Source organism: Geobacillus zalihae NBRC 101842 (assembly GCF_001544135.1).
GTDB lineage: Bacteria > Bacillota > Bacilli > Bacillales > Anoxybacillaceae > Geobacillus > Geobacillus zalihae.
This window is the reverse complement of record NZ_BCPV01000001.1, coordinates 112737-225049: the sequence shown is the minus strand read 5'-3', so window position 1 is coordinate 225049 and position 112313 is coordinate 112737. Positions and strand designations below refer to the sequence as shown.

General features: G+C 54.0%; 125 protein-coding genes and 1 riboswitch (2 of these 126 cut by a window edge). Of the genes, 102 read left to right on the top strand and 23 right to left on the bottom strand.

Features of this window, described 5'->3' with window-relative positions:
* Positions 1–1338, top strand: the 3' portion of a protein-coding gene (locus tag GZ1_RS01195; RefSeq protein WP_060787715.1) for a DNA internalization-related competence protein ComEC/Rec2. It extends 912 nt beyond the left edge of the window; 1338 of the gene's 2250 nt are visible here — the last part of the coding sequence; its start codon lies off the left edge, out of view; its stop codon occupies positions 1336–1338.
* Positions 1339–1408: 70 nt separating this feature from the next.
* On the opposite strand, the gene GZ1_RS17885 is transcribed toward GZ1_RS01195, so the two are convergent.
* Positions 1409–1543 (bottom strand): YqzM family protein, encoded by a 135-nt coding sequence (locus GZ1_RS17885; RefSeq protein WP_011231993.1) that lies wholly within the window; start codon positions 1541–1543, stop codon positions 1409–1411.
* Between the two features lie 284 nt (positions 1544–1827).
* Between GZ1_RS17885 and holA the strand changes: the two genes are divergently transcribed.
* Positions 1828–2874, top strand: a complete 1047-nt coding sequence (gene holA / locus GZ1_RS01190; protein ID WP_060787714.1) for a DNA polymerase III subunit delta — start codon at positions 1828–1830, stop codon at positions 2872–2874.
* A gap of 72 nt (positions 2875–2946) precedes the next feature.
* Here holA and rpsT read toward each other — a convergent pair whose 3' ends face one another.
* Complete coding sequence (gene rpsT / locus GZ1_RS01185; RefSeq protein WP_011231991.1) at positions 2947–3216, bottom strand: 30S ribosomal protein S20; 270 nt, start codon at positions 3214–3216, stop codon at positions 2947–2949.
* 182 nt (positions 3217–3398) lie between these two features.
* Here rpsT and gpr point away from each other — a divergent pair, with 182 nt between their 5' ends.
* The 13 genes from gpr (at position 3399) to deoC (ending at position 18400) form a co-directional block, all read left to right on the top strand.
* On the top strand, positions 3399–4517 hold the full coding sequence (gene gpr, locus GZ1_RS01180; RefSeq protein ID WP_011231990.1) for a GPR endopeptidase: 1119 nt from the start codon (positions 3399–3401) through the stop codon (positions 4515–4517).
* A 74-nt stretch (positions 4518–4591) separates the two neighbouring features.
* Positions 4592–5791 carry a stage II sporulation protein P gene (gene spoIIP, locus GZ1_RS01175; protein WP_020753789.1) on the top strand — a complete coding sequence of 400 codons (1200 nt, stop codon included), beginning with the start codon at positions 4592–4594 and terminating at the stop codon, positions 5789–5791.
* A gap of 12 nt (positions 5792–5803) precedes the next feature.
* Entirely contained in the window at positions 5804–6142 is a 339-nt protein-coding gene (locus GZ1_RS01170; RefSeq protein WP_011231988.1) for a YqxA family protein, read from the top strand.
* Between the two features lie 257 nt (positions 6143–6399).
* Positions 6400–8229, top strand: a complete 1830-nt coding sequence (gene lepA, locus GZ1_RS01165; protein ID WP_015375443.1) for a translation elongation factor 4 — start codon at positions 6400–6402, stop codon at positions 8227–8229.
* Between the two features lie 74 nt (positions 8230–8303).
* Complete coding sequence (gene hemW / locus GZ1_RS01160; RefSeq protein WP_060787713.1) at positions 8304–9443, top strand: radical SAM family heme chaperone HemW; 1140 nt, start codon at positions 8304–8306, stop codon at positions 9441–9443.
* Between the two features lie 83 nt (positions 9444–9526).
* Positions 9527–10561, top strand: coding sequence for a heat-inducible transcriptional repressor HrcA (hrcA, locus tag GZ1_RS01155; RefSeq protein WP_033004709.1), 1035 nt, complete (start codon positions 9527–9529; stop codon positions 10559–10561).
* Positions 10562–10659: 98 nt separating this feature from the next.
* On the top strand, positions 10660–11301 hold the full coding sequence (gene grpE, locus GZ1_RS01150; protein ID WP_015375440.1) for a nucleotide exchange factor GrpE: 642 nt from the start codon (positions 10660–10662) through the stop codon (positions 11299–11301).
* Between the two features lie 23 nt (positions 11302–11324).
* Positions 11325–13148, top strand: a complete 1824-nt coding sequence (dnaK, locus tag GZ1_RS01145) for a molecular chaperone DnaK (RefSeq protein WP_011231983.1) — start codon at positions 11325–11327, stop codon at positions 13146–13148.
* Between the two features lie 129 nt (positions 13149–13277).
* Positions 13278–14426 (top strand): molecular chaperone DnaJ, encoded by a 1149-nt coding sequence (dnaJ, locus tag GZ1_RS01140; RefSeq protein ID WP_020753793.1) that lies wholly within the window; start codon positions 13278–13280, stop codon positions 14424–14426.
* 5 nt (positions 14427–14431) lie between these two features.
* Positions 14432–15370, top strand: coding sequence for a 50S ribosomal protein L11 methyltransferase (gene prmA, locus GZ1_RS01135; RefSeq protein WP_020753794.1), 939 nt, complete (start codon positions 14432–14434; stop codon positions 15368–15370).
* A 17-nt stretch (positions 15371–15387) separates the two neighbouring features.
* The gene (locus GZ1_RS01130) at positions 15388–16164 is read left to right on the top strand and encodes a 16S rRNA (uracil(1498)-N(3))-methyltransferase (protein ID WP_060787712.1); all 777 of its coding nucleotides are present in this window, start codon (positions 15388–15390) and stop codon (positions 16162–16164) included.
* Positions 16165–16241: 77 nt separating this feature from the next.
* Positions 16242–17591 carry a tRNA (N(6)-L-threonylcarbamoyladenosine(37)-C(2))-methylthiotransferase MtaB gene (gene mtaB, locus GZ1_RS01125; protein ID WP_015375437.1) on the top strand — a complete coding sequence of 450 codons (1350 nt, stop codon included), beginning with the start codon at positions 16242–16244 and terminating at the stop codon, positions 17589–17591.
* Between the two features lie 137 nt (positions 17592–17728).
* The gene (gene deoC / locus GZ1_RS01120) at positions 17729–18400 is read left to right on the top strand and encodes a deoxyribose-phosphate aldolase (RefSeq protein ID WP_015375436.1); all 672 of its coding nucleotides are present in this window, start codon (positions 17729–17731) and stop codon (positions 18398–18400) included.
* On the opposite strand, the gene GZ1_RS01115 is transcribed toward deoC, so the two are convergent.
* Positions 18397–19332 (bottom strand): Na/Pi symporter, encoded by a 936-nt coding sequence (locus GZ1_RS01115; RefSeq protein ID WP_013524163.1) that lies wholly within the window; start codon positions 19330–19332, stop codon positions 18397–18399. The two genes, deoC and GZ1_RS01115, sit on opposite strands and share 4 nt — an antisense overlap.
* Positions 19333–19516: 184 nt before the next feature.
* Between GZ1_RS01115 and rpsU the strand changes: the two genes are divergently transcribed.
* The 20 genes from rpsU (at position 19517) to GZ1_RS01020 (ending at position 36216) form a co-directional block, all read left to right on the top strand.
* Complete coding sequence (rpsU, locus tag GZ1_RS01110) at positions 19517–19690, top strand: 30S ribosomal protein S21 (RefSeq protein WP_008879912.1); 174 nt, start codon at positions 19517–19519, stop codon at positions 19688–19690.
* A 29-nt stretch (positions 19691–19719) separates the two neighbouring features.
* Positions 19720–20166: a GatB/YqeY domain-containing protein gene (locus tag GZ1_RS01105; protein ID WP_013144708.1), complete on the top strand. Its 447-nt coding sequence runs from the start codon at positions 19720–19722 to the stop codon at positions 20164–20166.
* 101 nt (positions 20167–20267) lie between these two features.
* Positions 20268–20552, top strand: a complete 285-nt coding sequence (gene yqfC / locus GZ1_RS01100; protein ID WP_013144709.1) for a sporulation protein YqfC — start codon at positions 20268–20270, stop codon at positions 20550–20552.
* A gap of 15 nt (positions 20553–20567) precedes the next feature.
* Positions 20568–21755, top strand: coding sequence for a sporulation protein YqfD (gene yqfD / locus GZ1_RS01095; protein ID WP_015375434.1), 1188 nt, complete (start codon positions 20568–20570; stop codon positions 21753–21755).
* Positions 21756–21757: 2 nt separating this feature from the next.
* Positions 21758–22720, top strand: coding sequence for a PhoH family protein (locus GZ1_RS01090; protein ID WP_011231973.1), 963 nt, complete (start codon positions 21758–21760; stop codon positions 22718–22720).
* A gap of 49 nt (positions 22721–22769) precedes the next feature.
* Positions 22770–24872, top strand: coding sequence for an HD family phosphohydrolase (locus GZ1_RS01085; RefSeq protein ID WP_033004711.1), 2103 nt, complete (start codon positions 22770–22772; stop codon positions 24870–24872).
* Complete coding sequence (gene ybeY, locus GZ1_RS01080; RefSeq protein WP_011231971.1) at positions 24869–25339, top strand: rRNA maturation RNase YbeY; 471 nt, start codon at positions 24869–24871, stop codon at positions 25337–25339. The genes GZ1_RS01085 and ybeY overlap by 4 nt, the downstream gene beginning before the upstream one ends.
* Positions 25339–25692 carry a diacylglycerol kinase family protein gene (locus tag GZ1_RS01075; RefSeq protein WP_060787711.1) on the top strand — a complete coding sequence of 118 codons (354 nt, stop codon included), beginning with the start codon at positions 25339–25341 and terminating at the stop codon, positions 25690–25692. Before ybeY ends, GZ1_RS01075 begins: the two co-directional genes overlap by 1 nt.
* Positions 25693–25814: 122 nt before the next feature.
* Positions 25815–26213 carry a cytidine deaminase gene (locus GZ1_RS01070; protein WP_015375432.1) on the top strand — a complete coding sequence of 133 codons (399 nt, stop codon included), beginning with the start codon at positions 25815–25817 and terminating at the stop codon, positions 26211–26213.
* Entirely contained in the window at positions 26206–27114 is a 909-nt protein-coding gene (gene era / locus GZ1_RS01065) for a GTPase Era (RefSeq protein ID WP_060787710.1), read from the top strand. Before GZ1_RS01070 ends, era begins: the two co-directional genes overlap by 8 nt.
* Before the next feature lie 101 nt (positions 27115–27215).
* A complete protein-coding gene (locus GZ1_RS17875) occupies positions 27216–27359 on the top strand; it encodes a YqzL family protein (protein WP_011231967.1) in 144 nt (47 codons plus the stop codon).
* 31 nt (positions 27360–27390) lie between these two features.
* Positions 27391–28179, top strand: a complete 789-nt coding sequence (recO, locus tag GZ1_RS01060) for a DNA repair protein RecO (RefSeq protein ID WP_011231966.1) — start codon at positions 27391–27393, stop codon at positions 28177–28179.
* 72 nt (positions 28180–28251) lie between these two features.
* Positions 28252–28875 (top strand): transcriptional regulator CcpN, encoded by a 624-nt coding sequence (ccpN, locus tag GZ1_RS01055; protein WP_272945229.1) that lies wholly within the window; start codon positions 28252–28254, stop codon positions 28873–28875.
* A 22-nt stretch (positions 28876–28897) separates the two neighbouring features.
* Entirely contained in the window at positions 28898–29698 is an 801-nt protein-coding gene (locus GZ1_RS01050) for a pyruvate, water dikinase regulatory protein (RefSeq protein ID WP_011231964.1), read from the top strand.
* A gap of 532 nt (positions 29699–30230) precedes the next feature.
* Positions 30231–32027 (top strand): DNA primase, encoded by a 1797-nt coding sequence (dnaG, locus tag GZ1_RS01045; protein WP_060787709.1) that lies wholly within the window; start codon positions 30231–30233, stop codon positions 32025–32027.
* Between the two features lie 34 nt (positions 32028–32061).
* Positions 32062–33189, top strand: coding sequence for an RNA polymerase sigma factor RpoD (gene rpoD, locus GZ1_RS01040; RefSeq protein WP_011231962.1), 1128 nt, complete (start codon positions 32062–32064; stop codon positions 33187–33189).
* Positions 33190–33262: 73 nt separating this feature from the next.
* Positions 33263–33778 carry a hypothetical protein gene (locus GZ1_RS01035; protein ID WP_042381086.1) on the top strand — a complete coding sequence of 172 codons (516 nt, stop codon included), beginning with the start codon at positions 33263–33265 and terminating at the stop codon, positions 33776–33778.
* A gap of 108 nt (positions 33779–33886) precedes the next feature.
* The gene (gene cccA, locus GZ1_RS01030; RefSeq protein ID WP_011231960.1) at positions 33887–34249 is read left to right on the top strand and encodes a cytochrome c550; all 363 of its coding nucleotides are present in this window, start codon (positions 33887–33889) and stop codon (positions 34247–34249) included.
* A 144-nt stretch (positions 34250–34393) separates the two neighbouring features.
* A complete protein-coding gene (locus GZ1_RS01025) occupies positions 34394–35098 on the top strand; it encodes a tRNA (adenine(22)-N(1))-methyltransferase (RefSeq protein ID WP_060787708.1) in 705 nt (234 codons plus the stop codon).
* Complete coding sequence (locus GZ1_RS01020; protein WP_060787707.1) at positions 35095–36216, top strand: Nif3-like dinuclear metal center hexameric protein; 1122 nt, start codon at positions 35095–35097, stop codon at positions 36214–36216. Before GZ1_RS01025 ends, GZ1_RS01020 begins: the two co-directional genes overlap by 4 nt.
* An 81-nt stretch (positions 36217–36297) precedes the next feature.
* On the opposite strand, the gene GZ1_RS01015 is transcribed toward GZ1_RS01020, so the two are convergent.
* Together GZ1_RS01015 and vrrA are read right to left on the bottom strand one after the other, a co-directional pair.
* Positions 36298–37248, bottom strand: coding sequence for a 4-hydroxy-3-methylbut-2-enyl diphosphate reductase (locus tag GZ1_RS01015; protein ID WP_011231957.1), 951 nt, complete (start codon positions 37246–37248; stop codon positions 36298–36300).
* Between the two features lie 121 nt (positions 37249–37369).
* Positions 37370–37900, bottom strand: a complete 531-nt coding sequence (gene vrrA / locus GZ1_RS01010; RefSeq protein WP_060787706.1) for a VrrA/YqfQ family protein — start codon at positions 37898–37900, stop codon at positions 37370–37372.
* 153 nt (positions 37901–38053) lie between these two features.
* Between vrrA and GZ1_RS19130 the strand changes: the two genes are divergently transcribed.
* The 3 genes from GZ1_RS19130 (at position 38054) to GZ1_RS01000 (ending at position 40549) form a co-directional block, all read left to right on the top strand.
* Entirely contained in the window at positions 38054–38224 is a 171-nt protein-coding gene (locus GZ1_RS19130; RefSeq protein WP_014196360.1) for a hypothetical protein, read from the top strand.
* A gap of 73 nt (positions 38225–38297) precedes the next feature.
* The gene (locus GZ1_RS01005; protein ID WP_060787705.1) at positions 38298–39608 is read left to right on the top strand and encodes a DEAD/DEAH box helicase; all 1311 of its coding nucleotides are present in this window, start codon (positions 38298–38300) and stop codon (positions 39606–39608) included.
* Between the two features lie 41 nt (positions 39609–39649).
* The gene (locus GZ1_RS01000; protein ID WP_014196359.1) at positions 39650–40549 is read left to right on the top strand and encodes a deoxyribonuclease IV; all 900 of its coding nucleotides are present in this window, start codon (positions 39650–39652) and stop codon (positions 40547–40549) included.
* Between the two features lie 20 nt (positions 40550–40569).
* On the opposite strand, the gene GZ1_RS00995 is transcribed toward GZ1_RS01000, so the two are convergent.
* Entirely contained in the window at positions 40570–40830 is a 261-nt protein-coding gene (locus GZ1_RS00995; RefSeq protein WP_011231953.1) for a DUF2624 domain-containing protein, read from the bottom strand.
* A gap of 96 nt (positions 40831–40926) precedes the next feature.
* On the opposite strand from GZ1_RS00995, the gene GZ1_RS00990 reads away from it, so the two are divergent.
* From GZ1_RS00990 to GZ1_RS00975, 4 genes are all read left to right on the top strand, one after another.
* Positions 40927–41808 carry a YitT family protein gene (locus tag GZ1_RS00990; protein ID WP_013144722.1) on the top strand — a complete coding sequence of 294 codons (882 nt, stop codon included), beginning with the start codon at positions 40927–40929 and terminating at the stop codon, positions 41806–41808.
* Between the two features lie 82 nt (positions 41809–41890).
* On the top strand, positions 41891–42658 hold the full coding sequence (locus GZ1_RS00985; RefSeq protein WP_060787704.1) for a metal ABC transporter ATP-binding protein: 768 nt from the start codon (positions 41891–41893) through the stop codon (positions 42656–42658).
* A 25-nt stretch (positions 42659–42683) separates the two neighbouring features.
* Positions 42684–43517: a metal ABC transporter permease gene (locus tag GZ1_RS00980; protein ID WP_060787703.1), complete on the top strand. Its 834-nt coding sequence runs from the start codon at positions 42684–42686 to the stop codon at positions 43515–43517.
* Positions 43514–43933 (top strand): Fur family transcriptional regulator, encoded by a 420-nt coding sequence (locus GZ1_RS00975; protein ID WP_060787702.1) that lies wholly within the window; start codon positions 43514–43516, stop codon positions 43931–43933. The genes GZ1_RS00980 and GZ1_RS00975 overlap by 4 nt, the downstream gene beginning before the upstream one ends.
* A gap of 37 nt (positions 43934–43970) precedes the next feature.
* On the opposite strand, the gene GZ1_RS00970 is transcribed toward GZ1_RS00975, so the two are convergent.
* A complete protein-coding gene (locus GZ1_RS00970) occupies positions 43971–44537 on the bottom strand; it encodes a hypothetical protein (protein ID WP_060787701.1) in 567 nt (188 codons plus the stop codon).
* A 97-nt stretch (positions 44538–44634) separates the two neighbouring features.
* Here GZ1_RS00970 and GZ1_RS00965 point away from each other — a divergent pair, with 97 nt between their 5' ends.
* Positions 44635–44982, top strand: coding sequence for a hypothetical protein (locus tag GZ1_RS00965; protein WP_011231947.1), 348 nt, complete (start codon positions 44635–44637; stop codon positions 44980–44982).
* A 57-nt stretch (positions 44983–45039) separates the two neighbouring features.
* Here GZ1_RS00965 and ispG read toward each other — a convergent pair whose 3' ends face one another.
* Positions 45040–46164 carry a flavodoxin-dependent (E)-4-hydroxy-3-methylbut-2-enyl-diphosphate synthase gene (ispG, locus tag GZ1_RS00960; protein WP_021322333.1) on the bottom strand — a complete coding sequence of 375 codons (1125 nt, stop codon included), beginning with the start codon at positions 46162–46164 and terminating at the stop codon, positions 45040–45042.
* Between the two features lie 82 nt (positions 46165–46246).
* Entirely contained in the window at positions 46247–46561 is a 315-nt protein-coding gene (gene yqfZ / locus GZ1_RS00955; RefSeq protein WP_060787700.1) for a protein YqfZ, read from the bottom strand.
* Between the two features lie 299 nt (positions 46562–46860).
* On the opposite strand from yqfZ, the gene GZ1_RS00945 reads away from it, so the two are divergent.
* The 3 genes from GZ1_RS00945 to pstA all read left to right on the top strand — a co-directional run bounded on the left by GZ1_RS00945 (position 46861) and on the right by pstA (position 49629).
* Positions 46861–47751 (top strand): phosphate ABC transporter substrate-binding protein PstS family protein, encoded by an 891-nt coding sequence (locus GZ1_RS00945; RefSeq protein WP_011231943.1) that lies wholly within the window; start codon positions 46861–46863, stop codon positions 47749–47751.
* A 65-nt stretch (positions 47752–47816) separates the two neighbouring features.
* On the top strand, positions 47817–48704 hold the full coding sequence (gene pstC, locus GZ1_RS00940) for a phosphate ABC transporter permease subunit PstC (RefSeq protein ID WP_020278347.1): 888 nt from the start codon (positions 47817–47819) through the stop codon (positions 48702–48704).
* Position 48705: 1 nt separating this feature from the next.
* Entirely contained in the window at positions 48706–49629 is a 924-nt protein-coding gene (pstA, locus tag GZ1_RS00935; protein ID WP_015375412.1) for a phosphate ABC transporter permease PstA, read from the top strand.
* Between the two features lie 38 nt (positions 49630–49667).
* Here pstA and GZ1_RS00930 read toward each other — a convergent pair whose 3' ends face one another.
* Both GZ1_RS00930 and GZ1_RS00925 read right to left on the bottom strand, forming a co-directional pair.
* On the bottom strand, positions 49668–50441 hold the full coding sequence (locus GZ1_RS00930) for a DUF1189 domain-containing protein (protein ID WP_033006581.1): 774 nt from the start codon (positions 50439–50441) through the stop codon (positions 49668–49670).
* Positions 50442–50535: 94 nt separating this feature from the next.
* Positions 50536–52215, bottom strand: a complete 1680-nt coding sequence (locus GZ1_RS00925; protein ID WP_060787699.1) for a methyl-accepting chemotaxis protein — start codon at positions 52213–52215, stop codon at positions 50536–50538.
* Positions 52216–52417: 202 nt separating this feature from the next.
* On the opposite strand from GZ1_RS00925, the gene sodA reads away from it, so the two are divergent.
* From sodA to pstB, 4 genes are all read left to right on the top strand, one after another.
* Positions 52418–53032 carry a superoxide dismutase SodA gene (gene sodA, locus GZ1_RS00920; protein ID WP_011231937.1) on the top strand — a complete coding sequence of 205 codons (615 nt, stop codon included), beginning with the start codon at positions 52418–52420 and terminating at the stop codon, positions 53030–53032.
* 142 nt (positions 53033–53174) lie between these two features.
* Entirely contained in the window at positions 53175–54467 is a 1293-nt protein-coding gene (locus GZ1_RS00915) for an MFS transporter (protein WP_060787698.1), read from the top strand.
* Positions 54468–54537: 70 nt separating this feature from the next.
* On the top strand, positions 54538–56652 hold the full coding sequence (locus GZ1_RS00910) for a peptidoglycan D,D-transpeptidase FtsI family protein (RefSeq protein ID WP_060787697.1): 2115 nt from the start codon (positions 54538–54540) through the stop codon (positions 56650–56652).
* A gap of 331 nt (positions 56653–56983) precedes the next feature.
* On the top strand, positions 56984–57793 hold the full coding sequence (pstB, locus tag GZ1_RS00905; RefSeq protein WP_122983934.1) for a phosphate ABC transporter ATP-binding protein PstB: 810 nt from the start codon (positions 56984–56986) through the stop codon (positions 57791–57793).
* 144 nt (positions 57794–57937) lie between these two features.
* Here pstB and GZ1_RS00900 read toward each other — a convergent pair whose 3' ends face one another.
* Positions 57938–58387 (bottom strand): endolytic transglycosylase MltG, encoded by a 450-nt coding sequence (locus GZ1_RS00900; RefSeq protein WP_015375407.1) that lies wholly within the window; start codon positions 58385–58387, stop codon positions 57938–57940.
* Complete coding sequence (locus tag GZ1_RS00895; protein ID WP_033005974.1) at positions 58384–58734, bottom strand: hypothetical protein; 351 nt, start codon at positions 58732–58734, stop codon at positions 58384–58386. Before GZ1_RS00895 ends, GZ1_RS00900 begins: the two co-directional genes overlap by 4 nt.
* A gap of 157 nt (positions 58735–58891) precedes the next feature.
* On the opposite strand from GZ1_RS00895, the gene rpmG reads away from it, so the two are divergent.
* From rpmG to GZ1_RS00870, 5 genes are all read left to right on the top strand, one after another.
* Entirely contained in the window at positions 58892–59041 is a 150-nt protein-coding gene (gene rpmG, locus GZ1_RS00890) for a 50S ribosomal protein L33 (protein WP_011231931.1), read from the top strand.
* 53 nt (positions 59042–59094) lie between these two features.
* Complete coding sequence (locus GZ1_RS00885) at positions 59095–59667, top strand: 5-formyltetrahydrofolate cyclo-ligase (RefSeq protein ID WP_060787696.1); 573 nt, start codon at positions 59095–59097, stop codon at positions 59665–59667.
* Positions 59657–60430, top strand: coding sequence for a DUF92 domain-containing protein (locus GZ1_RS00880; RefSeq protein WP_015375405.1), 774 nt, complete (start codon positions 59657–59659; stop codon positions 60428–60430). The genes GZ1_RS00885 and GZ1_RS00880 overlap by 11 nt, the downstream gene beginning before the upstream one ends.
* A gap of 75 nt (positions 60431–60505) precedes the next feature.
* Positions 60506–60685: a protein YqgO gene (gene yqgO, locus GZ1_RS00875; protein WP_060787695.1), complete on the top strand. Its 180-nt coding sequence runs from the start codon at positions 60506–60508 to the stop codon at positions 60683–60685.
* Between the two features lie 165 nt (positions 60686–60850).
* Positions 60851–62020: a rhomboid family intramembrane serine protease gene (locus GZ1_RS00870; protein WP_060787694.1), complete on the top strand. Its 1170-nt coding sequence runs from the start codon at positions 60851–60853 to the stop codon at positions 62018–62020.
* Between the two features lie 50 nt (positions 62021–62070).
* Here the strand turns inward: GZ1_RS00870 and GZ1_RS00865 are convergent, their stop codons facing one another.
* Complete coding sequence (locus GZ1_RS00865; protein WP_013144736.1) at positions 62071–62934, bottom strand: hypothetical protein; 864 nt, start codon at positions 62932–62934, stop codon at positions 62071–62073.
* Positions 62935–63059: 125 nt separating this feature from the next.
* Here GZ1_RS00865 and GZ1_RS00860 point away from each other — a divergent pair, with 125 nt between their 5' ends.
* The 4 genes from GZ1_RS00860 (at position 63060) to GZ1_RS00845 (ending at position 67136) form a co-directional block, all read left to right on the top strand.
* Complete coding sequence (locus GZ1_RS00860) at positions 63060–64523, top strand: spore germination protein (RefSeq protein ID WP_013144737.1); 1464 nt, start codon at positions 63060–63062, stop codon at positions 64521–64523.
* Positions 64524–64618: 95 nt separating this feature from the next.
* The gene (locus GZ1_RS00855; RefSeq protein ID WP_011231924.1) at positions 64619–64831 is read left to right on the top strand and encodes a YqgQ family protein; all 213 of its coding nucleotides are present in this window, start codon (positions 64619–64621) and stop codon (positions 64829–64831) included.
* Between the two features lie 7 nt (positions 64832–64838).
* Positions 64839–65792 (top strand): ROK family glucokinase, encoded by a 954-nt coding sequence (locus GZ1_RS00850; RefSeq protein WP_011231923.1) that lies wholly within the window; start codon positions 64839–64841, stop codon positions 65790–65792.
* Positions 65793–65975: 183 nt separating this feature from the next.
* Positions 65976–67136 (top strand): M14 family metallopeptidase, encoded by a 1161-nt coding sequence (locus tag GZ1_RS00845; RefSeq protein ID WP_060787693.1) that lies wholly within the window; start codon positions 65976–65978, stop codon positions 67134–67136.
* Positions 67137–67171: 35 nt separating this feature from the next.
* On the opposite strand, the gene GZ1_RS17865 is transcribed toward GZ1_RS00845, so the two are convergent.
* On the bottom strand, positions 67172–67348 hold the full coding sequence (locus GZ1_RS17865) for a DUF2759 domain-containing protein (RefSeq protein WP_011231921.1): 177 nt from the start codon (positions 67346–67348) through the stop codon (positions 67172–67174).
* Positions 67349–67516: 168 nt separating this feature from the next.
* Between GZ1_RS17865 and GZ1_RS00840 the strand changes: the two genes are divergently transcribed.
* Complete coding sequence (locus tag GZ1_RS00840; RefSeq protein WP_012820544.1) at positions 67517–68149, top strand: MBL fold metallo-hydrolase; 633 nt, start codon at positions 67517–67519, stop codon at positions 68147–68149.
* Between the two features lie 319 nt (positions 68150–68468).
* On the top strand, positions 68469–69602 hold the full coding sequence (locus GZ1_RS00835; RefSeq protein ID WP_060787749.1) for a class I SAM-dependent methyltransferase: 1134 nt from the start codon (positions 68469–68471) through the stop codon (positions 69600–69602).
* 83 nt (positions 69603–69685) lie between these two features.
* Here GZ1_RS00835 and GZ1_RS00830 read toward each other — a convergent pair whose 3' ends face one another.
* Both GZ1_RS00830 and GZ1_RS00825 read right to left on the bottom strand, forming a co-directional pair.
* Positions 69686–69928: a DUF2626 family protein gene (locus GZ1_RS00830; protein ID WP_008879854.1), complete on the bottom strand. Its 243-nt coding sequence runs from the start codon at positions 69926–69928 to the stop codon at positions 69686–69688.
* Between the two features lie 155 nt (positions 69929–70083).
* Positions 70084–70782: a helix-turn-helix transcriptional regulator gene (locus GZ1_RS00825; RefSeq protein ID WP_020753839.1), complete on the bottom strand. Its 699-nt coding sequence runs from the start codon at positions 70780–70782 to the stop codon at positions 70084–70086.
* Positions 70783–70974: 192 nt separating this feature from the next.
* Between GZ1_RS00825 and comGA the strand changes: the two genes are divergently transcribed.
* The 8 genes from comGA to GZ1_RS00785 all read left to right on the top strand — a co-directional run bounded on the left by comGA (position 70975) and on the right by GZ1_RS00785 (position 75409).
* Positions 70975–72048, top strand: coding sequence for a competence type IV pilus ATPase ComGA (comGA, locus tag GZ1_RS00820; protein WP_015375397.1), 1074 nt, complete (start codon positions 70975–70977; stop codon positions 72046–72048).
* Positions 72045–73073, top strand: coding sequence for a competence type IV pilus assembly protein ComGB (comGB, locus tag GZ1_RS00815; RefSeq protein WP_060787692.1), 1029 nt, complete (start codon positions 72045–72047; stop codon positions 73071–73073). The genes comGA and comGB overlap by 4 nt, the downstream gene beginning before the upstream one ends.
* Positions 73074–73260: 187 nt before the next feature.
* Positions 73261–73557 carry a competence type IV pilus major pilin ComGC gene (comGC, locus tag GZ1_RS00810; RefSeq protein ID WP_015375395.1) on the top strand — a complete coding sequence of 99 codons (297 nt, stop codon included), beginning with the start codon at positions 73261–73263 and terminating at the stop codon, positions 73555–73557.
* Positions 73547–73984, top strand: coding sequence for a competence type IV pilus minor pilin ComGD (gene comGD, locus GZ1_RS00805; protein WP_033004731.1), 438 nt, complete (start codon positions 73547–73549; stop codon positions 73982–73984). Before comGC ends, comGD begins: the two co-directional genes overlap by 11 nt.
* Positions 73968–74294, top strand: coding sequence for a type II secretion system protein (locus tag GZ1_RS00800; RefSeq protein WP_042380986.1), 327 nt, complete (start codon positions 73968–73970; stop codon positions 74292–74294). Before comGD ends, GZ1_RS00800 begins: the two co-directional genes overlap by 17 nt.
* Complete coding sequence (gene comGF, locus GZ1_RS00795) at positions 74273–74719, top strand: competence type IV pilus minor pilin ComGF (RefSeq protein ID WP_012820554.1); 447 nt, start codon at positions 74273–74275, stop codon at positions 74717–74719. Before GZ1_RS00800 ends, comGF begins: the two co-directional genes overlap by 22 nt.
* A gap of 75 nt (positions 74720–74794) precedes the next feature.
* Positions 74795–75184 carry a competence type IV pilus minor pilin ComGG gene (gene comGG / locus GZ1_RS00790; protein WP_012820555.1) on the top strand — a complete coding sequence of 130 codons (390 nt, stop codon included), beginning with the start codon at positions 74795–74797 and terminating at the stop codon, positions 75182–75184.
* A gap of 45 nt (positions 75185–75229) precedes the next feature.
* Positions 75230–75409, top strand: a complete 180-nt coding sequence (locus tag GZ1_RS00785) for a YqzE family protein (RefSeq protein ID WP_011231910.1) — start codon at positions 75230–75232, stop codon at positions 75407–75409.
* A gap of 102 nt (positions 75410–75511) precedes the next feature.
* On the opposite strand, the gene GZ1_RS00780 is transcribed toward GZ1_RS00785, so the two are convergent.
* The gene (locus GZ1_RS00780; protein WP_060787691.1) at positions 75512–76306 is read right to left on the bottom strand and encodes a YqhG family protein; all 795 of its coding nucleotides are present in this window, start codon (positions 76304–76306) and stop codon (positions 75512–75514) included.
* Entirely contained in the window at positions 76293–77957 is a 1665-nt protein-coding gene (locus GZ1_RS00775; RefSeq protein WP_060787690.1) for a DEAD/DEAH box helicase, read from the bottom strand. Before GZ1_RS00775 ends, GZ1_RS00780 begins: the two co-directional genes overlap by 14 nt.
* A 219-nt stretch (positions 77958–78176) precedes the next feature.
* Positions 78177–78265, top strand: a riboswitch (glycine riboswitch).
* A 187-nt stretch (positions 78266–78452) separates the two neighbouring features.
* Between GZ1_RS00775 and gcvT the strand changes: the two genes are divergently transcribed.
* From gcvT to GZ1_RS00755, 4 genes are all read left to right on the top strand, one after another.
* Positions 78453–79547, top strand: coding sequence for a glycine cleavage system aminomethyltransferase GcvT (gene gcvT, locus GZ1_RS00770; RefSeq protein ID WP_033004726.1), 1095 nt, complete (start codon positions 78453–78455; stop codon positions 79545–79547).
* Between the two features lie 35 nt (positions 79548–79582).
* On the top strand, positions 79583–80929 hold the full coding sequence (gene gcvPA / locus GZ1_RS00765) for an aminomethyl-transferring glycine dehydrogenase subunit GcvPA (RefSeq protein ID WP_033004728.1): 1347 nt from the start codon (positions 79583–79585) through the stop codon (positions 80927–80929).
* Positions 80922–82394 (top strand): aminomethyl-transferring glycine dehydrogenase subunit GcvPB, encoded by a 1473-nt coding sequence (gene gcvPB, locus GZ1_RS00760; RefSeq protein WP_012820559.1) that lies wholly within the window; start codon positions 80922–80924, stop codon positions 82392–82394. Before gcvPA ends, gcvPB begins: the two co-directional genes overlap by 8 nt.
* 313 nt (positions 82395–82707) lie before the next feature.
* Complete coding sequence (locus GZ1_RS00755; RefSeq protein ID WP_014196334.1) at positions 82708–83895, top strand: ROK family transcriptional regulator; 1188 nt, start codon at positions 82708–82710, stop codon at positions 83893–83895.
* Between the two features lie 56 nt (positions 83896–83951).
* Here the strand turns inward: GZ1_RS00755 and GZ1_RS00750 are convergent, their stop codons facing one another.
* A complete protein-coding gene (locus tag GZ1_RS00750; RefSeq protein WP_011231903.1) occupies positions 83952–84326 on the bottom strand; it encodes a rhodanese-like domain-containing protein in 375 nt (124 codons plus the stop codon).
* Positions 84327–84535: 209 nt separating this feature from the next.
* Here GZ1_RS00750 and lipM point away from each other — a divergent pair, with 209 nt between their 5' ends.
* From lipM to GZ1_RS00735, 3 genes are all read left to right on the top strand, one after another.
* Entirely contained in the window at positions 84536–85372 is an 837-nt protein-coding gene (gene lipM / locus GZ1_RS00745) for an octanoyltransferase LipM (RefSeq protein ID WP_060787689.1), read from the top strand.
* Between the two features lie 254 nt (positions 85373–85626).
* Complete coding sequence (locus GZ1_RS00740; protein ID WP_060787688.1) at positions 85627–88200, top strand: vitamin B12-dependent ribonucleotide reductase; 2574 nt, start codon at positions 85627–85629, stop codon at positions 88198–88200.
* A 127-nt stretch (positions 88201–88327) separates the two neighbouring features.
* Entirely contained in the window at positions 88328–89740 is a 1413-nt protein-coding gene (locus tag GZ1_RS00735; protein WP_015375388.1) for a glycoside hydrolase family 18 protein, read from the top strand.
* Between the two features lie 39 nt (positions 89741–89779).
* On the opposite strand, the gene GZ1_RS00730 is transcribed toward GZ1_RS00735, so the two are convergent.
* On the bottom strand, positions 89780–90178 hold the full coding sequence (locus GZ1_RS00730; protein ID WP_060787687.1) for a hypothetical protein: 399 nt from the start codon (positions 90176–90178) through the stop codon (positions 89780–89782).
* A gap of 205 nt (positions 90179–90383) precedes the next feature.
* Here GZ1_RS00730 and GZ1_RS00725 point away from each other — a divergent pair, with 205 nt between their 5' ends.
* From GZ1_RS00725 to GZ1_RS00710, 4 genes are all read left to right on the top strand, one after another.
* Positions 90384–90863: a DUF2332 domain-containing protein gene (locus GZ1_RS00725; RefSeq protein WP_255211260.1), complete on the top strand. Its 480-nt coding sequence runs from the start codon at positions 90384–90386 to the stop codon at positions 90861–90863.
* 105 nt (positions 90864–90968) lie between these two features.
* Positions 90969–91994 (top strand): spore photoproduct lyase, encoded by a 1026-nt coding sequence (gene splB / locus GZ1_RS00720; protein WP_015375385.1) that lies wholly within the window; start codon positions 90969–90971, stop codon positions 91992–91994.
* 168 nt (positions 91995–92162) lie between these two features.
* Positions 92163–92588 carry a transcriptional regulator MntR gene (gene mntR, locus GZ1_RS00715; protein WP_011231898.1) on the top strand — a complete coding sequence of 142 codons (426 nt, stop codon included), beginning with the start codon at positions 92163–92165 and terminating at the stop codon, positions 92586–92588.
* An 87-nt stretch (positions 92589–92675) separates the two neighbouring features.
* Positions 92676–93557 carry a patatin-like phospholipase family protein gene (locus GZ1_RS00710; protein WP_021322362.1) on the top strand — a complete coding sequence of 294 codons (882 nt, stop codon included), beginning with the start codon at positions 92676–92678 and terminating at the stop codon, positions 93555–93557.
* A gap of 78 nt (positions 93558–93635) precedes the next feature.
* Here GZ1_RS00710 and GZ1_RS00705 read toward each other — a convergent pair whose 3' ends face one another.
* Together GZ1_RS00705 and GZ1_RS00700 are read right to left on the bottom strand one after the other, a co-directional pair.
* The gene (locus GZ1_RS00705) at positions 93636–93992 is read right to left on the bottom strand and encodes an SA1362 family protein (RefSeq protein WP_021322363.1); all 357 of its coding nucleotides are present in this window, start codon (positions 93990–93992) and stop codon (positions 93636–93638) included.
* Between the two features lie 22 nt (positions 93993–94014).
* Entirely contained in the window at positions 94015–94950 is a 936-nt protein-coding gene (locus tag GZ1_RS00700; RefSeq protein WP_013144761.1) for a DUF1385 domain-containing protein, read from the bottom strand.
* Between the two features lie 187 nt (positions 94951–95137).
* Here GZ1_RS00700 and GZ1_RS00695 point away from each other — a divergent pair, with 187 nt between their 5' ends.
* The 22 genes from GZ1_RS00695 to GZ1_RS00585 all read left to right on the top strand — a co-directional run.
* Positions 95138–95668 carry a YqhR family membrane protein gene (locus GZ1_RS00695; protein WP_015375382.1) on the top strand — a complete coding sequence of 177 codons (531 nt, stop codon included), beginning with the start codon at positions 95138–95140 and terminating at the stop codon, positions 95666–95668.
* A gap of 667 nt (positions 95669–96335) precedes the next feature.
* Positions 96336–97397 carry a M24 family metallopeptidase gene (locus GZ1_RS00685; protein WP_015375381.1) on the top strand — a complete coding sequence of 354 codons (1062 nt, stop codon included), beginning with the start codon at positions 96336–96338 and terminating at the stop codon, positions 97395–97397.
* Between the two features lie 27 nt (positions 97398–97424).
* Positions 97425–97982 carry an elongation factor P gene (gene efp / locus GZ1_RS00680; protein ID WP_011231892.1) on the top strand — a complete coding sequence of 186 codons (558 nt, stop codon included), beginning with the start codon at positions 97425–97427 and terminating at the stop codon, positions 97980–97982.
* 176 nt (positions 97983–98158) lie between these two features.
* Positions 98159–98440 (top strand): YqhV family protein, encoded by a 282-nt coding sequence (locus tag GZ1_RS00675; RefSeq protein ID WP_011231891.1) that lies wholly within the window; start codon positions 98159–98161, stop codon positions 98438–98440.
* Between the two features lie 61 nt (positions 98441–98501).
* Positions 98502–99422: a stage III sporulation protein AA gene (gene spoIIIAA / locus GZ1_RS00670; protein ID WP_060787685.1), complete on the top strand. Its 921-nt coding sequence runs from the start codon at positions 98502–98504 to the stop codon at positions 99420–99422.
* Entirely contained in the window at positions 99419–99931 is a 513-nt protein-coding gene (spoIIIAB, locus tag GZ1_RS00665) for a stage III sporulation protein SpoIIIAB (protein ID WP_020756965.1), read from the top strand. Before spoIIIAA ends, spoIIIAB begins: the two co-directional genes overlap by 4 nt.
* Before the next feature lie 15 nt (positions 99932–99946).
* Positions 99947–100153, top strand: a complete 207-nt coding sequence (spoIIIAC, locus tag GZ1_RS00660) for a stage III sporulation protein AC (RefSeq protein ID WP_011231888.1) — start codon at positions 99947–99949, stop codon at positions 100151–100153.
* Between the two features lie 21 nt (positions 100154–100174).
* Positions 100175–100561 (top strand): stage III sporulation protein AD, encoded by a 387-nt coding sequence (gene spoIIIAD, locus GZ1_RS00655; RefSeq protein WP_012820577.1) that lies wholly within the window; start codon positions 100175–100177, stop codon positions 100559–100561.
* A gap of 13 nt (positions 100562–100574) precedes the next feature.
* A complete protein-coding gene (gene spoIIIAE, locus GZ1_RS00650) occupies positions 100575–101738 on the top strand; it encodes a stage III sporulation protein AE (protein WP_020756964.1) in 1164 nt (387 codons plus the stop codon).
* A gap of 10 nt (positions 101739–101748) precedes the next feature.
* Entirely contained in the window at positions 101749–102360 is a 612-nt protein-coding gene (spoIIIAF, locus tag GZ1_RS00645) for a stage III sporulation protein AF (protein ID WP_015375379.1), read from the top strand.
* A gap of 7 nt (positions 102361–102367) precedes the next feature.
* Positions 102368–103000: a stage III sporulation protein AG gene (spoIIIAG, locus tag GZ1_RS00640; RefSeq protein WP_011231884.1), complete on the top strand. Its 633-nt coding sequence runs from the start codon at positions 102368–102370 to the stop codon at positions 102998–103000.
* A 23-nt stretch (positions 103001–103023) separates the two neighbouring features.
* Entirely contained in the window at positions 103024–103575 is a 552-nt protein-coding gene (locus GZ1_RS00635; RefSeq protein WP_020756962.1) for a SpoIIIAH-like family protein, read from the top strand.
* A 144-nt stretch (positions 103576–103719) separates the two neighbouring features.
* A complete protein-coding gene (gene accB, locus GZ1_RS00630) occupies positions 103720–104253 on the top strand; it encodes an acetyl-CoA carboxylase biotin carboxyl carrier protein (protein WP_011231882.1) in 534 nt (177 codons plus the stop codon).
* Positions 104254–104268: 15 nt separating this feature from the next.
* Positions 104269–105624 carry an acetyl-CoA carboxylase biotin carboxylase subunit gene (gene accC, locus GZ1_RS00625; RefSeq protein ID WP_060787684.1) on the top strand — a complete coding sequence of 452 codons (1356 nt, stop codon included), beginning with the start codon at positions 104269–104271 and terminating at the stop codon, positions 105622–105624.
* A 10-nt stretch (positions 105625–105634) separates the two neighbouring features.
* Complete coding sequence (locus GZ1_RS00620; protein WP_011231880.1) at positions 105635–106036, top strand: Asp23/Gls24 family envelope stress response protein; 402 nt, start codon at positions 105635–105637, stop codon at positions 106034–106036.
* A 191-nt stretch (positions 106037–106227) separates the two neighbouring features.
* A complete protein-coding gene (gene nusB, locus GZ1_RS00615) occupies positions 106228–106620 on the top strand; it encodes a transcription antitermination factor NusB (RefSeq protein ID WP_011231879.1) in 393 nt (130 codons plus the stop codon).
* Positions 106621–106679: 59 nt separating this feature from the next.
* Positions 106680–107534: a bifunctional methylenetetrahydrofolate dehydrogenase/methenyltetrahydrofolate cyclohydrolase FolD gene (folD, locus tag GZ1_RS00610; RefSeq protein ID WP_060787683.1), complete on the top strand. Its 855-nt coding sequence runs from the start codon at positions 106680–106682 to the stop codon at positions 107532–107534.
* 11 nt (positions 107535–107545) lie between these two features.
* Complete coding sequence (gene xseA, locus GZ1_RS00605; RefSeq protein ID WP_015375372.1) at positions 107546–108892, top strand: exodeoxyribonuclease VII large subunit; 1347 nt, start codon at positions 107546–107548, stop codon at positions 108890–108892.
* On the top strand, positions 108889–109119 hold the full coding sequence (locus GZ1_RS00600) for an exodeoxyribonuclease VII small subunit (RefSeq protein WP_012820585.1): 231 nt from the start codon (positions 108889–108891) through the stop codon (positions 109117–109119). Before xseA ends, GZ1_RS00600 begins: the two co-directional genes overlap by 4 nt.
* A gap of 3 nt (positions 109120–109122) precedes the next feature.
* Positions 109123–110016, top strand: coding sequence for a polyprenyl synthetase family protein (locus GZ1_RS00595; RefSeq protein WP_012820586.1), 894 nt, complete (start codon positions 109123–109125; stop codon positions 110014–110016).
* A gap of 247 nt (positions 110017–110263) precedes the next feature.
* On the top strand, positions 110264–112156 hold the full coding sequence (dxs, locus tag GZ1_RS00590) for a 1-deoxy-D-xylulose-5-phosphate synthase (RefSeq protein WP_033004878.1): 1893 nt from the start codon (positions 110264–110266) through the stop codon (positions 112154–112156).
* 3 nt (positions 112157–112159) lie between these two features.
* A protein-coding gene (locus tag GZ1_RS00585; protein ID WP_020278545.1) for a TlyA family RNA methyltransferase crosses the window boundary here: on the top strand, positions 112160–112313 show its 5' end (the start). The gene runs 695 nt beyond the window's last position; the window shows 154 of its 849 coding nt (coding positions 1–154); its start codon is at positions 112160–112162; its stop codon lies beyond the right edge, outside the window.

Sequence of the window (112313 nt, the reverse complement as noted above, 5' to 3'; positions counted from 1 at the left end):
GCGTTGAGTTGGACAGCGCTTGCCCTGCTCGTCTTTGACCCCTATATGGTTTGGGATGTCGGTTTTCAACTATCGTTTCTTGTCACGTTTGCCCTTCTCGCCCATGTATCGGTGCTCGCCTCTGCTCGTTCGATGCTCCAAAACTTGTTTCAGACCGCGCTCGCCGCTCAGCTTGCCGCGCTGCCGGTTTTGCTTTACCATTTTTATGAAGTTTCTGTTTGGAGCGTAGGACTCAATGTCTTCTTTGTCCCTTGGTATTCATTTGTCATCTTGCCACTCGCTTTTCTATCCGCAGTTTTTCCCTTTTCTCCGCTCATTTGGCTGTTTAGCCGTCTCATTGAGCTGACGGATGCGGTTGTCCATTTTTTCTCGGTCGATTACTCGTTTATGCTTGTGCTCGGCCGTCCGGGGCCGTGGTGCTTAGCTGGTTATCTGACAGCCATCGCGGCGGCGTTTTTGGATTGGGAACGCGGCCGCCTGATCCGCGGATTGACAGCGGTGGCGGCGGCGACGGCGCTGCATATGGCTTCTCCGTATATGAATCCAAAGGGAGAAGTAACGATATTGGATGTTGGACAAGGAGACTGCATTTATATTGAGCTTCCGCATCGCAAAGCAGTCTATCTCATTGACACGGGCGGGACGCCGGAATGGGCGCGCGAACCGTGGCGCAAGCGGTCGCGTCCGTTTTCTGTCGGCCGCGACGTTGTCGTGCCGTTTTTAAAAGCCCAAGGGGTGAGGACGCTTGATCAGCTGATTTTGACGCACGATGATGCCGACCATATCGGGTCTGCTCCCGAGGTGATGGCAGCCGTGCGCGTTAAGAAGATTGTCACAAGCCCAGGAGCGCTGCCGGCCGTCAAGGCGATGGCGCGCCCGTTTTCCGTGCCGGTGGCCGCCAGCGTGCGGGGGGATCGGTGGAAGGTGGGGGATGCCGCGTTTTCCGTATTGCACCCGGAGGCGGGAAACAATGAGGATAATAACGGCTCGCTTGTATTGCTCGCCCGCCTCGGCCGCTTGACATGGCTGTTTGCTGCGGATATCGAGGAAGAGGCGGAACAGGCGCTCATCCGCGCTTATCCGACGCTGCGTGTCGATGTATTGAAAGTCGCCCACCACGGCAGCAAAACGTCGACAACAGAGCCGTTTTTGCGGACGGTCAAGCCGCGAGCGGCCATCATTTCCGTCGGCCGCTACAATCGCTACGGGCATCCGTCCCCCGAGGTGCTTATGCGGCTTGGGCAACAACGGGCGATCATTTGGCGGACGGATGAAAACGGGGCCATTTGCTATGTGTATGACGAAAACGGTGGAACCTTTCAGGTGATGAAACCATAAGATGTAGTGCACAAAAAAACGGAACGTTTCAGCCAAAACAAAAAATAAGGATTGCTTATGTAAGCAATCCTTATCGACCGAAAAATTCGATCAATGTGGCGATGATGAACATGGTAGCGAAAAAGCCGAACGACACGATGAATCCGACGGCGGAATCGACAGCGTCATTTCGTTGGCTTTGCACTTCCTTTTCAAATACGTTCATCGTTTTCCCCCTCCTCGTTCAATCATTTTTAGTATAGACGAAAACGCGCGAAAAATCTACCGCCGCTCGCTTCTTTTCCTTCCTTGACAACAGTTGACACAAATACTTTCAAACAGCTGGGAAAACATAAAAATAACCCGCTGGCCAATAAGGTCCTAGGACTTATAGGCTGGCGTTTATATAAAGGGGAACCGGTTTTTTCGGCAGCCGGTTCCCTTGTAAAATGGCGAAAAACAGTGTATCTTTTCTAGCAGAGACTTTCGCTTGGAAATGGAGACGGGAACATGTTGGAACGCGTATGGGGAAACATTGAAAAACGGCGTTTTTCTCCTCTTTATTTATTATACGGCAATGAGCCGTTTTTATTAATGGAAACGTATGAGCGATTGGTGAACGCAGCGCTTGGCCCGGAGGAGCGGGAGTGGAACTTGGCTGTGTACGACTGCGAGGAAACGCCGATCGAGGCGGCGCTTGCGGAAGCGGAGACGGCGCCGTTTTTCGGCGAGCGGCGTGTCATTCTCATCAAGCATCCATATTTTTTTACGTCTGAAAAAGAGAAGGAGATCGAACATGATTTGGCGAAGCTGGAGGCGTACTTGAAGGCGCCGTCGCCGTTTTCGATCGTCGTCTTTTTCGCGCCGTACGAGAAGCTTGATGAGCGAAAAAAAATGACGAAGCTCGCCAAAGAGCAAAGCGAAGTCGTCATCGCCGCCCCGCTCGCCGAAGCGGAGCTGCGGGCTTGGGTGCGGCGCCGCATCGAGAGCCAAGGGGCGCAAGCAAGCGACGAGGCGATTGATGTCCTGTTGCGGCGGGCCGGGACGCAGCTTTCCGCCTTGGCGAATGAAATCGATAAATTGGCCCTGTTTGCCGGATCGGGCGGAACCATCGAGGCGGCGGCGGTTGAACGGCTTGTCGCCCGCACGCCGGAAGAAAACGTATTTGTGCTTGTCGAGCAAGTGGCGAAGCGCGACATTCCAGCGGCGTTGCAGACGTTTTATGATCTGCTTGAAAACAATGAAGAGCCGATCAAAATTTTGGCGCTGCTCGCCGCCCATTTCCGCTTGCTTTCGCAAGTGAAATGGCTTGCCTCCTTAGGCTACGGACAGGCGCAAATTGCTGCGGCGCTCAAGGTGCACCCGTTCCGCGTCAAGCTCGCTCTTGCTCAAGCGGCCCGCTTCGCTGACGGAGAGCTTGCTGAGGCGATCAACGAGCTCGCTGACGCCGATTACGAGGTGAAAAGCGGAGCGGTCGATCGCCGGTTGGCCGTTGAGCTGCTTCTGATGCGCTGGGGCACCCGCCCGGCGCAAGCGGGGCGCCACGGCCGGCGGTGAAGCGATCGCCCGGCCGTTTGCCGTGAACATAAAGAAAAACAAAAAAACGACCTGGCGCCAGGTCGTTTTTGATTAGGAAGCTTGGATGCTGTTCAATTTTTTCGCTAAGCGCGATTTTTGCCGGCTGGCGGCGTTTTTATGGATAAGGCCTTTGCTTGCAGCTTTGTCTAATTTTTTCGACGCAATAATGAACGCCTCGCGCGCTTTTTCCACGTCTTTCAATTCAACAAGCGCTTCAAATTTTTTGATCGCCGTACGCATGGCCGATTTCATCGAGGCGTTGTGAGCCCGGCGCTTTTCGCTCGTTTTCGCGCGTTTGATCGCTGATTTGATGTTAGCCACGTTCGTTCACCTCCGTTACCGTTCCTATTTCTGTTGTGAACAACAGGAAGAACAAGTGTTATTCTATCAAACGTGTTTGGATTATGCAAGAGTGTTCAAGCGAAAATCCTTTACGAAACATGAATGACCGGGCCTGATTGCGGCGACAATAAAAGAAAACGGCAGAAATGGGGAGGAACGACATGGAACAGCCGCTCGATTTACGCCAGTACTCGGTGCGCACGGATTTAGCGATCGAAGCGCATGAGATCGCACTCGAGGAGCGCTTGCAGCAAAAACAAGAAAGCGCCGCGCCGATTGAGGGGGTCATCATTCATGACGAGGAGATCAACGGCGTCAAGCTGTCGCATGTGCATGTCACGGAACAAGGAGCGGCCTCGATCGGCAAAAAGCCGGGCCACTACGTGACGATTGAAGCGCAAGGCATCCGCGAACAAAACACCGAGCTGCAGCAAAACGTGCAGCGCATTTTTTCCGAGCAGCTCAGCGCCTTTTTCAAGCGGCTCCGCATCCCCGATCAAGCGAGCTGCTTGATCGTCGGGCTCGGCAACCAAAACGTCACCCCGGACGCGCTCGGGCCGCTCACGGTGGAAAACGTGCTTGTCACCCGTCATTTGTTCCAGCTGCAGCCGGAAAGCGTCGAGGAAGGCTTCCGGCCGGTGAGCGCCCTTGCTCCGGGGGTGATGGGGACGACCGGGATTGAAACGAGCGACATTATCGACGGCGTCGTCCGGAAAACAAAGCCGGATTTTGTTATTGTGATTGACGCCTTGGCTGCCCGCTCGATCGAACGGGTCAACGCGACGATTCAAATTTCTGACACCGGCATCCATCCTGGCTCCGGGGTCGGCAACAAGCGGAAAGAGTTAAGCTATGAAACGCTTGGCATTCCGGTCATTTCGATCGGCGTTCCGACGGTTGTCGATGCGGTCTCCATCACGAGCGACACGATCGATTTCATTTTGAAGCACTTCGGCCGCGAAATGCGCGAAGGGAAACGGCCGTCAAGCGCGCTCGCTCCGGCGGGCTGGACGTTTGGGCGCAAACGAAAATTGACGGAACAAGACATGCCGTCGCCGCAAGAACGGTCGACGTTTCTTGGCATGGTCGGCACGCTTGGCGATGAAGAAAAGCGGCGTCTCATCTATGAAGTGCTCGCCCCGCTCGGGCATAATTTGATGGTGACTCCAAAAGAGATCGATTCGTTTATCGGCGATATGGCCAACTTATTAGCCGGCGGCTTGAATGCGGCGCTGCATCGGCAAGTCGACCAAGGCAATGTCGGCTCCTACACCCATTAAACAAAAAACAGTTCTATCTTTTCCCGCTTGGCCATACGTTAAACTGAGGAGACAAGCCGGGAAAGGGTGGGAATATGAAACGATGGCGCTCCCCAAACGTCATGATCGCGATTCCAGGAGCCAGCATAAAGAAACTGTTGATGCTCATCATCCTTGGCTGCATGATGATGTTTATGCTTGTCGGAGCGCTCACATCGCTGCGGCCGGAATACCGTCCGTCGTCATCATCGCTGAACGATATGGCGGCCCATTTTCCGGAAGAGACGTTCATTCGTCTGTTCGCCTTGGAAAATCGATATTTTGCGCAGCTGCTGCCGAAAGATCGGCGGCAGACGAATTACTCATCGCTATTGTTCCGCCTGGCGACGAGCATCAATCCCGATGACCCGCGCAGCCTGCTTGGCAGCGAGCTGCCGGGCTTTGCCCTTTATGACAGCAAAATTCTCATCGCTGGTGAAGGAACGGATTATACGAACATGCCATACGAATCAGCGCCGCCGCTTGAGGCGATGCTTGCGGAACGGCAAGCCTCGGTCGATGAACTCGAACAAGCAAACAAGAACGAAGATGAAAAACCGGTTCCCCCGCCATCGCAGACGACCGGAGGGAAAAAAGTGGTCTACATTTACAATACCCATACGCATGAGTCGTTTTTGCCGGCGCTCAAAGGGGTCACTGACCCGGATTTGGCGTTTCACCCGACGGTCAACATCACAAAAGTGGGGGAAAAGTTAGCGGAAGAACTGGAAAAGCGCGGCATCGGGGCTGAAGTGAGCAAAATCGACATTGTCAGCGAATTGTTAAAGAAAGGGATGAAATACTCCCAATCGTATGATATGTCCCGCCAAACAGTGGTCGCAGCAATGAAGCAAAATCGTGACTTGCACTACTTCATCGATATCCATCGCGATTCGCGGCGGCGGAACTATACGACGGCTACGATCAACGGCGTTGATTATGCGCGTGTCGCATTCATTATTGGCGGAGAAAACGCGACATACGAGAAAAACTTGCAGCTGGCTACCGCGTTGCATCAGTTGCTGCAAAAGAAATATCCAGGGTTGAGCCGCGGGGTGATCGAGAAAAAAGGAGCCGGGACGAACGGCAAGTTTAATCAAGATTTATCGGAAAACGCGATTTTAATTGAAGTCGGCGGTGTTGACAATACGTTTACGGAGTTGTTTCGTTCCGTGTCGGCGCTCGCTGACGTATTCAGCGACTATTATTGGCAGGCGGAAAAAGTCGAAGCGCCGGCTCCGGCGGAGAAAAAGTAAAGGAGCGTCACTATGGCACGATGGTTCATCCGCTTTACTCTAGCGATCTTTCTTCTTTTTTTCGGCGTGTTGTTTGGCATGCAAGAGGCGCATCGCGGCATGGAACGGATGCGCGGTTATGCCGATCCGTCGTTTCCATCCGTCATCGATATGAAAAAAAGGGAAAATGGTGAGGTGGAAGCGGCGGTGTTTGGCCGGCCGGTCGTTGCTGGAGATTTAGGAGAAAAGCAAGAAACGATTCGCGAGCTGAAAACGTTCAACTTGTTCTCTAGGCTCGGCCAACTTTTTGCCGATGCTGTCACCGCGCTCATGGAAATGCTGTTTTCGCTCGTCGGCCGGGTGTTGGACTAGCCCGTTCATGTGCGGACGAAACAGGAACGTGCCGTCACAATGGCGGCTTTTTCTTTTTTACGCCGTCCGCCGGCTGGAGCACAAAGTGCTGCGCTTTCCATATTGTCGATTGTTTTCTTGGCGCGGCTCTTTCTGTTTCGCGTCTTTCCGGAAAGCTCGAACGGCGGCTTGGCTTTTCGTTCATCATTGAATCTTCTTCGCGCTGTTGCTATAATCAAAGCTAGTGTAGTTTTGCGAAGAAGCAGGAGTGAGAGACGATGAACCGGGAAGAACGGTTGAAACGGCAGGAACGGATCCGCAATTTTTCGATTATTGCCCACATTGACCACGGAAAATCGACGCTGGCGGACCGCATTTTGGAAAAAACGGGGGCGTTGTCGGAGCGCGAATTGCGCGAGCAGACGCTCGATACGATGGAGCTTGAGCGCGAGCGCGGCATCACGATTAAATTGAATGCGGTCCAGTTGACATATAGAGCGAAAAATGGCGAAGAGTACATTTTCCATTTGATCGACACGCCGGGCCATGTCGACTTTACGTACGAAGTGTCGCGCAGTTTGGCTGCCTGCGAAGGGGCGATTTTGGTCGTCGATGCGGCGCAAGGCATTGAAGCGCAGACGCTCGCCAACGTGTATTTGGCGATCGACAATAATTTGGAAATTTTGCCGGTCATTAACAAAATCGATTTACCAAGCGCCGAACCGGAGCGTGTGCGTCAAGAAATTGAGGATGTCATCGGCTTGGACGCCTCTGACGCGGTGCTTGCTTCGGCCAAAGTCGGCATCGGCATCGAAGAAATTTTGGAAAAAATCGTCGAAAAAATTCCGGCTCCCTCGGGAGATCCGGATGCGCCGCTGAAAGCGCTCATTTTTGATTCCCTTTATGACCCGTACCGCGGCGTTGTCGCCTATGTCCGCGTCGTCGACGGAACGGTGAAGCCGGGACAGCGCATTAAAATGATGTCGACCGGCAAAGAGTTTGAAGTGACGGAAGTCGGCGTGTTCACGCCGAAGCAAAAAGTCGTCGACGAATTGACGGTCGGTGATGTCGGCTATTTGACTGCCTCGATTAAAAACGTGAAAGATACGCGCGTCGGCGATACGATCACCGATGCCGAACGGCCGGCAGCTGAACCGCTCCCGGGCTATCGGAAGCTCAATCCGATGGTGTTTTGCGGGATGTATCCGATCGATACGGCGCGCTACAACGATTTGCGCGAGGCGCTCGAGAAGCTGCAATTGAACGATGCGGCGCTCCACTTTGAGCCGGAAACGTCGCAGGCGCTTGGGTTCGGCTTTCGCTGTGGATTTCTCGGCTTGCTTCATATGGAAATCATCCAAGAGCGGCTCGAGCGCGAATTTCATATCGATTTGATCACGACCGCGCCGAGCGTCGTTTACAAGGTGCATTTGACCGACGGAACGGAAGTTGACGTCGACAACCCGACGAACATGCCCGACCCGCAAAAAATCGACCGCATTGAAGAGCCGTATGTGAAAGCGACGATCATGGTGCCAAACGACTATGTCGGGCCGGTGATGGAGCTGTGTCAAGGAAAGCGCGGCACGTTTGTCGATATGCAATATTTGGATGAAAAGCGCGTCATGCTCATTTACGATATTCCGCTCTCCGAGATCGTCTACGACTTTTTCGACGCTTTAAAGTCGAACACAAAAGGGTACGCGTCATTCGACTACGAATTGATCGGCTACCGGCCGTCCAATCTCGTCAAGATGGATATTTTGCTAAACGGCGAAAAAATCGATGCCTTATCGTTTATCGTTCATCGCGACTCTGCGTACGAGCGCGGCAAAGCGATCGTTGAAAAGCTGAAAGATTTGATTCCACGCCAGCAATTTGAAGTGCCGGTGCAGGCGGCGATCGGCAACAAGGTCATCGCCCGTTCGACAATCAAAGCGTTGCGCAAAAACGTGCTCGCAAAATGTTACGGCGGCGACGTGTCGCGGAAGCGGAAGCTGCTTGAGAAGCAAAAAGAAGGAAAGAAGCGGATGAAACAAATCGGGTCGGTCGAAGTGCCGCAAGAAGCGTTTATGGCCGTCTTGAAAATCGACGACCAGAAAAAATAACGAGCAAGGCTGTCTCCGTTGGGGATAGCCTTGTTTGTTTCCTGCGGCGCCGCCGGCTGAAAGGAGGAGGACCGATGGCCGTTTCAGCGTATTTTCATATTCCATTTTGCGCCCATATTTGCCATTATTGCGATTTTAACAAAGTATTCGCCGCCGGCCAGCCGATTGACGACTATTTGCGGGCGATGGACAAAGAAATGGTGTGGACGGCGGCGGAATTTGGCAGCCAACTCAAGACGCTGTTTATCGGCGGCGGTACGCCGACGGTGCTTGAGCCGACGCAGCTCGGCTGTTTGCTTGCGAGCATCCACCGCCATTTTCAGTTTGACCCACAAACGGCCGAATTTACCGTCGAAGCCAACCCGGACGGCTTGACGAAAGAAAAGCTCGCTATTTTGCGCGATGCCGGAGTGAATCGGCTGAGCCTGGGGGTGCAGACATTTGACGATCAGCTTCTGCAAACGATCGGCCGCACGCACCGGCGAGGCGACGTCATACGGGCTGTAGCGTTGGCCAGAGAAGTCGGGTTTCAGAACATCAGCATTGATGTCATGTACGGTTTGCCGGGGCAGACGCTTGAGCAGTTTACGGCCGATTTAGAAGCGGCGTTTTCGCTTCATGTGCCGCATCTTTCTGCTTATTCCCTCATTTTGGAGCCAAGGACGATTTTTTATAACGAATGGCGGAAAGGGCGGCTCCGTCTACCGGGCGAAGAGATGGAAGCCGAGATGTACGAAGCGGCGATGGAGCAGATGGCTGCCGCTGGCTATCGGCAATACGAAATCAGCAACTATGCTTTGCCGGGATTTGAAAGCCGGCACAACTTGACGTACTGGAACAATGAGGAGTACTACGGCATCGGCGCTGGGGCGCACAGCTATATCGATGGGGTGCGGCGGGCGAATATCGGCCCCATCCGGCATTACATCAGCGCGATCGAACGCGGCCAATGGCCGCACCGCGATGTGCGCCGCTTGACCGTTCGCGAGCAGATGGAAGAGGAAATGTTTTTAGGGCTGCGCAAGACGGAAGGGGTGTCCAAAGTCTGCTTTCGGCAAAAGTTCGGCCGCGACCTCCATGACATATTTGGCGCGGCGATCCGCCGGGAAATCGAAAACGGACGCCTCGAGGAAACGGAGACTCACATCCGCTTGACAAAACGGGGCAAGCTGCTCGGCAATGAAGTGTTTGCCGCGTTCCTTTGCGAAATGTAAACATTGACATTTGCCGGGCGATTTGCTACCCTAGTAGTAGATTTAGCACTCGAATTGTTCGAGTGCTAACAGAGGTGAGACACGTGCTAACGGACCGCCAACTGCTGATTTTGCAGGTGATTATCGACGATTTCATTCGTTCTGGGCAGCCGGTCGGTTCGCGGACGTTATCGAAAAAGCATCAAATCGCGTTCAGCTCGGCGACGATCCGCAATGAGATGGCGGATTTGGAGGAGCTCGGCTATATTGAAAAAACGCACATTTCTTCCGGCCGTGTGCCGTCGGAAAAAGGGTACCGCTACTACGTCGACCATTTGCTGCCGCCGCAGCGGCTGACAAGGGCGGACATTCAAAAAATCCGCTCTGTGTTTGCTGAGCGCATCTATGAGCTGGAAAAACTGATGCAAAAGTCAGCGCAAATTTTATCCGAGCTGACGAACTATACATCCATTGCGCTCGGGCCGACGTTTAAAGAAAGCAAACTGAAGCGGATGCAAATCGTTCCGCTCAACGAGCAGACAGCTGTCGCCATCGTCGTGACGGACACCGGCCATGTTGAAAACCGGGTCGTGACGATTCCGTCATCAATGGACGCAGGCGACCTCGAAAAAATGGTCAACATTTTCAACGAGCGGCTCGCCGGCGTTCCGCTCATGGATTTGAAAGAAAAAATGGAGACGGAAGTGGCCGACGTAATGCGCCGGCACATCCGCAACTACGACAGCGTGCTCAATACGCTCATGGAGACGCTCGATGCCCCTGAAGAAGAAAAAGTGTTTTTCGCTGGCAAGGCGAATATGCTCAACCAGCCGGAGTTCAGCGACATCCAAAAAGTGCGCCCGCTTCTGGACATCATTGAGCAGGAAAAAGACATTTATCGCCTGCTCCGCAAGCAAACCCAAAAAGGAGTGCGGGTTTCGATCGGGCATGAAAACGAACTGCGCGGCATGGAAAACTGCAGCTTGATTACAGCGACCTATTCGGTCGGCGATGAGCCGCTCGGGGCGATCGCGATTCTTGGTCCAACGCGCATGGAATACTCGCGCGTCATCACGGTCTTAAACCGTGTCGCTTCCGATTTGTCGGCCGCGCTCGCGAAATGGTATCAAAGTCAATAAGAATGGCCATATTGGATAACGGATGGATCGCGCATCCATCCTTTCCTTGTGGCCATTGATACATAAAAGGGAAGAGCCCCGGCAGGGAGGTGAAAGCGATGGAGCAAGGAGAAAAACAAGTGATGGAACAAGCTACATACGATGAGCCGGAGCGGGAGCAACCGATCGAGGAAAAAGCCGCCCCGCAGCCCGAGGGGGAATCAGGCGGCGTTCCGCTTGAAGAGGCCGGTGGGGAGGAAGCGGCGGAGCCGGCGGAAAAAGCGCCAACGGCCGAGGAGTTGGCGGCGGCCAAGGCGCAGATCGCCGAATTGAAAGCGAAGCTTTCAGAGATGGAACACCGGTATCTCCGCCTGTACGCCGATTTTGAAAACTTCCGCCGCCGGACGCGCCAGGAGATGGAAGCGGCTGAAAAATACCGCGCCCAAAGCTTGGCGAGCGATTTGCTTCCGGTGCTTGACAACTTTGAACGCGCGTTGAAAATAGAGACGGACAACGAACAGGCGAAATCGATTTTGCAAGGGATGGAAATGGTGTACCGGTCGCTTGTTGACGCCTTGAAGAAAGAAGGCGTCGAGGCGATCGAGGCGGTCGGAAAGCCGTTTGACCCTTATTTGCACCAAGCCGTCATGCAGGCGGAAGCGGAAGGCTATGAGCCGAACACGGTTGTTGAGGAGCTGCAAAAAGGTTATAAGCTGAAAGACCGCGTGCTGCGGCCCGCCATGGTCAAAGTAAGCCAATAAACGGAAACGGAGGGTGATCAGTGATGAGCAAAATTATCGGCATCGACTTAGGAACGACGAACTCTTGCGTCGCCGTGTTAGAAGGCGGCGAAGTGAAAGTCATTCCGAATCCGGAAGGAAACCGCACGACCCCGTCGGTCGTCGCGTTTAAAAACGGCGAACGCCTAGTCGGCGAAGTCGCCAAACGGCAAGCGATCACGAACCCGAACACGATCATCTCGATCAAGCGCCATATGGGGACGGATTACAAAGTCGAAATCGAAGGGAAGCAATATACGCCGCAAGAAATTTCGGCGATCATTTTGCAATACTTGAAGTCGTACGCCGAAGACTATTTGGGCGAGCCGGTGACGCGTGCGGTCATCACGGTGCCGGCGTATTTCAACGACGCCCAGCGCCAAGCGACGAAAGACGCCGGCCGCATCGCCGGCCTCGAAGTCGAGCGCATCATCAACGAGCCGACGGCCGCGGCGCTTGCTTACGGCCTTGATAAAGAAGAAGACCAAACGATTCTCGTCTATGACTTAGGCGGCGGGACGTTTGACGTCTCGATTTTGGAGCTTGGCGACGGCGTGTTTGAAGTGAAGGCGACGGCCGGCGACAACCATTTGGGCGGCGACGACTTCGACCAAGTGATCATCGATTATTTGGTCAATCAGTTCAAGCAAGAGCACGGCATCGATTTGTCGAAAGACAAAATGGCGCTCCAACGCTTGAAAGATGCCGCGGAAAAAGCGAAAAAAGAGCTGTCCGGCGTCACGCAGACACAAATCTCGCTTCCGTTTATCAGCGCCAATGAAAACGGTCCGCTCCATTTGGAAATGACGTTGACAAGAGCGAAATTTGAAGAGTTGTCCGCCCACCTCGTCGAGCGGACGATGGGGCCGGTCCGCCAGGCGCTTCAAGACGCCGGCTTGACGCCAGCCGATATTGATAAAGTCATTTTGGTCGGCGGTTCGACGCGCATTCCAGCTGTCCAAGAAGCGATCAAGCGCGAGCTTGGCAAAGAGCCGCACAAAGGCGTCAACCCGGACGAAGTCGTTGCCATCGGTGCGGCGATCCAGGGCGGGGTGATCGCCGGCGAAGTGAAAGATGTCGTCCTGCTTGACGTGACCCCGCTTTCGCTTGGCATTGAAACGATGGGCGGCGTATTTACGAAACTGATCGAACGGAACACGACGATCCCGACAAGCAAATCGCAAGTGTTCACAACGGCGGCTGACAATCAAACGACGGTCGACATTCACGTCTTGCAAGGAGAGCGCCCGATGGCGGCGGACAACAAATCGCTCGGCCGCTTTCAGCTGACCGGCATTCCGCCGGCGCCGCGCGGCGTGCCGCAAATTGAAGTGACGTTTGATATTGACGCCAACGGCATCGTTCACGTGCGCGCCAAAGATTTAGGAACGAACAAAGAGCAGTCGATTACGATCAAATCGTCGTCCGGCCTGTCGGAAGAAGAAATTCAGCGCATGATTAAAGAAGCGGAAGAAAACGCCGAAGCCGACCGTAAGCGGAAAGAAGCCGCCGAGTTGCGCAACGAAGCCGACCAGCTCATTTTCATGACCGACAAAACGTTAAAAGAAGTCGAAGGAAAAGTGAGCGCCGATGAGATCAAGAAGGCGCAGGATGCGAAAGAGGCGTTGAAAGCGGCGCTCGAGAAAAACGACATCGACGACATCCGCAAGAAAAAAGACGCGCTGCAAGAAGCGGTGCAGCAGCTGTCGATCAAGCTGTATGAACAAGCAGCGAAACAGGCGCAAAGTGCAGGATCGCAAGGCGGCGCTGCCAATCATAAAGACAACGTGGTGGACGCCGAGTTTGAAGAAGTGAACGACGATAAATAATGCAACCGAAAGTCAAAGTCAGGCCTGCCTTGGCTTTGACTTTTTTTCTAGCATTGACATATTGCCTTGCCGCAGAGGGAAATGATAAAATTAAATTTATGTGAGTGAATCGGGAGTGGATGATCAACGATGGCGAAGCGCGATTATTACGAGATTCTCGGCGTCAGCAAAAACGCGACGAAAGACGAGATCAAAAAAGCGTATCGAAAGCTTTCGAAGCAGTATCATCCAGATGTGAACAAAGCCCCGGACGCCGCGGAGAAGTTTAAGGAAATTAAAGAGGCGTACGAAGTGTTAAGCGATGATGAAAAGCGGGCCCGCTACGACCGCTTCGGCCATGCCGACCCGAACGAAACGTTTGGCGGCGGCGGATTCCAAGGCGGAGGGTTTGATTTCGGCGGCTTTAGCGGCTTTGGCGGTTTTGAAGATATTTTTGAAACGTTTTTCGGCGCCGGTCCGCGCAGGCGGACGAGCGGTCCGCGCAAAGGCGCGGATGTCGAGTATATGATGACGCTTACGTTTGAAGAAGCGGCGTTCGGAAAAGAAACGGAAATTGAAATTCCGCGGGAAGAGACGTGCGACACGTGCCAGGGCAGCGGAGCGAAACCGGGCACAAGCCCGACGTCTTGTCCGCATTGCCACGGCAGCGGGCAAGTGACAAGCGAACAAGCGACGCCATTTGGCCGCATCGTCAACCGCCGGACATGTCCCGTCTGCGGCGGCACGGGCCGGTACATTCCGGAGAAATGCCCAACGTGCGGCGGCACGGGACGCGTCAAACGGCGGAAAAAAATTCACGTCAAAATTCCAGCCGGCGTCGACGACGGCCAGCAGCTGCGCGTCGCCGGCCAAGGGGAGCCAGGGGTCAATGGCGGGCCGCCGGGCGATTTGTACATCATCTTCCGAGTCGAACCACATGAGTTTTTCAAACGCGACGGCGACGATATTTATTGCGAAGTGCCGTTGTCGTTCGCCCAGGCGGCGCTCGGCGATGAGATCGAAGTGCCGACGCTCCATGGCCATGTAAAGCTGAAAATCCCGGCCGGCACGCAAACGGGCACGCGCTTCCGCTTGAAGGGAAAAGGGGTGCCGAACGTACGGGGCTACGGCCAAGGCGATCAGCACGTCATTGTCCGCGTTGTGACGCCGACGAAGCTGACCGAAAAGCAAAAGCAGCTGTTGCGCGAGTTTGATCGGCTCGGCGGAGACACGATGCACGACGGGCCGCACGGCCGTTTTTTTGAGAAAGTCAAAAAGGCGTTTAAAGGAGAAGCGTAAGCGCGATGAAATGGTCAGAAATCAGCATTCATACGACGCATGAGGCGGTCGAGGCGATTTCGAACATTTTGCATGAAGCGGGCGCCGGCGGTGTCGTCATCGAAGACCCATACGATTTGGTCAAAGAACGGGACGACTGGTACGGCGAGATCGTCGAGCTCAACCCGGACGACTATCCGGAAGAAGGGGTGATCATTAAGGCATATTTGCCGGTCAACAGTTTTCTTGGCGAAACGGTCGAACAAATTAAGCAGGCGATTAACAATTTATGGATGTATGATATCGACCTTGGCAAAAATAAAATTACATTGAGCGAAGTAAATGAAGAGGAATGGGCAACGGCGTGGAAAAAGCATTATCACCCGGTGAAAGTGTCCGAAAAGTTTACGATCGTGCCGACGTGGGAAACGTACGAGCCGGCGTCTCGTGATGAGCTGATCATCGAAATGGATCCGGGCATGGCGTTTGGGACCGGCACGCACCCGACAACGGTCATGTGTCTGCAGGCGCTTGAAAAGTACGTGCGCCCCGGCGATCATGTCATTGACGTCGGCACCGGCTCCGGCATTTTAAGCATCGCCGCGGCGATGCTTGGCGCTCAGTCGGTGCGGGCGCTCGATTTGGACCCGGTGGCGGTCGACAGCGCGCGGCTGAACGTGAAGCTCAATAAGGTGCAGCATATCGTAACGGTCTCACAAAACAATTTGCTCGACCATATCGAGGAACCGGCTGATGTGATCGTCGCCAATATTTTAGCGGAAATCATTTTGCGCTTTACTGGTGACGCCTACCGGTTGTTAAAGCCAGGCGGCCGCTTCATCACGTCTGGCATCATTCAGGCGAAAAAGCAGGACGTCAAAGACGGGTTGCTTGCCGCCGGCTTTGCCATTGAGGAAATCAACGTGATGGAAGACTGGGTGGCGGTTGTCGCCATGAAACCGTAAGCAAAGAAGGGATGGCTGTGCAGCGCTATTTCGTTTCCGACCAGGCGCAACAAGGCGGGATCGTCGCGATCAGCGGCGATGATGCCCATCATATCGCCCGCGTCATGCGCATGAAGCCGGGGGACGGGATCATTTGCGTCTTTCCAGACGGGCGCACGGCGGTGTGTGAAATTGAACAAATTGCCAATGAGCATGTGCAAGCCCGTATTGTACAATGGAAAGAGGAGCGAAGCGAGCTGCCGGTGCGCATCTACATCGCCCAAGGGCTGCCGAAAGGTGAAAAGTGGGAGCTCGTCATCCAAAAAGGAACAGAGCTCGGCGCCGCCGGCTTTCTTCCGTTCGAAGCCGCCCGGTCGGTCGTGAAATGGGACGCGAAAAAGGCGGAGAAAAAAGTCGAGCGATGGAAAAAAATCGCGAAAGAAGCGGCTGAGCAGGCTGAACGAACGGTGGTGCCGGACGTGCGGGCGCCGCTTTCGTTTGTTGAGCTCCTCGCCTTTGGCCAAACGGTCGATGTTCGGCTGTTTGCCTACGAAAAAGAGGCGCGAAACGCCCGGCATGCCGCGCTTCCGGCGCTTCTTTCCCGCCTCCGTCCGGGCGGCGCGTTGCTGGCTGTCTTCGGGCCGGAAGGCGGGTTCAGCCCGGAAGAAGCAGAACAGCTTCGGCAGCACGGTTTTTCGCCGTGCAGCCTTGGGCCGCGCATTTTGCGGACCGAAACAGCTCCGCTCTATTTGCTTTCCGCCGCCTCTTATGAATGGGAGCTGCGCGCGCCGAACGGCGAAGCGGAGCGCGCTTAGTGAGCAACATTGGCTGTTTCTTATAAAAGTTCGGTCCCGCTGATCCTTAAGCGGGGGGGCAGAGTGAGGTGAACAAGATGCCGACAGTGGCTTTTCATACACTAGGCTGCAAAGTCAATCATTACGAAACCGAAGCGATTTGGCAGCTGTTTAAAAAAGCCGGCTACGAGCGAAAAGAGTTTGAAAGCCGTGCGGATGTGTATGTGATCAACACGTGCACAGTGACGAACACCGGCGATAAAAAGAGCCGTCAAGTCATCCGTCGTGCGGTGCGCCGCAATCCGGACGCCGTCGTCTGCGTGACCGGTTGCTATGCGCAAACATCGCCGGCTGAGGTCATGGCCATTCCGGGCGTTGATATTGTCATCGGCACGCAAGACCGGCATAAAATTTTAGAGTACATCGAGCAGTTCCAGCGTGAGCGCCAGCCGATCAACGCTGTTCACAACATTATGAAAACGCGCGTTTTTGAGGAGATGGATGTGCCGGAATTCACGGATCGGACGCGGGCGTCGCTTAAGATCCAAGAAGGGTGCAACAACTTCTGCACGTTTTGCATCATCCCGTGGGCGCGCGGCTTAATGCGCTCGCGCGATCCGCAGGAAATCATCCGCCAGGCGCGCCAGTTGGTTGCCGCCGGCTATAAAGAAATCGTTCTGACCGGCATTCATACAGGCGGCTATGGCACCGATCTGAAAGACTATAACTTTGCGTCCTTGTTGCGCGATTTAGACGAGCAAGTGCCGGGGCTCCGGCGGCTCCGCATTTCGTCGATTGAGGCGAGCCAAATCACCGATGAAGTGATTGATGTGCTGAAGCGGTCGGAGAAAATCGTCCGCCATTTGCACATTCCGCTCCAGTCTGGGTCGAATACGGTGCTCAAGCGGATGCGCCGCAAATATACGGTGGAATTTTACGCGGAGCGGCTCGCCCGGCTGCGCGAAGTGTTTCCAGAGCTGGCGGTGACTTCTGACGTCATCGTCGGCTTCCCAGGCGAGACGGAAGACGAATTTATGGAGACGTACAACTTTATTCGTGAACAACGGTTTTCCGAGCTGCATGTCTTTCCTTATTCGAAGCGGACCGGCACGCCGGCGGCGCGCATGCCGAACCAAATCGATGAAGAAACGAAGCATGACCGCGTCCGCCGCTTGATCGCTCTGTCCGATCAATTGGCGAAAGAGTACGCCTCCCGGTTTGAAGGGCAAGTGCTCGAGGTCATCCCGGAAGAGCGCGACAAAGAGCGGCCGGATTTGTACGTCGGCTATACAGACAACTATTTGAAAGTCCGCTTCCCGGCAACCGAGGAAATGGTCGGTGAACTTGTCAAAGTGAAGATTACGAAAGCCGGCTATCCGTACAATGAAGGAGAGTTCGTCCGCGTTGTGCCGGATGAAATGGCCCGTTCGGTCAAATGGAGCTCATAACCCAGCCTAGTTGCTGGGTTTTTTCTGTCTTTTTCCGGAGACAATACGGATGGCTAGTTTTTGTCGAGGGAGCATGGTATGATGGTAGACGTCAGACCTTCCATCTTGACGGAAATGGCAGAAAGGGGTTTCTCCGAATGACGATGAATATCGCGAAAATGATCGATCATACGCTGCTCAAACCGGAAGCGACAGAACAACAAATCGTGCAACTGTGCACGGCAGCAAAGCAATACGGCTTTGCTGCCGTGTGCGTCAACCCAACGTGGGTGAAAACGGCGGCGCGTGAACTTTCCGGCACCGATGTCCGCGTCTGCACGGTCATCGGCTTTCCACTTGGGGCGACGACGCCGGAAACAAAGGCGTTTGAAACAATGAACGCCATCGAAAACGGCGCCCGCGAAGTCGATATGGTGATCAACATCGGCGCGTTAAAAAGCGGGCAAGACGAGCTTGTCGAGCGCGACATTCGCGCGGTCGTCGAGGCGGCGGCTGGCAGGGCGCTTGTCAAAGTGATCATTGAAACGGCGCTTTTGACCGATGAGGAAAAAGTGCGCGCCTGCCAGCTTGCGGTGAAAGCCGGCGCTGATTATGTGAAAACGTCGACCGGGTTTTCCGGCGGAGGTGCGACGGTGGAGGATGTGGCGCTGATGCGGAAAACGGTCGGCGACAGAGCAGGTGTCAAAGCATCAGGCGGCGTTCGCGACCGGAAAACGGCAGAAGCGATGATCAACGCCGGCGCGACGCGCATCGGCACGAGCTCTGGAGTGGAGATCGTCACCGGCGGGACGGGCCGCGCTGACTACTAAGCTCGGTTTCGGTCATGCAAAAACAGAATGACCTTTTCGATGGCGCCGACAAATGGAAGAGCAGCCACTGAGCAAATGACGTTGAACAAGACGCTCACATGAGCGAGCTGCACATCAGGCGCTGGGCTGAGCCTGGCGGCAAAACTGGCGAGCGGCTCGGTCCAAAAGGCGAACAAAGCGGCGCCGACGACGTTCAGCCATAGATGGGTGTAGGCGGTCAGCTGGGCCTCTTTGCTGGAGCCGATCGAAGCCAAAAGCCCGGTGATGCACGTACCGATGTTGGCGCCAAGCAACAGAGCAATCGCCGCGGACAGCGTCAACAGCTGTTCGTTTAAAAATCCCATGGCGATGCCGATCGTTGCCGCGCTCGAATGAACGAGAGCGGTGAGGACGATGCCGACAAGAAGGCCGACAGCGACGGATCGGTTCGTTTCTTTCAGCCATGCATCAACGAACGGATAGGCGGCAAGCGGTTTAGCGAGGCTGCCAAAGCCGTCCATGGCAAACAGCACAGCGGCGAGGCCGACAGCGGTCATGCCGATGCCGAGAACAAGGCGATGGCGGCCGAAAAAAACAAGCAGCGCGCCGCTTATAAGAAGTGGGATGGCGCCATCGCCGATATCAAGCGTCATCAGCTCGGTCGTGACCGTCGAGCCGATGTTGCTGCCTAAAATGATGCCGATCGATTGGCGGAACGACAAGTAGCCGGCGGCGACAAGGCCGACCGTCATCACCATCACCGCTGAGCTGCTTTGCAGGAGAGCGGTCGTCGCCAAACCGGCGGCAAATCCTTGCAGCGGCGTGGCGGTAAAGCGCATGAGCCACCGTTTTAACCGATGGCCGGACAACGTGTAAAGCCCAGCTTTCATCATAAACATGCCAAGAAGAAACAAAGCGGTGTAAATGGCAAACAGCATCCAAAACGATCCCATGGGCGATCTCCCCTTTCACCCTATATGTATGGGCCTTGTCCGCGGGTGATGACCGTTTTTTCAGCGCGGGGAAGAGGTGGCCAGCAGGCCGCCGCTGCTTTTTTTATTGACCTTTTCTGTCAGCATGTATTATAATTGACAAGTACAATATGCAATGGTTGTTGTTCGGAGGGAGGGAAGCAGGATGTCCAAAACGATCGTTCGCAAAAATGAGTCGATCGACGACGCTCTTCGTCGCTTTAAGCGTGCCGTTTCGAAAACGGGCACTTTGCAAGAAGTGAGAAAGCGCGAATTTTATGAAAAGCCAAGCGTCAGACGGAAGAAAAAATCTGAGGCGGCTAGAAAGCGCAAGCACTAAGAGCATGCATTAAAGAGGGTGTATAATCGGTGAGTCTTCTCGATCGTTTGAATGACGATATGAAGCAGGCGATGAAAAACAAGGAGAAAGAAAAACTGTCTGTTCTCCGGATGCTGAAAGCGGCGCTGCAAAACGAAGCGATCAAGCTCGGCAAAAGCCCGCTCTCGGAAGACGAAGAGCTGACGGTTCTTTCTCGCGAACTGAAACAGCGTAAAGACTCCCTCCAAGAATTTGAAAACGCTGGCCGTTCAGATCTTGTCGAAAAAGTGAAAACCGAAATTGAAATTGTTCAATCGTATATGCCAACGCCGCTGACAGAGGACGAGCTGCGCGATTTGATCGAGCAGACGATCAAGGAAGTCGGCGCCTCTTCGAAAGCGGATATGGGAAAAGTGATGGGCGCGATCATGCCGAAAGTGAAAGGAAGAGCGGATGGTTCGCTCGTCAACAAACTTGTCCAACAACAGCTGTCATAAATGCAATGGGCCTTGCCGGCAGGCGGGCCCGTTGTTTTTGAAAAGCGGTGCTAGAACCCCCTTTTGTCTCATACATATGAGATGAAAGGGGGTTCTTTTTGATGGTGAAAAAATGGCGCCAGCAGATGAAGCGGTGGATGGCGGAAAAGCTTGAACTTCCCGCCGACATTATGATGGATCTGCCCCGCATTACGATGGTTGGGCACATACATATTTACATTGAAAACCACCGCGGGCTGCTCGCGTTCAGCGATAAAGAGCTCCGCCTTTTGCTGCGGAACGGACAGCTCGTTGTCCGCGGCGAACAGTTTGTGATTAAAACGATTTTGCCGGAAGAAATTTTGTTGGAAGGAAAAATCAGCCAAGTCGTTTATATAGATGAATAGCGAGGAGGAACGGAGATGAAAAACGAATGGGTCGACACGCTCGCCGGCAGCGTGCGGGTCAAAGCGAGAGGGAAAGGGATCGAACGGTTGATCAACGCCTGCGTCCGCCAAGGGATTGCCGTCTGGAACGTGAAAAAGCATAGCGCGGATACCGCGACGTTTTTCATTAAGCTCAGCGACGTGAAACGGCTGCGCCATGTCGCCCGGCAAAGCGAATGCAAACTTTCGTTTGTCGGGAGAACCGGGCTGCCGTTTTTTTGGCGGCGGGCCTGGCGGAACAGCGGGTTTTGGCTCGGCTTGCTCCTTTTTATCGCGATGGTGTTTTTGCTTTCGAACATCGTTTGGAAGATCGAAATCAAAGGGGCGGCTCCAGAGACGGAGCATCAAATCGCCCGCGAGTTGAAGCGAATGGGAGTCGAGCGCGGCGCATTTCAGTTTCTGCTTGATGACCCGGAGACGCTGCAAAAAAAGCTGACGGAACGCGTTCCGGACATCACGTGGGTCGGCGTTGAGTGGAAAGGGACGTCGCTTCACTTCCGCGTCGTTGAAAAAGAGATTCCGGAGCCGAAAAAACCGATTCCGCCGCGTCATCTCGTGGCAAAAAAAGAGGCGGTCATCGCTGATTTGTTCGTTGAAGAGGGACAACCGCTCGTTTCCGTCAACGACTATGTGCAAAAAGGCCAGCTGCTTGTTTCTGGCATTATCGGCGCTGAAGGGAGGACGAAGTTTGTGCCGGCGTCAGGGAAAGTGTTTGGTGAAACATGGTACAAGTCTACGGTCGTCCTGCCGCTCGAGACGACGTTTCATGTGTTGACCGGCAAGTTCACCGAACGGCATTATGTTGGGATCGGGCGCCTTTTGATTCCCGTTTGGGGATGGAAGAAGCCGGTGTTTGCCCATACCATCGTTGAGACAGAAAAACGGCCGTTTCGTTTTTGGAAATGGGACTTGCCGCTCTATTACGAGCGCATCACGATCCGCGAGGCGGAAGAAGTGAAGCGGCGCTACACGTGGGAAGAAGCGTTCGCGGAAGCGAAAGAGATCGCCCGCCGCGAGCTGCGGGCGAAATTGCCGGAGGAGGCGGCCATTCGCAGCGAAAAAGTTTTGCATCAGGCGAAAGAGAATGGTAAAGTAAGGGTAGAATTGCATTACGAAGTCATTGAAAATATTGCTGTACCACAACCCATCGTCCAAGGAGATTGAGAATGTCAGAGCAGTTCGTTACGATCAGCCAACATGTGCGAAACCCGCAGGAAGCGGCGGCGCTCTTTGGCGTCCATGACATCCATTTGAAGCGGATCGAGGAAGAGCTCGGCGTGTCGATTGTGACGCGCGGGGAAACGGTCAACGTCTCCGGCACGCCGCAGCAAGTTCAGCTCGTTGATGAATTGCTTCGCCATTTATTGATCGTCATTCGCAAAGGGGCGGCGGTCAGCGAGCGCGACGTTCTTTACGCCATTCAGCTTGCAAAAAAAGGAGCGCTTGACGGCCTTGTTCAGCTGTATGACGAGGAGATTACAAAAAACGCCAAAGGGAAGCCGATCCGCGTCAAAACGTTGGGCCAGCGCTATTATGTTGCAGCAATTGAACAGTATGACTTGACGTTCGGCATCGGCCCAGCCGGCACCGGAAAAACGTATTTGGCGGTCGTCATGGCGGTCAAGGCGTTAAAAAACGGCAGCGTCAAGCGCATCATTTTGACTCGTCCGGCCGTTGAGGCTGGAGAAAGCCTCGGCTTTTTGCCAGGCGACTTAAAAGAGAAGGTTGACCCGTATTTGCGCCCGCTGTATGATGCCTTAAACGATGTGTTGGGAGCGGAGTATACGCAGCGGTTGATCGAGCGCGGCACGATTGAAATCGCCCCACTCGCCTATATGCGCGGCCGGACGCTGGAGGATGCGTTCGTCATTCTTGACGAGGCGCAAAATACGACGCCAGCGCAAATGAAAATGTTTTTGACCCGGCTCGGCTTCGGCTCGAAGATGGTCATTACCGGCGATATTTCCCAAGTCGACTTGCCGAAGGGCGTCGAATCGGGGCTTTCGGTCGCCAAGCGCATTTTGGCCTCCATTGGCGGCATCGCCTTTGTGTTTTTGGAACAGTCGGATGTCGTTCGCCATCCGCTCGTCGCGAAAATTATTGACGCCTATGATGAGGCGGGCTTATAGAACGAGAGCGACGGGATCGGTCTTTTCTTGCAAAGCGAGGGGAAAACCGGTGGGAAGGTTTCGTTTTTTTCTTGAGCGGACAAAAACAGTCCGCTTTGTCCGCTTTTGGCTGTTTTTGCTTTTGGCTGTTCTGTTGTTTGCCGTTTTGTATGGGCAAGTGAAGCCGCGCCAGTATGAGCTGCGCCTGTTTGACGTCGCGAAGGAAACGATCCGTTCGCCGGTGACGGTCGAGGACAAAGAGGCGACCGCCAAGCTGAAAGAAGAGGCGGCGGCGAAAGTAGCGGATGTCTATACGTTAAAAAAAGAATATGCCGAAAACCGGGTCGACCTTCTTTCCTCGCTGTTTGCTGCAATTGAGAGCGTGCAGCGCGAGGCGGAGCCGGACCGCTCGCTCGGCGATATGATCGCCAAACTTGAGGAACGGCTGCCGCCGGAATGGCTTGCCTATCTGTCTGCCGCTGAATGGCAACGGTTGCTTGCCGCCTCGCCGGAGGAGCTCAAGACGGCGAAGGAAGCCGCCTTGACCGCGGTGCATGCCGTCATGAGCGAGCGCATTTCCCAAGCGGAACTTGACACGGCGCGGGCGGAAGCGGCCAAAGAGCTTGAATACGCTGCGCTGTCGCCGCCGCTTCGCGAGGCGGTCGCGAAGCTTTGCCGACAGGCGGTCATTCCGAACGTCGTCTACGATCGGGCGGCGACGGAAGAAAAACGGCGGCAGGCGATGGATGAAGTGAAGCCGGTGAAAATTTTGCAAGGGCAAGTGATCGTCGAGGAAGGACAGTTTATCACGAATGATGTTTACCGCCGGCTTGAGCTGGTCGGCTTGCTTGAGAGCGGGCGTCCGTCTTGGACCGCCGCTGGGCTTTTGGTGTTCGTTTTGTTGCTGCTTGCTCCGCTCATTTCCTATTTTCGGACGGAAACGACGAATGAAAAGCTGTCGCTTTATACAGCCATTTTTGCGTTGATGATGACGACAATGGCGCTCATTCGCCTTCTTCCATCTAGCGGCGCTGTTTCCATCGGTTACCTTGTGCCGGCGGCGTTCGGGCCGATGCTCGTCCGCATTTTGCTCGGAGAGCGGCTCGCGATGATGACGACCATCATCGGAGCAGTGTGCGGCAGTTTGCTGTTCAATGAGGAAATTGGAACGGCCGGCGCGGTGTCGGTGTCGTTGATTGTTTACTTTCTTGCCGGCGGCTTGGCCGGGACGTTTTGTCTGCCAAAGGAGCTGGCGAAAGCGAACATTTGGCGGGCCGGCGTGTTTGTCGCCGCGGTCAATATCGTTTCGCTTTTTTCGCTGTTGCTGTTAAAAAACGGCCGCTATTCGCCGACGGAAATCGGCTTGTTGGTGCTGATGGCGGCGGCCTCAGGGGTTTTTTCTGCCATTTTGACGATCGGTCTCTTGCCGGTGTTGGAGGCGGCGTTTGGCATTCTGTCGCCGCTTCGGCTCATTGAACTGTCCAATCCGAACCATCCGCTCTTGCGCAAGTTGCTCACTGAAGCGCCGGGGACGTACCATCATAGCATTATGGTCGCCAATTTGGCCGAAGCGGCGTGCGAGGCGATCGGCGCCGACGGCTTGCTGGCGCGCGTCGCCTGCTACTACCATGACATCGGCAAGACGAAGCGGCCGCGCTATTTCATCGAAAATCAAATAGGCGGCAATCCGCATGACCATTTGTCGCCGCAGTTGAGCAAAAATATTATTATCGCCCATGTCGCCGACGGCGTCGCTTTGCTGCGCAAGCACCGGCTGCCGAAGGAGATCATCGACATCGCCGAACAGCACCACGGCACGACGCTGCTGAAGTATTTTTATCATAAGGCGCGCGAGCAAACCGAGTTTGTCTCGGAAGCGGAGTTTCGTTATCCCGGGCCGAAGCCGCAGACGAAAGAAGCGGCGGTCATCAACATCGCCGACAGCGTCGAAGCGGCTGTTCGCTCGCTATCCAACCCGTCGCAGGAAAAAATCGAGAAGATCGTCCGGTCGATCATCGCTGATCGCTTGCAGGACAACCAGCTGAACGAGTGCGACATTACGCTGAAGGAGTTGGAACTCGTCGCCCGTTCGCTTTGCGAGACGTTAAACGGCGTCTTCCATTCGCGCATCGAATACCCAGAAGTACGAAAGGAAAAGGTGAAGCATGCATGACCATTCACATTGATTTTCTAGATGAAACGAACGAGGTGACCGCTGAGCAAATCGAGACGATCGAGCGGCTGCTCGCTGAGGCGGCGGCCCTTGAAAACGTGCCGGACGGGGCGGAGGTGAGCGTCACATTTGTGGACAACGAACGCATCCGCGCGATGAATCGTGACTATCGCGGCAAAGATGCGCCGACCGATGTGCTTTCGTTTGCTCTTGAGGAGGAAGGGGAAGAAGAGGTTCACATCGTCGGCGCTGATATGCCGCCGGTGCTCGGCGATATCGTCATTTCGATTCCGAAGGCGAAAGAGCAGGCGGCGGCCTATGGGCATTCGTTCATGCGCGAGCTCGGGTTTTTGGCTGTGCACGGTTTCTTGCACCTGCTTGGTTACGATCATGGGACAGAAGAGGAAGAGCGCGTCATGTTCGCCAAGCAGGAAGACATCTTGGCGAGGTTCGGGTTGACAAGATAATGCGCGGCAAACGAGAGCGAGACCGGTTTGCTTGGGCGTGGGCGGGAATGAAGGCGGCGGTGAAAGAGGAAGCTCATTTGCGCTTCCACTTGGCGGCCGCTGTTGTCGCCTTTGCCGCCGGGTGGGTCGTTGGGCTGTCGCGCTGGGAGTGGATCGTGCTGCTCATGACAGTCGGCGCGGTCATTGCGCTTGAGCTCGTCAACACGGCTATTGAGCGCGCCGTCGATTTGGCGACGGGTGAGTTTCATCCGTTGGCGAAAGCGGCGAAAGACATCGCTGCCGCGGCGGTGCTCTCGGCGGCCGGATTTGCGGTTGTGATCGGCATTTTGCTGTTTTGGCCGCATCTTCGCTAAACGAATGAGAGAGAAAATTCTAATTTTTCTGTTACATTTTGATTTCAAATGATGAAATGGATGGCGTTTTTTTGTAAAATAAAAGAAAGCAGCGTTTGCTTGCAGGAAAGGAAGAGTCACTCGTGGAGATGGAGCAGCTCATTGCCGAAGCGAAAAAAGCGCGCGAACTCGCCTACGTGCCGTACTCGAAGTTTCCAGTCGGCGCCGCGCTGTTGACGAAAGGCGGCAGTGTGTACCGCGGCTGCAACATTGAAAACGCCGCCTACAGCGTGTGCAATTGTGCGGAGCGGACCGCGTTGTTTAAGGCATATTCGGAAGGGGAGAAGGAGTTTACGGCTCTTGCGGTCATCGCCGACACTCCCCGCCCGGTGCCGCCGTGCGGCGCATGCCGCCAAGTGATCGCCGAACTTTGCCACGGCGATATGAAAGTCATTTTAGCCAACCTCAAAGGCGATGTGAAAGTCATGACAGTCAGCGAATTGCTGCCAGAAGCTTTTTCAGCGGAGGATTTGCATGCGTAAAGAAGGATACAAATCAGGATTTGTTGCCATTATCGGAAGACCAAACGTAGGAAAGTCGACGTTTTTAAACCGCGTCATCGGGCAAAAAATCGCGATTATGAGCGATAAACCGCAAACGACGCGCAATAAGATTCAAGGCGTGTACACGGACGATGACGCGCAAATCATCTTTATCGACACGCCTGGGGTGCACAAACCGAAGCATAAGCTCGGCGACTTTATGATGAAAGTGGCGCTCAATGCGCTTCGCGAAGTGGATTTGATTTTGTTTATGGTCAATGCCGAGGAAGGATTTGGGCGCGGTGAGGCGTTCATCATCGAACGGCTGAAAGAAGTGGACACCCCGGTGTTTTTAGTCATCAATAAGATCGACCGCGTCCATCCGGATGAATTGCTGCCGCTCATTGACCGATACAAAGATTTGTACCCGTTTGCTGAAATCGTGCCGATTTCGGCGCTTGAAGGGAACAATGTCGACCGCCTGCTTGAGCAAATTAAAGAGCGGCTGCCGGAAGGGCCGCAATATTATCCGCCGGACCAGATTACTGACCATCCGGAGCAGTTTATCATCGCCGAGCTCATTCGCGAGAAAGCGCTTCACTTAACGCGCGAGGAAGTTCCGCACTCGATTGCTGTCGTCGTCGAACGCATCGAGCGGCGAGAAGGGTCGCCAACGGTGTACATTAGCGCGGTGATCGTTGTGGAGCGCGATTCGCAAAAAGGAATCATCATCGGCAAGCAAGGCCGGATGCTGAAGGAAATCGGACAGCGGGCGCGCGCTGACATCGAAGCGCTGCTTGGGTCAAGAGTGTTTTTGGAACTGTGGGTTAAAGTGCAAAAAGACTGGCGCAACCGTATGGCGCAGCTGCGTGATTTCGGGTTCCGTGAAGACGAGTATTGACGGTTAGAAAATTTTACGCGACATAAACCGTTTTTGCCTGAGCCAACCTATAGGTAAACCACCAATACGCAATGCCTGCAGGCGGAAAGAGGTGTCATTCCATGCTTGAGTTTACGTGGAAGTTGTTTAGCCAAACAGGCAATATCGACACGTACCTCCTATTTAAAGAGTTGGAACGAGAGCAACAGTTTGGCGGTGAAGAGCAAAACGCTGAACAGAAAGAAATCGACCAGCCGATCTCGTAGCATCGTTGTTGGTAGAAGCGGTGGTGATGGGATGTTCGAAACGTGTGAAGCGATCGTCATGCGGACGGTCGATTATGGCGAAACAAATAAAATTGTCACATTGTTTACCCGAGAATGGGGAAAGGTGGCTGCGATGGCAAGGGGAGCGAAAAAGCCAAGCAGCCGCCTTTCTGCTGTTACGCAGCCGCTCTCATATGGCCATTATGTCATCCGCCGCAGCCGCGGCGTCGGCGTTCTTCACCAGGGAGAGCTCATCGACTCGATGCGGGCGCTGCGCGAAGATTTGTTTGCCGCCGCCTATGCGGTGTATATTGTAGAGCTCACCGACAAAAGCACGGAAGAGCAAAAGCGCAATCCGTACTTGTTTGAGCTTCTTTTGCAGACACTACAATATATGAGCGAAGGCCGCGATTTAGAGATTTTGACGTTCATTTACGAAATGAAAATGCTTGCAGTGCTTGGCATTCCGCCGGTGCTGGACCGTTGTGCCCGCTGCGGGGCGACGGAGGGGCGCTTCTCGTTTTCCGTCAAGGAGGCGGGCTTCCTTTGCCATCGCTGCGAGGCGTCCGATCCCCATCGGTTCCCGCTCTCTTCGGCTTCCGTCCGGCTGTTGCGCCTCTTTTTTCATATCGATCTTGCTCGGCTTGGATCCATATCGGTGAAAGAAAGCACAAAGATGGAGCTGGGCGCCGTATTGTCCGCCTATTATGATGAATATGCCGGCCTGTCGCTGAAGACGAAGCGTTTTTTGCAGCAAATCGGTGAACTGAAAGACAAGCTCAGCCCCGACGGAGGGCAAGGAGCATCATTTTCATTGTGAATGGGGCGTGTAGTATAATATAAATGAGAGTGATAGCGTGTGGGACCTTTTTTGGCAAGGTGGTGAACGACGATCGAACTAAATAAACGCCAAGAGCAGATTTTGCAAATTGTGAAAGACTACGGGCCGATCACCGGAGAAAGCATCGCTGAGAAACTGAACTTAACGAGGGCGACGCTGCGGCCGGATTTGGCCATCTTGACGATGGCTGGCTACTTGGAAGCACGGCCGCGCGTCGGCTATTTCTATACGGGAAAAACCGGCAAGCAGCTGTTCGCCGATAAAATGAAAAAGATGAAAGTCGAGGATTACCAATCGATTCCGGTTGTCGTCAATGAGAATGTGAGCGTCTATGATGCGATCGTCACAATGTTTCTAGAGGACGTCGGCACGCTGTTTGTCGTCGATGACGAGTCGTTGCTTGCGGGCGTTTTGTCGCGCAAAGATTTGTTGCGCGCAAGCCTTGGCAAGCAGGAACTGACGGCGATCCCGGTCAATATTATTATGACGCGGATGCCGAACATCGCCGTTTGCTACAAGGACGACCCGCTCATTGACGTGGCTGAACAGCTGATTGAAAAACAGATCGATGCCATGCCGGTCGTGCGCAAAACGGAGAAAGGATATGAAGTGATCGGCCGTATTACGAAAACGAATATAACGAAAGCATTCGTGTCGCTAGCCAAAGAGGACTAAATCCAAACAAAGGAGGAGAAGAATGAACCAGCGCCTTGTTTACGTCGTATCCGATTCCGGCGGGGAAACGGCCGAGCTTGTCGTCAAAGCGGCGGCCAGCCAGTTTCACGCCTCGCCGATTCAAGTGAAACGCGTCCCGTATGTGGAAGATAAAACGACATTGGCTGAAGTCGTCGCTTTAGCGAAAATGAACCGCGCCATTATCGCGTTTACGCTCGTCGTTCCGGAGATGCGGGAATTCTTGCTCGCCGAAGCGGCGCGCGAAGGGGTCGTCGCATACGATATCATCGGTCCGCTCATTGAAAAGATGAGCCATTTGTTCCAGCTGACGCCAAGATATGAGCCGGGTCAAGTGCGCGTACTTGACGAAGATTACTTCAAAAAGATTGAAGCGATCGAATTTGCCGTCAAATACGATGACGGGCGCGACCCGCGCGGCATTTTGCGCGCCGATATCGTGCTCATCGGCGTATCGCGCACATCGAAAACACCGCTGTCGCAATATTTGGCGCATAAGCGGCTGAAAGTGGCGAATGTGCCGATCGTTCCAGAGGTCGAGCCGCCGGAGCAGCTGTTTCGAGTCGGTCCGGGGAAATGCTTCGGCTTGAAAATCAGTCCGGATAAACTGCTTTCGATCCGCCGCGAGCGGCTGAAATCGCTCGGCCTGAACGACCAGGCGATTTACGCCAATATGGATCGAATCAAAGAGGAGCTCGCTTATTTTGATGAAGTCGTGAAAAAAATCGGCTGCGACGTCATCGATGTGACGAACAAGGCGGTCGAAGAGACGGCGAGCATCATTATGAAAAAGTTGAAGCGCTAGCTTCGCCTCATCCGCACGATTTCTTGATTGGAGTCGTGCGTTTTCTTATGGCATATTGCCGCGATTTATATTATAATAAAAAATTGCGAGAAAAATGACCTATATAGGTTTAGAGCGGCCATGAGACGAGTAAACTATTTATAGCCGCTTGTCAAGAAGAACGAAAAAAAGATTTTCGACAAAGTTGTCAATCATTCGGCAAAAAAGCAGGATTTTTTTGCGATGGTGTAGAATAATAGGGGGTGTAAAGCAACCCTTGCTTTGAGAGCGCGGTCATCTGCTGCATAAGATCATCAAGAAAAAAGTGAAATTTTCTTTTTCTTGCTGAAATATAATATACCGAAGCGCATCTTCGAGATGCACCGCTCTGATGAATCTTTGTCCAGACGGCGGGCTGAGGGGCGGGAAGCGGATGATCAAGCCAGCCGACTTTACGGGCAAGGGGGCGAAACGAACGTTTTGAAAAAATTTGTCGAAATGGAAAGGAAAATCGGCTTGCTGCCGAGAATAAATACGATACGGGGTTGTTCGTATGGGACATCGCATTCCCGAGGAAACGATTGAAGCCATCCGCCGCGGCGTTGACATCGTTGACGTCATTGGCGAATACGTCCAGTTGAAAAAGCAAGGCCGCAACTATTTTGGCTTATGCCCGTTTCATGGAGAAAAGACGCCATCGTTTTCCGTTTCCCCAGAAAAGCAAATTTTCCACTGCTTCGGCTGCGGGGCAGGGGGGAATGCCTTTACGTTTTTAATGGATATCGAAGGCATTCCGTTTGTGGAAGCGGCGAAACGTCTTGCGGCCAAAGCAGGGATCGACTTGTCCGCCTATGAGCTGGACAGCCGCGGGAGTGATGGCAGCCGGGCCGACGAGGCGAAGGCGATGGTCGAAGCACACACGTTGTTGAAACGATTTTACCATCATTTGCTTGTCCATACAAAAGAAGGACAAGCCGCGCTCGATTATTTGCAGGTGCGCGGGTGGACAAAAGAAACGATCGACCGATTTGAAATCGGCTATGCGCCGGATGTTCCTGATGCCGCCGTCAGGTTGCTGGAGAGCCGTTCGTTTCCGTTGGTGTTGATGGAAAAGGCGGGCTTGTTGGTGAAAAAAGAAGACGGGCGATACGTCGACCGCTTCCGGAATCGGATTATGTTTCCGATCCATGATCATCGCGGCGAGACGGTTGGTTTTTCCGGCCGTCTGCTCGGCGACGGGCAACCAAAGTACATGAACAGCCCAGAAACGCCGATTTTCCGCAAAGGCACGCTTTTGTATTTTTTTCACGAGGCGCGCGTGTCAATCCGCAAGCGTCAAGAGGCGCTGCTCGTTGAAGGGTTTGCCGATGTCATCTCTGCCGTGCAGGCCGGCGTTGACTATGTGGTGGCAACGATGGGAACGTCGCTGACCGAGGAGCAGGCACGCATTTTGCGCCGCCATGCGGAAACGGTCACGATTTGCTATGACGGCGACAGCGCCGGAACGGAAGCCGCCTGGCGCGCCGCCGAACAATTGAGCGCGTTGGGGTGCCGCGTGAAGGTAGCGTTGCTCCCGGACGGGCTGGATCCAGATGAATATATACGCACTTGCGGCGCCGACCGTTTTGCCGAAGAGATCGCCGCCGCCCGGCCGCTCATGGCGTTTAAAATGGATCGTTTGCGGCGGGGAAAAAATTTGCAGGAAGAAGGCGACCGGCTCCGTTATATCGAGGAAGCGCTCCGAGAAATCAGCAAGCTGTCGAGCCCGGTGGAAAAAGATTATTATATGCGCCAGCTTGCGGATGAGTTTTCGTTGTCGCTCTCCGCGCTTTACGAACAGTTGTCCCGCTCCAAGCCGGAACAGCCAAAGCCGCAGGTGAATGACGGCGGAAAACCGGTCCGGCCGGCATTGACGAAAAAATTGCTTCCGGCCTTTCAAAATGCCGAGCGGTTGCTGCTTGCCCATATGATGCGGAGCCGCGATGTGGCGTTCATCGTTCAGGAGCAGGTCGGCGGCCGATTTAATATCGAAGAGCATCGGGCGTTGGCTGCTTACATTTACGCCTTTTACGAAGAGGGGCATGAAGCCGACCCCAGCGCGCTCATGTCTCGGCTTCCCGGCGAGTTGCGGACGCTGGCGAGCGAGCTGTCGCTTTTGTTGGTCGCAGACGACGTTTCCGATCGGGAGCTTGCCGATTGCATCCGGCATGTGTTGAATCACCCGAAATGGTTAATGCTAAAGGAAAAAGAGCAAGAAAAGACGGAAGCGGAGCGAAGAAAAGACTTTTTGACGGCCGCCCGCATCGCGAAAGAGATGATTGAGATGAAAAAAATGTTATCTTCTTCATAACATGGTGGTATGAGTTTTTAAAGGAGGTAATGAAATGGCTGAAAAACCAGCCCAATCAAAGCAGGCTGAAGCTGCCGGCGAATCGCTTGAACAAGTGAAAGAGCAACTCGCTGAGCTCGGCAAAAAGCGGGGGATCCTCACCTATGAGGAAATCGCTGAGCGGTTGTCTGGCTTTGATTTGGACTCCGACCAGATGGATGAGTATTATGAATACCTCGCTGAGCAGGGCATTGAAGTGATCAGCGAATCCGACCTTGAAGCCGATCCGGACATCGACGACTTGGCCAAAGAGGAAGAATTCGACTTAAATGACTTGTCCGTTCCTCCCGGCGTCAAAATCAATGACCCGGTGCGCATGTACTTGAAGGAGATCGGCCGCGTGCCGCTGTTGTCGGCGGAAGAAGAAATCGAGCTGGCGAAACGGATCGAGCAAGGCGATGAAGAAGCGAAACGCCGGCTGACGGAAGCGAACCTCCGCCTCGTCGTCAGCATCGCCAAACGGTATGTCGGCCGCGGCATGCTCTTTCTTGATTTGATTCAAGAAGGGAACATGGGGCTGATCAAGGCGGTCGAAAAGTTTGACTATCGGAAAGGCTACAAGTTCAGCACGTACGCGACCTGGTGGATCCGCCAAGCCATCACAAGGGCGATCGCCGATCAGGCGCGGACGATCCGCATCCCGGTTCATATGGTCGAAACGATCAATAAACTGATCCGCGTCCAACGGCAATTGCTCCAAGACCTCGGGCGCGAACCAACGCCGGAAGAAATCGCCGAGGAAATGGATTTGACACCGGAAAAAGTGCGGGAAATTTTGAAAATCGCTCAAGAACCGGTGTCGCTCGAGACGCCGATCGGCGAGGAAGATGACTCGCATCTTGGCGATTTCATCGAAGACCAAGACGCGACATCGCCATCCGAGCACGCTGCTTACGAGCTGTTGAAAGAGCAGCTCGAAGATGTGCTTGATACGCTGACGGATCGCGAGGAAAATGTGCTGCGTCTCCGCTTCGGGCTTGACGACGGACGGACGCGGACGCTCGAAGAAGTCGGCAAAGTGTTCGGCGTGACGCGCGAACGCATCCGTCAAATTGAAGCCAAAGCGTTGCGCAAGCTGCGCCATCCAAGCCGCAGCAAACGGCTGAAAGACTTTTTAGAGTGACCGTTTTGTTCGATAGTTTACTTCTTCGGAAGTAAACTATTTTTTCTTTCTTTATGGGAAAGGTGGTCTATCTATGAATCGGCAACGACGGGAAACGATCATCCAAGAAATCGAATATTGGAAACGTTCGCGCCTTCTGCCGGAACATTATTGCGACTATTTGCTCGCGTTGTACACGGAAGGAGACGCCCGTTCGCACGGACGACGGTGGCGCAGCTCGCTCGCCGCTGGTCTCTGTTTATTGCTTCCAGCCGCTGCTCTTGTCATTTATTTTACTGAATTGTCATTCGTTTTGCAAACGCTCCTTTTCGCCCTATTTTTGGCTGCCTGCTTGTTCTTTTGTTGGCGGTGGCGGAACAAGCGAGAGCTCCTTCACTTTCCGCTCATCGGAAGCGCCTGGATTTTGCTTATGGCATCCATTCTTGAGGTTGATCGGTATTTTCCCAGGCAAACGGGTGCGCTAGTAGCTGTCGTGCTCGGAAACTGTGTTCTCTGGTTTGTTGTCGGCCGCCTGCTTCACCTTCGCTACTTTTCGCTCGCCGCTGTCAGCGGGGTGTTGCTTGTAACCGCCGCCATCTGGTGGCGCTGAGGCGTGTTGTTGCCTTTTCGGCAACTTAGGGCTTTTCCTTGTCCATTATTTACAGTAAAATAAAATTGTTTGCAGCGTTCTTCATTATACATAAGGGAGGTAAAAGAGATGAACCGCAATCCGCTCATCCCGTTTTTCATCATCATGGCATTCGGGATTGTGCTGACGTTCGTCTTGTCGTTTAAAGGGCTAGGCGATGCGAAGGAAATGGCCAAAGAGAAAAAAGGCGGCGAAAAAACGGAACAAACGGCCGAATTCAACCCAGAACAGTTTTACCAACAAACGTGTTCTGGCTGTCACGGCCAAAACTATGAAGGCGGCGTCGGTCCATCGTTGAAAGGGGTCGGGCAACGGCTGTCGATGGACCAAATTAAAGACGTCATCCAACACGGGCGCGGCAACATGCCGCCAGGGCTTGTGCCGGCGGATAAAGCCGATGCCATGGCGAAATGGCTCGCCGGTTTAAAATAATGGATGGTGAACATCCCTTTGCTTTTTGGCAAGGGGATGTTTTGTTTAGTACAATAGAGGCGCGCGGTGTTGGAGAGGAAAGGAGGGGAAGGCGAACCGCCTTCGCGCTGCAGGTGGCGGAAGGTTGGTTGCCATTGCGGTGCTATGAACGAATTTCGCCTGTCGAAACGGCTGGAAACGGTCGCCTCATTCATTCCAAAAGGGGCGGTGCTTGCTGACATCGGGTCGGATCATGCGTATTTGCCTTGCTATGCCTGCTTGCACGGCTGCGCATCAAAAGCCATTGCCGGCGAGGTGGCGGACGGACCGTTCCGCCTAGCGCAGCAGCAAGTCGAGAAGTCCGGGCTTTCTCATCTCATTTCCGTGCGCAAAGGGGATGGGCTTTCGATCCTTGCCCCGGGGGAGGCGGACTGCATCACGATCGCCGGCATGGGTGGGGCGCTTATCGCCCGCATTTTGGGCGACGGAAAGGAAAAGCTTGCCGGTGTCAAACGGCTCATTTTGCAACCGAACATCGGTGCGGAACTTGTTCGCCGTTGGCTTCTTGATCATGGGTGGGAGCTCGTGGCTGAGCGCATTTTGAAAGAAGATGGGCAAATTTATGAAGTACTCGTCGCCGAGCGCGGCGACGCCCGGCGGCCGTACCGACATCTTGAGGCGGAGCTGCTCCTTGGGCCGTTTTTGCGCCGGGAAAACAGCGAGGTGTTCCGCGAAAAATGGCAGCGCGAGATTGAAATTTGGAAACGGATCATCGCTGATTTGACGGCCAAAGGGCAAAGTGAAGCGGCTGAGCGGAAAAAGCGTGAACTGGAGAGAAAAGTTCAATTGGTGGAGGAGGCGTTGTTATGAGCCGCGTTCCGTACGGCTATGAAATCATTCAGCTTCTTGAGCAGCTTGCTCCGAAACAGTTGGCGATGGAAGGGGATCGGATCGGTCTGCAAATCGGGACGCTAAACAAGCCGGTCAAAAAAGTGATGATCGCTCTTGATGTGCTCGAAGATGTCGTTGTCGAAGCGATCGATCAGCAAGTGGATTTAATCATCGCCCACCACCCGCCTCTGTACCGCCCGCTGAAGCAATTGCTGACTGATGATGGGCACGGGCGGATGATCGCCGCGTGCATCAAGCATGACATTGCGGTGTACGCCGCCCATACGAATTTGGATGTGGCCGATGGCGGTCTGAACGATTGGCTTGCCGAGGCGCTCGGCTTAAACGATACGGCTGTGCTTGTGCCGACGTATACCGAACCGTTGAAAAAGCTCGTTGTTTATGTGCCGGTGACGCATGCTGAGGTGGTGCGGAAGGCCTTAGGCGATGCCGGCGCCGGGCATATCGGCCGCTACAGCCATTGCACGTTCAACAGCCGCGGCGTCGGCACGTTTTTGCCGCACGAAGGGGCGCGGCCGTTCATCGGCGAGCAAGGGCGGCTCGAGGAAGTTGAGGAAGTGCGCATCGAAACGATCGTGCCGGCCTCTCTTGAACGGGAAGCGATTCAGGCGATGCTGGCTGTTCATCCGTATGAAGAAGTGGCCTATGATCTTTATCCGCTTGACAACGAGGGGCGCCGCTTTGGGCTTGGCCGCATCGGGAGGCTGCCGCAGCCGGTGACGCTTGGCGCTTTTGCCGAGCAGGTGAAAACGGCGTTTTCCGTTCCGGCGGTGCGCGTCGTTGGCCGGCTGGATGATCTCGTGCAAACGGTCGCGGTGCTTGGCGGGGATGGGAATAAGTTTGTCGCTGCCGCCGCATCGGCCGGGGCGGACGTATACGTGACAGGGGATGTGTATTACCACACCGCCCATGACGCCCAGGCGCTCGGCCTTCACATCATTGATCCGGGACATCATGTAGAAAAAATCATGAAAGAAGGCGTAGCCCGATACTTAATCACTGAGCTCTCGAAACGTCAATGGGAGGCAGAAGTGGTTGCTTCCAGCGTCCATACTGATCCGTTTCAGTTCGTATGAACGGCCAACGAAAAAGGCTGTCCTGGATGAGCGGTTCAACCGTTTGTCCAAGACAGCCTCTCTTTATGGATGAAACAACCGTCACTCTTCTTTCTTTGTTTTCACTTTCGGCAAGATTTTTTGCAGCGGCACTTTCCGTTCCCTCTTCCATGTCGATGGGTCGTTCGGGTCAAACTGCTCCAAAAAGTCGATCACTTCTTTCGTAATCGGCGTCGGGGTGGAAGCGCCGGCGGTGACAGCGACTTTTTTCGCATCTTTAATCCAGTTGATGTCGATTTCCGTCACATCAGCGACGCGATACGCCTTCGTGCCGGCGATCTCTTCCGATACTTGGGCGAGGCGGTTCGAGTTGTTGCTGCGCGGGTCGCCGACGACGATCGTCACATCGGCTTCCTTCGCCTGCTCAGCGACCGCCTCTTGTCGAAGCTGGGTGGCCAGGCAAATTTCTTTATGCATTTCCACGTGCGGGTATTTTTCTTTCACTTTCGCCATGATGTCGGCGACGTCCCATTGGCTCATCGTCGTTTGGTTCGTCACCATGATGCGCTCATTGTGAATGGACAGCCGTTCGACATCATCAATGGTTTCCACAAGATGGATTCTTTCCGGATTGATGCCGACCGCTCCTTCCGGTTCCGGATGTCCTTTTTTGCCGATATAGATGATATCGTAGCCATCGGCGAGCTTTTGTTCGATGAGCCGATGCGTTTTTGTCACATCGGGGCATGTCGCATCAATCGTGACAAGTCCCTTTTCGAGCGCTCGTTTTTTTACTTCCGGTGAGACGCCGTGGGCGGTGAAAATGACGGTGCCCTGGTCGATTTTTTCCAAAATTTCCAAACGATTTTCTCCATCGAGCGTGATGATGCCTTCTTCGGCAAACGCGTCCGTGACGTGCTTATTATGGACGATCATGCCGAGAATGTAAATCGGACGCGGCAAAGATGGGTCCAACGCCGCGTTGCGGGCGATGACCATTGCATCGACCACCCCGTAGCAATACCCACGCGGGGTAATTTTAATCACTTCCATCATATTCCCTCCCTGCCGCCGGTTGTGCGGCGGTTGTTCACCTTCCATTATATCGGAGCACCGGGGAGAAGACAAAGAATAACCGCCCTAAACAGCGGGTGCGCTAGGGCGGGGAAAGAAACTAGATATACAGTTTCGGCTTGGAAGGCTTCGGGGCGGCCGGTGCTTCTTTTTCTTGCGTCTCTTCGCGCTTTGCCTGCGGAACGGAGCGTTTTTTTGGCGCCTTGGCGGCCGGCTTTTGTTTCGTTTCGTTGGCCGGTGCGCTTTCCGACGTTGTTTCGCCTTCCCCTTCATCGGCCGGTTTCAACTCGCGGAAAATGCGGATCATCGCCGGAAGATTGCGGATGAGCGGTCCATACTGTTGCACCATCGGCATGACGTTTTGTGCGATGCCAAGCATTTTTTGCACGTTGTTTAACATGCCAACCAAGCCGCCGCCCGTGTTGGATGCGGCGGTGTTAGCGGCGTTGGACAAAAACGGCAGCCCCCACGGAGACGATGCAGCAGCCGGCGGCTGCCCGCGCGAAAACAAGCGGGCCAAGAAGCCGCCGGGGCCGCTGGGGCCAAAAGGCGGCGCCGGCATGCGGGCGAACGGGGATGGCGGCCTTCCGGCAAACGGAGAAGGCATCATCGGGGGCCGACTGTATCTCATAGCAGCTTCCTCCTTTCGGTCGTGCGGATGAACGAATGTCCTCCTTTCTACAATATGCGGGCAAGGCGGGAAAGGTTTGTTGCAGGATCGTCTTTAGTTGCGGCAGGGGGCAGCGATTCGCTATAATGATGAAGCGGACGAAGCGGTGCCCATATGCCATTTAAAATGTTCACGTTTACGCTTTTTTATGGAGCCAGCCAGTATTTGATCGACTGTCGGGTGATCGAACCATACCGCTTCCAGACCGATGCATGGATTTGTGAAACGGTTGGTTGTTCCGTCTTCCGTCGCGTCAAAGCTTGCCGCCGACAGTCGGAAAAATAGACGCCACGCTTTTGGGCCAACGAGATGGGAAACCTTCCAGTTGCATTTATTTCATAGAAGGGAGTGGTGCTTGATGACAGAAACGCAGTTCACTCGTTTTTCATTTCAGCCGTTTATCATCGAAGCGATCAAGACGCTTCGTTTTTATAAACCGACGGAAATTCAAGAGCGCATCATTCCGGGGGCGCTGCGCGGCGAAAGCATGGTCGGCCAATCGCAAACCGGAACGGGAAAAACACATGCGTACTTATTGCCGATCATTGAAAAAATCAAGCCGGAACGCGCCGAAGTGCAAGCCGTCATCACGGCACCGACGCGCGAGTTAGCGACGCAAATTTATCACGAAACGCTGAAAATTACGAAGTTTTGCCCGAAAGATCGGATGATCGTCGCCCGTTGCTTGATCGGTGGGACGGATAAGCAAAAAGCGCTCGAAAAGCTCAACGTGCAGCCGCATATTGTCATCGGCACGCCGGGGCGCATCAACGATTTCATTCGCGAGCAGGCGCTTGATGTGCATACGGCCCACATCCTTGTCGTCGATGAAGCTGACTTGATGCTCGATATGGGCTTTATCACTGATGTCGACCAAATCGCCGCCCGGATGCCGAAAGACTTGCAAATGCTCGTCTTTTCAGCGACGATTCCGGAAAAGCTGAAGCCGTTTTTGAAAAAATATATGGAAAACCCGACCTTTGTCCACGTCGACCCGAAGCGGACGGCGAACCAAAACATCGAACATGTGCTCATCCCGCTGCGTGGACGCGAGAAAACAAAACTGCTCCGTGATGTGCTCCTCAGCTACAACCCGTATTTGGCCATCGTATTTGTCAACACAAGGAAAATGGCTGACGAGGTCGCCGACCGTCTCGCTGAGCAAGGGTTGAAAGTCGGCGTGCTGCACGGCGATTTGACGCCGCGCGAGCGGAGAAAGATGATGAATCTTATCCGCGATTTGGAGTTTCAATATGTCGTCGCGACCGATTTGGCGGCGCGCGGCATCGATATTGAAGGCGTCAGTCATGTCATCAACTACGAGTTGCCTGATGATCTGCAGTTTTATATTCACCGCGCCGGACGGACGGCGCGCGCTGGCTATAGCGGCATTGCGGCGACGATTTACGAGCCGTCTGACCAAGATGCGATTGCTCGGTTGGAAAAAATAGGAATTTCGTTTGTCCACCGTGATCTCGTGCGCGGCGAATGGAAGGAGCTGCCGCCGTGGAACCGGCGGAGCAAGCGGGCGGGCGAAAAAGATGACGAACTGGCGCTGCTTTTCGCCAAACTGAAAAAAACGAAGCAGGTGAAGCCGGGCTACAAAAAAAAGTTGCGCGCGGAGCTGGAGAAGAAGAAAAAGCGGCTTGGCCGCTTCAAAAAATCATAATCGCCGTCCGCCTTTAACGCAAAGAAAAGGGAGAGAAGAACATGTTAAAAATCGGTTCACATGTTTCCATGAGCGGAAAGAAAATGCTGCTGGCCGCCAGCGAGGAAGCGGCCTCCTACGGAGCGAACACGTTTATGATTTACACCGGGGCGCCGCAAAACACAAAGCGCAAGTCGATTGAAGAGCTCAACATCGAAGCCGGGCGCCAGCATATGCAAGCGCACGGCATCGAAGAGATTGTCGTCCACGCCCCGTATATCATCAATATCGGCAATACGACCAATCTCGATACGTTTTCGCTAGGCGTCGACTTTTTGCGCGCGGAAATCGAGCGGACGGAAGCCATTGGAGCCAAACAGCTTGTGCTCCATCCAGGCGCTCACGTCGGCGCAGGGGTGGAAGCCGGACTTCGCCAAATTATTCGTGGACTGAATGAAGTGTTGACGCGCGAACAGAACGTGCAAATCGCCCTAGAAACGATGGCCGGCAAAGGGTCGGAATGCGGGCGGACGTTTGAGGAGCTCGCGTACATTATCGACGGCGTCGCCTATAATGATAAGCTGTCCGTTTGCTTTGATACATGCCATACGCATGACGCCGGCTATGACATCGTCAACGATTTTGACGGCGTCCTTGAGGAGTTTGACCGGATCATCGGTCTCGGGCGGCTGAAAGTACTGCACATCAACGACAGCAAAAACCCGCGCGGCAGCCGGAAAGACCGCCATGAAAACATCGGTTTCGGCCATATCGGGTTTGCTGCGCTCAACTATATCGTCCATCACCCGCAGCTTGAGGATATTCCGAAAATTTTAGAAACCCCATACGTGGGCGAAGACAAACACAACAAAAAGCCGCCATACAAGCACGAAATCGCCATGCTGCGGGCGCAGTCGTTCGATGACCAGTTGCTTGAAAAAATCAACGCTGGAGCGGAATGAGAAAAGGGCTATGCGCCCTTTTATTTTTTTTGCACGAATTTCAAAAACAGCTCGTTCGCTTTTCGAGCGATGTCCGGCGAGGTGATTTTCGCTAACTCTCGCACCCATTTTTTCCGCTCCTCGGGGTCAAAGACGTTAATGTCGTTCGTCCGGGCGAGATGAAGAATTTGTTTCGCTTGGCTCGTCGTGATGGGCAAGCCGTACTCTCGGCTGTACGCAACGAGTTCTTCCGGGGTGATCGTTTTCAATTTTTGCTTGACAAGCTGTTGGTAAATGTTCATCGCAGCCGCCTCCTTGCTTCTGTTCCATCATATGACGTGAATGGAAAAGGCGTGTATGGTATAATAGAAAAAACAAAAAGGGAAAGGGTGGTAAGTTTGGCGCCAAAACAGCATAAAAAAGAACCGCTAGGCCATGTGTTGTATCGGGTGTTGATGATCGCCATCGGCGCCTCTTTGGCGGCGTTTGCCATCGAGCGGCTGCTCGTTCCGAACAAAATGATCGACGGCGGCATCATTGGCATATCGCTGATTCTGGACTACTTGACTCCGGACGAATGGCGGCTGCTCAATTTCGCCACGCTCGTCATCCTCTTAAACGCCCCGTTCATGTATTTCGGCTACAAGCAAATCGGGAAAACGTTCATGCTGTCAACGATTTTAGGCGTCGTGATCCTCGGCGTCACCGAACGGCTGTTTCACCATCTTTCCCCGCTGACGACCGAGCCGATTTTAGCCACCGTTTTTGGCGGGTTGTCGCTCGGTCTTGGCGTCGGATTGGTCATCCGTCATGGCGGATCGCTCGATGGGACGGAAATTTTGGGGATTTTGATGACGAAAAGAATCCCGTTTTCGGTCGGCGAGTTTGTCATGTTTGTCAACGTTTTTATTTTTGGCTGGGCGGCGTTTGTGTTTGGCCTCGAGCCAGCCATGTATTCGGTGATGACGTACTACATCGCCTCAAAAACGATCGATGCGGTCATTGAAGGGCTTGACGAGACGCGGGCGGCCTTTATTGTGACCGATCATTATGAGGAAATTTCCGACGCCATTTTGCACCGGCTCGGCCGCGGGACGACGAAATTGCTCGGCAAAGGCGGATATACGGACGAGCAAAAGGAAATCATTTATGCAGTCGTCACGCGCTTGGAAGTGACAAAACTAAAATCGATCGTCAATGAAATCGACCCAGATGCGTTCATCACCATTATGCCGACGCATGAAGTGCGCGGCGCCCGCTTTAAATCAGCGATTCATTGAGGTTTACAAAACGCGGATGGTGGGGTATACTTGCATAGTGAAGCAAATCGGAATGATTCTGAATTAGCAAGGGAGAACCGCCATGGAAAATGGGCTTGTTGTGCAAATTGAGGATGTGTCGTTCCGCTATGAAAACGAGAACGTGCTTGAGCATGTTAGTTTAACGGTGCCGAAAGGGGCATTTTTAGGATTGGTCGGCCCGAACGGCTCGGGAAAATCGACGTTGCTCAAATGTGTGCTCGGCTTGTTAAAACCGAACAGCGGCCGCATTTTTTTGTTCGGCGAGCCGATTGAATCGTTTCGCGAATGGCATCGAATCGGTTTCGTGTCGCAAAAAGCGAACAGCTTCAACCGCAGCTTTCCGGCGACGGTTGAGGAAGTGGCGGCGAGTGGGTTGGCGGCCAAACGCGGCTTATTTCGGCCGCTGACACACGAAGACCGCCGTGCGGTCGAAGCGGCGCTCGCGGCCGTTGGGTTGAGCGGCCTGGCAAAGCGCAATATCGCGGAGCTGTCCGGCGGCCAGCAACAACGGGTATTTATCGCCCGCGCACTGGCGAGCAAGCCGGATTTGCTCATTTTAGACGAGCCGACGGTCGGCGTGGATGCGCGCCATGTGCATGAATTTTACGAACTGCTCGGCGACTTGAACCGCCGCGGCTTAACGCTTATCTTAGTGACGCATGACATCGGGACGATCACGGACCGGGTGACCGATATCGCCTGTTTGAACAAGCGCCTCTATTTCCATGGAAAGGTGGAAGAGTTCGAACATCTTGGCAACGAGGCGATTTCGCAGTTTTATGGCCATCCGCTCCACGTTCTCTCTCACGAGCATGAACGAGCGGAATGAAACGGTGACGGTGGAGGAATGACACGTGTGGGAAGCCATTTGGCAATACGAATTTTTGCGCAATGCGTTTGTTGCCGGCGTTTTGACCGGTTTTACGGCGCCATTGCTCGGCGTTTTTATTGTCGTTCGGCGGCTGTCGCTCATCGCTGATGCATTGAGTCATGTGACGCTTGCGGGCATTGCCGCCGGGCTCTTGCTTGAAAAAACGATTCCGGCAGCCGCGAGCTGGAACCCGCTTTACATCGGAATGGGGTTTTCCGTCGTCGGGGCGCTGTTTATCGAAAAGCTGCGCGCTGTGTATCGGCATTATGAAGAGCTTGCGATTCCAATCGTGTTGTCGTCCGGTCTTGGCTTGAGCGTCATTTTCATTTCGATGGCCAACGGGTTTACGACCGATTTGTTTTCGTATTTATTCGGCAGCGTCAGCGCCGTCAGCCGTGCTGACGTTTGGACAGCGTTTGCTGTCGCCGCAGCTGCCGCGATCGTGATTTTGACGTTTTACAAAGAGCTGTTTCTTCTTTCCTTTGACGAGGAATACGCCCGTGTCTCCGGCGTTCGCACCACATTGATCCATTTTTTGTTTATTGTGCTTGTTGCGCTCGTCATTGCTGCATCGATGCGCACCGTCGGCGTGCTCCTCATCTCGTCGCTCATGACGCTGCCGGTGGCGGCGAGCATCCGCATCGCCAAAAGTTTTAAACAGGTGATCGGGCTTTCGATTTTGTTCGGGGAGCTGGCCGTCATCGCCGGGCTCTGGGCGGCGTATGAGCTAGACTGGGCGCCGGGTGGAACGATCGTCATCGCAGCGGTTGTCATTTTGCTTTTCGCACTCGGATGGAAAAGGGGGCGGCAGCGATGAATATCGACGAAGCGTTGCAGTTGATGAAAGAGAAAGGATTTAAATATACGGAAAAACGGAGACAAATGCTTGAGTTGTTTGCCGAAAGCGACAAATACTTGACGGCCAAAGACGTGCTTGAAGCGCTCCGTCCCCTCTATCCGGGCTTGAGCGTTGATACCGTGTACCGCAATTTGTCGCTCTTTGCGCTGCTTGGCATTTTGGAAATGACCGAGCTTTCCGGGGAGAAACATTTCCGTTTTGCCTGCGGCGCCCGCCGCCACCACCATCATTTCATTTGCATCCAGTGCGGAAAAACGAAGAAGATTGACGCTTGTCCGATGGATGGGCTTGCGGCGCAGCTCGATGGGTATGAGATCACGGACCATAAGTTTGAAATTTACGGCACATGTCCGCAATGTCAACAGAGGGGCTGATCCCAAAACGCATTCGCGTTTTGGATCAGCCCTTTGTTTATGGCTGGAGGCGCTGTTCGATTTCTCGCTTTGCTTCAAGCCAGTTATTGACGCGGATGACGTTTTCGGGGAGCGGGCCTTGGTTGTACGGGGTGTCAAACAAAATGACGGGAATGCCGCATGTTTCGGCGATTTCGCAGGCATTATCGTACTTGTCTTCAAAGAAGGCCGACAGCTTATATTGGCGGACGGCGGCGATTTTGTCGTGCGACCCAATCAGATCAATATGGTGGTAATGGACGCCGTGCCGCCGGAACCAGCGCTCGGTGAGATCGTACAAATGGCGGCCGCGGGCGCTGATGTAATACAGCTCGTATTTGTCTTTCCAGCTGTCAATCACCTCAAGCGCATAGCGGGCAAGCGGAGCCCTCTCATAAATATCCGCTTCGTTTTCCTCAAGCCAGCGGTCCATTTCTTCCTCCGCCACGCCGTATAACGGCGCCAAATTGTATTGCGTAATGTCGTGTAATGCGAGCTCTTTGCCGAATGCTTCGTTTAAATACGGAATGAACGTGCTCGGACATGTCACCGTGCCGTCAATGTCGATGCCAAGCCGTTTTTTCACCGCTTCATCCTCCTGTTAGAAAATATTCACACTGATAAAATAACGCCGGTTTCTCATACTAATAATGCTTCTTACTTTAGGAAAGCGAGGGAAGCATATGGCAGACGACCGCGAGCGCACGTATAACGGAAGTTACGTGCAATCGATCGGAAAAGAGGAACCAGAACGCAATTTTATGGAAGAAACAGCGGCGGAAGTCGCTGAACCGATTCGCCGCGGCGACGAACGGGACGAAGAACGCGCGGACGGCGCCGGGCTCGGCTGGCTCGCTTTGGCCCTGTCCATCATCGCCTTGTTTATTTGGCCGATTTTGTTAGGGGCGGCCGGCATTATTGTCGGGTTTATCGCGCGCCGGCGCGGCGCAGAGACGCTCGGTGCGTGGGCCATCGGCATCGGCGTCATCGCTATTCTCGTCCGCCTGTTTATTATGCCGTTTTATACGTAAAAAGCGAGGGTGTCCCCAAGCGGGGACGCCCTTTCTCGTTGTGCAGGAACCTTCCGCTCATTGGGCGGCGCTGCCTTTCAGAGCGGCTTTGTTTTCCTTTTGCTTTGCAAAGTATTCTTCCGCCAGCTTGTCGATTTCTTTTTTCAGTTCTTCCACCATTTGCTCTTCCGGTACTTTTCGGACGATTTTGCCGTGGCGGAACAACAAGCCTTCGCCACGGGCGCCGGCAATGCCGATGTCGGCTTCCCGTGCTTCCCCTGGTCCGTTGACGGCGCAACCGAGCACGGCGACTTTGATTGGCGCCTTAATTTTGGCGATATAGTCTTCGATTTCATTGGCGATGCTGATCAAATCGATCTCAATCCGCCCGCACGTCGGGCAGGAAATGAGCGTCGCCGCATTGGAAGCGAGTCCGAACGTTTTTAAAATTTCGCGCGCCACTTTTACCTCTTCAACCGGGTCGGCGCTTAACGAAACGCGGATCGTATTGCCGATGCCTTTGCTTAAAATGGCGCCGAGTCCAACCGCGCTTTTGATCGTGCCGGAGAAAAGCGTGCCCGCTTCGGTGATGCCGACATGGAGCGGGTAGTCGAACGTGCGCGCCGCTTTTTCGTACGCTTCAATGGCGAGGCGTACGTCGGACGCCTTTAACGAAACGATAATATCGTGAAAATCAAGTTCTTCTAAAATGCGGATATGATATAAGGCGCTCTCAACCATGCCGTCGGCTGTTGGATATCCATATTTTTCTAAAATGCGTTTTTCCAGCGATCCAGCGTTGACGCCGATGCGAATCGGTACGCCGCGCTCTTTCGCTGCTTTCACGACCGCTTCGACTTTTTCGCGGCGCCCGATGTTGCCTGGATTGATGCGGATTTTATCGACGCCGCCTTCGATCGCTTTCAGCGCCAATTTATAGTCAAAGTGGATGTCGGCGACAAGCGGGATGTTGATTCGCTTTTTGATTTCCGGTATGGCCTCAGCCGCCCGCTCGTCCGGGCAGGCGACGCGGACGATTTGGCACCCCGCTTCCTCGAGACGGTGGATTTGCGCCACCGTCGCTTCGACATCGTGCGTTTTTGTCGTCGTCATGCTTTGAATGATGACTTCGTTGTTGCCGCCGATTGTCAGCGGACCGACGCGGACCGGCCGAGTCTTTGAACGATGGATGATTTCACCCACGGGAATTCGCTCCTTTTGCATTCAAGTCGCTTTCTGCATTATTGTAACAGTGCCATCCGCCGTTTGACAAGCGATTCGCCGGTTAGCGATAGATCGGCACTTTATAAGTTTTCCCGATTTTTAATGTTTGCGCATGTTCGCCTGGATTTAACCGTTCAAAATCACGGATCAGCTGCTCGAGCGGAACGGGCAATGGGCCGTTGAGTTCTTTCTCGATGATGGACAACAACGTATCGCCAGGGCGAATGGTCACCGTCCGGTACGGGATGGCCGCCTGTTTCGACTGGACAACGGCTGCCGCTGTTTCAGATGAAGGGTGAAGCGTTCCGATGACAAGGTCGCGGTAAACGATATAACTGGAAAGAAAGAGAAGCAGGAGAAACATGAATTTTTTCATGACGCTTCCTCCGCATGCGTATATCTATTTCATATGTATGCTTGTCCAGCGAAAATATGTCTTCCTTAGCAAGGTCGTTGAGTTCATGAGGAAAACACTTCAACAAAAGAATGTCTCCAATTTGAAAAACGGCATCACCGTTCTTCTTTGCCTTCAAGGCTCGCTTGACGGCTTTTTGAACATATTCCTGTTTTTTGTCTTTACAGAAACTTAACAACTGCTTTATAAGGGCCTAACAATGTCTCGCTACAATGGTCTTGTACGTTGAAAGTACGAAAACAAAACGGGGGGATTTCTGAATGTGGAGCAAACGAGTCAAATTGGGATTGGCCGCCTTGTTGATGACCGGCGTTTTGGCCGGCTGCGGGCAGACTGAAAAGAACAACGCGGGCGGCAATGAAGGAACGGCAAAGAAAGAAGAAACCTACTCCGGCACCATTGCACTAGCGGGATCTACAGCGCTTCAGCCGCTGGCAGAGGAAGCGGCAAACGCGTTTATGGAAAAGTATCCGGACGTATCGATCACCGTTCAAGGCGGCGGCAGCGGTACGGGCGTCAACCAAGTGGCAGCCGGCGCCGTGCAAATCGGCAACTCGGATGTGCCGGCGGCGGAAAAGCTGGACGACAAATCGAAAGCGTCAGAGCTTGTTGACCATAAAGTGGCCGGCATCGCCTTTGCGATTGTGGTCAACGACGATGTGAAGGTCGATAATTTAACGACGAAGCAAATTCAAGATATTTTCAGCGGAAAGATTAAAAACTGGAAAGAAGTCGGCGGACCAGATGAAGCCATTCACGTGATCAACCGTCCGGCGTCATCGGGTACGCGGGCGACATTTGAGAAAACGATCATGAAAGGCGTAAAAATCGATGATTCCATCGGTACGGTGCAAGATTCGAACGGAGCGGTCGAACAGGCGATCAGCTCGACGCCGGGCGCTGTCAGCTATGTAGCCATGTCGTATTTAATTGGGGAAAAGAAAAACTTGAAAACGGTCAAAATTGACGGCGCGGAACCGACGGTGGAAAACATCCGCACGGAAAAGTACCCGTTTTGGTCGTATGAATACATGATTACCAAAGGGGAAGCGAAGGAAGAAGTGCGAGCGTTTATCGACTTTGTCAAGAGCGAAGAATTTGCGCCGACCGTTAAAAAGATGGGGTATATCCCGATGACGGAATTGGAGTAGAGAAGGGCGGAAGGCCGGCTCGTTAGGCCGGCCTTTGACAATGGAGGGATGAAGCCATGCAACAAATGCATACGAAACGGCGGAATCGCTGGCTTGAAGAGTACATCGGCCGCACGTTTGCGGTCATCTGCGGCTGGCTGATCGTTCTGATTACGGTGACGATGATCATCTTTTTGGCGGTAAAGGGAATTCAGTCCTTTACGGACAGCGGTCTTTCGCTTTCCGACATGTTGCTTTCGATGCAATGGGATCCAAACGGCACGCCGCCGAAGTATGGGGCGCTCATTTTTATTGTTGGCTCGATGCTCGTCTCGCTTGGCGCTTTGTTGATCAGTGCGCCGATCGCGTTGGCGTTGGCGATTTTCATGAACTTTATCGCTCCCAAATGGTTCGTTTCGTTGCTGAAGCCGGTGCTGGAGCTGCTTGTCGGCATTCCGTCGGTGGTGTATGGCTGGCTTGGGGTGACGATTCTCGTTCCGCTCTTGCGCGAATGGTTCGGAGGCTCCGGCTTTAGTCTGTTGGCGGGGATCATCGTCCTTAGTATGATGATTTTGCCGACCATCACCAGCATTGCGGCCGACGCCTTGGCCAATGTCCCGATGACGTATATGGAAGCATCATACGGGCTTGGCTCTACGCGTTGGCAGGCGATTTCCCGCGTCATCGTTCCGGCGGCGAAAGCCGGGATTGCCACCGGCGTCGTTCTCGGCTTGGCGCGGGCGTTTGGCGAGGCGCTTGCTGTGCAGATGGTGATCGGCAATACGATTAAGCTGCCTTCAGGCCTTGACAGCCCGACGGCGACGTTAACAAGTGTATTGACGATGGATATGGCAAATACGATCAACGGAACACCATGGAACAACGCGTTATGGACATTGGCGCTCATTTTGCTCTTGATCTCGTTTTTCTTCATTGCCGTGATCCGTTTGGTCGGCCCGAGAAAGGAGCGATAAGATGACAGCGCGAATGATCGATAAAGTTTGGACAGGCATTTTCTATGCGGTGGCTGCTGCAGTCATCGGGTTGCTCATGTTCTTTTTTGCCGTTGTGTTGTCGAAAGGAGCGGGGTTTTGGCAACCTGAGTTTCTGTTCGGACGGCCGAGCAATACGCAAGCGGGCGGCGGCATTGGTCCGCAGCTCATCAATTCATTTTATATGTTGGTTGTGACATTGCTTTTGTCGGTTCCGCTTTCGTTGGGAGCTGGAATTTATTTGGCTGAATACGCCAAACAAGGGCGGATCGTCGGGTTCATTCGCCTTTGCTTGGAAACGATGGCATCATTGCCGTCGATTGTCGTCGGGTTGTTTGGATTGTTGGCGTTTGTCACCTTGACGGGTTGGGGCTATACGCTGCTCGGCGGAGCGTTAGCCGTCACGATCATCAATTTGCCTGGATTGACGCGCATTTGCGAAACGGCGATTTTGGATGTTCCAGCCAACATTAAAGAGGGGAGTCTTGCCCTTGGAGCGACGCGCTGGCAGACGTTGGTCAAAGCGGTGCTTCCGGCCGCCATCCCGCAAATTGTCACCGGCGTCATTTTATCGGCTGGGCGCATTTTCGGCGAAGCGGCTGTTTTCATTTATACCGCTGGGCTGACGACTCCGATGCTTCGTTGGGATGCGGATTGGTCAAGCCAGGCCAACCCGCTGAACGTGTTCCGGCCGGCCGAAACGCTGACGGTGCATATTTGGAAATTGAATTCGGAAGGCATTGTCCCAGACGCAAAGCTGATCGCGGCCAAATCGGCGGCTGTATTGATGGTGGCCGTTCTTTTATTCAATTTGGCCGCACGGCTCGCTTCTTCCTTGCTTGCGCGGCATTTCTCCGGGGGGCGGCGCGCGCGTCGAGGACGAGGAGAAAGAAGCAAAGCAGCGTAAGCACAAAAAAAGCTGTCCTGCATCAACAGGCAGCTTTTTTATATTTCCCGTTTGGCTGATGGCACTTCCTTGACTGCCAAAAAGAGAACGACAAGCGAAACGAACCAATGGATCAACGCGCCGTAGGGCACGACCGCTTGCACCGTTTCCATCACGGTGAAAAAGACGGTCGACAGCGTAATGGCGTAAGCCGACATCACCCATGTATGGCGGTAGCGCAGCGTTTTGTCGAGCACGCCGGCAAGAATCAGGCCGAAAAAGGCAAAGATGCACACGCTGATGAATTTCCCGGCGCAGGCGAGCACGTATAAAACGAGCCCAAAAAGCGGGATGAGGACAGGGAGAAGCGACTGAAGACCGGCGATGAACGCGCGAACGTCTTCGTCGGTAATGGTCACATCCGGAAACGTGGCATAGCTGTAATGCTGCGCCTGATGGCCGGCGACGAGCACGGCCTCATGCTTCAAGAGCGCGATGGCGTTCGGAAACTGCTCGACGTTCTCACTCGTCACTTTGCCGGTGCTGTCAAAAATGATCGTAAATCCGCCTTGATCAATATGAATCGGCGTGGCCGCCTCCGAGTGAAGTTCGCCGTTTTCAATCGAAAACGGCGGCAACTCGTTATTCAATAAGGCGCTCGTTGTGCGGATGCCTTCCATAAGCGACGAGGAGACATAGTAAAACGTCGGAAGAATGGACAGCAACGTCAGCAAAAACAAATAACCGATCGTTTTCCCAATTCCCTGAAATCGAAAGCGGGCGATGTCTTTTGGAGAATATAAGCTTTTCCACAGTTGGACGAATACGTTCATCGCAGACACACCTTTCTTTGTCTCCTTTTCCATTGTAGCCGGGAAAGAGGAAGAATTCAACTTGAGACAAAGAAAAAGCGGGCATCTTCCCGCTTTAGTCAGAAGGCAAATGAAAGGTTTCAAGCAAGGCGCGCCATTGCAACACCCGTTCATTTAGTGCATCGGCTTCGGAACGAATGGCAGCCATGGCATTGTGCTGGTCGTCGGTAAAACTCGAAATTTGCTCCATCGACGAAGCAATCTGTTGGGCGACGGTGGCAATCTCTGCGATATGTTCACGCATTTCGCTGATTTGCCGCTCGATGGCGGCGAATTGTTCTGAAATTTGCAGCGTATGTGCGGATGAATGCGACACCATGGTGGTGATTTCTTCAAAGGCTTGTTGGCTTTCCGTGAACGTTTTTTTCGTTTCATCGAGTTGTTTTGCGCTTTCTTTCATCGATTGAACCGCGGCCTCGATTTGGCTTTGCACATCTTGGACAATGGATTGAATTTGTGCCAACGCTTGTCCTGTTTGCGCCGACAGCGCCCGGATTTCTTTCGCCACAACGGAGAACCCTAGGCCATGCTCCCCTGCTTTGGCTGCTTCAATGGCAGCGTTTAGGGCGAGCAAGTTCGTTTGCTCAGCGATGTTTCCGATTAGTGACAGAATGCTGGCAATATGGCGCGAATGGTCTTTCAATGCATCGATTGTGTACATCGTTTTCGCAATGGATTGTTGCAGGTAAGCCATGTCGCTGCTTGCCCGTTGAACAAGCCGGTTGCCGCTTTCCGCTTGGGAATGGGCTTGTTCTGTGGAACGACGGGCTTCCTCCATTCGAAAGGACATTTGTTCCATTTCATCCGCCAGTTGTTGAAAAAAAGAGGCGATGTCAGCCGATTTGCGCGCTTGTTGCTCTGCCCCGTACGCCGTGTCTGCCACCGCCGCTGCGATTTGTTCAGAAGCCGCTGTTGTCTCAGAGGATGTTTGGTTTAAAATGTTGGTAGCCGCTGCGATTTGTTCAGAGCTGAAGCGCATATGTTCGATAAGAACGGCCAAATTGCTGGACATCTGATGGAACCCATCGGTGAGGGCGAGAATATCTTTTGTCGCTGCATGCAATTCGATGCGCGACCGCCAATCGCCAGATCCAAGCCGTTCCATGGCTTGCTGGAGCCAAGCAATGGGGCGGGTGGTGCGGCGAATGATCCCCCATCCGGCGAGGCATACGATCAAAATGGCCGAAACAGACCCTGCTAAGTTTGCTGCTTGTTGTTTCAAAAGCGGCCACAAATAATCCTTTTTTGGAATGGCAATAATGTAGACCGCTCCTTGCAAATCACTTGAACTAGAAAATGCAGCCAGCCATTGGTCTGTATGCAAAACACCTTGCTTCTTTTTCAATATATCGCGCACGACCTGTTCGGGCAGCGTTTGATTGGGCGAGGATGGCCGTTTTGCCACCGCCTTTCCCGTTTTCGTTACAATCAATTGCACCGGATGAAGGTGTAAGGCGTGGAATTTCCGTTCATTTAGCGTCAATGAATAATTCAGTTTTTGAGAAAATGCTTCATTGGTCGTTGTCGCTTTTAAAATAGAAATTTTTTCAACCATCGTTTCGCTTGATAGCTGCAACTGTTGTTGGATCGACTGAATCGCTGAATGGCGCCCTTGAATATAGCCGATTGAGGTGATGACAAGGGCCGACAACGTCGTTGTGAGCACCATGGCCATCATGACAATTGTCTCAAGTCGAAAGGCGTTCCATAAAGAACGTGATCGCTTTGTTTCCATTTTCGCTGAGTTCCCCCTTAACTGGAAGCTACCTTATACTATAGCTTGTCATTATGAAGAAACGGTCAACGGTGTGTTGAAAATATGTAAACAAAAAGCGAGGACAAGCAAATCGATTGAAACATTGTGCCAACTTTGGTAAGCTAATCTCAAGCGAACGCTTTGGCGTTCGTGTACATAAATCAAAAAGGAGGAGATCGGTATGCCATTTGAATTGCCAGCATTGCCGTATCCGTATGATGCGCTTGAGCCGCACATCGACAAAGAAACGATGAACATTCACCACACGAAGCACCATAACACATACGTGACAAATTTGAATGCGGCGCTTGAAGGGCATCCGGATTTGCAAAACAAATCGCTCGAAGAATTGCTCAGCAATTTGGAAGCCCTTCCGGAAAGCATTCGCACGGCGGTGCGCAACAACGGCGGCGGTCATGCAAACCACTCGCTTTTCTGGACGATTTTGTCGCCAAATGGCGGCGGTGAGCCGACGGGTGAGCTGGCTGAGGCGATCAACAAAAAATTCGGCAGCTTCACCGCGTTTAAAGACGAGTTTTCGAAAGCAGCGGCCGGCCGTTTCGGTTCTGGCTGGGCATGGCTTGTCGTGAACAACGGCGAGCTGGAAATTACGAGCACGCCGAACCAAGACTCGCCGATCATGGAAGGCAAAACGCCGATTCTCGGCTTGGACGTTTGGGAGCATGCGTACTACTTGAAATACCAAAACCGCCGTCCGGAATACATTGCCGCATTCTGGAACATTGTCAACTGGGACGAAGTGGCGAAACGGTACAGCGAAGCGAAAGCGAAGTAATCAACAAAGCGGGGCGAAACAAAACGCCCCGCTTTTTTTCGCGACGGAGGGTGTAGGCAAAGGAAGCGGTTTTCTTCGCGCCGGGTGCATAGAGGCTGCGGAAATGGCCACACTACCGGATAGATGAAAAGGGGAGTTTGCAATGGCATTTTTCCAAAAACTAACCGGCCAAGAACAAGTGAACCGTGACCTGTTGCTTTTGCTTTGCATCGGCGGGTTTTACACGCTCGGTGTTTCCCTCTCAAACACGTTTGTCAACATTTATTTATGGAAACAGACCGGCGATTTCCGCGACTTGGCGCTATACAATTTGGCGGTCGTCACGATGCAGCCGCTGACGTTTATTTTCGCCGGACGGCTGGCGAAACAAATTGACCGCATCCTCGTTTTGCGGCTTGGCGTGTCGTGTTTAGCCGTTTTTTTTGTCACCGTTTTATTGGTCGGCTCTCGCGCTCATCAATATTTGCTTTTTCTCGGCGCGCTGCTCGGCGTCGGCTATGGTTTTTATTGGCTGGCATTTAACGTGTTGACATTTGAAATTACCGAACCGGAGACGCGCGACTTTTTTAACGGTTTTTTCGGGGTGTTGACCTCATCAGCCGGCATGATCGGGCCGATTGCCGCCGGTTATATCATCTCATCGCTTCATGGAGCGAAAGGGTATACGTTCGTTTTCTCGCTGTCGCTCGGCTTGTTTCTTGTCGCTGTGCTGCTCAGCTTTTTCTTGAAGCGCCGCGCGGCCGCGGGGAAATATTTGTTCGTCCGCATTTTAAAGGAGCGGAATGAAAACCGGAACTGGCGGCTCATTACGAATGCCCACTTTTTTCAAGGATTGCGCGAAGGCACGTTTGTGTTTATCATTTCCGTGCTTGTGTATGTCACTTCTGGAAGTGAATGGGCGCTCGGCAAATTCGGGCTTGTCAACTCGTTTACATCGTTTGTCGCCTATTATGCCGTCTCCCGGCTGATCAAGCATGAATATCGGATGAAAGCGATTTTGCTGGGAGGAGCGTTGCTATACGGAGCGATTTTTTTGATCGTCTTCCATCCAACCTATCCGCGCCTCATTCTTTATGCCATCACGATCGCCATTGCGTATCCATTGCTGCTTGTTCCGTATTCCTCCTTGACGTTTGACGTCATCGGAAAGAGCTGGAAATCGGCCGAGGCGCGCGTCGAATACATCGTTGTCCGCGAATTGTTTTTAAACGCCGGACGGGTGGCGTCGATTTTCGCCTTTTTGACGGCTGTGGCGCTCTTTGGCGAAGAAGCTGGCATCCGCGTGTTGATGTTTGTGTGCGGAGCCGGGCATTTGGTGATTTATTGGTTTGTCCGCCGCATTCGTTTCACCGATGGCCATCCGGAGCACGGCCGGCGCGAGCGGCTTTTGCTTCGGCCGAAGCTGGCCGGCGAACGAGGCCGTTCGCCGGTGTGAGGGGCCAAGTTTTTCCCTAGCCATGCCCGCCTTTTTCTTTTACAATAGGGGGGGAAAGGAGGACCGGGGGATGAAACGGAAAAAGCGGGCGCAAGTGCCGATTCGGTTAAACATTTTGTTTTTCTTTGTTTTTTTGTTGTTTTCAGCGCTGATTTTGCGCCTTGGCGTCGTGCAGATCGTCTACGGTGAAGATTATCGGCGCGAAGTGGAGCGAACGCAGGATGAAATCGTCAGCACGCCGGTGCCGCGCGGCAAAATTTACGATCGATTCGGCCGCGTGATCGTCGACAATACGCCGCAAAAGGCGATTACGTACACGCGCTCCAAAACGACACAGCCGGAAGAAATATTGGACATAGCAAGGAAACTTGCCCAATACATCGACATTCCCGATGCTGAGAAAAAAGTAACTGAGCGCGATATGAAAGATTATTGGATTTTGACCCATCCGGAAGAAGCCAAAAAGAAAGTGAGCGAACAAGAACGGAAAAAGCTCGCTGACCAAGGGCTGACACAAAAAGAGATCGACAAAAAGGTGTACGAATGGACGCTTGACCGCATCACCAAGCAAGATTTGGCGCAAATTTCGAAGTCGGAGCTTGAAGTGATCGCCATTAAACATGAGATGGAGAGCGGCTACGCCTTGACGCCGCAAACGGTCAAAAGCAAAGGAGTGACCGACCGCGAATATGCGGTCGTCAGCGAGCATTTGAGCGAGCTGCCCGGCGTCAATACGACGGTGGATTGGGACCGGAAATACGTCTATGACAATACATTCCGCTCTGTGCTCGGCAGTGTGACGGAAGAAGATGAAGGCGTCCCGCGTGAACGGCTCGATTACTTTTTAGCCCGCGACTACAGCCGCAACGACCGCGTCGGCAAAAGCTATTTGGAGATGCAGTATGAAGAAGTGCTGCACGGCAAAAAGGCAAAAGTGAAAAACGTTGTTGACAAATCGGGCAATGTCATCTCGGTTGAGCAAGTGTATCCAGGCGAGCGCGGCAAAGACCTCGTGTTAACCATTGATGCCGAGCTCCAGCAAAAGGTTGAGCAAATCATTCAACAAGAGATTCTGGCGACGAAGCGCAAAGGCCGATCGCCGCTCTTGGACCGGGCGTTTGTCGTCATGATGAACCCGAAGACGGGCGAAGTGTTGGCGATGGCCGGCAAGCTTCTTCAAGACGGCAAATTTGTCGACTTTGCCATCGGCAACATCACGTCCGCCTATGCGATGGGATCGGCGGTGAAAGGGGCGACCGTTCTCACCGGCTTTCAAACCGGGGTGCTTCATCCGAATACGTATATCAAGGATGAGCCGCTGTATATTAAAGGAACCCCGGTAAAAAAATCATGGAAGACGATGGGGACGATCAACGAGCTGACGGCGCTCAAGCAGTCATCGAACGTCTATATGTTCAAAACAGCGATCGCCATCGGGGGCGGTGTGTATCGTCCGCACGCGCCGCTTCGCATCAATCCAGAGGCATTTACGACGATTCGCCACTATTTCAGCCAATTCGGCCTTGGCGTGAAAACGGGCATCGATTTGCCGAACGAACTTAGCGGCTTCCAAGGACAAAGCACGCGCGGCGGATTTTTGCTTGACTTAGCCATCGGCCAGTACGATATGTATACGCCGATGCAGCTGGCGCAATACGTCTCGACGATCGCCAACGGCGGCTATCGAATGAAGCCGCAGCTTGTCAAAGAAATTCGTGAGCCGTCGGCTGACGGAAAAAAACTTGGCCGAATCATGAAACGGTTTGAACCGGTTGTGCTAAACCGGATTGATATGAAGACGGAATACATCAAGCGGGTGCAAGAAGGATTCCGCCGTGTGATGCAAGAGCCGGGCGGAACGGCGTATTCGTACTTTGCGAGTGCTTCGTACAAGCCGGCCGGCAAAACGGGGACGGCAGAGGCGTTTTACGATGGACCGATCCAAAGCCGACGGAATGATCCAACGTACAACTTGACGCTTGTTGGCTATGCGCCGTACAACGATCCAGAAGTGTCGTTCGCCGTTGTCGTCCCGTGGGCGACGCAAGGGGAGAGCGACGGGATTAATGACCGGATCGGCCGCCGCATTTTGGACGCCTATTTTGAATTGAAAGCGAAGCGGGCGGCCGGAGGCGGGAGCAGCTTCGATGCGCAAGGCGGTGCGGAGGCCGCCGATGCGCGCTGACATGAAAGGCGCCTAGCCAGGCGCCTCTTTTTTTGCGCTTGCAAAAAAATGGATCTTCACCAAAAGTTGTACTTGATTTTTTCTGAACATACCCTATTTACGCTTGGGAGGGAAAATCAGCACGTTTTGCATATCTTTGTGCCGGAAACCGTATTGCTTGTCAAGTGCATGTTGTGGTGAAGAGCCAAAAAAATGATGTTTGTTTACAAAAACTTTACATACCGTCCACACAGCGTTAACGATCGTTTTGTATGCTCATGATAGGAAAAACTCGATCTTCCGCTGCCAGTGAGGGCGGAAGGAAATGAAAGGAGTCACGCCGATGAGGACGATGGCGGTGGTGGAGCGCCGAAAAGAGGACATTCCTTCGGCCCAGTTGGTGAAAAAAGAGGTCGTTTACGAAACGAATGGACTGAACGTATGGTATGGAGAGCATCATGCGTTAAAACATATTCACCTGTCTTTTTATGAACGCGAGATTACGGCGATTATCGGCCCGTCAGGATGCGGCAAGTCAACCTATATCAAAACGCTCAATCGAATGATCGAGCTCATTCCAAACGTCCGGCTCGAAGGGGAGATTTTGTATCGCGGCCGCCGCATTTTTGACACGTCATACCCTGTTGAACAGCTGCGGACGCAAGTGGGCATGGTGTTTCAAAAGCCCAACCCGTTTCCAAAGTCGATTTATGACAACGTCGCCTATGGGCCGCGCATTCACGGGATCCGCGACCGGCGGCTGCTCGATGAGATCGTCGAAAAAAGCTTGCGCCAAGCTGCGCTTTGGGAGGAAGTCAAAGATCGGCTTCATGAAAATGCCCTCGGTTTATCGGGCGGCCAACAGCAGCGGCTGTGCATCGCCCGCTGTTTGGCCGTCGAGCCGGATGTCATTTTAATGGATGAACCGACATCAGCGCTCGATCCGATTTCGACAGCGAAGGTCGAGGAGTTGATGGGCGAGCTGAAAACAAAATACAGCATCATCATTGTCACGCATAATATGCAGCAGGCGGCTCGCATTTCCGATCGGACAGCGTTTTTCTTAAACGGAGAAGTGATTGAGTACGGCGAGACAAAAACGTTGTTTTCTCGTCCAGCTGATCAGCGGACGGCGGATTATATCGCCGGGCGGTTCGGATGATAAAAGCGGCCGGAGGGCGTCAGGCATGACGGACAAAAAGTTCGTTTCAAAAAAGATGTGTTTCTTTCAAAAAACGCTGTTTGATGCGCAGACACAGCCTTAAGAAAAGGTGTCCCGGTCCTTTGGGAGGGACACCTTCTTTCGTTATGGTTCGGCAATCAAACGGCCGATGGCTGCGTAGTCCATATCGCTCCGCACGTTGTAGACGCCGGGGCGGATGGAGCGCGTCAGCCCATGTTGTTCCAAGTAGTCGTTGAAGGCGCGGGCGCTTTGAACGATGCCAGCCTCTTCAAGTTCGCGGGCAAATGTCTCTGGCGTATCTCCTTTTTGAATAACGAGTCGATAGACGTAAACGGTTTGCCCTGATGGTTCGGACATCTGCTTGGACGCCGCTTTCGGAGCGGCGTTCGGCTGAGCGCTGCGGAGCCTGTCGTATTCCTCTTTCGCCACGGCGACAAGCCCATGCTGTTTGAGGAACGTCTTGATTTCCGCTTCCGTCGGTGCAGCCGGGGGTGAAGCGTAATACGAGGCGCCGATCAGTGCTGTCGATGCAAGCAGCCCGAGGGCAAACGAACGCATGGATCGCTTGTTCATCGGCGCAACCTCCTTACCGCCCGCTCGACTTCCGCAACGGTCAGCCCCGTCTCATGGGCGATGTCTTCGAGCGGGAATCCTTGTTTATGCAAAAACAAGATGCGCCGATCGGCCGGCGACAATGATCCGCCAAGCCGCGGCGAAGCGGACCGTTGCCGCTCCGGAATGAGGAGCTCCTCCTCGATGACTTGCAGCCGCTTTTTGATCTGGTACGTTTCTTGCGCCAGGGAAACGGTCAAATGATCGATTTGTTCTTCGAGCGGTTTCAGTTCATCTTTCGCAAAAAAGGAAAGAACAAGGAGAATAATGGCTAGAGCTGCCAAAGCGATGATTGCGTATTCCACCACATGCATCCCTCCCCTTTTCACTATACCATACCATTCTCTGCTTGTGGCGCTCTTATTGAACAAAGATGAAATTTAGAGGTGGAAATCGCCGAAGAAAAATGGTATCATAGAAAGGTCTGATTATATAAAGTATAAAGCTCGTTTGGAGGGAAAAAAGATGCGCGTGAACATTACATTGGCATGCACAGAATGCGGCGAACGCAACTATATTACATCGAAAAATAAACGCAACAACCCAGAGCGTTTGGAATTGAAAAAATATTGCCCGCGCGATCGCAAAGTCACGTTGCACCGCGAAACGAAGTAAGCAGTGGGAAGATGATTCCTGCTGCTTTTTATCTTTATGGGAGGAAGGGGAAGATGATGGACGGCAAACAGGAATGGCGCCAGCGCATGTTGAATCAGCTTCGGCAGCTTAAAGCGGCAGAAAAAGAGATGTACGATCGGCAAATCGCCGCTCATTTATACCGGTGGCCATTATGGCAAACGGCGCGGACGATCGCCATGACGGTGTCGAGAGAGACGGAAGTCAACACCTTGCCGATCATGGAACAGGCGTGGCGGGAAGGAAAAACGATCGGCGTCCCGAAATGCGATCCAAGGGCAAAAACGATGTCCTTTCGGCGGCTTGAGTCGTTTTCCCAGCTCGAAAAAGCGTACGCCGGATTGTTTGAGCCGATTGAAAAACAAACAACGCCGATCGACCGCGATGAGTTTGATCTCATCATTGTCCCGGGGGTCTGTTTTGCCAAAACCGGCTACCGGATCGGCTATGGCGGCGGGTATTACGACCGATATTTGCCGGGAGCTTCGGCGGTGACGGCAGCGCTGGCTTACTCCTTTCAAGTGATGGACGACATTCCGGCCGAGGAGCATGATGTGCCGGTGAAATTCATTATTACGGATCAAGGAGTTCTTCACTGTGAGCGATGAATGGTGGTATATCGCGGTCTCTGCCCTCGCCGCCGGCGGAGGATGGCTGTTGCGCTCGTTGTCCATATCAGGAGCGGCGGCAGCCGTTGTCATCGGCGCAGCGGTTGGATGCGGCTTTTCATGGGGCGGAATATGGGTGTTAGGCTGCTTTTTTGTCAGCTCCAGCTTCTTTAGCCACATCGGAAAGCAACGCAAGGCAAAACTGTCTGAAAAATTGGCGAAAGGCGGGCGGCGCGATGCCATCCAAGTGCTGGCCAATGGCGGGGTGCCGGCCGTGTTGGCGCTATTGGCCGCTGTCCGTCCCGACCCGATTTGGGATGATCTGTTTGTTGTCGCCGTCGCTGCAGCGAACGCTGATACGTGGGCGTCTGAAATCGGTTCTTTAAGCCCGTGGCCGCCTCGGGTTTGGCCGAGTTTTCGGCCGGTGGAAGCCGGCACCTCAGGGGCTGTGACGCTCCTTGGCACGGCTGCTTCGTTTGCCGGCGCACTGTTTATTGCGGCTGTTGGCGTGTTTTTTCTCGACGTCCGACCCGTTTTTACTCTTGCCTTTTTCGGTTGGCTCGGCAGCTGGTTTGATACGTGGCTTGGCGCGGCTTGGCAAGCGGCTTACCGCTGTCCGGCATGCGGGGCGACGACTGAGCGGAAACGGCATTGCGGGCAGGCGACCATTCATATGAAAGGCTGGCGGTGGCTTGACAATGATGCGGTGAACGTTCTTTCCGTCATCTTTGCGGTGCTGGCCGCCTTCGTGCTGGCGCGTTAGGCGCGCCCCGCTTCATATTTGGAGAGAAAAAGGGAAAAAGAATAACGAGCATGTCATATGATAGGAGGAACAACGATGAATAAATGGTCGTACTCGCTGCTTGTCGTTGCCGCTTTATATCTTGCTTACCGCTATCGCTACCGAATGGCCGCCTTCGCATTGCGCGTTCCGCCGTTGCGAAAGCAACTTGTCCGATTTGCGCTCCACATTCCTCCTGTGCGCAACGCCCTTGTTTCGCAAATGTTGCGTCCATGATGCAATAGCGGTGAATCATTTTTGAAGAAGTCGGTTATGAAAAAACCGGCCGCGGCGGCCGGCGCCCGCCGGCCCATTCGCTCCGGTTTGCCGGACGGTCGATGAGTTGGCTTTGTTGCTGTTTGTCGGACTTGGCCTCGCCAGGGAAAGGGAGAGGAGAACGTGATGGGAACGATGGATGTACTGTTTTGGCAGCTTGTTCAGCGTTTGTCTCGCGGCGGCTACCGCATCGTACGGATGTCTGAGCAGGCCGATGAAGTATGGCTGGAATCAAACCATTGGCGTCGCCCAACACTCATCCGCCTCGTGCGCGCTGATTTTGATTGGAGCCGATCGTTGCGCCTTGATATGGAATATACATGGAAATTCGTTCAGCAAATGAGGGGATGGAATTTCAGCAAAGCGGGCCGGGTCATCAATGTTTATGTGATGGCGTATCCGCCGGTTGACGATTGGGAATTTCTTGTCGCCGAGCCGTTGCCGCTCTCTGGAGCGTCCGATGGCGTGCTTCATACGCTCCTCCTTCACAGCGGCAATATGGGGGACGTGCTGCCGCGGCTTGCGGAGATGACGGGTGTTGCGCTCCGTTTTGAGCCGCCTGTGGAAACGTCCGATCCGTTTGCTGCCGCCGAGCGCTTAAAGCGCGAGGTGGTCCGCGAATGGCGGCGCCGCCGTGAGGAGGAACGGCGCATTTTTGAGTATGGCAAGCCGATGTTCACCCGGCTGTTCATCGTCGTGCAGGTTGCGATGTTTTTGGTTCTCGAATGGAGCGGCGGGAGCACGAATCCGGATGTGTTGATCCACTACGGCGCCAAATTCAATCCGCTCATTGAGGCGGGAGAATGGTGGCGGCTGTTGACGCCGATGTTTTTGCATATTGGTTTTTTGCATCTGCTGACCAACACGCTTGCCTTGTATTATTTAGGGATCACGGTTGAGCGGCTGTACGGCTCGCTTCGCTTTTTGTTCATTTACGTAACGGCTGGATTTTTCGGAGCGCTGGCGAGTTTTTTGTTTACACCATCATTATCGGCCGGGGCGTCGGGAGCCATTTTCGGGCTGTTCGGGGCTCTTCTTTACTTCGGCACTGTCTACCGGCATTTATTTTTTCGAACGATGGGAATGAACGTCATCAGTTTAATCATCGTCAACCTGTTGTTTGGCCTGCTTGTTCCCGGCATCGACAACGCCGGCCATATCGGCGGACTGGTTGGCGGTTTTTTGGCGGCTGGCGTCGTTCATTTGCCAAAACACACCGCTTTAGGGCGGCAGGCGGGAGCGTTGGCGGTGTCGGCGCTGCTTGTCGCCGCTGGCTTATGGATCGGATTTCGGTAAACGCCCCCACTTCGCTTTGTTTGAAGTGGGAGGCCTCTTTTCGAAATGTGTTAAAGAAGTTGCACGAGCATCACTTTTTCCCCGTTTTTCGCTTCAATGAGAACGAAGAGCCTGCTGTAATCTTTGCGAATGAGAATGAGCGGCATCGTGCTGCCGATTGGCGAGAGGATGGATCCATCCTCTTTTTTTATGCCAAGGATGTACGACTTGTACAATCCTTCCCAAAGACGGCCGATGACGGTTTGCGTTTTTGCCGTTGACAACCCCGGCAACGGTTGTTCCGTGTAGGCGACGAGCTCCGGCAAATAAAGGGCGTAATAATCTTTCTTTGACAAAGAAAAGTGGGTGATCAGCTCGTCCGCTTTATGACGAAGAAATTCATTCGTGGCTTTGTTCAAGACGCGCTGCCATTCGCGCTCGTCATCTGTTCTTGGCCGCCGGAACGATGCGCGCGGATGGTACGGTGAGTCAATGACGTACAAATAGCTGCTTGACATCGTTTGGCTGCTTGTGATGTTCTCTCTTGTATGCAGCTCGCCGTGATGGAACGAGACAGCTTGAAAAAAGCGGCTGTCCCGCATCCGGACCGTCTTTTCCATGTCGATCGCGTCCGTGTTCGTTTTCCATTTCGACAGCACATCGGCCAAGCGGCCATCGGCAAACAACAGCGAGATGTCCTGACGCAAATAGGCGCGGCGGTTTAAAATGGAAGCGGCTGACCAGCGGAGCGCGTAGCGTCCGGGTTCATTGTCGCCCTCAAGCGCAAGCGATGTTTTCGCTTCGATGAACGCCGCTTCGCGATCAAGCGGGAAAAACTTGATCGTTTCAGCGGTCTGATCGTGCTCCCACAGCGAGGCGAGCGCGGCGGCAAGGAAAAAAGCAAGCGCCATGAAGGGGATCATCCATCGTTTCATGACATCCTCCCGGATTGGACAAGGTTTTCACCAATATATGCATTGCAAGGAACATTTATGTATGAATTTCCTCATGCTTGTCTATGATGAGAAGTATACAGTGCAAACGATGCAGGGGGATGACGATGGAGAAACAGATGCCCAAACGCCCGGCGTCCCGTCGCCTTCATGACAATGCATCCTATTTAGCCGAACGGCTTGGAGTCGGCAAGAGCTTCGATGTCATTCGCCTTGACGTCGAATATGGCGGCCGGGCAATGGCGTTGTTTATGATTGACGGATTTGTCAAAGACGATATTTTGCATTATTTGATGAGATATTTGTCCCGGCTTGAGGAACACGAACTGGACGTTCACCCGCTTGAGAAGCTCCTGAAAAAATATCTTCCGTACGTCGAGATCGGACAGACAGACGACTTGGAAGAAGCGGTCGCGATGGTGCTTGCTGGGCCGACGGCATTAGTCGTTGACGGCGTTAGGCGGATCATTTTGATTGACGCTCGCACGTATCCGGTGCGCGGGCCGCAAGAGCCGGATACGGAACGGGTCGTACGCGGGGCGCGCGACGGTTTTGTCGAGACGATCGTCTTTAACACCGCGCTCATCCGCCGCCGCGTCCGCGACCCTTCCTTGCGCATGGAGTACGTGCAGGTGGCGCGGCGCTCGAAGACCGATATTTGCATTTGCTATATCGAGGAAATAGCCGACCCAGAACTCGTTCGCCGCGTTCGGGAATCGATTACCGCCATTGACACAGACGGGCTGGTTATGGCTGAGAAAACGGTGGAAGAGTTTATTTCCGGACGGCATTGGAATCCGTACCCGGTTGTCCGCTATACGGAACGCCCTGATACGGCAGCGGCCCATTTGTATGAAGGCCATGTGCTTGTGATCGTCGATGGATCGCCAAGTGTCATTATTACCCCGGCAACGTTTTGGCATCATTTGCAGCACGCTGAAGAGTACCGGAATAAGCCGATCGTCGGGGCGTATTTGCGGCTTGTCCGCTTTCTGGCCGTTTGGGCGTCGGTGTTTTTGCTGCCGCTTTGGTATTTGCTCATGATCGAGCCGGAACTGCTGCCGGATCCACTCCAGTTTTTGGGAAAGGCCAAATTGGGAGACATTCCGCTGTTTGCACAAATTTTGATGATTGAAATCGGGATGGATATGCTGCGAATGGCCGCCATTCATACACCGTCTTCGCTGGCGACCGCGCTCGGCCTCGTCGCCGCGCTTATGATCGGCGGCATCGCGGTGGAAGTTGGACTCTTTTCCAATGAAGTGATTTTGTATTTTTCCGTTACGGCCATCGGTACGTTTGCGACGCCCAGCTATGAAATGAGTTTGGCGAACCGGCTCGTCCGCATTGCCTTGCTCATTTTGTCGGGCCTGTTCGGCCTGTACGGTTATGTCATCGGCATCACCGTTTGGATTCTTGCCTTGGCGCGGATGACGTCATTTGGCGTTCCGTACTTATGGCCGTTCATCCCGTTCTCCTACCGAGCGATGCGCGACGTGCTCATCCGGTCGCCGATGCCGCTCAAAAACCGGCGACCGGCGATTCTTCACCCGCGCGACCCTGACCGCTGACGCAGGTGCTGATTTTTAGCGCCTGCGTTTTTTGTCTTGACGGCCGCGGCCGTTTGCCGCTACATTAAAAGAGGAAAAAAGGAGCATGAATGATGATGAAGACGGTATACGATGTTCAGCAGCTGTTGAAACGGTTTGGCACGATCATTTACGTGGGCGACCGGCTCGCTGATCTGGAGCTGATGGAAGAGGAAGTGAAAGAGCTGTACCAGTCCCAGCTGATCGATGCGAAACAGCTGCAAGCCGCTTTGTTTATTTTGCGGCAGGAAGCGCAAATGGAGCGGGAAAAACGGATGAAAAAAGGATGAGGATGCAATGGAACCATGGTTGGTAGGCATTGACCTCGGGGGCACGACAATCAAAATGGCGTTTGTCACCACCGAGGGTGACATCGTGCACAAATGGGAAATTCCGACGAACACCGCCAATCGCGGTGAGCATATCGTCGCTGACATTGCCCGATCGCTTGAAAAGACGCTCGCCCAGCTCGGCGGAGCGAAAGAGAGGCTGCTTGCCGCCGGCATCGGCGCCCCCGGACCGGTCGAAGAGGAAACCGGCATGTTGTATGAGACGGTCAATATAGGGTGGACGAATTATCCATTGAAGCAACGGCTGGAAGAGGCGACGGGGCTGCCCGTTTCGGTCGATAATGACGCCAATCTCGCCGCGCTTGGCGAAATGTGGAAAGGAGCAGGGGGAGGAGCGCGCCATTTGTTGTTTGTGACGCTTGGCACCGGCGTTGGCGGCGGTGTGATTGCCAACGGAGCCATTGTGCGCGGCATAAACGGCGCCGGCGGAGAGATCGGACATATGACGATGATCCCTGATGGCGGCGCCCGTTGCAACTGCGGCAAAACCGGATGTTTGGAAACGATTGCGTCCGCCACCGGCATCGTGCGGATCGCCAAGGAGAAATTGACCGCAGATGAGCGTCCGAGTGAGCTTCGCAACGGGGATGTGACGGCCAAAGCGGTGTTTGACGCCGCCAAAGCGGGCGATGCGCTGGCATTGGAAGTGGTCGATGAAGCAACGTACTATCTTGGTTGGGCGTTGGCGAATGCCGCCAATGTGACGAACCCGGAGAAAATCGTGATCGGCGGCGGCGTGTCCAAGGCGGGTGACATGCTTGTCGAGCGCGTGGCCGCCCATTTCCGCCGCTTCGCGTTCCCGCGCGTCGCCGCTGGGGCGAAGCTTGTTTTAGCGACGCTTGGCAACGATGCCGGCGTCATCGGCGCCGCCTGGCTGGCGAAAGAGCTTGTCGGCGCGTAAACAACGGAAGGTGTCCCAAAAAGGTTGGGGCGCCTTTTCTTATTGTTGGATGATATGAGATTGGAACGAACTTTAAAGAAGGAGATGTTTGCGAACATTCGTGCACTGCCGCCTGCCAGGCGCTCATTTTTTGCCGTCTGCCGACATATGTTAAGGTAAAGAAATGGGAAGGGGAGACGGCGCATGCACCTTCAAGCATGGCCCGGCGATACGTTTGAAACATATGGACGATGGTTTTCGGTGCCGACTGAACTGATCATCGATTCGAATCCGCATGTGGAAGAGGGATTGCGCCCTGGGCAGACCGTTGCCATCCCGGGATACGCGCCGATCGATACGTGGGAAGCGCTCGCTGACCGCCTATCGCTGCCGACGGAGGTGCTGCGGCGGCTGCCGGGGGCGATGGCGGTCATCAACGGAACAGCGCCGCTGCCGAAGCGGATTTCGTCCCCGGTCGTCCGCAGCGTCCGTCCGTACGATTTTGCCGCTTTGATGGAGGATATCACCGCCCTCGTCTGTCGCTATCCGTTTGTGCGCCAGCGGACGATCGGCCATAGCGTTCTCGGCTTGCCGCTCGTTGAACTGCAAATCGGCCGAGGACCGGTGCGCGTGCATATGAACGGATCATTCCACGCGAATGAGTGGATCACGACGGCCGTGATCATGGCGCTCATCGACGAGTACGCGAGGGCGTTGGTTAACGATGACGAGCTTAATGGCCATCGGGTGCTTGATTATTACCGTAAAGTGACTCTTTCCGTTGTGCCGATGGTCAATCCCGACGGCGTCAATCTTGTGCTGAACGGCCCGCCGGAAGAAGAGCCGCATCGGAGTGAAGTCGTCTGCATCAACGGTGGATCGCTCGACTTTTCGCAATGGAAAGCGAACATCCGCGGCGTTGATTTAAACAATCAATTCCCAGCTAACTGGGAAATAGAACAGGCCCGCAAACCGCCGAAAGCGCCGGCACCGCGTGATTTTCCAGGATTCGCCCCGCTTACGGAGCCGGAAGCGAAAGCGATGGCGGCGCTCGCCGAGTCAGGCGATTTTGCGATGGTCGTCGCGTTTCATACACAAGGCAAGGAAATTTATTGGGGATATGAAGGGTTCGAGCCGCCGGAGGCGAAGGCAACGGTTCAGGCGATGGCCGAAGCAAGCGGCTACCAGGCTGTTCGCTACATTGACAGCCATGCCGGCTACCGCGATTGGTTCATTCAAACGTGGAAGCGGCGCGGTTACACCGTAGAGCTCGGCGAGGGTGTCAATCCGTTGCCGCTCTCGCAGTTTGCACGAATATACCGCGACAGCCTCGGCCTGTTTTTAGCAGCGCTCAAAATGGCATAAAAAAACGCAAGAGGCATGATTGGCCTCTTGCGTTTTCAGTGCGTGCCGGTTGGAATGCCGTGATGTAAAATGGTCATAATGGTAAACCAGCCGAATACGGCGGTAGTGGCAAGTCCAAACAAAAATCCGAGCACGTTTTTCTCGCGCAATGTACGGAGCATTCCATAAAGGGCAAGCAGCGTTACAAGTGCAAAAATAATGACCGTACCCATCGTTTTACCCCCTCATGAAACAGTATGTACAAACGTGTCCATTCTTTTTCATTGTAATCTTTTTTCCCCCATTTGTCGAGGTCCCTTTCTCTTTTCTCTTCCATCGCTTGAAAAAAAACAGTAAAATAAAGTTAAATATTGGACATGCCAAGAAAAGGAGGAGATCGTATGGAATGGACGCGCATCCCTGTCGGTCCGATTCAGGCCAACGCTTACTTGTTGTCGTCTGCAGACCGACAATGCCTGATCGTTGACCCCGGCGCGGAAGGCGCGGCGCTTGTCCGACGGATCGAGGAAAAAGGGCTGACCCCGTTGGCGATTTTGCTGACGCATGCGCATTTTGACCATATTGGCGGCATCCCGGACGTGCTTGCCCGCTGGGACATTCCAGTGTATGTGCACGAAAAGGAAAAACAATGGCTGCAAGATCCGGCATTGAATGGCTCGCTTTATTTCGGCGGTCCGGTCGCTGTCCGCTGCGAACCGACATGCCTGAAAGGACCGACGGCGCTGAACATTGGTCCGTTTGCGTTGGATGTCCGCGAAACGCCGGGTCATTCCCCGGGCAGCGTCTCGTATTATTGCAAACAAGCCAATATTGTGTTTTCCGGCGATGCGCTGTTTGCCGGCAGCATCGGACGCACGGATTTGCCAGGCGGCAACCATCAGCAGCTGTTGAAAAGCATTCATGACGAACTGCTTACGCTGCCGGAGGAAACGATCGTTCTTTCAGGCCATGGGCCAGAGACGACGATCGCCGCAGAGATGGATGCAAATCCGTTTTTGCATGGGTTTTCGTAAGAAAAAAAGCCGTCTACGCCGGCTTCACACAAGCAATCCCCTCGGGCAAACGCAGGGGGCTCCTTTGGGCAAGGAAAAGCGCAACCGAAGGCCTCCTGGCGCCGGAACACAAAAAAACCCTTCTTAGCCGCGCCAAGAAGGGTTTTTGGGGGATGTTCTATCCACAATAATGGGAGGGGATATAGTTAAGCTGCTACTATAACAATATATGATTATTTTCACTATGTCAACAGTAAAAAAGTGAACGACTCCCACTTCACTTTGCTTGAGGCGGGAGCTTCTTTCGGAATGATGAGGAAGACGGGGTAGAGAAATGGTGATGGATCGATTGTATGAACAGATTGCCGCGGCGCCGGGTGGGCGGGTGTCGTACGCCGATTACATGCAGATGGCTCTTTACGATGAACGATTCGGCTACTATATGCGAGAGCGGGCGAAAATCGGCAAGAGAGGCGATTTTTTTACGAACAGCTCATTCGCGCCGGTGTTTGGCAAAGCGCTTGCTTCGCTTTGGGTTCGGATGGTGGAACAGAGCGGCCTGCCGCCGGCTGTTTGCGAGTGGGGGGGCGGAGACGGAAGATTGGCGCTTTCGGTATTGGAAGAATGGAAGAAAAAAAGTCCACATACATACGACTGCTTGTCGTATACGATCATCGACCAAAGCCCGTTCCACCGCCGGCGCCAGCGCGAAACGCTTCAACCCGCAGCCGAGAAGGTGGAGCAATATGACGATGTCTCTCGCTGGCTGGCCGAGCGTGGGCCGTTTTCCGGCATTGTGTTTAGCAACGAATTTTTTGATGCGTTTCCCGTTCACGTCATTGTAAAGGAAGGCGGCGTTTTGCACGAATGTTTTGTCGCCGCCCGCGATGGCCGGCTCGTTGAAGAAAAGGCGCCGCTTTGCCGTCCCGCTATTGTCCGCTATTTACATGAGCGCGGATTGGATCTTGCTGAAGGGCAAAGGCTTGAGGTGCCTCTCGCGATGAAGGCGTTTTGGCTCGAGGTTGGGCCGCTGTTTCATCAGGCGGTGATGGTGACGATCGACTATGGCTATACGGACGAACAGTTGCGCGCCCCGGCGCGGCGGCATGGAAGCTTGCGCGGATATTTCCGCCATCAGCTTGTTGCCGACCCGCTTCGCCATCCGGGGGAGATGGACTTGACGAGCCATGTACAATGGGATGCGCTTCGCTTGTACGCCCGTCAGGCTGGGTGGGAGGAAGTGGCGTTCGTTCGCCAAGATCGGTTTTTGCTCGCAGCCGGCCTTTTGCATGAATGGGACGTTTCAGAAGGCGACGATGTCTTTTCGCCGGCAAGCCGCCAAAATCGAATGATCCGCGCGCTGATCGCTGACGATGGCGTCAGCCGCTTTTTTGACGTGCTGATCTTGCAGAAAGGGATGAGTTTTGCCGCGCGCGACTTTTGGCCAGCGCCCGAGTTTTTGCCGGCCGATTAACGGCTTCCTTCGCTGATCTGCAATGGAGAAAAGGAGTTCTGGTCAAAGCGGCAAAAAAACAGGCAGGAGGTTCTGCCTGTTTTTTATTCGCCCATGCCGGGCACCATCATAAACGTCGTCCAATACGTAAACGCCGCGAAGAAGATCGTCAAATACGCCCCGAAAATGTAAATGTACATTCTTTCGGTCAGCTTTAAAAAGCCGAGGAACAGGAAAAACACCGTTTGCCCAAAGAAGATGAGCGACGTCGTATGCATGTGGCCGAGGTAAAACATGACAGCAAAAATGCCGGTCCAAAAGGCGAGCACGCGGAACATGCGGTCCATTCTATATCCCTCCTTTGTTTGAAACCATTGGTCCTTACTTATTATAATGTACAACGATTGGGAATGTAAATAACGCTTTCGGACAAGGGGCAAGAAATAAAGCTAAGGCCGGCCGTTGATTTTTTCAGACAAAAAAGAAGGAAGGAGGGACGCTGTCACGGACGGATGACGATGCGGTAGGCGCAGCGATGGCTGCCTTCCATCATATTTTCCGTTTCCGTTACTTCAGCACCGGCAAACAGCGTCTCGACCATTCCTTCCAAAAAGGAGTGATGCATACCGCAAACCGTATCAGGTGCTTGCGCTGCGATTTCCTTGAACGGGCAGTTGAAAATATCGAGGTAAAGCACTTCTTTTTCTTCATCATGGTGCAACTGCGGCAAACATCCAGCCGCTTCGGCCGCTTCTTCCATTATAGCGATTTTGTCTGCCATGGTGAGCGCGCTCGCTGCGCTGTTATGTGGCAAACGGCTGGCGACGAGCTCACGGCCGAATCGTCTTCCTGTTTCACGCAACGCCTCGCTTCCAACGGGACCGAGTTTGGCCATCGTTTGAATGGCGATGCGGGCGAGGAGTTGATAATCGCGGAACGGAAAATACAGCCCGATCACTTCGTCGGACAGCCGATACAGCCGGCTCGGCCGTCCGCCTTTTCCCGTTTTTTGCGTATCCGATACGACCATTCGAACGTCCTCAAGCTTCGTTAAGTGCAGGCGTGCGACATTTGGATGGATATGGAATTTTTCTGCGATTTCTTGAACGGAAACTTCGCGATGCACTTTTGCCATGTATTCATAAATATGAAATCTTGTCGGGTCAGACAACACGCTTGTGATTTTCAATGTTTGTTCCATCGGTTTCCCTCCCAAATGAATCATTGATATGGTTATTATAATGAAATCGTCCAAAGCGAGGAATGATTTTTGTCACTGCTTTCAGTGAGTGGACTGATATTCAAAAAAATTTCACAAAAAAGCTGCGCCAAAAGCAGGATAACGACTCATGCTCGTCGAAATAGAAAGCAACCTGTCGAAAGGAGGGAATCTGTGCTGAACGAGATCGAACAAACGGCAAACCGCCTCCTCGCTGAAGCGGTGCAGCGCCGCGCCTCGGATCTCCACCTCGTTCCGCGCCGCCGTGATGCCGCCGTTCGTCTTCGGCTCGATGGCATGCTTGTCGACGTTGGCGCTCTTCCGAAAGAAACGGCGGAACGCCTCATCGTTCACTTTAAATTTTTAGCCGGCATGGACATCGGGGAACGACGCCGTCCGCAAAGCGGCGCCATGGAAGTAGCGGAGTTTGGGGAAACGGTGTATTTGCGTTTATCGACATTGCCGACGCTCTACGATGAAAGCCTCGTCATTCGACTTCTGCCGCAGCGCCTCTCGCTGCCGCTTCGCGAACTATCCTTATTCTTCCACTCCACCGCACGATTATTTTCCTTCATGCAGCATCCGCAAGGACTCGTGCTGTTGACCGGTCCGACGGGGTCAGGAAAAACGACGACCCTGTACACCCTTCTTGATCTTTGTCAAGCGGAAAGGCAGCGCAATATCATCACGCTTGAAGATCCAATCGAAAAACAGAACGAACGACTGTTGCAAGTGCAAATCAATGAAAAAGCAGGCATCACGTACGCAGCTGGGTTAAAAGCGGCGCTGCGTCATGACCCGGATGTGTTGATGGTCGGCGAGATCCGCGATCATGACACGGCGGCCATTGCCATCCGTTCAGCATTGAGCGGCCATTTGGTCGTATCGACGATGCACGCCGCCGATGCAGTCGGCGCCGTCTACCGGCTGCATGAATTCGGCATTCCGCTCGGCGATTTGGCTGAGACGCTGCTTGCCGTCTCTGCCCAGCGGCTTGTCGAGCTTTGCTGCCCGTTGTGCGGCGACGATTGCCATCCATCGTGCGGCCGTCTTGGGCGCCGCCGGCGCACGGCTGTTTATGAGTTGCTTTGCGGTTCAGCCCTGGAGGACGTGATTCATTTTCTCTCCAATGGGAGAGGGAAGCCCAAGCGCTCTTATATGACGCTCGCTCGCTTGATCCGCAAGGGGATTGCGCTCGGCTACCTGCCCGTCCGCATGCTTGAGCTCGTCGGAGGGGAAGAAAGATGAAGCGCAAAATGTGGCCGCTTGTTGAACAGGCGTTGTTTTTCACCCGGCTCGGCCGGCTGCTCGAACGCGGTTACCCCCTTGGGCAAGCGCTTGAGTTTTTGGCCATCCAAGCTCCAACACACCGGCGGCTGGAAATAGAGCGCTGCCTGCAGCAGCTGCGCGCCGGGCTGCCGCTGTTTGCGGCTGTCGAAGCGCTGTCGGTCGACCGCATGGCGGTGAACCTTCTCTTTTTTGCCGAACGGCATGGCGACTTGCCGCGCGGCATGGCAGAGACAGGGGAAACGCTGGCGCAAAAAGCGCGCTTCCACGAGCAACTTCGCCGCTTCAGCCGCTATCCGATGTTCCTTCTTTCTTTGCTCATCATCATGCTCGTCTTGATGGAATGGTGGCTGCTGCCGCAGTTTGAACGGGCGGCGGCGGCGTTTTCTCCACAACGCGGGCACACCGCTTGGCTGCTTGCGGTGGTCGCCCATGCCCCTATGGCGATGGCGGCCATCGCCGTCTTGGCGGTGTTCTCCGGGCTGTTTTACACCGCTTGTTTCCGCCGCTGGCCGGTCTCCCGAAAACTTCAATTCGCTTTGCGAATTCCAGGGCTTGCTTCTTTTCTGAGACTGTTTGTCACCTGCCTGACCGCCCGCCAGCTCGGGCGCCTGCTGCAGGCCGGATTGTCGGTTTATGATGCGCTCGGCGTGTTCAGCGAGCCGTCGTCCTGGCCGTTTTTGCAAATGGAAGGCCGGCGCCTTCGCGACGGGTTGATGAAAGGGATGACGCTTGACGGATTAATCGGCGCCGCCCGCTATTACGAACAAGAGCTGGCGCTTGTCATCCGCCACGGCCAGTCGAACGGCGAACTTGGCAAAGAACTTGAACATTACAGCGAGTTTTTGCTGCAGGTGATGGAACAACGAATCGAGTCGGTCTTAAAATGCATGCAGCCGCTTTTATTGGCAGTCGTTGGCTCGTTTGTCGTCGGGATGTATTTGGCGATTTTGCTGCCGATGTTTTCGATGTTGAATGAAATGTAGCAAGGATGGGACGGCTCTGTAGGAACAAGATGCTTAATCTTGATGGGTTGGCTCCTTGGAAGAGGGGCGCGCCCCTCCTCCCAAGGCCCAATCAATGAACAGATTCGATGGTAAAGGAACCGATCGAACTAAACCGATCATTCGCTAAGCGCTCTTTCTGAAATTTCGTATGCGAGGAGGAGTGACAATGAATCAAAAGGGATTCACATTGATCGAAATGTTGATCGTGATGATGGTGATTTCTGTTCTGTTGCTGATTGCCATTCCGAATATAACAAAGCACAACAGCATGATCAATTCGAAAGGATGCGAGGCGTTTTTGAACACCGTGCAAGCGCAGGTGAAAGCGTATGAGATGGAGCATAACAAAATTCCGACGGTGCAGGAATTGCTCGCTGGCCGCTATATCAAGTCGGACAAATGTCCGAACGGTCATGCGATCCAAATCAGCACGAACGGCGATGTGAGTGAAAGTGGCTCGTAACGGCGGGTTTACGCTGCTTGAGATGCTGATCGTTTTCTCGGTGGTGCTCGTGCTTGCCGGGCTGGCTGTTCCGACGCTTGGCGGCGCTGTGCGCCATCAAGAGGAGATGTATATGCTGGCTGTGCTGCGCGCGGATTTGTATGGCGCGCAGCAGCATGCCATCGCCCGGCGGGTGAATGTAGCGGTTTTTTTTACCGACGGTGGCGCTGGGTACAAGGCGATTGATGCAGCGAGCGGCCGGCAGGTTGTCGCTCGTTCGCTCCCTTCTCCGTGGCGGTTTCGGCTCGGCACGCTGCGCAATCCGCTCATCTTTACCGACAACGGCAACATTGAACGGGCTGGAACCATTTGGATAGGGGGTGGCCCAATGACGTATAAAGTCACCTTTTTGCTGGGGAAAGGGCGATTTTATGTGCAAAAAATGTAGCGGCGGATTTTTGCTTGTTGAAGCGTTGTTCGCTTTGGCGCTGCTATGGACGACAGCGGCCGTTCTTCTCCCGCTGTTGACGCAAATGGCGCAAGAGCGCAACAGCCTCATTCTCGAGGAGAAAGCGCGCCGGCTGTTGGCCATCGCGCTGTATGAGGAGCCGCTTGTCGGAGAAACCACCATTGCCGACGGGCGCACGGTATTTCGGCTGCAAGCGAGCGATGAAGGGGGGCGAATGTGGAAAGTATGCGTGCGTTGGAACGATTACGCCGGCCGCGAGATGGAGCGGTGCGGGTATGGCAAGCGGTAGCGGCAAAAGAAAACGGGTTTACGATGATCGAAGCACTGTTGGCGCTGGCGGCTGCGATGGCGGTGGCGGCGGCCGTTCCGGCGCTGTTGTCCGTCCGCTTGCTGGCTCCGGAGCCGACGGACGCGTTTTCCCGATTGGAATGGCGGCTGTTTGTGCAACAGCTGCAAATCGAGCTGAATGAAACGAAGCAATGGTCGACTGGCGGCCGTGTCCTCTATTTGCAAAAATGGAGCGGTGAGACGGTCAGTTTTTCTGTTGTTGCGTCAAGAGCCGAACTGATCCGCCAGGTGGACGGCGCTGGCAATGAAACGGCGCTCCGTCATGTGCGCACTGTTTCGTACCGCGCCGGCGCACGCGGGATATTTTTGCAAGTGACGGCTGATGACGGCACCGTTTGCGAGGCGTTTGTGGCACGGGCGTTTTAGCGGGCGGCTTGTACGGTGAGACCCCCTTGACCGCCGCTTCCCCCTTTTAGACTGGAAAAACGAGGGGAAGGGGAAATGGGTCGACAAGATGGCGTCATGTTTCCGATTGTGGCTGTTGTTTCTTTGTTGCTTGTCTTTTCTGTCATGCATGTCTTGCTCCTCTATGAAGCGGAACGACAGGCGGCTTATGCGGCCCGGCAGGCAGCCGAGGCGGACGAGCTTGTGCAGATGGCCGTGTTTGACGTAAAAGAACGCATCGCATCAGCAGATCCGTCGACCGCGGGAGAGGCTGGGGAATGGACCTATCCGCGCGGAATGGCCGCCTACCGGTGGGTGCGGGAAGATGCAGCGCACGTTCGGGTTTCTTTGTCCATCCGTTCGGCCTCTGGGCTGAGGCGCGCTGTCATGTTTACTGTCACGCTTCCGGCGCTTCATATTGTCGAATGGAGCGAGCAAAACGGTTAAAAGAGGAAAGAAGCGGAAAAACTAAAAGAAAAAAGGGGGGATTTGATGGCGGTCAATGATTATGTCAAGTTTGTCACCCAACAATTTGTCGCCTACATGGACTTGCCGAAAGAGGAGCGGAGGCAGCGGCGTCAGGTGCGGAAACAAGAGCAGCTTCCGCTTTCATACCGATTGTTTGGCATGGTGCCGCTTTCGCTTCGCTTGCTGTTTCGGCGCCGCCCGTAGCAGCCGCCCGCTGGCCTAGGCCGGCGGGCGGTTTTCGTGCCGACGGAAGGGGGTTCGTCGGTTTGAGCGTTCCGAGCCGGATGGACCCATCTCGGAGTTGATTCACGATGAGCGGGGCAGCAAATAAAACAGTCCGCCGTTGATGACGGAAACGGTGATGCGCGGCTTGTACTGCTTTTCCAACGCTTCCTTCTCAATATAATAGCACTCCGGCTTTTCTTCGCAGTCTTTGTAAAATTCATCAAGCAACGCCAAATCGTCGGCCCAGCGTCGGCGCGCCTCATCCGCCCACGCATGGTCGTCGGCGGCGATGCGGCTGCGTATGTATTGCTCGAGACGGCCGATGCCGCTTCTCGGCTTAATGAGCGGGGAGATGGTGAAACAGTAATCAGGGATTTTCGGCGTCAGCCGTCGCTCGCGCATCCGCTCATGAAACGACTCGACGATCGTTCCGCTAATGAGATGAAGGCCAAGGGAGACGATTTCATCTTTTTTTCGGTCGCATTCGTACGAAATCGTGACGTTCATGCCGAGCCATGGATGGAGGGCGGCGTTGCCGTCCAAAGGCGCGCTTGGCTCCTCATACAGGCGGATGAAGCTGCCGCGTTTTTGCGCTGAGCGGAACAACTGGTGCAGCCGGGGAGCGCCGAAATGGAGGCGCTCGCCTTTGAGTTTGTCCGTCCGCTCGCTCGCGCGGGTGATGAGCGTCAGTCGCATCGGCTGCGGGACGCCGCCTGTCCGTTCAATATAATGCCAGTAAAACGGCCGATTCATCAGCTCTTTGTCCATTTCTGCCGTCAGTTGCACGGTAAGGTAGTCGTCGTTCGCCTCAACAAACGTGCAGCCGTTAGCGGCAAAATAGCGTTCGACAAAGCGGCGGATTTCATGTTGCTGCATGCCGCTCTCCTCCTTCCTTTCCGAGCTGCTCCGCCAGCTCGATCATCGCGACGATGTTTTCCATTTTGATTTTCATCTCCCCTTCGCTCCGTGAATGAACGAAGGCGTCTTCGAAGTAGCGCTCCAGGTTGGCGAGGTTCATTTTCGCCAAAATGTCGTCCAGCTCGCCGACGACTCGTTCGAACAGGCGGATTTTTTCGTACAGAAGCGTTAAAATATGTTCTTCGACCGTCTGTTTGACAGCGAAGTTATAAATGTAGACGTCATCCGTCTGCCCGAGCCGGTGGACGCGGCCGATTCGCTGCTCAAGGCGCATCGGGTTCCACGGCAAGTCGTAGTTGATGACATAGCGGCAAAACTGCAAGTTGATGCCCTCGCCGCCCGCCTCGGTGGCGATGAACACTTGGGCGTGGTGTTTAAACAGTTCCTGCATCCAGTCTTTTTTGCCGCGCCGGAAGCCGCCGCGAAACGGAACGGACGAAATGCCGTGCTGCTTTAAAAACCATTGCAAGTACAGCTGCGTCGCTCGATATTCGGTGAAAATAATCACTTTGTCATTGATCGAGCGGATGAGCTCGAGCGCTTTTTCAGCCTTTGAATTCGTCTTGACGGCGTTGATTTTTTCCAATACGCGTTCAAGCGGCTCTGGAACCGCTCCACCGCATTTATCGATCATGTTTTTGATCGTGAGAAACAGCGCCTCGCGGCTGCTGCACGCCTCGCGAAGAAGCGTGATGAGCGAAAACGAGCCGGCGAACGATTCGCGGCGGAGCGCCTTGACCGCTTCATACAGTTCCCGTTCCTCATTCGTAAACTCGATCAGCACCGGTTCAACGTGGCGCTTCGCCCATTCGATCGGCGTATCGGCGCGGCGGTTGCGGATCATCACTTTGTTGACGAGCGCTTTTAAATGGTCGTTCGTCTGTACGGCCCGCGTTTTTCCATACGTTTTGGCAAACTGTTCCGAGCTGCCTAAATGACCGGGTTTCAACAGCGAGACGAGGTTGAAAATTTCTTCGATCCGGTTTTGGATCGGCGTCGCTGTCAGGAGCAAACAAAACTTCTTTTTTAAATTTTGCACAAACTCGTAGTTTTTCGTTTTGTTATTTTTCAGTTTGTGCGCCTCGTCGATGATGATCATGTCGTACGACTGCCCGTAGATGATGTCACGGTGCGGCGGTTTTTTCGCCGTGTCGATCGAGGAAACGACGATATCGCACTGCTCCCAGACGTAGCTCTTTTTCTGCTGGACGGCCGGGATGAAAAATTTTTCGTTCAACTCTCTCACCCATTGCGAAACAAGGGAGGCGGGAACGAGAATCAGCGCTTTTTTCACAAGGCCGCGAATCATATATTCTTTTAAGACGAGCCCGGCCTCGATCGTTTTTCCAAGCCCGACTTCATCCGCCAAAATGGCTTTGCCGTTCATCTCCTCGACGACGCGGCGCGCCACTTCAAGCTGGTGCGGAAGGATCGTCAAGTGGGGCAGGTGTTTGGGCGCCTGCAAGCCATGAAATTCTGGGACGCTTAAATGATGGGCGGCCTCAAGCGCCAGTTCGTACATTTCCCAGCTCGCCCACGGACCGTCTTTTTCGACGCGTGCCAAAAATTCCTCCTTCCATGTTTCATCCATTTCAAGGTCAATGTTCATGGCGATCCCCTTCCCTTGTTGCGAATGTTTATATAGATTGCATGTGGTATGTTGGGTAAAACAAGAACATTATTATGACTAATTGCCATGAAAGTTCGATTATTTCCTATTGCCCTTTGACTGTGATTGATGGTAGTATAAATTTAGAACATTCTCATGACTCGTTGATCAGGGTGTTTGTTAGTATGCCCGATATGGAAACAATTTATTGATGGGCGGATGACGGCAAGGGGAGAGACTACGGAATGTAGCGCCGAAGGAGCAAGCGGAAACGCGAATCTCTCAGGCAAAAAGACTCTTGCTTGACGCAGCTCTGGAGAGCGCCTGCGTTCACGCAGGCCACCCAAGAGGAAACCGATCGGCCCCATGGACCGCGAACGGACGCGCCAAACGGGCCGGCGGGAAACTTTCAGGTGCCAGGACAGAGCCCCCTTACTTGTTGATAGGGGGAAGTCTGTCCTTTTTTGTGTGACGTGGATCAAAGGAGGGAATCAGATGCTAAAGCGCACGCCCCTATTCTCGGTGTACGCCCGTTGCGGCGCCAAAACGATTGAATTTGGCGGCTGGGAAATGCCGGTGCAGTTTTCCAGCATCAAGGAAGAACATGAGGCTGTAAGAACGCGCGCCGGGCTGTTTGACGTCTCCCATATGGGGGAAATTGTCGTCCGCGGCCGTGGGAGCCTCGCGTTTTTGCAAAAGCTCATGACCAATGACGTCGCCAAACTGCGGCCCGGCCGGGCGCAATATACGCTCATGTGCTATGAGGACGGCGGCACAGTCGATGATTTGCTCATCTATCAAAAAGGAGAGAATGACTACTTGCTGGTCGTCAACGCGGCGAATACGGAAAAAGACTTCGCTTGGCTAAGCGGGCATGTTGAGGGCGACGTCGAGCTTCAAGATGTATCGTCCGAAACGGCTCAGCTTGCCTTGCAAGGGCCGGCAGCGGAGCGCGTCTTGCAGCGATTGACGGATTTTGATTTGGCGGCGCTGCGCCCGTTTTCATTCGCTGACGGCGTCGAAGTCTCGGGCGTGAAGGCGCTCGTTTCGCGCACCGGCTATACGGGGGAAGACGGGTTTGAGCTATATTGTAAAGCGGAAGACGCCGCCGCGCTATGGGAGGCGATCCTAGCGGCCGGAGCTCGTGACGGCGTTCTCCCATGCGGACTGGGGGCGCGCGATACGCTCCGCTTTGAAGCATGCCTGCCGCTTTACGGTCAAGAGCTGTCCGACTCGATTTCACCAGTTGAAGCCGGGCTTGGTTTTGCCGTCAAAACGGAAAAAGAGACGCCGTTTATCGGCCAAGCTGTATTGAAACGGCAAAAAGAGGAAGGGCCGCCGCGCCGGCTCGTCGGCATTGAAATGATCGACAGAGGCATTCCGCGCCACGGATACCTTGTATTTGCCGACGGCGAAGAGGTCGGGTTCGTCACGACCGGCACGCAGTCGCCGACGCTGAAGAAAAACATCGGCTTGGCCTTGGTGAAAGCGGATGTGGCTGCCATCGGCCGGGAGGTGGAGGTGGACATCCGCGGCAAGCGGCTGAAAGCGAACATCGTGCCGATTCCGTTTTACAGGCGGGCCAAGTGACGATTCCAAAGCGACAAGGAAAGGGGAAAAACGCAGTGCTCCATCGTTATTTGCCGATGACGGAAGAAGACAAACAGGAGATGCTGAAGACGATCGGCGTTGCCTCGATTGACGACTTGTTTGCCGATATTCCAGAACAAGTCCGCTTCCGCGGCGAGCTGAAGGTGAAACCGGCCAAATCCGAGCCGGAGCTGTGGAAAGAGCTTGCGGCCTTAGCGGAAAAAAACGCCAGCGTAAAACAATACGTTTCCTTTTTAGGAGCCGGGGTGTACGACCATTATATTCCGGCTGTCGTCGACCATGTCCTGTCGCGCTCTGAATTTTATACGGCCTATACGCCGTATCAACCGGAAATTTCCCAAGGCGAGCTGCAGGCGATTTTTGAGTTTCAAACGATGGTGTGCGAGTTGACCGGCATGGATGTCGCCAACTCGTCGATGTACGACGGCGGCACGGCGCTTGCCGAAGCGGTGCTTCTTAGCGCCGCGCATACGAAGCGGAAGAAAGTGCTCATCTCGACCGCCGTTCATCCGCAATATCGGGAAGTCGTGCGCACGTACGCCAAAGGACAGAAGCTCGAAGTGAAAGAAATTCCGTATGACGGCGGCATCACCGATCTTAAGGCGCTTGAAGCGGAAATGGGGGATGATGTGGCGTGCGTTGTCGTCCAATACCCGAACTTTTTTGGTCAAATCGAGCCGCTGAAAGCGATCGCGCCGCTTGCGCATGAAAAGAAAAGTTTGTTTGTCGTCGCCAGCAACCCATTGGCGCTTGGTGTGTTGACTCCACCCGGAGCGTTTGGCGCCGACATTGTGGTCGGCGACATGCAGCCATTTGGCATCCCGACGCAATTTGGCGGCCCGCATTGCGGCTATTTCGCTGTCAAAGCGCCGCTCATGCGCAAAATTCCAGGCCGTCTTGTCGGGCAGACGACCGATGAGGACGGGCGCCGCGGGTTTGTCTTGACGCTTCAAGCGCGCGAACAGCACATCCGCCGCGATAAGGCGACATCCAACATTTGCTCCAATCAAGCGTTAAACGCCTTGGCCGCTTCCGTTGCGCTGTCGGCGCTTGGCAAGCGGGGCGTGAAAGAAATGGCGGCGATGAATATGCAAAAAGCGCATTATGCGAAGGTGGAACTTGAAAAGCGCGGACTGTCGTCGCCGTTTGCCGGTCCGTTTTTCAACGAGTTTGTCATCCGGCTTGGACGGCCGGTTTCTGATGTGAACGATCGCCTGCTCGAAAAAGGAATCATCGGCGGCTATGACCTTGGGGCTGACTATCCGGAGCTTGCCGGTCATATGCTTGTTGCTGTCACCGAACTGCGGACAAAAGAAGAAATCGATCGGTTTGTCAATGAATTGGGGGATGGCCATGCGTAACGATCAACCGCTCATTTTCGAACGAAGCAAGCCGGGGCGCATCGCCTACAGCCTGCCAGCGCTTGACGTGCCGGCTGTCGATGTCAGCGAGCTCGTGCCGGCCGATTATCTTCGCACTGAAGAGCCGGAGCTCCCGGAAGTGTCGGAGCTTGACTTAATGCGTCATTATACGGCGCTCTCGAAACGAAACCACGGCGTCGATTCCGGGTTTTACCCGCTCGGGTCGTGCACGATGAAATACAATCCGAAAATCAATGAAAACGTCGCCCGCCTCGCCGGGTTTGCTCACATTCATCCGCTTCAGCCAGAGAAAACGGTGCAAGGGGCGCTTGAGTTGATGTACGACTTGCAAGAGCATTTAAAAGAAATCACAGGCATGGATGCGGTCACCTTGCAACCGGCGGCCGGCGCCCACGGCGAATGGACCGGGCTGATGATGATCCGTGCTTACCATGAAGCAAACGGCGACTTCAACCGGACGAAAGTGATCGTCCCGGATTCAGCGCACGGCACGAACCCGGCGTCGGCAACGGTCGCGGGTTTTGAGACGGTGACGGTCAAATCGACCGCCGATGGACTTGTCGATTTAGAGGACTTAAAGCGCGTCGTCGGTCCGGATACAGCGGCGCTTATGCTCACGAATCCGAACACACTCGGGCTGTTTGAAGAGCATATTGTCGAAATGGCCGAAATCGTCCACAAAGCCGGCGGCAAGCTGTATTATGACGGCGCGAATTTAAACGCGATTCTTGGCAAGGCGCGCCCGGGGGACATGGGCTTTGACGTTGTTCATTTGAACTTGCATAAAACGTTCACCGGCCCGCATGGCGGCGGAGGCCCAGGCTCGGGCCCGGTCGGGGTGAAAGCCGACCTCGTTCCGTTTTTGCCGAAGCCGGTCATCGAAAAAGGGGAAAACGGTTATTACCTTGATGATGACCGTCCGCAATCGATCGGCCGCGTCAAGCCGTTTTACGGCAATTTCGGCATCAATGTTCGGGCGTACACGTACATCCGCTCGATGGGGCCGGACGGCTTAAAAGCGGTGAGCGAATATGCGGTGTTAAACGCCAACTATATGATGCGTCGGCTTGCTGAGTATTACGATTTGCCGTATGACCGCCATTGCAAGCACGAGTTCGTTCTCTCTGGCCGCCGGCAAAAGAAACTCGGTGTCAGAACGCTCGACATCGCCAAGCGACTGCTTGATTTCGGGTTTCATCCGCCGACGATTTACTTCCCGCTCATCGTTGAAGAATGCATGATGATCGAGCCGACGGAGACGGAGTCGAAAGAGACGCTCGACGCGTTTATTGACGCCATGATCCAAATCGCCAAAGAGGCGGAGGAAAATCCGGAAATCGTTCAAGAAGCGCCGCATACGACCGTTGTGAAGCGACTTGATGAAACGACCGCGGCGCGCAAGCCGATTTTGCGCTATCAAAAACCAAAACATAGCGACAACTGATGTTTGAGCATTGATGAGCGCTCGCTCCCTAACGGAGCGGGCCGTTTCTTTGTACGACGGATGAGTCATTGACAGAAATGTTGAATTAGTTTATTATATAAACTAAGATCAAGAAAGAAAAAGCATGTGTCCATATGGAGAAGTTAGCCTTAACAGTCGGTGCACGGGCGCCCGACGGCTTGGGCGAAAAAGCTGATGGTCAAGAGTCGAACACGGCAGGAATCGACGGATGCAGCAACCGCCATAATAGCGAGGCGCCCCTGCCCTTTCGCAAGACACATTCGATCAATCAAATGAAAAGGATGACAGAGACGTGCGGACAGGAAACATTTCTCTTGTAAAAAAAATGAATAAACAGCTCGTCTTAAAATTGATTCGCGACCAGCATCCGATTTCGCGCGCCGATATCGCCAAGACAACCGGATTGAACAAGGCCACTGTCTCCGCGCTTGTTGACGAACTGATCGCCGAGCATTTCGTCCATGAAAGCGGAATCGGCGAGTCAACCGGCGGGCGCCGGCCGCTCATGCTTCGCTTCAACGCCGACGCCGGCTCGCTTATCGGCGTTGAGCTGGGGGTGAACTATTTGTATGCCGTGTTGACCAATTTAAACGCGGACATTCTTTGGGAGCAACGGCGTTCGTTCCGCCCGTCTGAAGGGCAGGAGGCGATCATCGGCGAAATGATGGAGCTCATCGAGGCGGCCATCCGCCGGGCGCCGGCGACGCCGTACGGCGTGATGGGAATCGGCATCGGCGTGCCGGGCGTCGTCCATACCGAAAGCGGGACCGTTGTGTTTGCTCCGAACTTGCGCTGGGACGATGTCGCCTTGGCGGCTGTTTTGCGGCAACGGTGGCCTGAGCGTCCTGTCATTGTCGAGAATGAGGCGAAACTGGCGGCGCTTGGAGAAAAGTGGTTCGGCGCCGGCAACGAGTTCGCCCACTTTGTTTACATCAGCGCCGGAATCGGCATTGGCGCCGGCGTCGTTCTTCACCATCAGCTCTATCGGGGTGTCAGCGGCCTAGCTGGTGAAATCGGCCATCATACGATCGATGTCAACGGCATTCGCTGCAGCTGCGGCAACATCGGCTGCTGGGAAATGTATGCGTCGGAAAAATACATTGAACGCCGTTTGGCTGAAGAAGGGCGTTCCGAATGGCTCGATGAACGCTTTTCCATCGCTGCGATGGCGTTGGCAGCAGAAAGCGATGAACAGTTGGCGCGCATTTTGGAGGAAACGGGGCGCTATCTCGGCGTTGGATTGTTGCAGGTGATTTATGCGTACAATCCAGAAGCAGTCATCATCGGCGGTCCGATTGCCCAAGCGGGCGAGTATGTGATCGGTCCGGCGCGCCAAGAAGTGAGAAAGCGAATTCTCGTCAAAAAAGAAAGCGAGCCGTCCATCATCTCCTCCAAGCTGAAAGAGAAAAGCTGCGCCATCGGCGCGGCTGCTTCGGTGCTTGAGGCGGTCGTCCTGCCGCCGGAATTTGCGGCGGTCTAGCGCATGCGAAAAGAGGCGCCTGCCTGTTTGGGCAGAGCGCCTTTTTGGTTAACGGGCTACGCTTTTTTCTTCACTTTCCCGGTCCATGTTTTAAATCCGCCTTTTAAATGGTACAAGTCGCGGTATCCTTTTCGGTAGAGCATTTGCGCGGCTCGCCCGCTGCGCAGTCCGTTTTGGCAGTACAAATAGATCGGCTGGTCTTTGCGCAATTCTTTCATGCGCATGCGAAGCTGCGTGAGCGGGATGTTGCGAGCCCCTAAAATATGTCCAGCCGCAAACTCATCCGGTTCGCGGACGTCGACGAGTTGCGCTTTTCGATAACCGGCGCGGAACTCTTCCTCTGTCAATGCTTTGACAATTCTCTTCTGCCAGAAGTACGTAATGACGGAATACACGATGATTGCGCCGAGAATAATGAGCAATGCTTCCACCCGTCATGCCTCCTTTCGCTTCGTCTGCTATTTCCTATTATATAAAGTCGCCGCCGGGAAGCAAAGAGGTTTTCGTGATGCCATTTTTCTTTCCTTCACCGGCGTTGTTTGCTAAACTAATAAAGGCGGCCAAAAGCGTCCCGCCCCTTGGCGGTGGTCGACAAGCCGCCGCAGCGTTTAGAGTATGGAACAATAGAGAAGGTGGAACGATGGCAAAAGAAGTATGGCGCTTTATCGATTCCGGCTATTGCCCGCCGGCGTTCAATATGGCGCTCGATGAGGCGCTTCTCGATTGGCACAGCGAAGGCAAAATTCCGCCGACGATCCGCTTTTATGGCTGGAATCCGCCGACGTTGTCGATTGGTTATTTTCAAAAAGTGGAGAAAGAAATTGATTTAGAGGCGGTCAAACGGCACGGCCTCGGCTTTGTCCGTCGGCCGACCGGCGGGCGCGGCGTCCTGCACGATAAAGAATTGACATACAGCGTGATCGTCTCCGAGTCGCACCCGGCGATGCCGAAGACGGTGACGGAAGCATACCGCGTCATTTCCCAAGGCATTTTAGAGGGATTTCGTTATCTTGGATTGGATGCGTATTTTGCCGTGCCGAGGACAGAAGAAGAGAAAGCCGATTTGCGCAGCCCGCGCTCGGCCGTTTGTTTTGACGCGCCGTCATGGTACGAACTTGTCGTTGAGGGGCGGAAAATCGCCGGCAGCGCGCAAACGCGGCAAAAAGGCGTCATTTTGCAGCACGGATCGATTTTGCTTGATCTGGACGAAGAGCTGCTGTTCAGCTTGTTTAAATATCCAAACGAGCGGGTGAAAGAGCGTCTGCAGCGCGATTTTAAAAAGAAGGCAGTCGCGATCAATGAGTTGACGAGCCGCACGGTGACGATCGAGGAAGCGAAAGAGGCGTTTTACAAAGGATTTGAAAAGGGATTGAACATCGTATTGGAACCGTACACGCTCACCGCCGAAGAGCGGGCGTACGTTGAAGAGCTGGCGCGGGCGAAATACGAAAGCGACGAATGGAACTTCAAGCGCTGAGCAGCGACGCGGTAAATCGTTCGTTTTCCGGCAAAAACAGCGGCACTCCCCCGTTTTTCTCCGCTTTTCGCCGTGTTTTGTTTTTTTTTGCTTGACAAAATGAAATCATTTGTTCTCTTTAACAATATATAGTATGATTTTCATAAAAAATCATACTATATATTGTTTTTTTCTGTTTGATATGGTAAGGTAGAGAAGACAGGACAACTTTGCCAAAAACATGAGAGATTATATAAAAGAGGAGAGATAGGAGAATGACGGTGGCGTCATCCGAAAAAATGAAGATCAATATTGACAAGCTGAACGAGGATATCCGCCTATTTCCGCAAGTGCATCCGATTACGCCGGATATGCACATCACCCATAAAGGCGTATCCCGTTTGGTCATGCTTGACCGGTATTCATTCAAAGATACGGAGAAGCTGACGCTCACACCGGGCGATTTCGTCGTGTTGACGATCAAGGAGGATCCGAAATTCCCGGCACGAGGGCTCGGGTTTATCGTCGACATCGATTGGGAGGCGAAAAAGGCGCGCGTGTTGATTGAAGACGAATACCGGCACGTGCTCGAAGGGGAAGAGGCGGAGACCGGCATTGTGGTTCGGTCGCTCGACATTATCGACAAGCCGCTCGAGATTTTCTATGAGCAAATCGCCAAGCGCAATGCGACCGGGCTGGCGGCGGTGGAAAAGACGGAAGAAAAGCGGAAAGAGTGGTTCGAAAAGTTTTATCAAGAGCTCGCCAGCTTGAATTTTGTTCCGGCCGGCCGCGTGTTGTACGGGGCGGGTTCGGGCAAGGAAGTGACGTATTTCAACTGCTATGTGATGCCGTTTGTGAAAGACTCGCGCGAAGGAATTTCCGAACATCGGAAGCAGGTGATGGAAATCATGAGCCGCGGCGGCGGCGTTGGGACGAACGGCTCGACATTGCGGCCGCGCCATACGCTTGCGCGCGGGGTGAACGGCAAATCGTCCGGGTCGGTCTCGTGGCTTGACGATATTGCGAAGCTGACCCACCTTGTCGAGCAAGGTGGCTCCCGCCGCGGCGCCCAAATGATTATGCTTGCCGACTGGCACCCGGACATTATCGAATTCATCGTCTCGAAAATGCAAAACCCGCGCATTTTGCGCTACCTGCTCGAAAATATGGAAGACGAAGGCATCAAAAAAGCAGCGCGCGACAAACTGAAATTTACGCCGCTCACCGAGCGGGAGCGGGCGATGTACGAAGCGATCGTCCGATACAAGAACGCGCCTGACTACGGCGGTTTCACCGAAGACATCATCAAAGACGCCGAAGAAAAACTGCGCACCGGCGGTACATATACGGTGCACAACCCAGACTTTTTGACCGGTGCGAACATTTCCGTCTGCTTGACGAAAGAGTTCATGGAAGCGGTCGAAAAGGACGAAGAATACGCGCTCCGCTTCCCGGACGTGGAAACCTATTCCGAAGAGGAAATGCGCATTTACAACGAAAAATGGCATGAAGTCGGCGATGTACGCGAATGGGAGAAAATGGGCTATCGCGTCCGCGTCTACCGGAAAATCCGTGCCCGCGAACTGTGGAAGCTGATCAACATTTGCGCGACGTATTCGGCCGAGCCGGGCATTTTCTTCATCGACAACGCCAACGAAATGACGAACGCCCGCGCGTACGGGCAAAAAGTCGTTGCGACCAACCCGTGCGGGGAACAACCGTTGGCACCGTATTCGGTGTGCAATCTGGCCGCCATTAACTTGGCGAACATGGTCGACAAAGAACGGAAGGTCGTGGACTACGAAAAACTGAAACGCACGGTCGAAATCGGGGTGCGGATGCAAGACAACGTCATTGACGCCACGCCGTACTTCCTTGAGGAAAACAAAAAACAAGCGCTCGGCGAGCGCCGCATCGGCCTTGGCGTCATGGGGCTTGCAGACTTGCTCATTTACTGCGAAAAAGCGTACGGCTCTGAGGAAGGAAACCAGCTTGTCGATGAGCTGTTCCGCACGATCGCCACGACCGCATACCGGGCCTCGATCGAGCTGGCGAAAGAAAAAGGCAGCTTCCCGTTTTTGGTCGGCGAAACGGAGGAAGAGACGCGCAAGCTGCGTGAAGCGTTCATCAACACTGGCTACATGAAACGGATGCCGGAAGACATTCGTCAAGATATTTTGAAATACGGCATCCGCAACTCGCACTTGCTGACGGTGGCGCCGACGGGATCGACAGGGACAATGGTCGGCGTCTCAACCGGGCTTGAGCCGTACTTCTCGTTCTCGTACTACCGGAGCGGGCGCTTGGGCAAATTTATCGAAGTGAAAGCGGACATCGTCCAAGAATATTTGGACAAACATCCGGAAGCCGATCCGAACCACTTGCCGCCTTGGTTTGTGACGGCGATGGACTTGCCTCCGGAAGCGCACGCCGATGTGCAGTGCATCATTCAACGTTGGGTCGACTCGAGCTTGTCGAAAACGGTCAACGCGCCGAAGGGCTACACCGTCGAGCAAGTGCAAAAAGTGTACGAGCGTTTATGGCGTTGCGGTGCGAAAGGCGGAACCGTCTATGTCGACGGCAGCCGCGATGCACAAGTGTTGACGTTAAAGGCTGAGGAGAATCAGATTGAAGAGCAACTTGAACTGCTTCCAGAGGAGCTCGAGGAAAAAGAGACGAAACGCCCCGTCGTGCTCGTTGATACGATTCAAGATGTGCGCGCCACCGATGTGACAATCGGTTCCGAAATCGGCAATATTTGCCCGATTTGCCGCGAAGGGACGATCGAAGAGATCGGCGGCTGCAACACGTGCACCAACTGCGGCGCGCAGCTGAAGTGCGGCCTGTAATGGCGATACGAATGGGTTTGAATGGATGAAACGCTGGTTTCCGTAGAGGAACCGGCGTTTTTTTTTTTACATAAAAGGCAAAAGCCAAAATATAGTGGTAAAAGGAGGGAACGAAAGGGGGAGCGTCATGATTGTTCATGTCGTAAAGCGCGGGGAGACGCTTTGGCAGTTGGCTCAGCGTTACGGCGTTCCACTCGAGCGGATTGTCGCCGCCAATGAACTGAGCGACCCGAACCGGCTAGCCGTTGGCCAAGCGCTCGTCATCCCGGTTCCATATCGTTACCATACGGTCCGCACAGGGGAAACGTTATGGCAAATTGCGCGCCAGTATGGAGTGGCGGTCGAAGCGATTATACAGGCGAACCGGATCACGAATCCGTCGCTCCTTTATCCAGGGACAACGTTGTTCATCCCAGCGCGCATCCATACGGTGCGAAGCGGGGAGACGCTGGCGCAAATCGCTTCGTTCTACGGAGTGACGGTTCAGCAGCTGATCGAAGTAAACGATATTACCGATCCGAACCGGATCGTCCCCGGACAGCGGCTCATCATCCCGCCGGCGAAGCCGCTCATCGAGGTGAACGCATTTACGGTGGACCAAGGGGAGAAAGGAGCGGAGCAAGTGCGCGAAGTCGGCCGCCATTTGACCTATGCCGCGCCATTCGCCTACACGATCCGCGCCGATGGCGGGCTCAATCCGATCAATGATACAGCATTCATTCAGGCGGCTTATGCCGCCCGTGTCGTGCCGATGATGACGATCACGAACTTTACGTACCAAGACCCGGGCTCGAGGCTGGCGCAGACGATTCTGGCCGACGTTGCGCTGCAAACGCGATTGCTTGACAACGTCATTCAAGTGATGCGAGCAAAAGGGTACCGCGCGTTGAATGTCGATTTTGAAAATGTCTATCCGTCCGACCGCAAGCGGTATAACGAGTTTTTGCAGCGGGCGGCCAACCGGCTTCACGCCGAAGGGTATGTTTTATCGACGTCGCTGGCGCCCAAAATAAGCGCTGAACAAAAAGGGCTGCTGTACGAAGCGCACGACTACCCAGCCCACGGACGCATCGCTGATTTTGTTGTCCTTATGACCTATGAGTGGGGCTACCGATTTGGGCCGCCGCAAGCCATTTCGCCGGTGAATCAAATTCGGCGCGTGCTCGATTATGCGGTGACCGCCATTCCGCGTAGCAAAATCATGATGGGGTTTCAAATTTATGCCCGCGACTGGGTGCTGCCGCACGTGCAAGGGCAAGAGGCGGAAACGTTCAGTCCGAAAGAGGCGCTAGAGCGCGCCATTCGCTACGGGGCGTCCATCCAATACGATGCGGCGGCGGCTTCGCCGTTTTACCGCTATACAGATGAACAAGGGCGACAACATGAAGTGTGGTTTGAGGACGCCCGCAGCGCGTTGGCGAAATTTGAATTGGTGAAAGAATACGGATTGCGCGGAATCAGCTACTGGGTGCTCGGGTATCCGTATCCGGAAAACTGGGTGCTGTTAGAAGACAATTTCCGCATTCGCAAGCGGGGATAAGCGGTTCGAGCGTATGCGCCGGTCATCGGGCATGCGCTTTTACTTTGTTTCTTGGAGTTCGAGCCGCTTTTTGAGTTGATACATTTCCAGATCGTGCTGGCCGATCTTATGGTTTAAATATTCAATCGCAATGTTCGCGTTGCGCCAATCATGTGACAATATCTCGAACATGCGCCGATGGTCGGCCAGCTCGTCCTCGATTTTTTTGAAATGGCTGCGCGTCTCGATAATGAAATGGTCCAACTTTTCCTCGAGGCGTTGTTGCTGTTCTTCGAGGCGTTGTTGCTGTTCTTCGAGGCGCTGTTGTCGTTCTTCGAGGCGTTGTTGTCGTTCTTCGAGGCGTTGCTGTCCGGCTTCTAGGCGGTCGAGGCGTTCATGAATGGGCTGCAACTCCTCTTTCAGCACCGAGCGAAGCAATTCGACAAGCTCGTGAGACATTCTGCATCCCTCCTTTCAGTTTAGTTTTATTGTATCATTGCGTTCATGAGCTGTCATGGCAAATCGCAAAGGTGTGCGAATGTTTTGCAGGGCAATCTGTATGTTGGAACGAATATAGTAAGCGAAAGGATCGAGTTTCTAGTTGATGGAATTCAATGGCATGAAGAGAGCGAAGAATGTTGTGAAAAGTCGAAGAATAAGGGAGATGATCAAGTTGAATTTCACATGGGTCGCTGAACGGATCGGTATCGATTTGCATGTGATTGACTTGAAAAAAGAGGATGATCGACGATGGATGAAGGCGCTCATTTGGCCCGAACATAAAGACCGGCGCCAATTGTTTGAAAAGGCAGCCCGATGTCTGGAACAAACGCCGATTCGTCTGATCGAGGGAGACGGGGTTGAACTTCTCTCTGATCTTGTTGCACAAGTTCCGTCCGATACCGTTGTTTGCATCTTCCACACGCATGTCGCGAACCAAATGTCAGATGAGGCAAAGCGTGGATTGCTTGAGCAGCTTCGTGAAATCGGCCGCCAACGGGATTTGTTCCATGTGTATAACAATATGTGGGATCCGAAACTGCATCTGGATCACATGATCAATGGCCGAGAATGCCGGCAAATCGTTGCCGAAACCGACGGCCATGCCCGCTGGTTTCGTTGGGAGGCGGATGGATGTGGATGAGGAGGCGACAAGGAAACGAAAAAAGAATTCCAAATAAAGTAAGATAACGACTCCCCCGTTCTCGTCCATACTAAACTGTAAAGATGGACGAAATGGGGGAAAACGATGAAACCGTTTGTGCCAAAATTGGTGTATTTCGAACCGGAGGCGTTGTCGTACCCGCTCGGAAAGGAATTGTACGAGAAATTTACACAAATGGGAATCGAGATTCGCGAGACGACATCGCACAACCAAGTGCGCGGCATTCCGGGAGAGACGGAGCTAGCCCGGTATCGAAATGCGAAATCGACGCTCGTTGTTGGCGTGCGGCGGACGCTGAAATTTGATTCATCGAAGCCGTCAGCCGAATACGCCATTCCGTTGGCAACCGGATGTATGGGCCATTGCCATTATTGCTATTTGCAAACGACATTAGGAAGCAAGCCATATATCCGCGTGTATGTCAACTTGGACGACATTTTCGCTCAAGCGCAAACGTATATTGACGAGCGCGCACCCGAGATTACTCGCTTCGAGGCGGCATGCACGTCCGACATTGTCGGGATCGATCATTTGACCCATTCGCTGAAAAAAGCGATTGAGTTTATTGGCGCGACCGACTACGGGCGGCTCCGATTTGTGACGAAGTATGAGCATGTCGACCATTTGCTTGATGCCAAGCATAACGGCAAAACGCGGTTTCGCTTCAGCGTCAACTCCCGCTATGTGATCAACCATTTCGAGCCGGGAACGTCCTCCTTTGACGCGCGGCTTCAAACAGCGCGCAAAGTGGCCGGTGCCGGCTATAAGCTCGGCTTTGTCGTCGCGCCGATTTACCGGCATGACGGCTGGGAACAAGGGTATTTTGAATTGTTTCAGGAGCTCGCCCGGCAATTGGAAGGGGTGGACTTATCTGATTTGACGTTTGAGCTCATCCAGCATCGGTTTACCAAGCCGGCCAAGCGGGTCATCGAGCAGCGTTACCCGAAAACCAAGCTCGATTTGGACGAATCGAAGCGCAAGTATAAGTGGGGGCGGTACGGCATCGGCAAATATGTGTACCGTGACGAGGAAGCGCGGGAGCTGGAGGAAACCATGCGCTCGTATATTGCTCGCTTTTTTCCATCGGCCCAAGTGCAGTATTTTACGTAATGTTCCCTTCATGGTATAATGGGATTGATTGCTATTTTTTGTTTGCCTGGGCGGCCGACTGGCCCGGCAGCGTCTAGCCGAAGCGGGCAAAGCGGCAATGTTCATGAGAGATGCTGACGGCCGCTGCACTTGTCTGCGGCAGACAAATGTAATGGGAGGGGACAAACGTTGCCGACACCAAGCATGGAAGATTATATTGAGCAAATTTACATTTTGATTGAAGAAAAGGGCTATGCCCGCGTCTCTGACATCGCTGAAGCGTTGTCCGTCCATCCCTCCTCGGTGACGAAAATGGTGCAAAAGCTCGATAAAGATGAGTATTTAGTGTATGAGAAATACCGCGGACTCGTCTTGACGCCAAAAGGAAGAAAAATCGGCCAGCGGCTCGTCTACCGCCATGAGCTGCTTGAGCAGTTTCTCCGTTTGATCGGTGTCAGCGAAGAAAACATTTACCGCGACGTGGAAGGGATTGAACACCATTTGAGCTGGAACGCCATCGACCGGATCGGCGATTTGGTGCAGTATTTTCAAGAGGACGAACGCCGCCTTGAAGCGCTGCGCGATGTCCAAAAGCGCAATGAACAAGGAGAGTAAGCCGATGCTTGCTCTTTTTTGTTTGCCGTACTAAATGTCCTCCTTTTTTCTTACATATGTATAAACGGCAAAAAGGGGGAGGCGGCGGTGGACATTGATCTTGTCTTTTCCGGCGGCGGGGTGAAAGGGTTTGCGTTGCTTGGAGCGTATGAAGCGATTGAGGAAAAAGGTCTGCGCTGGAAGCGGCTTGCCGGCACGAGTGCGGGAGCGTTGCTTTCGGCGCTGCTATCGGCAGGCTACAGCGCCCGCGACATCGCCCGACTGCTTGAGGAGTTGGAGTTGGAGCAGTTTTTGGATGAACGGCCGCTATGGATTCCGTTTTCGCTTTGGAAATGGGTGCGCCTGTATTGGCATCTTGGGCTGTATCAAGGAAAGGTGTTTGAGCGGTGGCTCGAGGCGGCGCTCGCCGCCCGCGGCGTGCGGACGTTTCAAGATGTGCCGGCCGGCAGTTTGTATATCGTCGCTTCCGATGTGACGAACGGGCGCATCGTCGTGCTGCCGGACGATTTAGCCATATACGGCATTGACCCTGGGTCGTTTTCCATCGCCAAAGCAGTGCGGATGAGCATCAGCATTCCTTATTTCTTTGAGCCGGTCCGCCTTCGCGGGCGAAACGGTGTGGCTTTCATTGTCGACGGAGGGGTGCTCAGCAACTTTCCGCTGTTTTTGTTCGATGAAGAAAAGAAGAAAAAACGGCCGGTGCTGGGCGTTCAGCTGAGCCCAAAACCAGGGGAGCGGCCGAAACGAACGATCACCAATGCGCTCGATTTGTATGAGGCGCTGTTTGCGGCCATGAGAGAGGCGCATGATGCGCGCTACATTTCGCGCCGCCATGAAAAAAACATCGTCTTTTTGCCGGTGGACAACGTTATTTCCACGGAATTTTCCATCGACCTGGAAGCGCGCCGGCGCCTGATCGATTACGGACGCGAGCGGACGCGGCAGTTTTTGCGCCAATGGGCGTACTAGACGGGAAAGCGACAATAGGTCACACCTCTGCCGCCGATTTTTTAGCTGAACGGCAGAGGCAAACAAAAAAGAATCAAGCTAAAACGAAGCTCGATTCTTTTTTTTGCCTTTTTTGCCCTCGATCACGGTCAAGTGCGGAATGGCCGTCCGTTTTTTCAGCGGCCGCTTCAGTTTCGCCGGCTTTGCTTGTTTGCGCCCGGAGCGGGGATGGAGCTTTTTCGACTGCCGCACCGCCTTTAAATACGATAACCGATCTTGATCGGTGCGGCGTTGGTATACGAACCGGTAGAAGAGATAAATGGCGGCCAAAAACAGCGCAACAAACAGCAGCTGGCGGAACAGCACCGTCGGATGGGCAAAAAGGGTATAGACAATGCCAAGCGTTCCAAGCAAAATCATAAGCCCGACAAGCGGATGAATGGCCCGGCGCCGCAATGAGTCCACCCCCTTTGATCGATTACTGCACCGCTTGTTTCCTTTCGGCTTCCGCTTCCAAATCAAGAAGCCGCTGAAACGAGGCGATGGCCACTTCCACTTGGTCATCGTCCGGTTCTTTTGTCGTCAACCGCTGCAGCCATAGCCCGGGATAGCCAAGCCAGCTTAGCAGCGGAATATCCCTCAATTTATTTGTAAACTGCAAGACTTCAAACGAAACGCCAAGCACGACAGGAATTAAAGCGAGCCTGTTTGCGATTCGCAGCCAAAGCGGATCCGTCGGCACGAACAAATAAAGGAACAAGCTGATCATGACCGTAAATAAAATGAAGCTGCTGCCGCATCGGTAGTGAAGGCGCGAGGCGCGCTGGACGTGCTCAACAGTGAGCGGCCACCCCGCTTCAAAGGCGTTGATGACTTTATGTTCCGCCCCGTGGTATTGGAACACGCGCCTAACAAGCGGCGTCAATGAAATAAAGTAAATGTAGCCGAGCAAAAGAGCAAGCTTAAAGGCTCCTTCAAGCAAAATTTGCCCCATTTTCCCCGGTACGAGCGGTTTAAAGGCGTCGGCGGCGAGCGCCGGAACGAGCGTAAAAATGGTTTTGGCGAATAAAAACGATAGCACGCCGATGACGGCGGCGCCGAGAATCAGCCCGAATTTGGAGCGGCTTTCTTCGGCGGCCTGTTTTTCGTCCGAGGACGCCTCATATTGTTCGCTGGCAAACTGCAAATGCTTGGCCCCGTTTGCGCTCGCCTCAATAATGGCGACAATGCCGCGGACAAACGGGATTTTTTTCAGGGCAGCCAGCGTCGGATGGCTGCGGCGAGGCAGCGTAAAATAGTCAATCGTCCCGTCATGGCGGCGAATAGCGGTGACGGAGTGCGTCTTGCCAGCAAACATCACCCCTTCAACGACCGCTTGGCCGCCGTATAACGGTTTCTCCATTGATGATTTCATCAGGCCAACACCAACCTATTTTTTATGTTTATTATTTTATTCTACAAGAAATATCCGGAAACCTCTAGGTTGATGCTACGATTATGATTTCCAAAAAATCCATGATTTACACAAGAGCGGTCATTTTTTTCGTTTGATTCATGGGACGGTCGGCTTTCGGTCATACTACCAGACAAGGAGGTGCACGATGATGGCGGAACAAAAAGGGGAGCTCGAGCAAGAGAAAACGGAGCGGCCGATGACGCTCATACAAAAAACGATCATCATCGGGTTTGTCGGCGGGGTGTTTTGGAGTTTGATCGGCTATTTGGCCTATTTTTTCCATTTCAGTGAAATCAGTCCGAATATGATTCTCATCCCGTGGGTGGCCGGGGACTGGAAATATGGGAAAGCCGGCAATTATGCGGCCATCGTGCTGATCGGCATCATTTCCATTGCGGCGGCGCTTTTGTACTATGCGTTCCTGCGCAAGATCGCCGGTATGTGGGCGGGAATTGTATATGGCGTGGTGCTTTGGATGATGGTCTTTTATTTGTTTAATCCACTGTTTCCAAACGTCCAACCAGTTGCAGACTTAGAAGCGAATACGATTATTACGACGCTTTGCCTATACATTTTATATGGCGTATTTGTCGGCTATTCGATTTCGTTTGAAACGCAAGAAATGAATCGACCGGCGTCAAATGTCGGAAAAGAGGAGGCAAATGAAGGAAACTGATGAAGCTTCTTTTCGCTCTCACCCGCTCGAGTGAGTGCTGCATCAAGCGCCGCGCGGATGTCTAGCGGAAACGACCATCTTTATGGTAAAATAAAGAAGGTTTTGGAACGTTTCAGCATCAGGCGTGTTGATGAACCAATAAAAACCAGATGAGAAGGCTCTGTTCCCAGTCTTTCTGCCGTCGTCGGCAAGCGGTTCGCTTGCCGACTGGGCATATGACGGCATGCTCTCCTCAAACAATGAACGCTTTGCTGGCAAATGACATTTGCCAGCCGGCGTTCTTGTTCGAGGGAAGAGACAGAAAAGCTTGTGTTCAGCCATATGATTCTGTGTTTTTTTATCAATTTGAAGTTTTCGAATTTGTAGCTTTTACTGAGCATTGGATCGGCGTGACGGAGGCAAGCAAAGGCTTGCCCTCGACAGTCGAAAAATCGATAAGTGGCTTTTCTGTCAAAGATATGTTAAACGTTTTGGTTGCACCTATATAGTAAAATAATGGATCATCAACACTTGTGTTTCACCATCAGTCCATGGCTGCTGCGGGCGCTGCGTGAAACTGGCGCGCCTACGAGGTCTTTCGCGTCATCCTGACCGCGAAGATTTTCTCCGCTCTCGACGCAGGCAGCCAAGGAGACGAGCACACTCTAAGGGAAGAGGAGACGGAAACATGGAAAAGCTGGAAAAGCTTCGGGAGCTTCTTGACGAGCAGCATATCGACGGGCTGTTAATCACAAACGGCTACAACCGCCGCTATTTGACCGGGTTTACTGGCACGGCCGGCGCTGTACTTGTCAGCCGTCAAGGGGCGGTGTTGGTTACGGACTTCCGCTACGTCGAACAAGCATCGAGGCAAGCCCAAGGGTTTGAAGTCGTCCAGCACAGCGGGCCGATCATCGAAGAAATTGCCAATCAGGTGAAGCGGCTTGGCATCAAGAGGCTTGGCTTTGAGCAAGAACATGTCACCTATGCCGCATACAAGTCGTATGAAGAAGCCATCCGCGCTGAACTCGTGCCAACGTCTTGGCTCGTAGAAAAATTGCGCTTGATTAAGTCAGAGGCAGAGATTAAGATATTAAAGGAAGCAGCAGAAATCGCCGATGCGGCGTTTTCGCACATTTTGTCGTTCATCCGTCCAGGCGTTAAAGAAATCGAAGTGGCGAATGAGCTGGAATTTTTTATGCGCAAACAAGGGGCGTCTTCGTCCTCCTTTGATACGATCGTTGCCTCCGGCTACCGTTCGGCGCTGCCGCACGGGGTGGCGTCAGAGAAAACGATCGAGCGCGGCGAGCTCGTCACGCTTGATTTCGGGGCTTACTATAAAGGGTATTGTTCCGATATGACGAGAACGGTCGCCGTCGGCGACATTAGCGCGGAGTTGCGGACGATCTATGACATCGTTCTTGAAGCGCAGCAACGAGGCATGAACGGGCTCAAGGCAGGCATGACCGGCAAGGAAGCCGATGCGCTCACGCGCGATTACATCCGCGAAAAAGGGTATGGCGACTATTTCGGCCATTCGACCGGCCATGGGATTGGATTGGAAATTCACGAAGGGCCGACGCTTTCGTTCCGTTCGGATGTCGTGCTTGAGCCAGGCATGGTTGTCACCGTCGAGCCGGGCATTTACATCCCGGGGCTTGGCGGGGTGCGCATCGAGGACGATACGGTCATCACTGCTGACGGGAACGAAGCGCTCACCCATTCGCCAAAAGAACTGATCATTTTATAATGGATTGCGTGAGGAGGATTTCGGCTAATGATTTCAGTCAACGATTTTCGCACAGGACTTACGATTGAGGTGGACGGCGAGATTTGGCGCGTCCTTGAATTCCAGCACGTCAAGCCGGGCAAGGGGGCGGCGTTCGTCCGTTCGAAGCTGCGCAATTTGCGCACCGGCGCCATTCAGGAGCGGACGTTCCGCGCCGGCGAAAAAGTGAACCGGGCGCAAATCGACACACGCAAAATGCAATATTTGTACGCCAACGGCGACCAACACGTTTTTATGGATATGGAAACGTACGAACAAATCGAGCTGCCGGCGAAACAAATCGAGCATGAACTGAAGTTCTTGAAAGAGAATATGGAAGTATTTATTATGATGTACCAAGGCGAAACGATCGGCGTCGAGCTGCCGAACACCGTCGAGCTGAAAGTCGTTGAAACAGAGCCGGGCATTAAAGGTGACACCGCTTCTGGCGGCTCGAAGCCGGCGAAGCTCGAAACCGGCCTTGTCGTTCAAGTGCCGTTTTTCGTCAACGAAGGCGACACGCTCATCATTAATACGGCCGATGGCACGTACGTTTCGCGGGCGTAAGCGCAAGCCCGACAGGCACCGTCTCGGACACCTTCCGGGGCGGTGTTTTTTATGCGCAAAATGGGCGCCGTTTTGCTCTCCCCCATCGTTTTCCTCAGTAAAAACTTCTTCTGAAACGGCTTGTTTTCGCATACGTTTGTACTAATCGATCCCATTTGGCAAAACAGGAGGGGAACATGAAACATTGGCTGCGATCGATCGACCCGTCCGTTATGGCCATGGCTGGCATGCGGATGGTGTCCGCGTTCATTGAACTGAGCGCGGCGCTGTTGATGCTTGTGTTCAATGACGTGAAAAAAGCGCTTGCCGTTAATGCTGCGCTTGCTGTCGTCGGTCCAACCGTCATGATGGTGACCATGGCGATTGGACTGCTTTCGCTTGCGGACGAGCTCTCGTTTTCACGGCTTGGGCTTGTGGCGCTCGGGATCGCGCTCATTTTGTTCGCGATTTACAAGTAAGGCATAAACGGCGCATTCCGCCCATACATATGAACTAGTCCACAAGAAAAGGGGGAGGGCCATGGAAGCGGTGTGGGGAATTTTGCCGAAAACGGTCGCCGCCGCGTTGCAGCACCATCTTCCTTCATGCCGCCGCGGAATTGAAGAAATCCGCATCCGCGTCTCCCGGCCGCTTGAGGTGATCGTCGACGGAACGGCCCGATTGCTGCCGTATGAAGTGACGAAAGAAGACGGCGTGCATTTGCTCAACAAATTGAGTCATTATTCGATCTATGCCGTCGAAGAAGAGCTGAAGCGCGGATTTATGACGATTGAGGGGGGGCATCGCGTTGGGCTGGCCGGCAAAGTCATTACTGAAGGGGGCAAGGTGAAAGCGATCCGCGATGTTTCCTCGTTTAACATTCGCATCGCCAAGGAACAGATCGGCATCGCCGAGCCGCTGATTCCGTATGTGTACGACGGCCGCTGGCGTCATACGATGATCATCGGCTCGCCGCAGACGGGAAAAACGACGCTCCTGCGCGATGCGGCGCGCTTGATTAGCAGCGGGACGGGGCGCATTCCGGCGCAAAAGGTGGCGATCGTTGACGAACGGTCGGAAATCGCTGGCTGTGTGAAAGGGATTCCTCAGTTTTCGTTCGGCCCGCGCCTTGACGTGTTGGACGCCTGCCCGAAAGCGGAAGGGATGATGATGATGATCCGCGCGATGAGCCCTGATGTCATGATTGTCGACGAAATCGGACGCGAGGAGGACAGCGAGGCAGTGCTTGAAGCGGCCAATGCTGGCGTCTCTGTATGGACGACTGTGCACGGCCGCAACATCCAAGACGTCTGGCAGCGTCCGACGCTCGGCCCGGTGATGGAACAAAAGGTGTTTGAACGGTTTATTGAGCTGACGAACATTCCCCATCCCGGCTCAATCCGACGCATTCTCGACGCTGGCGGAACGGTGCTGTATGAAAGGGCGGTGGTCCATCGATGAAATGGTTTGGCGCTCTGTTGATTCTCGCCGCCTCAACATGGCTTGGGTTTGCCGCCGCCCGCTTGTTGCACGAGCGGCCGCGCCAGCTCCGCCAGCTGAAAGCGGCGCTGAGGGCGCTTGAGGCGGAAGTGATGTATGGCCATACGCCGCTTGCCGACGCCGCTATGCATCTCGCCCGGCAAACGACCGCCCCGTTGTCCGAATTGTTCGAGCGGTTTGCCGCCGCGTTATGCACAGAAGAAACGAGCGCCGCCGAGGCATGGGAAAAAAGCTTGCGAGCCGTATGGGGAAAAACCGCTCTAAAGCAAGGAGAATTTGAAGTGATGAAACAATTTGGCGCCACGCTTGGCCAATACGACCGGCTCACCCAGCAAAGGCAAATCGCGCTGGCGCTCGCCCATCTTGAGCGGGAGGAAGCGGAAGCGCTAGACAACCAAGCGCGCTACGCCAAGATGGCGAAAAGTTTAGGCGTGTTGGCCGGCCTGCTGCTCGTCATTTTACTCATGTAGACAGGAGGCAGAATCATGGGCATCGATGTCGATCTCATTTTGAAAATCGCCGGCGTCGGCATCGTCATCGCGTTTTTGCATACGGTGCTCGATCAGATGGGGAGGAAAGAATACGCCCAATGGGTGACGCTGCTCGGCTTTATTTATATTTTGTTTATGGTCGCTTCCATCGTCAGCGACTTGTTCCAAAAAATCAAGGATGTCTTTTTGTTCCGCGGGTAGGAGGGATCGGCCATTGACATTTTGCAAATCGTCGGCCTCGGGTTGATCGCGACGTTTTTGGTCGTGTTGCTGCAAGAGCAAAAGTCGAATCTGGCCTTTTTGTTGACCGTGTTTGTCGGCTGCACCATTTTTCTGTTGTTGGTCGATCAAATCAGCAGCATTTTGGCGATGTTGCGAAAAATGGCCGAAGGCGCCCATATTCAGATGGTGTATTTAGAGACGATGCTGAAAATCATCGGCATTGCCTACATTGCCGAGTTCGCCGCGCAAATTTCCAAAGACGCCGGCCAAGGGGCGATCGCCGCCAAAATTGAGCTCGGCGGCAAAATCGTCATTTTGGCGCTGGCTGTTCCGATTTTAACCGCGATCATCGAAGCGGTCATCGGCCTCATCCCGTCGGCGCGCTAAAGGGGGGAACGGATTGAAGCGAACAGCGTTCCTTATTGTCGGGCTGCTTTCTCTCTTTTTTTGCCCGTTGGTCGTACAAGCCGCAAGCGATGGACCGTCGGTCAGCGAGCAGCTCGCTCAGCTCGATGTGAGCGATATCCGCCGCTATTGGGAAACGATCGTCAGCGAGTATGGCGGGTTTTTGCCGGAAAGCGAGAAAGGGCCGCTCACCGATTTTTTAAGCGGCGACAAGCAATGGTCGCCGTCCGAATGGCTGAAGGCGCTCGCCCGCTATTTGTTTTATGAACTGCAGGTGAACGGCAAACTGCTCGGCACGCTCATTTTGCTTGCTGTCTTCAGCACGGTGCTGCAATCGCTGCAAAATGCATTCGCTCAGCAGGAAGTAAGCAAAATCGCCCAGGCGGTCGTCTATATGGTGCTCTTGTTGATCGCCTTAAACAGCTTTCGCCTCGCGGCGGATTATGCGCTTGAGGCGGTGCGGACGATGAGCCATTTCATCATCGCCCTCGTTCCGCTGCTGCTCGCCCTGCTCGCCACTTCCGGCGGGGTCGCGTCGGCGGCGTTTTTCCACCCGATCATTTTGTTTGTGATGAACACCACCGGCACGGTCGTTGAATACGTCACCTTGCCGCTTTTGCTTCTGGCTGCGCTGCTTTCGGTCGTCAGCACGCTCAGCGACCGTTACAAGGCGACTCAGCTCGCCGATTTGCTCAACAAAGCCGCCCTCGGTTTGCTCGGCCTCATTTTGACCGTGTTCCTTGGCGTCATGTCCGTGCGAGGAGCGACAGCGGCCGTGGCTGACGGCGTGGCGCTCCGGGCGGCGAAATTTGTCACCGGCAATTTCATCCCGGTCGTCGGCAAGCTGTTCACCGATGCCGCCGATACGGTCGTCGCCGCTTCCATGCTGTTGAAAAATACGGTCGGGTTGGTCGGGGCGGCGATTTTGCTCATGATCGCCATCTTTCCAGCGGTGAAAATTTTCGCCATCGTCATCGTCTACAAACTATCGGCTGCTCTTCTGCAGCCGCTTGGCGGCGGACCGGTATTGTCCTGCCTCAACATCATCGGCAAAAGCATCGCTTACGTGCTGGCGGCGCTGCTCATTGTGTCGCTCATGTTTTTCTTAAGCCTCACCGTCATGGTGATGGCCGGGAACATTACGATGATGGTCCGCTAGGGGGAGCGCTATGCAGCTAGTCATTGAGTGGGTGACAAACATCATTTTGTTTTTGTTGTTTGCTATCATCATCGATTTTTTGCTGCCGTCGGGGACGATGCAAAAATACGTGAAAATGGCTGTCGGGCTTATGCTCGTTCTCGTGATGCTCGCTCCGGTACTCAGGCTCGCTTCCGTTGATCCCGAGCAGCTCATCGCGTCGGCGCTCGTCCATTTTTCCAACGGCCGTGCGGGGGAGGAGGCAATAAAAAATCAAATCGAACAGCAGAAAAAAGAAATACAAGCCTCGCAACGCGCATATATTTTAAAACAAATGGCTGTCCAGCTCGAAAACGATGTCAATGAGGAGTTGATGGAAAAGTATGGGCTGAAAGCGGATGTCAACGTTTACGCCAAGCCAGGCGACGACTGGCGCATGCCGGATGACATCAAGACGATTGAGGTCGTCCTTTCGAAACAGAAGTCAGCCGGTTCGGTGGAACCGGTTGTCATCGATACGACGAAGCCGCCGGCTTTGCCGGAGGGCGATGCTTCGCTGGCAGAGGAGGTGCGCGCTTTTCTCGCCGGCCGATGGGAAATCGATGAAGATAAAATTGACGTGCAATTTAGGGGGAGGGAATAGAGGGGGGATGTTGCCGCTCATCAAACGGCTCTTTTCTTCAGCGCCGAAAGACGGGGAAGGAGCACAGAAAAAATGGCCGTTTTCGTACGTCGTCGTCCTGCTGTTGGCTGGTGTCGCCTTGATGGCGGCAAGCCATTGGGCAAACAGTGGAGAGGAAGCCGAAGCGAAGCCTTCCGCCGGGCAGCCGTCCGCTCCAGCCGAGCCGGCATTCCTGGCAAGCAAGGAGACGAAAGAGAAAGTGATCGCCGCCTATGAGGAGCGGTACGAAAAAGAACTGAAAGCCGCTCTTGAGGCGATCGAAGGGGTGGATGATGTCACGGTCGTCGTCAATCTCGATTCCACGGAGTTGAAACTGTATGAGAAAAAGCGTTCGACTCAGCAGCAGACAACGGAAGAGAGCGACAAGGAAGGCGGGAAGCGGACGATCGAAAACGAGTCGACCAATGAAGAAGTCATCATTATTCATAACGGCGAAGAAGAAACGCCGCTTGTCGTCGCCACGAAAAAGCCGGACATCCGCGGCGTTCTCGTTGTCGCCAAAGGGGCGGATAATTTGCAAATCAAAAAATGGATCGTCGAGGCGGTGACGCGCGTGTTAAACGTTCCGAGCTACCGCGTCGCTGTCTTGCCGAAAAAATGACCGGGTAAGGGGAGGAGATCGGCATGTTGAAAAAACAAACCGTATGGCTGTTGACGATGTTGAGCTTGGTCGTTGTGCTGTCGGTCTATTACGTGACAGCTCCAAAAAATATGAACGACAGTCCGGCATTTACCGCCAATAAGAAAACGGAAAAAACAACCGATCAGCCGAGCGTCGCTGTCGAAGAGGCGAAAAAGCCGTCCGCGTCTGGCGAAACGGGCGACGACTTGTTTACAGCGCTGCGCATGAAAATTGAGGATGAACGGAGCCGGCTGCGCGATGAGCTGAACGCCATTGTCGCTTCAGCGAACGCGACGGCGGAAGAAAAAAGTGAAGCGCTCGACAAAATTGAAAAATTGCAAGCATTGTCCGAAAAAGAAGCAACGTTGGAGACGCTCATCAAATCGAAAGGCGGTTATGAAGACGTGCTCGTGCGCGCCGATGACAACCAAGTGCGCGTGACGATCAAATCGAAACAAAGCTCAGCTAAATCGGCGAATGAAGTCATTCATATGGTGAAAAAAGAAATACCCGATGCTGAATACGTGACGGTTGAGTTTCAGCCGGCTGGATGAACGCGCTGCTCTTTAGGGCAGCTTCTTTTTTTGCGGAAAAGTCTTTTGTTTGTCCTACTGTTGTGTGTATAATCGTTATGGACACGTTTAGGCACCGCCAGAAAGGAACGGGCTGCACGATACTTGGAGAAAGGTGTGAGATCGATGAAAATTCAAGAAATCCGTGAATTGATCCGCTTGGTCGACCAGTCCTCAATTGACGAATTCGTATACGAACAAGGCGAAACAAAAGTACATATGAAAAAAGGAACGGCTGCTGTCGCCGTTGCGTCGGCTGCGGCCGCACAGACGGCGGTCGCGCCGCCGGCGCCTGCCGCTCCGGCAGCGGTCGAACCGGCTTCGGCAGCTGCTCCCGTTCAAGCAGCGGCCTCAGAAGCGCCGGCACCGAAAGCGGAAACGCCGGTAGTCAAAGAAGAAAAGCCGGCTGTGGAAGGCAACTTGCATCAAATTACTTCGCCGATGGTCGGCACGTTCTACGCAGCGCCGGCGCCGGACAAGCCGCCGTATGTGAAGCCGGGCGACAAAGTGAAAAAAGATACGGTCGTTTGCATCATCGAGGCGATGAAGCTGTTTAATGAAATTGAAGCGGAAGTCGATGGCGAAATTGTCGAGGTGTTGGTGCAAAACGGCCAGCTCGTCGAATATGGCCAGCCGTTGTTTTTAGTCAAGCCTGAATAAGGGAGAGAACGGACGATGATCAAAAAAGTGTTGGTGGCGAACCGCGGGGAAATCGCCGTCCGCATCATCCGCGCCTGCCGCGAGCTTGGGATTGAGACGGTCGCTGTCTTTTCGCAAGCCGACCGCGACGCCTTGCACGTGCAGCTGGCTGATGAGGCGTACTGCATCGGGCCGACCGCTTCGAAAGACAGCTATTTAAATTTCACAAACATTATGAGCGTCGCCACGCTGACTGGCTGTGACGCCATCCACCCCGGTTACGGGTTTTTGGCGGAAAATGAAGCGTTCGCGGAGCTGTGCCGTGAATGCAACGTGACATTTATCGGCCCAAGTCCGGAAGCGATTGCAAAAATGGGCATGAAAGACATCGCTCGCGAGACGATGCGCGAGGCGGGGGTGCCGATCGTGCCTGGGTCGCGCGGGGTTATCGAAAGCCTTGATGAGGCGCGGGCGATTGCCGAAGAGATCGGCTATCCGGTCATCATTAAAGCGACGGCCGGCGGCGGCGGGAAAGGAATCCGCGTCGCCCGCGACGAAGGCGAGCTCGTCAAAGGCATCAACATCACCCAGCAGGAAGCGGCGACGGCGTTTGGCAACCCAGGCGTCTATATTGAAAAATATATCGAAGATTTCCGCCATGTCGAAATTCAAGTGCTCGCTGATTCGTACGGCAATACGATTCATCTCGGTGAGCGCGACTGCTCGATCCAGCGCCGGCTGCAAAAACTGGTCGAGGAAGCGCCGTCGCCGGCCATTGACGACGAGATGCGCCGGAAGATGGGCGAGGCAGCCGTCAAGGCGGCAAAAGCGGTCAACTACACCGGCGCCGGCACGGTTGAATTTATTTATGACCACCGGAACAAGCAATTTTACTTCATGGAGATGAATACGCGCATTCAAGTCGAGCATCCGGTCACCGAACTGATCACCGGCATCGATTTGGTCAAGGAGCAAATCCGCATCGCCGCCGGTGAAAAGCTGTCGATCACCCAAGAGGACGTCACGTTTAACGGCTGGGCGATCGAGTGCCGGATCAACGCCGAAAATCCAGCGAAAAACTTTATGCCGTCGCCGGGGAAAATCGCCATGTACCTGCCGCCGGGCGGCCCGGGCGTGCGCGTCGATTCCGCCGTCTATCCAGGCTATACGATCCCGCCGTATTATGATTCGATGATCGCCAAATTGATCGTTCATGCGCCGACGCGTGCGGAAGCGATCGCCCGCATGAGACGGGCGCTTTCGGAGTTTATCATCGAAGGCATTCATACAACGATTCCGTTCCACATAAAATTAATGGAGCATGAGAATTTTCAAAGCGGTGAGTTTAATACGAAGTTTTTGGAGTTATATGATATTATGAAGGCGGAATAGGAGGTGCCTTATGTCTGAGCATGTCTTTGAAACAGAGCAAGTGTACCCGGCGCTCGGCAAGGTGGAAATTGCACCGGAAGTGATTGAGGTGATCGCTGGCATCGCGGCGTCAGAAGTCGACGGCATCGCGCAAATGCGCGGCAATTTTGCCGCCGGCGTCGCCGAGCGGTTTGGAAAGAAACACCATGGCAAAGGCGTCAAGGTTGATTTGCGCGACGACGGCGTCGTCATCGATCTTTATTGCCTCGTCCAGTTTGGCGCATCGATTCCGAACGTGGCGAAAAAGGTGCAGGAAAATGTGCGCCAGGCGCTTTGGAACATGACCGGCCTCGAGGCGAGCGAAGTGAACGTTCATATCGTCGGCATCCAGTTTGAGGGCGGCAAGCAGGAACAAGGCGTGGTCGAACAGTGATCTCGCAAGGCAGTTGCTTTTTCGGCGGCTGCCTTTTTGTTTTTTTGGCCAAAGTTTGTTATTGTAATGAACGAGGCCGTTATGGCGCAACCAACGGCAGCGCGAATGATTTGTGGGAAAAGGCTGGCTTTTTCCGAAAAATATGATATGATTTCATTGTGAATGTTCGTTTTTTGGAAAGGGGGACCGCCATGAAGCGGCATGAAGCACGGGAAAAGGCGTTGCAGGCGCTGTTTCAAATCGATGTCGGACGCATTCCACCAGACGAGGCGCTCCACAATGTCACGGGCGGCGGCGACATCGACCCGTTTTTGCGCCAGCTCGTCTTTGGCGTCGTCGAGCACCAGGAGGAGATTGACGAGCTGTTGCGCGCCAATTTGGAAAAATGGACGCTTGAACGCGTCGCCAACGTTGACCGCGCCATTTTGCGCATGGCGACGTACGAGATGAAATACGCCGATGATGTGCCGGTAAGCGTCAGCCTCGATGAGGCGGTCGAGCTGGCGAAAAAATTCGGCGATTGGAAATCCGGAAGTTTTGTCAACGGCGTGCTTTCGAAAGTGAAGGCGGCACTGCAAAAATAAAACCGGCTGCATCGCGGGCAGATATCGAACGATGAACGAGGAGAGGGGAACGAAACACGATGACAGCACAAATCATTAGCGGAACGGAGATGGCGAGGACGATTCGCACCGCATTGGCGGATGAAGCCGCACAGTTGAAAGCGGACGGCGTTGAGCCGGGGCTGGCCGTCATTCTAGTCGGCGACGATCCGGCATCGCATTCGTATGTAAAAGGAAAACAAAAAGCGTGCGCCGAGGTCGGCATTCGCTCGTTCCTTTACACGTTTCCGGCGGCGATCGACGAAGAGACGCTGCTTGCGAAAATCCGCGAGTTAAACGTCGATCCGGCGGTGCACGGCATTTTAGTGCAGCTGCCGCTGCCGGATCACATTTGCGAATGGTCGGTCATTGAAACGATCGCACCGGAAAAAGATGTCGATGGGTTTCACCCGATCAATGTCGGAAAAATGATGATCGGCCAACGGGCGTTTCTCCCTTGCACTCCGCATGGCATTTTAGTGATGGTGCAATCGGCCGGCATTGACATCGCCGGCAAGCACGTCGTCGTCGTCGGCCGAAGCAACATCGTCGGCAAACCGGTTGGCCAGCTGTTTTTGCGCGAACATGCCACCGTCACCTACACTCACTCGAAAACGCCGGATTTGGCCGCCATCACTCGGCAGGCGGACATTTTGATCGTCGCTGTCGGCAAGGCGCGCCTCATCGGCCCGGAACACATCAAGCCCGGGGCGGTCGTCATCGACGTCGGCGTCAACCGGCTTGAGAACGGCAAATTGTGCGGCGATGTCGATTTTGACGCTGTGAAAGAAGTGGCTGGCTATATGACGCCGGTGCCGGGTGGAGTCGGGCCGATGACGATTACAATGCTCTTGCACAACACGATTGAAGCGGCACGGCAGCTGGCCGCAAAGTGAGGGCAGGATCAGTGGAAGTGAAATATGTGACGGTCGGGGCGTTGACGAAGTACATCAAACGCAAGTTCGATGTCGACCCGCATTTGCGCGATCTATGGGTGAAGGGCGAGATTTCGAATTTTAAGCAGCATTCGCGCGGCCATATGTATTTTACGTTGAAAGACAGCCAAGGACGCATTGCCGCCGTCATGTTCGCCGGCTACAACCAGCATTTGCCGTTTCGTCCTGAAGATGGGATGAACGTGCTCGCGCGCGGGGAAATTTCCGTCTATGAACCGAACGGCAACTATCAGCTTTATGTCAAAGAAATGCAGCCGGAAGGTGTCGGAAGCCTCTATTTAGCCTACGAACAGCTGAAGCAGCGGCTCGAGGCGGAAGGGTTGTTTTCGCCGGTCCATAAAAAGCCGCTTCCAGCTTTCCCTCGCTGCATCGGCGTCGTTACATCGCCGACTGGAGCGGCGGTGCGCGATATTATGACGACGATTCGCCGCCGCTATCCCCTCGCTAAAGTCATTTTGTTTCCAGCGCTCGTTCAAGGGGACGGGGCGGCGCCCTCCATCGTGCGCGCCATCGAGCGGGCGAATGCGTTCGGCGAGGTTGATGTGCTGATTGTCGGCCGCGGCGGCGGCTCGATCGAAGAATTGTGGGCGTTCAATGAAGAAATCGTCGCCCGCGCCATCTTCGCCTCAAAAATACCGATTATTTCCGCTGTCGGCCATGAAACAGATTTTACGATCGCCGACTTTGTCGCCGATTTGCGGGCGCCGACGCCGACGGCAGCAGCTGAGATGGCGGCGCCGCATGTTGGGGAGCTCGCTGAGCGGCTCGCCGAGCGGAAATGGCGGCTCATCCGCGCCATGAAAGAGCGGCTTGCCGCTGATAAAGAGCAGCTTCGCCGGCTGCAAGGATCCTACGCATTCCGCTATCCCAAGCGGCTCTATGAACAAAAAGAACAGCAGCTTGATGCGTTGCTTGAGAGGCTTAGCCGCCAACGCGAACGGCTCGTCGACAAACATCGTCAGCGGCTGCATGAGCTTGACATGAGACTATGGCGGCACCATCCGGCTGCAGAGCTTGAGCGGATGAAAGAACGGCAAAAGGCGACCGCCAATGCGCTGGAAAAAGCGATGCGCACCGCGGTGGAGCGCCATCGGTTCCGCTTTCGCTCCAACCTCGCCCGGCTTGAGGCGCTCAGTCCGCTTCGCATCATGGAGCGCGGCTACAGCTTGGTGTACAATGAGCAGGGCGAGCTCGTGAAACGAACGAACCAGCTTCGAATCGGCGAGCATCTTTCCATTCAAGTTCAAGACGGACGAGTCGATTGTCAAGTGACGGGAGTGGAGGAAAAACAAGTATGAGCGAAGAAAAAGAGATGACGTTTGAAGAAGCGATGAAAAAACTGGAGGAAATCGTCGAAAAGCTCGAGGAAGGGAACGTGCCGCTTGAGGAGGCGATCGCCTTTTTTCAAGAAGGCATGAAACTGTCCAAGCTTTGCCATGATAAATTGCAGCATGTGGAGAAACAGTTGGAGTACATGCTGCGCGAAGACGGCGAGCTTGTCCCTTTTTCGCCGGAGGAGGAGTGACGGGTGGCGCAGCTTTCGGTTGAACAGTTTCTCAACGAACAAAAACGGGCCGTCGAGGCGGCGCTTTCCTCCTATATGGCGCGGCTTCGTGGGCCGGAGACGCTGAAAAAGGCGATGGCCTACTCGCTTGAGGCCGGCGGCAAACGAATCCGCCCGCTTTTGTTGCTGGCGACCATCCAAGCGCTTGGCAAAGACCCGGCGATCGGTCTGCCAGTCGCTTGCGCCATTGAAATGATCCATACGTACTCGCTCATTCATGATGATTTGCCAAGCATGGACAACGATGATTTGCGGCGCGGCAAACCGACGAACCATAAAGTGTTCGGCGAGGCGATGGCCATTTTGGCCGGGGACGCTTTGTTGACGTATGCCTTTCAATTGATGGCCGAAATCGATGATGATCGCGTGCCGCCTCCCGTCCGTCTGCAGCTCATCGAGCAGCTCGCGAAGGCGGCCGGCCCGGAAGGCATGGTCGCTGGACAGGCGGCTGATATGGAGGCGGAAGGAAAAACGCTGGCGCTTGCGGAACTGGAATACATCCACCGCCATAAGACGGGGAAAATGCTGCAATACAGCGTGCACGCCGGCGCCCTGCTTGGCGGCGCCGATGGTCGGCAGACGCGCGAACTCAACGAGTTCGCCGCACATTTAGGCCTCGCCTTTCAAATTCGCGACGATATTTTGGACATTGAAGGAATGGAAGAAAAAATCGGCAAGCGAGTCGGCAGCGACCGCGACAACAAGAAGGCGACATATCCGGTGCTTCTTTCGCTAGGCGGTGCTAAAGAGAAACTGGCGTTTCACATTGACGCCGCGAAGCGCCATTTGCAGCAAGCCAAAATCGATGACGCGGTGCTGGCCTACATTTGCGAGCTTGTCGCGGTCCGCGACCACTGATGCGGGGCGGCCGCCTCTTGTTCCCGTTGTTCGCTTTCCTGCGGGGCGGAGGCGGCCTTGTTTTTTTGGTTGTTTTCCGCCGGGCGGCCGCCGCAAGTTCTATAGATACACCACAAAACGCGTCCTAGTGGTGACGGGCTGCGTTGGCGGGAAAAGTCGATTTTTCGCGCCGGATCATGTATAATAATACTACCTGTACGAGGAGAAACGGCTCGGAGAACGACAGAATGAAAGCGAGTGATCTTTGTTGGACTTGACAAAAATTGACCATCCGCGCGTTGTCAAAAACATGTCCATTCCTGAGCTGAAACGGTTAAGCGCCGAGATTCGGCGGTTTTTAATTGAGAAGTTGTCGAAAACGGGCGGACATATCGGCCCGAACTTAGGGGTCGTCGAGCTGACGATCGCCCTCCACCGCGAATTCGACAGCCCAAAAGACAAGCTCATTTGGGATGTCGGACACCAGTCATACGTGCATAAAATTTTGACCGGACGCGCCGCCGCGTTCGACACGCTCCGCCAATACAAGGGGCTGTCCGGGTTCCCGAAACGGAGCGAAAGCGAGCATGACGTGTGGGAAACGGGCCATAGCTCGACGTCGCTGTCGGCGGCGATGGGAATGGCGATCGCCCGTGATTTGAAAGGGACGGATGAATACATCGTGCCGATCATCGGCGACGGGGCGCTCACCGGCGGCATGGCGCTTGAGGCGCTCAACCATATCGGGCATGAGAAAACGGATATGATTGTCATCTTAAATGACAATGAAATGTCGATCGCCCCGAACGTCGGCGCGTTGCACAACATCCTCGGTCGGTTGCGCACCGCAGGCAAATACCAGTGGGTGAAAGATGAACTGGAGCTGCTGCTCAAGCGCATCCCAGCGGTCGGCGGCAAGTTGGCGGCGACGGCCGAGCGGCTGAAAGACAGCTTGAAATATTTGCTTGTCTCCGGCGTGTTTTTCGAAGAGCTCGGGTTTACGTATTTAGGCCCGGTCGACGGCCACGATTTTGAGGATTTGCTTGAGAACTTGCGCTATGCGAAGAAGATGAAAGGCCCCGTGCTTGTCCATGTCATCACGAAGAAGGGAAAAGGGTACAGTCCGGCGGAAAACGACAAAGTCGGCACATGGCACGGCACAGGGCCGTACAAAATCGAAACCGGCGCTTTTGTCAAAACGAAAGAGGCAGGTCCGTCATGGAGCGCGCTTGTCAGCGAAACCGTGCGCCGGCTCGCCCGCACCGACCCGCGCATCGTCGCGATTACGCCGGCGATGCCGGTCGGCTCGAAGCTGGAAGGGTTCGCAAGCGAGTTCCCCGATCGGATGTTTGATGTTGGCATCGCCGAGCAGCATGCGACAACGCTTGCGGCTGGATTGGCGACGCAAGGGATGAAACCGTTTTTGGCCATTTATTCGACATTTTTGCAGCGCGCCTATGACCAAGTCGTCCATGATGTATGCCGGCAAAACTTAAATGTCTTTTTCGCCATTGACCGTGCTGGGTTGGTCGGGGCGGACGGCGAAACGCACCAAGGGGTGTTTGACATCGCCTTTTTGCGCCATGTGCCGAACTTGGTGTTGATGATGCCAAAAGACGAAAACGAAGGACAGCACATGGTGTACACCGCCATCCGCTACGACGACGGGCCAATCGCCATGCGTTTCCCGCGCGGCAACGGGCTTGGCGTACCGCTTGATGAGGAGCTGAAAGAAATCCCAATCGGCACGTGGGAAGTGTTGCGCGACGGCTGCGATGCGGCGATTTTGACGTTTGGCACGACGATTTCGATGGCGCTTAAGGCGGCCGACGAGCTGGCGAAAGACGGCATATCGGTGAAAGTCGTCAACGCTCGCTTTTTGAAGCCGATGGACGTGGCGATGCTTCACGAACTGCTTGAGAGCCGCCTGCCGATCTTAACGGTCGAAGAGGCGGTGCTGCAAGGCGGCTTTGGCAGTGCTGTGTTGGAGTTTGCTCATGATCATGGTTATCACGGAGCGGTCATCGAACGGATGGGCATCCCGGACCGCTTTATCGAACATGGAAGCGTCAGCGAGCTGCTCAATGAAATCGGGCTGACGTCGACCCATATCATCGACCGCATCAAAACGATGGTGCCAAGAAAACAGAAAAGGGCTTGAGACATGAAAGGAAAAAAAGAACGGCTCGATGTGCTGCTTGTCGAACGAGGGCTGGCGGAAACGCGAGAAAAGGCGAAGCGGGCGATCATGGCCGGGCTTGTCTATTCAAACGACGTTCGACTCGATAAGCCCGGGGAAAAAGTGCCGGTTGACATTC

Bases quoted from the DNA above. Each gene is read 5' to 3' on its own strand.
- GZ1_RS17885 (WP_011231993.1), bottom strand. From the start codon at position 1,543: ATGAACGTATTTGAAAAGGAAGTGCAAAGCCAACGAAATGACGCTGTC.
- holA (WP_060787714.1), top strand. From the start codon at position 1,828: ATGTTGGAACGCGTATGGGGAAACATTGAAAAACGGCGTTTTTCTCCT.
- gpr (WP_011231990.1), top strand. From the start codon at position 3,399: ATGGAACAGCCGCTCGATTTACGCCAGTACTCGGTGCGCACGGATTTA.
- spoIIP (WP_020753789.1), top strand. From the start codon at position 4,592: ATGAAACGATGGCGCTCCCCAAACGTCATGATCGCGATTCCAGGAGCC.
- GZ1_RS01170 (WP_011231988.1), top strand. From the start codon at position 5,804: ATGGCACGATGGTTCATCCGCTTTACTCTAGCGATCTTTCTTCTTTTT.
- lepA (WP_015375443.1), top strand. From the start codon at position 6,400: ATGAACCGGGAAGAACGGTTGAAACGGCAGGAACGGATCCGCAATTTT.
- hemW (WP_060787713.1), top strand. From the start codon at position 8,304: ATGGCCGTTTCAGCGTATTTTCATATTCCATTTTGCGCCCATATTTGC.
- grpE (WP_015375440.1), top strand. From the start codon at position 10,660: ATGGAGCAAGGAGAAAAACAAGTGATGGAACAAGCTACATACGATGAG.
- dnaK (WP_011231983.1), top strand. From the start codon at position 11,325: ATGAGCAAAATTATCGGCATCGACTTAGGAACGACGAACTCTTGCGTC.
- dnaJ (WP_020753793.1), top strand. From the start codon at position 13,278: ATGGCGAAGCGCGATTATTACGAGATTCTCGGCGTCAGCAAAAACGCG.
- prmA (WP_020753794.1), top strand. From the start codon at position 14,432: ATGAAATGGTCAGAAATCAGCATTCATACGACGCATGAGGCGGTCGAG.
- mtaB (WP_015375437.1), top strand. From the start codon at position 16,242: ATGCCGACAGTGGCTTTTCATACACTAGGCTGCAAAGTCAATCATTAC.
- deoC (WP_015375436.1), top strand. From the start codon at position 17,729: ATGACGATGAATATCGCGAAAATGATCGATCATACGCTGCTCAAACCG.
- GZ1_RS01115 (WP_013524163.1), bottom strand. From the start codon at position 19,332: ATGGGATCGTTTTGGATGCTGTTTGCCATTTACACCGCTTTGTTTCTT.
- rpsU (WP_008879912.1), top strand. From the start codon at position 19,517: ATGTCCAAAACGATCGTTCGCAAAAATGAGTCGATCGACGACGCTCTT.
- yqfC (WP_013144709.1), top strand. From the start codon at position 20,268: ATGGTGAAAAAATGGCGCCAGCAGATGAAGCGGTGGATGGCGGAAAAG.
- yqfD (WP_015375434.1), top strand. From the start codon at position 20,568: ATGAAAAACGAATGGGTCGACACGCTCGCCGGCAGCGTGCGGGTCAAA.
- GZ1_RS01090 (WP_011231973.1), top strand. From the start codon at position 21,758: ATGTCAGAGCAGTTCGTTACGATCAGCCAACATGTGCGAAACCCGCAG.
- ybeY (WP_011231971.1), top strand. From the start codon at position 24,869: ATGACCATTCACATTGATTTTCTAGATGAAACGAACGAGGTGACCGCT.
- GZ1_RS01075 (WP_060787711.1), top strand. From the start codon at position 25,339: ATGCGCGGCAAACGAGAGCGAGACCGGTTTGCTTGGGCGTGGGCGGGA.
- era (WP_060787710.1), top strand. From the start codon at position 26,206: ATGCGTAAAGAAGGATACAAATCAGGATTTGTTGCCATTATCGGAAGA.
- GZ1_RS17875 (WP_011231967.1), top strand. From the start codon at position 27,216: ATGCTTGAGTTTACGTGGAAGTTGTTTAGCCAAACAGGCAATATCGAC.
- recO (WP_011231966.1), top strand. From the start codon at position 27,391: ATGTTCGAAACGTGTGAAGCGATCGTCATGCGGACGGTCGATTATGGC.
- GZ1_RS01050 (WP_011231964.1), top strand. From the start codon at position 28,898: ATGAACCAGCGCCTTGTTTACGTCGTATCCGATTCCGGCGGGGAAACG.
- dnaG (WP_060787709.1), top strand. From the start codon at position 30,231: ATGGGACATCGCATTCCCGAGGAAACGATTGAAGCCATCCGCCGCGGC.
- rpoD (WP_011231962.1), top strand. From the start codon at position 32,062: ATGGCTGAAAAACCAGCCCAATCAAAGCAGGCTGAAGCTGCCGGCGAA.
- GZ1_RS01035 (WP_042381086.1), top strand. From the start codon at position 33,263: ATGAATCGGCAACGACGGGAAACGATCATCCAAGAAATCGAATATTGG.
- cccA (WP_011231960.1), top strand. From the start codon at position 33,887: ATGAACCGCAATCCGCTCATCCCGTTTTTCATCATCATGGCATTCGGG.
- GZ1_RS01025 (WP_060787708.1), top strand. From the start codon at position 34,394: ATGAACGAATTTCGCCTGTCGAAACGGCTGGAAACGGTCGCCTCATTC.
- GZ1_RS01020 (WP_060787707.1), top strand. From the start codon at position 35,095: ATGAGCCGCGTTCCGTACGGCTATGAAATCATTCAGCTTCTTGAGCAG.
- GZ1_RS01015 (WP_011231957.1), bottom strand. From the start codon at position 37,248: ATGGAAGTGATTAAAATTACCCCGCGTGGGTATTGCTACGGGGTGGTC.
- vrrA (WP_060787706.1), bottom strand. From the start codon at position 37,900: ATGAGATACAGTCGGCCCCCGATGATGCCTTCTCCGTTTGCCGGAAGG.
- GZ1_RS19130 (WP_014196360.1), top strand. From the start codon at position 38,054: ATGCCATTTAAAATGTTCACGTTTACGCTTTTTTATGGAGCCAGCCAG.
- GZ1_RS01005 (WP_060787705.1), top strand. From the start codon at position 38,298: ATGACAGAAACGCAGTTCACTCGTTTTTCATTTCAGCCGTTTATCATC.
- GZ1_RS01000 (WP_014196359.1), top strand. From the start codon at position 39,650: ATGTTAAAAATCGGTTCACATGTTTCCATGAGCGGAAAGAAAATGCTG.
- GZ1_RS00995 (WP_011231953.1), bottom strand. From the start codon at position 40,830: ATGAACATTTACCAACAGCTTGTCAAGCAAAAATTGAAAACGATCACC.
- GZ1_RS00985 (WP_060787704.1), top strand. From the start codon at position 41,891: ATGGAAAATGGGCTTGTTGTGCAAATTGAGGATGTGTCGTTCCGCTAT.
- GZ1_RS00975 (WP_060787702.1), top strand. From the start codon at position 43,514: ATGAATATCGACGAAGCGTTGCAGTTGATGAAAGAGAAAGGATTTAAA.
- GZ1_RS00965 (WP_011231947.1), top strand. From the start codon at position 44,635: ATGGCAGACGACCGCGAGCGCACGTATAACGGAAGTTACGTGCAATCG.
- yqfZ (WP_060787700.1), bottom strand. From the start codon at position 46,561: ATGAAAAAATTCATGTTTCTCCTGCTTCTCTTTCTTTCCAGTTATATC.
- GZ1_RS00945 (WP_011231943.1), top strand. From the start codon at position 46,861: ATGTGGAGCAAACGAGTCAAATTGGGATTGGCCGCCTTGTTGATGACC.
- pstC (WP_020278347.1), top strand. From the start codon at position 47,817: ATGCATACGAAACGGCGGAATCGCTGGCTTGAAGAGTACATCGGCCGC.
- pstA (WP_015375412.1), top strand. From the start codon at position 48,706: ATGACAGCGCGAATGATCGATAAAGTTTGGACAGGCATTTTCTATGCG.
- GZ1_RS00930 (WP_033006581.1), bottom strand. From the start codon at position 50,441: ATGAACGTATTCGTCCAACTGTGGAAAAGCTTATATTCTCCAAAAGAC.
- GZ1_RS00925 (WP_060787699.1), bottom strand. From the start codon at position 52,215: ATGGAAACAAAGCGATCACGTTCTTTATGGAACGCCTTTCGACTTGAG.
- sodA (WP_011231937.1), top strand. From the start codon at position 52,418: ATGCCATTTGAATTGCCAGCATTGCCGTATCCGTATGATGCGCTTGAG.
- GZ1_RS00915 (WP_060787698.1), top strand. From the start codon at position 53,175: ATGGCATTTTTCCAAAAACTAACCGGCCAAGAACAAGTGAACCGTGAC.
- GZ1_RS00910 (WP_060787697.1), top strand. From the start codon at position 54,538: ATGAAACGGAAAAAGCGGGCGCAAGTGCCGATTCGGTTAAACATTTTG.
- pstB (WP_122983934.1), top strand. From the start codon at position 56,984: ATGGCGGTGGTGGAGCGCCGAAAAGAGGACATTCCTTCGGCCCAGTTG.
- GZ1_RS00900 (WP_015375407.1), bottom strand. From the start codon at position 58,387: ATGAACAAGCGATCCATGCGTTCGTTTGCCCTCGGGCTGCTTGCATCG.
- rpmG (WP_011231931.1), top strand. From the start codon at position 58,892: ATGCGCGTGAACATTACATTGGCATGCACAGAATGCGGCGAACGCAAC.
- GZ1_RS00885 (WP_060787696.1), top strand. From the start codon at position 59,095: ATGATGGACGGCAAACAGGAATGGCGCCAGCGCATGTTGAATCAGCTT.
- yqgO (WP_060787695.1), top strand. From the start codon at position 60,506: ATGAATAAATGGTCGTACTCGCTGCTTGTCGTTGCCGCTTTATATCTT.
- GZ1_RS00870 (WP_060787694.1), top strand. From the start codon at position 60,851: ATGGGAACGATGGATGTACTGTTTTGGCAGCTTGTTCAGCGTTTGTCT.
- GZ1_RS00865 (WP_013144736.1), bottom strand. From the start codon at position 62,934: ATGAAACGATGGATGATCCCCTTCATGGCGCTTGCTTTTTTCCTTGCC.
- GZ1_RS00860 (WP_013144737.1), top strand. From the start codon at position 63,060: ATGGAGAAACAGATGCCCAAACGCCCGGCGTCCCGTCGCCTTCATGAC.
- GZ1_RS00855 (WP_011231924.1), top strand. From the start codon at position 64,619: ATGAAGACGGTATACGATGTTCAGCAGCTGTTGAAACGGTTTGGCACG.
- GZ1_RS00850 (WP_011231923.1), top strand. From the start codon at position 64,839: ATGGAACCATGGTTGGTAGGCATTGACCTCGGGGGCACGACAATCAAA.
- GZ1_RS00845 (WP_060787693.1), top strand. From the start codon at position 65,976: ATGCACCTTCAAGCATGGCCCGGCGATACGTTTGAAACATATGGACGA.
- GZ1_RS17865 (WP_011231921.1), bottom strand. From the start codon at position 67,348: ATGGGTACGGTCATTATTTTTGCACTTGTAACGCTGCTTGCCCTTTAT.
- GZ1_RS00840 (WP_012820544.1), top strand. From the start codon at position 67,517: ATGGAATGGACGCGCATCCCTGTCGGTCCGATTCAGGCCAACGCTTAC.
- GZ1_RS00835 (WP_060787749.1), top strand. From the start codon at position 68,469: ATGGATCGATTGTATGAACAGATTGCCGCGGCGCCGGGTGGGCGGGTG.
- GZ1_RS00830 (WP_008879854.1), bottom strand. From the start codon at position 69,928: ATGGACCGCATGTTCCGCGTGCTCGCCTTTTGGACCGGCATTTTTGCT.
- GZ1_RS00825 (WP_020753839.1), bottom strand. From the start codon at position 70,782: ATGGAACAAACATTGAAAATCACAAGCGTGTTGTCTGACCCGACAAGA.
- comGB (WP_060787692.1), top strand. From the start codon at position 72,045: ATGAAGCGCAAAATGTGGCCGCTTGTTGAACAGGCGTTGTTTTTCACC.
- comGC (WP_015375395.1), top strand. From the start codon at position 73,261: ATGAATCAAAAGGGATTCACATTGATCGAAATGTTGATCGTGATGATG.
- GZ1_RS00800 (WP_042380986.1), top strand. From the start codon at position 73,968: ATGTGCAAAAAATGTAGCGGCGGATTTTTGCTTGTTGAAGCGTTGTTC.
- comGG (WP_012820555.1), top strand. From the start codon at position 74,795: ATGGGTCGACAAGATGGCGTCATGTTTCCGATTGTGGCTGTTGTTTCT.
- GZ1_RS00785 (WP_011231910.1), top strand. From the start codon at position 75,230: ATGGCGGTCAATGATTATGTCAAGTTTGTCACCCAACAATTTGTCGCC.
- GZ1_RS00780 (WP_060787691.1), bottom strand. From the start codon at position 76,306: ATGCAGCAACATGAAATCCGCCGCTTTGTCGAACGCTATTTTGCCGCT.
- GZ1_RS00775 (WP_060787690.1), bottom strand. From the start codon at position 77,957: ATGAACATTGACCTTGAAATGGATGAAACATGGAAGGAGGAATTTTTG.
- gcvT (WP_033004726.1), top strand. From the start codon at position 78,453: ATGCTAAAGCGCACGCCCCTATTCTCGGTGTACGCCCGTTGCGGCGCC.
- gcvPB (WP_012820559.1), top strand. From the start codon at position 80,922: ATGCGTAACGATCAACCGCTCATTTTCGAACGAAGCAAGCCGGGGCGC.
- lipM (WP_060787689.1), top strand. From the start codon at position 84,536: ATGGCAAAAGAAGTATGGCGCTTTATCGATTCCGGCTATTGCCCGCCG.
- GZ1_RS00740 (WP_060787688.1), top strand. From the start codon at position 85,627: ATGACGGTGGCGTCATCCGAAAAAATGAAGATCAATATTGACAAGCTG.
- GZ1_RS00735 (WP_015375388.1), top strand. From the start codon at position 88,328: ATGATTGTTCATGTCGTAAAGCGCGGGGAGACGCTTTGGCAGTTGGCT.
- GZ1_RS00730 (WP_060787687.1), bottom strand. From the start codon at position 90,178: ATGTCTCACGAGCTTGTCGAATTGCTTCGCTCGGTGCTGAAAGAGGAG.
- GZ1_RS00725 (WP_255211260.1), top strand. From the start codon at position 90,384: ATGATCAAGTTGAATTTCACATGGGTCGCTGAACGGATCGGTATCGAT.
- splB (WP_015375385.1), top strand. From the start codon at position 90,969: ATGAAACCGTTTGTGCCAAAATTGGTGTATTTCGAACCGGAGGCGTTG.
- GZ1_RS00700 (WP_013144761.1), bottom strand. From the start codon at position 94,950: ATGAAATCATCAATGGAGAAACCGTTATACGGCGGCCAAGCGGTCGTT.
- GZ1_RS00695 (WP_015375382.1), top strand. From the start codon at position 95,138: ATGATGGCGGAACAAAAAGGGGAGCTCGAGCAAGAGAAAACGGAGCGG.
- GZ1_RS00685 (WP_015375381.1), top strand. From the start codon at position 96,336: ATGGAAAAGCTGGAAAAGCTTCGGGAGCTTCTTGACGAGCAGCATATC.
- efp (WP_011231892.1), top strand. From the start codon at position 97,425: ATGATTTCAGTCAACGATTTTCGCACAGGACTTACGATTGAGGTGGAC.
- GZ1_RS00675 (WP_011231891.1), top strand. From the start codon at position 98,159: ATGAAACATTGGCTGCGATCGATCGACCCGTCCGTTATGGCCATGGCT.
- spoIIIAA (WP_060787685.1), top strand. From the start codon at position 98,502: ATGGAAGCGGTGTGGGGAATTTTGCCGAAAACGGTCGCCGCCGCGTTG.
- spoIIIAB (WP_020756965.1), top strand. From the start codon at position 99,419: ATGAAATGGTTTGGCGCTCTGTTGATTCTCGCCGCCTCAACATGGCTT.
- spoIIIAC (WP_011231888.1), top strand. From the start codon at position 99,947: ATGGGCATCGATGTCGATCTCATTTTGAAAATCGCCGGCGTCGGCATC.
- spoIIIAF (WP_015375379.1), top strand. From the start codon at position 101,749: ATGCAGCTAGTCATTGAGTGGGTGACAAACATCATTTTGTTTTTGTTG.
- spoIIIAG (WP_011231884.1), top strand. From the start codon at position 102,368: ATGTTGCCGCTCATCAAACGGCTCTTTTCTTCAGCGCCGAAAGACGGG.
- GZ1_RS00635 (WP_020756962.1), top strand. From the start codon at position 103,024: ATGTTGAAAAAACAAACCGTATGGCTGTTGACGATGTTGAGCTTGGTC.
- accB (WP_011231882.1), top strand. From the start codon at position 103,720: ATGAAAATTCAAGAAATCCGTGAATTGATCCGCTTGGTCGACCAGTCC.
- accC (WP_060787684.1), top strand. From the start codon at position 104,269: ATGATCAAAAAAGTGTTGGTGGCGAACCGCGGGGAAATCGCCGTCCGC.
- GZ1_RS00620 (WP_011231880.1), top strand. From the start codon at position 105,635: ATGTCTGAGCATGTCTTTGAAACAGAGCAAGTGTACCCGGCGCTCGGC.
- nusB (WP_011231879.1), top strand. From the start codon at position 106,228: ATGAAGCGGCATGAAGCACGGGAAAAGGCGTTGCAGGCGCTGTTTCAA.
- folD (WP_060787683.1), top strand. From the start codon at position 106,680: ATGACAGCACAAATCATTAGCGGAACGGAGATGGCGAGGACGATTCGC.
- GZ1_RS00600 (WP_012820585.1), top strand. From the start codon at position 108,889: ATGAGCGAAGAAAAAGAGATGACGTTTGAAGAAGCGATGAAAAAACTG.